The organism is Sutcliffiella rhizosphaerae (genome assembly GCF_917563925.1).
In the GTDB taxonomy this organism is placed as follows: domain Bacteria; phylum Bacillota; class Bacilli; order Bacillales; family Bacillaceae_I; genus Sutcliffiella_A; species Sutcliffiella_A rhizosphaerae.
Genome location: NZ_CAKJTJ010000005.1, coordinates 1 through 115343, shown reverse-complemented (window position 1 = coordinate 115343; position 115343 = coordinate 1). Strand labels below are relative to the sequence as shown.

General features: G+C 35.3%; 123 protein-coding genes, 1 tRNA gene, 1 pseudogene and 5 riboswitches (1 of these 130 running past the window's edge). Of the genes and pseudogenes, 40 read left to right on the top strand and 85 right to left on the bottom strand.

Annotated features, from left to right (window positions below; genetic code table 11):
• Nucleotides 1–200, bottom strand: the 5' portion of a protein-coding gene (locus LRP81_RS06785; RefSeq protein WP_230500503.1) for a hypothetical protein. The gene continues 127 nt to the left of window position 1, outside the view; only the first 200 of its 327 coding nucleotides appear in the window; the start codon lies at nt 198–200; its stop codon lies beyond the left edge, outside the window.
• Between the two features lie 204 nt (nt 201–404).
• Between LRP81_RS06785 and LRP81_RS06780 the strand changes: the two genes are divergently transcribed.
• A complete protein-coding gene (locus LRP81_RS06780) occupies nt 405–869 on the top strand; it encodes a sigma-70 family RNA polymerase sigma factor (RefSeq protein ID WP_263458229.1) in 465 nt (154 codons plus the stop codon).
• 62 nt (nt 870–931) lie between these two features.
• Here LRP81_RS06780 and LRP81_RS06775 read toward each other — a convergent pair whose 3' ends face one another.
• The gene (locus LRP81_RS06775; RefSeq protein WP_230500501.1) at nt 932–1126 is read right to left on the bottom strand and encodes a hypothetical protein; all 195 of its coding nucleotides are present in this window, start codon (nt 1124–1126) and stop codon (nt 932–934) included.
• A 352-nt stretch (nt 1127–1478) separates the two neighbouring features.
• Here LRP81_RS06775 and LRP81_RS06770 point away from each other — a divergent pair, with 352 nt between their 5' ends.
• Complete coding sequence (locus LRP81_RS06770) at nt 1479–1661, top strand: YkvS family protein (protein WP_230500500.1); 183 nt, start codon at nt 1479–1481, stop codon at nt 1659–1661.
• A 118-nt stretch (nt 1662–1779) separates the two neighbouring features.
• Here LRP81_RS06770 and LRP81_RS06765 read toward each other — a convergent pair whose 3' ends face one another.
• The 9 genes from LRP81_RS06765 to LRP81_RS06725 all read right to left on the bottom strand — a co-directional run bounded on the left by LRP81_RS06765 (nt 1780) and on the right by LRP81_RS06725 (nt 7243).
• The gene (locus LRP81_RS06765) at nt 1780–2085 is read right to left on the bottom strand and encodes an AbrB/MazE/SpoVT family DNA-binding domain-containing protein (RefSeq protein ID WP_230500499.1); all 306 of its coding nucleotides are present in this window, start codon (nt 2083–2085) and stop codon (nt 1780–1782) included.
• A gap of 64 nt (nt 2086–2149) precedes the next feature.
• A complete protein-coding gene (locus LRP81_RS06760) occupies nt 2150–2818 on the bottom strand; it encodes an oxidoreductase (protein ID WP_230500498.1) in 669 nt (222 codons plus the stop codon).
• A 327-nt stretch (nt 2819–3145) separates the two neighbouring features.
• Nucleotides 3146–3643 carry a preQ(1) synthase gene (queF, locus tag LRP81_RS06755; RefSeq protein ID WP_230500497.1) on the bottom strand — a complete coding sequence of 166 codons (498 nt, stop codon included), beginning with the start codon at nt 3641–3643 and terminating at the stop codon, nt 3146–3148.
• Between the two features lie 15 nt (nt 3644–3658).
• On the bottom strand, nt 3659–4378 hold the full coding sequence (gene queE / locus LRP81_RS06750; RefSeq protein ID WP_230500496.1) for a 7-carboxy-7-deazaguanine synthase QueE: 720 nt from the start codon (nt 4376–4378) through the stop codon (nt 3659–3661).
• Nucleotides 4375–4818 (bottom strand): 6-carboxytetrahydropterin synthase QueD, encoded by a 444-nt coding sequence (gene queD / locus LRP81_RS06745; protein WP_230500495.1) that lies wholly within the window; start codon nt 4816–4818, stop codon nt 4375–4377. The genes queE and queD overlap by 4 nt, the downstream gene beginning before the upstream one ends.
• Nucleotides 4815–5486 (bottom strand): 7-cyano-7-deazaguanine synthase QueC, encoded by a 672-nt coding sequence (queC, locus tag LRP81_RS06740; RefSeq protein ID WP_230500494.1) that lies wholly within the window; start codon nt 5484–5486, stop codon nt 4815–4817. The genes queD and queC overlap by 4 nt, the downstream gene beginning before the upstream one ends.
• A gap of 122 nt (nt 5487–5608) precedes the next feature.
• Nucleotides 5609–5654: riboswitch (PreQ1 riboswitch) on the bottom strand.
• Between the two features lie 125 nt (nt 5655–5779).
• Nucleotides 5780–6238 (bottom strand): hypothetical protein, encoded by a 459-nt coding sequence (locus tag LRP81_RS06735; protein ID WP_230500493.1) that lies wholly within the window; start codon nt 6236–6238, stop codon nt 5780–5782.
• A gap of 17 nt (nt 6239–6255) precedes the next feature.
• Nucleotides 6256–7071: a hypothetical protein gene (locus LRP81_RS06730; protein ID WP_230500492.1), complete on the bottom strand. Its 816-nt coding sequence runs from the start codon at nt 7069–7071 to the stop codon at nt 6256–6258.
• Nucleotides 7072–7123: 52 nt separating this feature from the next.
• Entirely contained in the window at nt 7124–7243 is a 120-nt protein-coding gene (locus tag LRP81_RS06725) for a DUF6254 family protein (protein ID WP_230500491.1), read from the bottom strand.
• A 102-nt stretch (nt 7244–7345) separates the two neighbouring features.
• On the opposite strand from LRP81_RS06725, the gene LRP81_RS06720 reads away from it, so the two are divergent.
• The gene (locus tag LRP81_RS06720; protein WP_230500490.1) at nt 7346–7963 is read left to right on the top strand and encodes a CPBP family intramembrane glutamic endopeptidase; all 618 of its coding nucleotides are present in this window, start codon (nt 7346–7348) and stop codon (nt 7961–7963) included.
• A 42-nt stretch (nt 7964–8005) separates the two neighbouring features.
• On the opposite strand, the gene LRP81_RS06715 is transcribed toward LRP81_RS06720, so the two are convergent.
• The 4 genes from LRP81_RS06715 to LRP81_RS06700 form a co-directional block, all read right to left on the bottom strand.
• Entirely contained in the window at nt 8006–9028 is a 1023-nt protein-coding gene (locus LRP81_RS06715; RefSeq protein ID WP_230500489.1) for a YkvI family membrane protein, read from the bottom strand.
• A 97-nt stretch (nt 9029–9125) separates the two neighbouring features.
• Nucleotides 9126–10328, bottom strand: coding sequence for a homoserine dehydrogenase (locus LRP81_RS06710; protein WP_230500488.1), 1203 nt, complete (start codon nt 10326–10328; stop codon nt 9126–9128).
• Nucleotides 10316–11416 carry a homoserine O-acetyltransferase MetX gene (gene metX / locus LRP81_RS06705; RefSeq protein WP_230500487.1) on the bottom strand — a complete coding sequence of 367 codons (1101 nt, stop codon included), beginning with the start codon at nt 11414–11416 and terminating at the stop codon, nt 10316–10318. Before metX ends, LRP81_RS06710 begins: the two co-directional genes overlap by 13 nt.
• Nucleotides 11417–11431: 15 nt before the next feature.
• Complete coding sequence (locus LRP81_RS06700) at nt 11432–12751, bottom strand: O-acetylhomoserine aminocarboxypropyltransferase/cysteine synthase family protein (protein WP_230500486.1); 1320 nt, start codon at nt 12749–12751, stop codon at nt 11432–11434.
• Between the two features lie 101 nt (nt 12752–12852).
• A riboswitch (SAM riboswitch) is annotated at nt 12853–12968 on the bottom strand.
• Nucleotides 12969–13343: 375 nt separating this feature from the next.
• A riboswitch (SAM riboswitch) is annotated at nt 13344–13449 on the bottom strand.
• A gap of 230 nt (nt 13450–13679) precedes the next feature.
• Between LRP81_RS06700 and LRP81_RS06695 the strand changes: the two genes are divergently transcribed.
• Nucleotides 13680–15815, top strand: coding sequence for an ATP-dependent Clp protease ATP-binding subunit (locus LRP81_RS06695; protein ID WP_230500602.1), 2136 nt, complete (start codon nt 13680–13682; stop codon nt 15813–15815).
• Nucleotides 15816–15866: 51 nt separating this feature from the next.
• On the opposite strand, the gene LRP81_RS06690 is transcribed toward LRP81_RS06695, so the two are convergent.
• From LRP81_RS06690 to LRP81_RS06645, 10 genes are all read right to left on the bottom strand, one after another.
• Nucleotides 15867–16721, bottom strand: a complete 855-nt coding sequence (locus tag LRP81_RS06690) for a hypothetical protein (RefSeq protein WP_230500485.1) — start codon at nt 16719–16721, stop codon at nt 15867–15869.
• 80 nt (nt 16722–16801) lie between these two features.
• Nucleotides 16802–17698 (bottom strand): polysaccharide deacetylase family protein, encoded by an 897-nt coding sequence (locus LRP81_RS06685; protein WP_230500484.1) that lies wholly within the window; start codon nt 17696–17698, stop codon nt 16802–16804.
• Between the two features lie 104 nt (nt 17699–17802).
• Nucleotides 17803–19293 (bottom strand): UDP-N-acetylmuramoyl-L-alanyl-D-glutamate--2,6-diaminopimelate ligase, encoded by a 1491-nt coding sequence (locus LRP81_RS06680; RefSeq protein WP_230500483.1) that lies wholly within the window; start codon nt 19291–19293, stop codon nt 17803–17805.
• A 214-nt stretch (nt 19294–19507) separates the two neighbouring features.
• Nucleotides 19508–21202 (bottom strand): M3 family oligoendopeptidase, encoded by a 1695-nt coding sequence (locus LRP81_RS06675; protein WP_230500482.1) that lies wholly within the window; start codon nt 21200–21202, stop codon nt 19508–19510.
• 272 nt (nt 21203–21474) lie between these two features.
• On the bottom strand, nt 21475–21930 hold the full coding sequence (locus LRP81_RS06670; RefSeq protein WP_399207205.1) for a MarR family winged helix-turn-helix transcriptional regulator: 456 nt from the start codon (nt 21928–21930) through the stop codon (nt 21475–21477).
• Nucleotides 21931–22013: 83 nt separating this feature from the next.
• Nucleotides 22014–23576, bottom strand: a complete 1563-nt coding sequence (locus LRP81_RS06665) for a bifunctional metallophosphatase/5'-nucleotidase (RefSeq protein WP_230500480.1) — start codon at nt 23574–23576, stop codon at nt 22014–22016.
• A gap of 71 nt (nt 23577–23647) precedes the next feature.
• The gene (gene phnE, locus LRP81_RS06660) at nt 23648–24445 is read right to left on the bottom strand and encodes a phosphonate ABC transporter, permease protein PhnE (protein WP_230500479.1); all 798 of its coding nucleotides are present in this window, start codon (nt 24443–24445) and stop codon (nt 23648–23650) included.
• Complete coding sequence (gene phnE, locus LRP81_RS06655; protein ID WP_230500478.1) at nt 24445–25245, bottom strand: phosphonate ABC transporter, permease protein PhnE; 801 nt, start codon at nt 25243–25245, stop codon at nt 24445–24447. Before phnE (LRP81_RS06655) ends, phnE (LRP81_RS06660) begins: the two co-directional genes overlap by 1 nt.
• Nucleotides 25242–26015, bottom strand: a complete 774-nt coding sequence (gene phnC, locus LRP81_RS06650) for a phosphonate ABC transporter ATP-binding protein (RefSeq protein ID WP_230500477.1) — start codon at nt 26013–26015, stop codon at nt 25242–25244. The genes phnE (LRP81_RS06655) and phnC overlap by 4 nt, the downstream gene beginning before the upstream one ends.
• 96 nt (nt 26016–26111) lie before the next feature.
• The gene (locus LRP81_RS06645; RefSeq protein WP_230500476.1) at nt 26112–27074 is read right to left on the bottom strand and encodes a phosphate/phosphite/phosphonate ABC transporter substrate-binding protein; all 963 of its coding nucleotides are present in this window, start codon (nt 27072–27074) and stop codon (nt 26112–26114) included.
• Between the two features lie 592 nt (nt 27075–27666).
• Between LRP81_RS06645 and LRP81_RS06640 the strand changes: the two genes are divergently transcribed.
• Nucleotides 27667–28398 carry a ZIP family metal transporter gene (locus LRP81_RS06640; RefSeq protein WP_230500475.1) on the top strand — a complete coding sequence of 244 codons (732 nt, stop codon included), beginning with the start codon at nt 27667–27669 and terminating at the stop codon, nt 28396–28398.
• Here LRP81_RS06640 and LRP81_RS06635 read toward each other — a convergent pair.
• On the bottom strand, nt 28370–28603 hold the full coding sequence (locus LRP81_RS06635; protein WP_230500474.1) for an aspartyl-phosphate phosphatase Spo0E family protein: 234 nt from the start codon (nt 28601–28603) through the stop codon (nt 28370–28372). The two genes, LRP81_RS06640 and LRP81_RS06635, sit on opposite strands and share 29 nt — an antisense overlap.
• Nucleotides 28604–28835: 232 nt before the next feature.
• Between LRP81_RS06635 and LRP81_RS06630 the strand changes: the two genes are divergently transcribed.
• A complete protein-coding gene (locus LRP81_RS06630) occupies nt 28836–29579 on the top strand; it encodes a divergent polysaccharide deacetylase family protein (RefSeq protein WP_230500601.1) in 744 nt (247 codons plus the stop codon).
• 119 nt (nt 29580–29698) lie between these two features.
• On the opposite strand, the gene cbpA is transcribed toward LRP81_RS06630, so the two are convergent.
• From cbpA to LRP81_RS06595, 7 genes are all read right to left on the bottom strand, one after another.
• On the bottom strand, nt 29699–30337 hold the full coding sequence (gene cbpA, locus LRP81_RS06625) for a cyclic di-AMP binding protein CbpA (RefSeq protein ID WP_230500473.1): 639 nt from the start codon (nt 30335–30337) through the stop codon (nt 29699–29701).
• 110 nt (nt 30338–30447) lie between these two features.
• A complete protein-coding gene (locus LRP81_RS06620; RefSeq protein ID WP_230500472.1) occupies nt 30448–31785 on the bottom strand; it encodes a CoA-disulfide reductase in 1338 nt (445 codons plus the stop codon).
• A gap of 363 nt (nt 31786–32148) precedes the next feature.
• Nucleotides 32149–32682 (bottom strand): 1,2-dihydroxy-3-keto-5-methylthiopentene dioxygenase, encoded by a 534-nt coding sequence (locus LRP81_RS06615; RefSeq protein ID WP_230500471.1) that lies wholly within the window; start codon nt 32680–32682, stop codon nt 32149–32151.
• A gap of 19 nt (nt 32683–32701) precedes the next feature.
• A complete protein-coding gene (locus tag LRP81_RS06610; RefSeq protein ID WP_230500470.1) occupies nt 32702–33346 on the bottom strand; it encodes a methylthioribulose 1-phosphate dehydratase in 645 nt (214 codons plus the stop codon).
• Nucleotides 33343–34002, bottom strand: coding sequence for a 2-hydroxy-3-keto-5-methylthiopentenyl-1-phosphate phosphatase (locus LRP81_RS06605; RefSeq protein WP_230500469.1), 660 nt, complete (start codon nt 34000–34002; stop codon nt 33343–33345). The genes LRP81_RS06610 and LRP81_RS06605 overlap by 4 nt, the downstream gene beginning before the upstream one ends.
• Nucleotides 33999–35243, bottom strand: coding sequence for a 2,3-diketo-5-methylthiopentyl-1-phosphate enolase (gene mtnW, locus LRP81_RS06600; RefSeq protein ID WP_230500468.1), 1245 nt, complete (start codon nt 35241–35243; stop codon nt 33999–34001). The genes LRP81_RS06605 and mtnW overlap by 4 nt, the downstream gene beginning before the upstream one ends.
• A 149-nt stretch (nt 35244–35392) precedes the next feature.
• Nucleotides 35393–35496: riboswitch (SAM riboswitch) on the bottom strand.
• 162 nt (nt 35497–35658) lie between these two features.
• Complete coding sequence (locus LRP81_RS06595) at nt 35659–36831, bottom strand: pyridoxal phosphate-dependent aminotransferase (RefSeq protein ID WP_230500467.1); 1173 nt, start codon at nt 36829–36831, stop codon at nt 35659–35661.
• 84 nt (nt 36832–36915) lie between these two features.
• Between LRP81_RS06595 and LRP81_RS06590 the strand changes: the two genes are divergently transcribed.
• Entirely contained in the window at nt 36916–37713 is a 798-nt protein-coding gene (locus tag LRP81_RS06590; protein WP_230500600.1) for a carbon-nitrogen family hydrolase, read from the top strand.
• Nucleotides 37714–37842: 129 nt separating this feature from the next.
• On the opposite strand, the gene cspD is transcribed toward LRP81_RS06590, so the two are convergent.
• Nucleotides 37843–38040 carry a cold-shock protein CspD gene (gene cspD, locus LRP81_RS06585; RefSeq protein WP_230500466.1) on the bottom strand — a complete coding sequence of 66 codons (198 nt, stop codon included), beginning with the start codon at nt 38038–38040 and terminating at the stop codon, nt 37843–37845.
• Between the two features lie 328 nt (nt 38041–38368).
• A riboswitch (SAM riboswitch) is annotated at nt 38369–38529 on the top strand.
• A gap of 106 nt (nt 38530–38635) precedes the next feature.
• On the opposite strand from cspD, the gene mtnK reads away from it, so the two are divergent.
• Nucleotides 38636–39832 (top strand): S-methyl-5-thioribose kinase, encoded by a 1197-nt coding sequence (gene mtnK, locus LRP81_RS06580; RefSeq protein ID WP_230500465.1) that lies wholly within the window; start codon nt 38636–38638, stop codon nt 39830–39832.
• A gap of 3 nt (nt 39833–39835) precedes the next feature.
• Nucleotides 39836–40882 (top strand): S-methyl-5-thioribose-1-phosphate isomerase, encoded by a 1047-nt coding sequence (gene mtnA / locus LRP81_RS06575; RefSeq protein ID WP_230500464.1) that lies wholly within the window; start codon nt 39836–39838, stop codon nt 40880–40882.
• A 41-nt stretch (nt 40883–40923) separates the two neighbouring features.
• Here the strand turns inward: mtnA and LRP81_RS06570 are convergent, their stop codons facing one another.
• From LRP81_RS06570 to LRP81_RS06560, 3 genes are all read right to left on the bottom strand, one after another.
• Complete coding sequence (locus tag LRP81_RS06570; RefSeq protein WP_230500463.1) at nt 40924–41502, bottom strand: DUF2087 domain-containing protein; 579 nt, start codon at nt 41500–41502, stop codon at nt 40924–40926.
• 525 nt (nt 41503–42027) lie between these two features.
• Nucleotides 42028–42510 (bottom strand): methylated-DNA--[protein]-cysteine S-methyltransferase, encoded by a 483-nt coding sequence (locus tag LRP81_RS06565; protein ID WP_230500462.1) that lies wholly within the window; start codon nt 42508–42510, stop codon nt 42028–42030.
• A gap of 186 nt (nt 42511–42696) precedes the next feature.
• Nucleotides 42697–44907 (bottom strand): PAS domain-containing sensor histidine kinase, encoded by a 2211-nt coding sequence (locus LRP81_RS06560; RefSeq protein ID WP_230500461.1) that lies wholly within the window; start codon nt 44905–44907, stop codon nt 42697–42699.
• A gap of 275 nt (nt 44908–45182) precedes the next feature.
• On the opposite strand from LRP81_RS06560, the gene LRP81_RS06555 reads away from it, so the two are divergent.
• Nucleotides 45183–46934, top strand: a complete 1752-nt coding sequence (locus LRP81_RS06555; protein WP_230500460.1) for a B12-binding domain-containing radical SAM protein — start codon at nt 45183–45185, stop codon at nt 46932–46934.
• 152 nt (nt 46935–47086) lie between these two features.
• Here LRP81_RS06555 and LRP81_RS06550 read toward each other — a convergent pair whose 3' ends face one another.
• Nucleotides 47087–47257 (bottom strand): hypothetical protein, encoded by a 171-nt coding sequence (locus LRP81_RS06550; protein WP_230500459.1) that lies wholly within the window; start codon nt 47255–47257, stop codon nt 47087–47089.
• A gap of 11 nt (nt 47258–47268) precedes the next feature.
• A complete protein-coding gene (locus tag LRP81_RS06545) occupies nt 47269–47424 on the bottom strand; it encodes a hypothetical protein (RefSeq protein WP_230500610.1) in 156 nt (51 codons plus the stop codon).
• 134 nt (nt 47425–47558) lie between these two features.
• Here LRP81_RS06545 and LRP81_RS06540 point away from each other — a divergent pair, with 134 nt between their 5' ends.
• A complete protein-coding gene (locus LRP81_RS06540) occupies nt 47559–47906 on the top strand; it encodes a DUF3905 domain-containing protein (protein ID WP_230500458.1) in 348 nt (115 codons plus the stop codon).
• A 154-nt stretch (nt 47907–48060) separates the two neighbouring features.
• On the opposite strand, the gene LRP81_RS06535 is transcribed toward LRP81_RS06540, so the two are convergent.
• The 6 genes from LRP81_RS06535 to LRP81_RS06510 form a co-directional block, all read right to left on the bottom strand.
• Nucleotides 48061–48885, bottom strand: a complete 825-nt coding sequence (locus tag LRP81_RS06535; protein WP_230500457.1) for a carbohydrate ABC transporter permease — start codon at nt 48883–48885, stop codon at nt 48061–48063.
• 12 nt (nt 48886–48897) lie between these two features.
• Entirely contained in the window at nt 48898–49740 is an 843-nt protein-coding gene (locus LRP81_RS06530; RefSeq protein WP_399207250.1) for a carbohydrate ABC transporter permease, read from the bottom strand.
• A gap of 216 nt (nt 49741–49956) precedes the next feature.
• Entirely contained in the window at nt 49957–51204 is a 1248-nt protein-coding gene (locus LRP81_RS06525) for an ABC transporter substrate-binding protein (RefSeq protein ID WP_230500455.1), read from the bottom strand.
• Between the two features lie 231 nt (nt 51205–51435).
• On the bottom strand, nt 51436–53538 hold the full coding sequence (locus tag LRP81_RS06520; RefSeq protein ID WP_230500454.1) for an amylo-alpha-1,6-glucosidase: 2103 nt from the start codon (nt 53536–53538) through the stop codon (nt 51436–51438).
• A gap of 119 nt (nt 53539–53657) precedes the next feature.
• Nucleotides 53658–54659, bottom strand: coding sequence for a LacI family DNA-binding transcriptional regulator (locus LRP81_RS06515; RefSeq protein ID WP_230500453.1), 1002 nt, complete (start codon nt 54657–54659; stop codon nt 53658–53660).
• Between the two features lie 268 nt (nt 54660–54927).
• Nucleotides 54928–56286: a TrkH family potassium uptake protein gene (locus LRP81_RS06510; RefSeq protein WP_230500452.1), complete on the bottom strand. Its 1359-nt coding sequence runs from the start codon at nt 56284–56286 to the stop codon at nt 54928–54930.
• Nucleotides 56287–56494: 208 nt separating this feature from the next.
• Between LRP81_RS06510 and LRP81_RS06505 the strand changes: the two genes are divergently transcribed.
• Nucleotides 56495–56683, top strand: a complete 189-nt coding sequence (locus tag LRP81_RS06505) for an alpha/beta-type small acid-soluble spore protein (RefSeq protein WP_230500451.1) — start codon at nt 56495–56497, stop codon at nt 56681–56683.
• Between the two features lie 62 nt (nt 56684–56745).
• Here LRP81_RS06505 and LRP81_RS06500 read toward each other — a convergent pair whose 3' ends face one another.
• Both LRP81_RS06500 and sigI read right to left on the bottom strand, forming a co-directional pair.
• Complete coding sequence (locus LRP81_RS06500; protein WP_230500450.1) at nt 56746–57978, bottom strand: anti-sigma factor domain-containing protein; 1233 nt, start codon at nt 57976–57978, stop codon at nt 56746–56748.
• Nucleotides 57947–58729 (bottom strand): RNA polymerase sigma factor SigI, encoded by a 783-nt coding sequence (gene sigI / locus LRP81_RS06495; RefSeq protein WP_230500449.1) that lies wholly within the window; start codon nt 58727–58729, stop codon nt 57947–57949. Before sigI ends, LRP81_RS06500 begins: the two co-directional genes overlap by 32 nt.
• Nucleotides 58730–59206: 477 nt before the next feature.
• Here sigI and ku point away from each other — a divergent pair, with 477 nt between their 5' ends.
• The 4 genes from ku to LRP81_RS06475 all read left to right on the top strand — a co-directional run bounded on the left by ku (nt 59207) and on the right by LRP81_RS06475 (nt 63914).
• Nucleotides 59207–60097, top strand: coding sequence for a non-homologous end joining protein Ku (gene ku / locus LRP81_RS06490; RefSeq protein ID WP_230500448.1), 891 nt, complete (start codon nt 59207–59209; stop codon nt 60095–60097).
• Nucleotides 60098–60119: 22 nt separating this feature from the next.
• On the top strand, nt 60120–61979 hold the full coding sequence (locus tag LRP81_RS06485) for a DNA ligase D (RefSeq protein ID WP_230500447.1): 1860 nt from the start codon (nt 60120–60122) through the stop codon (nt 61977–61979).
• A gap of 190 nt (nt 61980–62169) precedes the next feature.
• The gene (locus LRP81_RS06480; RefSeq protein ID WP_230500446.1) at nt 62170–62448 is read left to right on the top strand and encodes a hypothetical protein; all 279 of its coding nucleotides are present in this window, start codon (nt 62170–62172) and stop codon (nt 62446–62448) included.
• A gap of 332 nt (nt 62449–62780) precedes the next feature.
• On the top strand, nt 62781–63914 hold the full coding sequence (locus LRP81_RS06475; RefSeq protein ID WP_230500599.1) for a mechanosensitive ion channel family protein: 1134 nt from the start codon (nt 62781–62783) through the stop codon (nt 63912–63914).
• Nucleotides 63915–64067: 153 nt separating this feature from the next.
• On the opposite strand, the gene fbpA is transcribed toward LRP81_RS06475, so the two are convergent.
• Both fbpA and LRP81_RS06465 read right to left on the bottom strand, forming a co-directional pair.
• Nucleotides 64068–64253: a Fur-regulated basic protein FbpA gene (gene fbpA / locus LRP81_RS06470; RefSeq protein WP_230500445.1), complete on the bottom strand. Its 186-nt coding sequence runs from the start codon at nt 64251–64253 to the stop codon at nt 64068–64070.
• A gap of 97 nt (nt 64254–64350) precedes the next feature.
• The gene (locus LRP81_RS06465; RefSeq protein ID WP_230500444.1) at nt 64351–66633 is read right to left on the bottom strand and encodes an ATP-dependent DNA helicase; all 2283 of its coding nucleotides are present in this window, start codon (nt 66631–66633) and stop codon (nt 64351–64353) included.
• A gap of 145 nt (nt 66634–66778) precedes the next feature.
• Between LRP81_RS06465 and LRP81_RS06460 the strand changes: the two genes are divergently transcribed.
• The 3 genes from LRP81_RS06460 to LRP81_RS06450 are packed head-to-tail and all read left to right on the top strand — an operon-like array spanning nt 66779 to nt 70461.
• A complete protein-coding gene (locus tag LRP81_RS06460) occupies nt 66779–68212 on the top strand; it encodes a spore germination protein (RefSeq protein WP_230500443.1) in 1434 nt (477 codons plus the stop codon).
• Between the two features lie 16 nt (nt 68213–68228).
• Nucleotides 68229–69338, top strand: a complete 1110-nt coding sequence (locus LRP81_RS06455; RefSeq protein ID WP_230500442.1) for a GerAB/ArcD/ProY family transporter — start codon at nt 68229–68231, stop codon at nt 69336–69338.
• On the top strand, nt 69322–70461 hold the full coding sequence (locus LRP81_RS06450; RefSeq protein WP_230500441.1) for a Ger(x)C family spore germination protein: 1140 nt from the start codon (nt 69322–69324) through the stop codon (nt 70459–70461). Before LRP81_RS06455 ends, LRP81_RS06450 begins: the two co-directional genes overlap by 17 nt.
• A gap of 18 nt (nt 70462–70479) precedes the next feature.
• On the opposite strand, the gene LRP81_RS06445 is transcribed toward LRP81_RS06450, so the two are convergent.
• From LRP81_RS06445 to LRP81_RS06425, 5 genes are all read right to left on the bottom strand, one after another.
• Nucleotides 70480–71202 (bottom strand): alpha/beta fold hydrolase, encoded by a 723-nt coding sequence (locus tag LRP81_RS06445; protein ID WP_230500440.1) that lies wholly within the window; start codon nt 71200–71202, stop codon nt 70480–70482.
• A 69-nt stretch (nt 71203–71271) separates the two neighbouring features.
• Nucleotides 71272–71895 (bottom strand): cyclase family protein, encoded by a 624-nt coding sequence (locus tag LRP81_RS06440; RefSeq protein WP_230500439.1) that lies wholly within the window; start codon nt 71893–71895, stop codon nt 71272–71274.
• A gap of 14 nt (nt 71896–71909) precedes the next feature.
• Nucleotides 71910–73181 carry a kynureninase gene (gene kynU, locus LRP81_RS06435; RefSeq protein ID WP_230500438.1) on the bottom strand — a complete coding sequence of 424 codons (1272 nt, stop codon included), beginning with the start codon at nt 73179–73181 and terminating at the stop codon, nt 71910–71912.
• Between the two features lie 85 nt (nt 73182–73266).
• The gene (locus LRP81_RS06430) at nt 73267–73494 is read right to left on the bottom strand and encodes a hypothetical protein (protein WP_230500437.1); all 228 of its coding nucleotides are present in this window, start codon (nt 73492–73494) and stop codon (nt 73267–73269) included.
• Between the two features lie 284 nt (nt 73495–73778).
• Nucleotides 73779–74345, bottom strand: a complete 567-nt coding sequence (locus tag LRP81_RS06425) for a hypothetical protein (RefSeq protein ID WP_230500436.1) — start codon at nt 74343–74345, stop codon at nt 73779–73781.
• 199 nt (nt 74346–74544) lie between these two features.
• Here LRP81_RS06425 and LRP81_RS06420 point away from each other — a divergent pair, with 199 nt between their 5' ends.
• Nucleotides 74545–75144, top strand: a complete 600-nt coding sequence (locus tag LRP81_RS06420) for a hypothetical protein (protein WP_230500435.1) — start codon at nt 74545–74547, stop codon at nt 75142–75144.
• 21 nt (nt 75145–75165) lie between these two features.
• On the opposite strand, the gene LRP81_RS06415 is transcribed toward LRP81_RS06420, so the two are convergent.
• From LRP81_RS06415 to LRP81_RS06375, 8 genes are all read right to left on the bottom strand, one after another.
• Nucleotides 75166–75873 carry a phosphatase PAP2 family protein gene (locus LRP81_RS06415; RefSeq protein ID WP_230500434.1) on the bottom strand — a complete coding sequence of 236 codons (708 nt, stop codon included), beginning with the start codon at nt 75871–75873 and terminating at the stop codon, nt 75166–75168.
• Nucleotides 75874–75960: 87 nt separating this feature from the next.
• Complete coding sequence (locus tag LRP81_RS06410; protein ID WP_230500433.1) at nt 75961–76767, bottom strand: GNAT family N-acetyltransferase; 807 nt, start codon at nt 76765–76767, stop codon at nt 75961–75963.
• 78 nt (nt 76768–76845) lie between these two features.
• Entirely contained in the window at nt 76846–78111 is a 1266-nt protein-coding gene (locus LRP81_RS06405) for an MFS transporter (RefSeq protein ID WP_230500432.1), read from the bottom strand.
• A complete protein-coding gene (locus LRP81_RS06400) occupies nt 78089–78613 on the bottom strand; it encodes an ArsR/SmtB family transcription factor (protein WP_230500431.1) in 525 nt (174 codons plus the stop codon). The genes LRP81_RS06405 and LRP81_RS06400 overlap by 23 nt, the downstream gene beginning before the upstream one ends.
• Nucleotides 78614–78973: 360 nt before the next feature.
• Nucleotides 78974–79879, bottom strand: coding sequence for a LysM peptidoglycan-binding and 3D domain-containing protein (locus tag LRP81_RS23335; protein WP_317987040.1), 906 nt, complete (start codon nt 79877–79879; stop codon nt 78974–78976).
• A 223-nt stretch (nt 79880–80102) separates the two neighbouring features.
• Nucleotides 80103–81092, bottom strand: coding sequence for a class I SAM-dependent methyltransferase (locus LRP81_RS06385; protein ID WP_230500430.1), 990 nt, complete (start codon nt 81090–81092; stop codon nt 80103–80105).
• On the bottom strand, nt 81082–82395 hold the full coding sequence (locus LRP81_RS06380) for an FAD-dependent oxidoreductase (RefSeq protein ID WP_230500429.1): 1314 nt from the start codon (nt 82393–82395) through the stop codon (nt 81082–81084). The genes LRP81_RS06385 and LRP81_RS06380 overlap by 11 nt, the downstream gene beginning before the upstream one ends.
• Nucleotides 82396–82677: 282 nt before the next feature.
• On the bottom strand, nt 82678–83505 hold the full coding sequence (locus tag LRP81_RS06375; protein ID WP_230500428.1) for a VanW family protein: 828 nt from the start codon (nt 83503–83505) through the stop codon (nt 82678–82680).
• Nucleotides 83506–83665: 160 nt separating this feature from the next.
• Between LRP81_RS06375 and LRP81_RS06370 the strand changes: the two genes are divergently transcribed.
• Both LRP81_RS06370 and splB read left to right on the top strand, forming a co-directional pair.
• The gene (locus LRP81_RS06370; RefSeq protein WP_317987041.1) at nt 83666–83923 is read left to right on the top strand and encodes a transcriptional regulator SplA domain-containing protein; all 258 of its coding nucleotides are present in this window, start codon (nt 83666–83668) and stop codon (nt 83921–83923) included.
• Nucleotides 83924–83941: 18 nt separating this feature from the next.
• Nucleotides 83942–84967: a spore photoproduct lyase gene (gene splB / locus LRP81_RS06365; protein WP_230500427.1), complete on the top strand. Its 1026-nt coding sequence runs from the start codon at nt 83942–83944 to the stop codon at nt 84965–84967.
• A gap of 270 nt (nt 84968–85237) precedes the next feature.
• Here splB and LRP81_RS06360 read toward each other — a convergent pair whose 3' ends face one another.
• Nucleotides 85238–86293, bottom strand: coding sequence for a M42 family metallopeptidase (locus LRP81_RS06360; protein WP_230500426.1), 1056 nt, complete (start codon nt 86291–86293; stop codon nt 85238–85240).
• A 170-nt stretch (nt 86294–86463) separates the two neighbouring features.
• On the opposite strand from LRP81_RS06360, the gene LRP81_RS06355 reads away from it, so the two are divergent.
• From LRP81_RS06355 to LRP81_RS06340, 4 genes are all read left to right on the top strand, one after another.
• Entirely contained in the window at nt 86464–87141 is a 678-nt protein-coding gene (locus LRP81_RS06355) for a cobalamin B12-binding domain-containing protein (protein WP_230500425.1), read from the top strand.
• Nucleotides 87141–87671, top strand: a complete 531-nt coding sequence (locus tag LRP81_RS06350) for a hypothetical protein (protein WP_230500424.1) — start codon at nt 87141–87143, stop codon at nt 87669–87671. The genes LRP81_RS06355 and LRP81_RS06350 overlap by 1 nt, the downstream gene beginning before the upstream one ends.
• A 548-nt stretch (nt 87672–88219) precedes the next feature.
• Nucleotides 88220–88741: a hypothetical protein gene (locus LRP81_RS06345; protein ID WP_230500423.1), complete on the top strand. Its 522-nt coding sequence runs from the start codon at nt 88220–88222 to the stop codon at nt 88739–88741.
• Between the two features lie 15 nt (nt 88742–88756).
• Entirely contained in the window at nt 88757–89077 is a 321-nt protein-coding gene (locus LRP81_RS06340) for a CHY zinc finger protein (protein WP_230500422.1), read from the top strand.
• A 41-nt stretch (nt 89078–89118) separates the two neighbouring features.
• Here LRP81_RS06340 and LRP81_RS06335 read toward each other — a convergent pair whose 3' ends face one another.
• Both LRP81_RS06335 and LRP81_RS06330 read right to left on the bottom strand, forming a co-directional pair.
• A complete protein-coding gene (locus LRP81_RS06335; protein ID WP_230500421.1) occupies nt 89119–90108 on the bottom strand; it encodes a DUF3231 family protein in 990 nt (329 codons plus the stop codon).
• 593 nt (nt 90109–90701) lie between these two features.
• Nucleotides 90702–91025 (bottom strand): SCP2 sterol-binding domain-containing protein, encoded by a 324-nt coding sequence (locus LRP81_RS06330; RefSeq protein WP_230500420.1) that lies wholly within the window; start codon nt 91023–91025, stop codon nt 90702–90704.
• 240 nt (nt 91026–91265) lie between these two features.
• Between LRP81_RS06330 and LRP81_RS06325 the strand changes: the two genes are divergently transcribed.
• Complete coding sequence (locus LRP81_RS06325) at nt 91266–91760, top strand: CBO0543 family protein (RefSeq protein ID WP_230500419.1); 495 nt, start codon at nt 91266–91268, stop codon at nt 91758–91760.
• Between the two features lie 392 nt (nt 91761–92152).
• On the top strand, nt 92153–92542 hold the full coding sequence (locus LRP81_RS06320; RefSeq protein WP_263458231.1) for a BclA C-terminal domain-containing protein: 390 nt from the start codon (nt 92153–92155) through the stop codon (nt 92540–92542).
• A gap of 143 nt (nt 92543–92685) precedes the next feature.
• On the opposite strand, the gene LRP81_RS06315 is transcribed toward LRP81_RS06320, so the two are convergent.
• On the bottom strand, nt 92686–93060 hold the full coding sequence (locus LRP81_RS06315) for a hypothetical protein (RefSeq protein ID WP_230500418.1): 375 nt from the start codon (nt 93058–93060) through the stop codon (nt 92686–92688).
• 294 nt (nt 93061–93354) lie between these two features.
• On the opposite strand from LRP81_RS06315, the gene LRP81_RS06310 reads away from it, so the two are divergent.
• Nucleotides 93355–93534 (top strand): aspartyl-phosphate phosphatase Spo0E family protein, encoded by a 180-nt coding sequence (locus LRP81_RS06310; RefSeq protein ID WP_230500417.1) that lies wholly within the window; start codon nt 93355–93357, stop codon nt 93532–93534.
• A gap of 379 nt (nt 93535–93913) precedes the next feature.
• Here LRP81_RS06310 and LRP81_RS06305 read toward each other — a convergent pair.
• From LRP81_RS06305 to LRP81_RS06290, 4 genes and pseudogenes are all read right to left on the bottom strand, one after another.
• Nucleotides 93914–94306 (bottom strand): annotated as a pseudogene (locus LRP81_RS06305) (transposase); the annotation flags it as partial.
• Nucleotides 94307–95975: 1669 nt separating this feature from the next.
• On the bottom strand, nt 95976–96536 hold the full coding sequence (locus LRP81_RS06300) for a hypothetical protein (RefSeq protein WP_230500416.1): 561 nt from the start codon (nt 96534–96536) through the stop codon (nt 95976–95978).
• Between the two features lie 1039 nt (nt 96537–97575).
• Nucleotides 97576–97647: transfer RNA gene (locus LRP81_RS06295), tRNA-Val, on the bottom strand.
• Between the two features lie 88 nt (nt 97648–97735).
• Nucleotides 97736–98047, bottom strand: a complete 312-nt coding sequence (locus tag LRP81_RS06290) for a hypothetical protein (RefSeq protein WP_230500415.1) — start codon at nt 98045–98047, stop codon at nt 97736–97738.
• 131 nt (nt 98048–98178) lie between these two features.
• Here LRP81_RS06290 and LRP81_RS06285 point away from each other — a divergent pair, with 131 nt between their 5' ends.
• Nucleotides 98179–98403 (top strand): hypothetical protein, encoded by a 225-nt coding sequence (locus LRP81_RS06285; protein ID WP_230500414.1) that lies wholly within the window; start codon nt 98179–98181, stop codon nt 98401–98403.
• Between the two features lie 74 nt (nt 98404–98477).
• Nucleotides 98478–99020 carry an HD domain-containing protein gene (locus tag LRP81_RS06280; RefSeq protein WP_230500413.1) on the top strand — a complete coding sequence of 181 codons (543 nt, stop codon included), beginning with the start codon at nt 98478–98480 and terminating at the stop codon, nt 99018–99020.
• Nucleotides 99021–99080: 60 nt separating this feature from the next.
• Here LRP81_RS06280 and LRP81_RS06275 read toward each other — a convergent pair whose 3' ends face one another.
• Nucleotides 99081–99956: a GNAT family N-acetyltransferase gene (locus LRP81_RS06275; RefSeq protein WP_230500412.1), complete on the bottom strand. Its 876-nt coding sequence runs from the start codon at nt 99954–99956 to the stop codon at nt 99081–99083.
• 37 nt (nt 99957–99993) lie between these two features.
• On the bottom strand, nt 99994–100581 hold the full coding sequence (locus LRP81_RS06270; RefSeq protein WP_230500411.1) for an SCO family protein: 588 nt from the start codon (nt 100579–100581) through the stop codon (nt 99994–99996).
• Between the two features lie 171 nt (nt 100582–100752).
• Here LRP81_RS06270 and LRP81_RS06265 point away from each other — a divergent pair, with 171 nt between their 5' ends.
• From LRP81_RS06265 to LRP81_RS06250, 4 genes are all read left to right on the top strand, one after another.
• A complete protein-coding gene (locus LRP81_RS06265; protein ID WP_230500410.1) occupies nt 100753–101478 on the top strand; it encodes an alpha/beta hydrolase in 726 nt (241 codons plus the stop codon).
• Between the two features lie 115 nt (nt 101479–101593).
• A complete protein-coding gene (locus LRP81_RS06260; RefSeq protein ID WP_230500409.1) occupies nt 101594–102115 on the top strand; it encodes a YjcG family protein in 522 nt (173 codons plus the stop codon).
• Between the two features lie 4 nt (nt 102116–102119).
• Complete coding sequence (locus LRP81_RS06255; RefSeq protein ID WP_230500596.1) at nt 102120–102545, top strand: GNAT family N-acetyltransferase; 426 nt, start codon at nt 102120–102122, stop codon at nt 102543–102545.
• Between the two features lie 115 nt (nt 102546–102660).
• Complete coding sequence (locus LRP81_RS06250; RefSeq protein ID WP_230500408.1) at nt 102661–103374, top strand: DUF421 domain-containing protein; 714 nt, start codon at nt 102661–102663, stop codon at nt 103372–103374.
• Nucleotides 103375–103720: 346 nt separating this feature from the next.
• On the opposite strand, the gene LRP81_RS06245 is transcribed toward LRP81_RS06250, so the two are convergent.
• Nucleotides 103721–103984, bottom strand: a complete 264-nt coding sequence (locus LRP81_RS06245; protein ID WP_230500407.1) for a hypothetical protein — start codon at nt 103982–103984, stop codon at nt 103721–103723.
• 135 nt (nt 103985–104119) lie between these two features.
• Here LRP81_RS06245 and LRP81_RS06240 point away from each other — a divergent pair, with 135 nt between their 5' ends.
• From LRP81_RS06240 to LRP81_RS06230, 3 genes are all read left to right on the top strand, one after another.
• Nucleotides 104120–106417 (top strand): ATP-dependent helicase, encoded by a 2298-nt coding sequence (locus LRP81_RS06240; RefSeq protein WP_230500406.1) that lies wholly within the window; start codon nt 104120–104122, stop codon nt 106415–106417.
• A 149-nt stretch (nt 106418–106566) separates the two neighbouring features.
• The gene (gene sda / locus LRP81_RS06235) at nt 106567–106758 is read left to right on the top strand and encodes a sporulation histidine kinase inhibitor Sda (RefSeq protein WP_230500405.1); all 192 of its coding nucleotides are present in this window, start codon (nt 106567–106569) and stop codon (nt 106756–106758) included.
• A gap of 49 nt (nt 106759–106807) precedes the next feature.
• Nucleotides 106808–107269, top strand: a complete 462-nt coding sequence (locus LRP81_RS06230) for a hypothetical protein (RefSeq protein ID WP_230500404.1) — start codon at nt 106808–106810, stop codon at nt 107267–107269.
• 44 nt (nt 107270–107313) lie between these two features.
• On the opposite strand, the gene LRP81_RS06225 is transcribed toward LRP81_RS06230, so the two are convergent.
• Nucleotides 107314–107574, bottom strand: a complete 261-nt coding sequence (locus tag LRP81_RS06225) for a stage VI sporulation protein F (RefSeq protein WP_230500403.1) — start codon at nt 107572–107574, stop codon at nt 107314–107316.
• A gap of 32 nt (nt 107575–107606) precedes the next feature.
• Between LRP81_RS06225 and LRP81_RS06220 the strand changes: the two genes are divergently transcribed.
• On the top strand, nt 107607–107801 hold the full coding sequence (locus tag LRP81_RS06220) for a hypothetical protein (RefSeq protein ID WP_230500402.1): 195 nt from the start codon (nt 107607–107609) through the stop codon (nt 107799–107801).
• Between the two features lie 61 nt (nt 107802–107862).
• Here LRP81_RS06220 and LRP81_RS06215 read toward each other — a convergent pair whose 3' ends face one another.
• The 11 genes from LRP81_RS06215 to LRP81_RS06165 all read right to left on the bottom strand — a co-directional run bounded on the left by LRP81_RS06215 (nt 107863) and on the right by LRP81_RS06165 (nt 113908).
• Nucleotides 107863–108003 carry a YjcZ family sporulation protein gene (locus LRP81_RS06215; RefSeq protein ID WP_230500401.1) on the bottom strand — a complete coding sequence of 47 codons (141 nt, stop codon included), beginning with the start codon at nt 108001–108003 and terminating at the stop codon, nt 107863–107865.
• A gap of 177 nt (nt 108004–108180) precedes the next feature.
• Nucleotides 108181–108414 (bottom strand): hypothetical protein, encoded by a 234-nt coding sequence (locus LRP81_RS06210; RefSeq protein ID WP_230500400.1) that lies wholly within the window; start codon nt 108412–108414, stop codon nt 108181–108183.
• A gap of 46 nt (nt 108415–108460) precedes the next feature.
• On the bottom strand, nt 108461–109321 hold the full coding sequence (locus LRP81_RS06205; protein WP_230500399.1) for a DUF421 domain-containing protein: 861 nt from the start codon (nt 109319–109321) through the stop codon (nt 108461–108463).
• Nucleotides 109322–109354: 33 nt separating this feature from the next.
• Nucleotides 109355–109516: a DUF1657 domain-containing protein gene (locus LRP81_RS06200; RefSeq protein ID WP_230500398.1), complete on the bottom strand. Its 162-nt coding sequence runs from the start codon at nt 109514–109516 to the stop codon at nt 109355–109357.
• Nucleotides 109517–109538: 22 nt separating this feature from the next.
• A complete protein-coding gene (gene spoVAE / locus LRP81_RS06195; RefSeq protein ID WP_230500397.1) occupies nt 109539–109895 on the bottom strand; it encodes a stage V sporulation protein AE in 357 nt (118 codons plus the stop codon).
• A 5-nt stretch (nt 109896–109900) separates the two neighbouring features.
• Nucleotides 109901–110908 (bottom strand): stage V sporulation protein AD, encoded by a 1008-nt coding sequence (gene spoVAD / locus LRP81_RS06190; protein WP_230500396.1) that lies wholly within the window; start codon nt 110906–110908, stop codon nt 109901–109903.
• Nucleotides 110908–111384, bottom strand: a complete 477-nt coding sequence (spoVAC, locus tag LRP81_RS06185; protein ID WP_230500395.1) for a stage V sporulation protein AC — start codon at nt 111382–111384, stop codon at nt 110908–110910. The genes spoVAD and spoVAC overlap by 1 nt, the downstream gene beginning before the upstream one ends.
• 12 nt (nt 111385–111396) lie before the next feature.
• Nucleotides 111397–111849, bottom strand: a complete 453-nt coding sequence (locus LRP81_RS06180) for a YhcN/YlaJ family sporulation lipoprotein (RefSeq protein ID WP_230500394.1) — start codon at nt 111847–111849, stop codon at nt 111397–111399.
• 236 nt (nt 111850–112085) lie between these two features.
• Nucleotides 112086–112439, bottom strand: a complete 354-nt coding sequence (locus LRP81_RS06175; protein WP_230500393.1) for a DUF1360 domain-containing protein — start codon at nt 112437–112439, stop codon at nt 112086–112088.
• A 45-nt stretch (nt 112440–112484) separates the two neighbouring features.
• A complete protein-coding gene (locus tag LRP81_RS06170; RefSeq protein ID WP_230500392.1) occupies nt 112485–112634 on the bottom strand; it encodes a hypothetical protein in 150 nt (49 codons plus the stop codon).
• A gap of 92 nt (nt 112635–112726) precedes the next feature.
• Nucleotides 112727–113908 (bottom strand): coiled-coil domain-containing protein, encoded by a 1182-nt coding sequence (locus LRP81_RS06165; protein ID WP_230500391.1) that lies wholly within the window; start codon nt 113906–113908, stop codon nt 112727–112729.
• 176 nt (nt 113909–114084) lie between these two features.
• Between LRP81_RS06165 and LRP81_RS06160 the strand changes: the two genes are divergently transcribed.
• Nucleotides 114085–114816 carry a BMQ_0737 family morphogenetic spore coat protein gene (locus LRP81_RS06160; protein WP_230500390.1) on the top strand — a complete coding sequence of 244 codons (732 nt, stop codon included), beginning with the start codon at nt 114085–114087 and terminating at the stop codon, nt 114814–114816.
• Nucleotides 114817–115343 lie beyond the last annotated feature (527 nt).

The following is a 115343-nucleotide window of genomic DNA, read 5'->3' as shown; positions in this document are numbered from 1 at the left end:
TGAATGACGTCTCCTTCAAACCAAATGGACATTTTAAAAATTTCTTTTTCGAGATACATATGACGTAAAAGCTTCTTTATATATTTTATATCAGGTATGTTGTCAGGAAATACTAAAAACCCTTGAACAGTCTGATCTTCACCATTTTTCCAAAGGAACATAGATTGATTGGCTAATTTATCTTCTTTTTTGTGTTCCATATCCATTACTCCTTTTTATTCAGAATGGCGTATTCCCCTTAAAGATATACCTTCATATAACTTTCACTGCTTAAGGAAATGGCCTATTTACTTAATATAGAAACCAATATATTTATAAAATGGGAAAGTGTAAATTAATGAATTTCCCCTTATCTTTACGATACCGGTAATAATTGAAAGCAGGCTTTCGTTAGGAAACCTATATTGAAACCTTGTTTCGAAGTAATATTAAACCAGTATACTCCCATGATACACCATATTATGAATACATTAAATATCCATAAAGATAAAGATTACTATTTCCACGAAGGAACCATCGCTCTCTGGGAAGCATCCCTTGCCTTTGACATCAATAAAGGGACATTTACTTCATATGCATATTCTTCCATCCGGGGAAAATTACTAAATAAATTAAATAAAGAAGCTAGGTGGCAAGAAATAAATGTTTGTACTCTTTATATTCCTGAACAACCAATCTACTCATTTCCATCATTTTTGGAGTTTAGTTTAAATTGTTTAACTAAAAACCAACGGAAGTGGGTAGAAGGATTTATATTCAAAGACAAAAGAGTCCATGAAATTGCAAGTGAAGAAGGTGTATCAATTAGTGCAGTAAAGTCTTGGAGAAGAGAAGCAATCAAAAAGTTAAAAAAAGAATTTATATGTTGATTTTAGATTCATCTGAATAATGATAAAAAGTAGCGGTGGTTGTAGGCGCCGCTACTACAATATCAGCTTCTAGCTTCCTGTAAATATTGGTATATAACTTCACCTTTATGCTTAGCGATTCCTCTAAAATGTTTAAAGTCCTCTCTTGCTACGAGTATTTCTCTAAAAGCCATAAAATCTTCTTTTTGTACTCTGTATTCATGTAATTCACCATTTTTCAACTTATCTAAAATATCCTTAACTAATGCTTCATTCATTTTTCTCATCCTTTCATTACTGAACATTATTTTATCATTTTTCCTTTTTCATGAGAATGGTAATCCTTTATAGTTCATGCAAAAAAATCCCTTCTGCAAGAGAAGGGATTCCATGGGGGATAAGGAATAAAATGAATAGGGCATATCAGTTAGCCCTGCAAATAATATATGAACATCCATCAAATTTTGTTACATGATTAAAACTTGGGTAATAATTTATAGAAAATTTAGAAAAAACACGTGGAATCTATTTACGTTTTTACAAAAATAATGCAAACTGAATGTAAACACTTTTAATCAACTGTCCTAAAAATAAAAAATGGACGACAAGATATTCTGGGGGGAGATTTAGTTGAAAAAAGCAGAAGTTGGAAACATTATCGAATTTAGAGAAGGTCTAAAAGGAATTGTCGAAAAGGTAAACGAGAACTCTGTCATTGTGGATCTTACTTATATGAATAATTATCGTGATTTAGAGTTAGAACAACGGACTGTAGTAAACCATAAAAATTACAAAATAATTAAAGATTTATAATTAAAAAATAGCGACGATTACTTTTGCATCATGGAAGAATAAAAAACGCATGAAATCAAAATCTGTGTATTCGATTTTATGCGTTTTATTCGTATGTTATTGTCCACTCTAAATTTCTCTACCCATTAATAATCTCTAAAACGACTGCAGAATTTTCTTCATCAAGCATAACGGAAAAGTGTGTTTCTTCATTGATATTTAAATTTCTTCTTATCTCAATCGGAATATTTACTTTCCCATTATTGGACACGATAGATTCGTTAAAAACATGTTCTTCTTCAATCTGTTTCATCAGTAAACCTAATGGTCGTTCCATAATCATTAATACATCTCCATCGGTTATTTGCAATTGCTCTCTAATAGATTTGGGAATGGTTAAATGGCCAGATTTACGAATTCTTCTAAATTCTTTGGATTGGCACATATTTGACACTCCTACATTTTTTTATTCTTATTCCCCGAATTCAATAAATAAAAACGAGAAAATATCACAACGCACCGATCTGTTTTATTAGATCAGATTCTACTACATGTCTCCCATTTCTTGCATCCTTTAAGAATTTCACCATTGATTTCGCCACATCTTCTCCATGAACAGCCTGGTATTTCTTCCATTTCCCCCTAAGTAGAGGATTCATAAATCTTGCCATTCCTTCTCCCATTTTCTCTCCAAATCTAAATTCATTTCGAGGTCCTAATAATAGGGATGGCCGAAAAAAATAGGTCGAAGGAATTTCTAATTCACTTACCGCTGCTTCCATATTACCTTTTACTTGGTTATAAAAGAATAGTGAATTTGAATCAGCACCAATTGCTGACACAATTGCAACCCTTTTTACACCTGATATTTTTGCTAGTTGGGCAGCTATCAGCACATATTCTAAATCAACCTTTACAAAATTTGCTTTTGAACCTGCTTTTTTCCTAGTTGTGCCCAACGCAATAAACAAATCATCCACATGAAAAAACTCTTTGTAATTGGATAGATTATCAAATGATACAATAACTTCATTTAATTTTGGATGGACATGATTTGTAGCATTTCTCACAAGTGTAGTTAGTGTGCTATAGTTTGAATTCCCCAAAATTTCTTTTTCGAGAAAGGAACCTATTAATCCAGTAGCTCCAATCAATAAAGCTTTTCGCTCATGCTTCATGTATTGTTACTCCTCTTCTTTTTAATATTACTTTAAACCATCTTTACCTTACTTCACAACTTTTCTGGTTTTTGGATTAGTTTTCTTCTGCATCTTCAGATCCGTCCTTTGACAATCTGATTACTCTGTAGCTTAATTCCCAATACCATTTATTCTTTAATTTATATACTAAGGTTTTATATAATTGTGTGACATCTTTTTACCCTTTTGCAATAATTCACAAACATCTAATTTACAGCACATTTCAAAGTAAAATAAAAAAGGGGCTGTCCAGCAAGTATGTACATTTGTCTGGCAGTCCCTTATTATCTATCAAACCATCGCTGTTTATCTATTATCTATCGTTTCAGGATACATATCATGATTCATCAGGCGGTATTGAGCGATTTCCTCATATTTTGTACCAGGCTTTCCGTAGTTTGTGTATGGATCAATGGATATACCGCCACGTGGGGTAAATTTGCCCCATACTTCAATATAACGAGGGTCCATTAGTTCAATCAAATCATTCATGATAATATTCATGCAGTCTTCGTGGAAATCACCATGATTTCTAAAGCTAAAAAGGTATAGCTTTAATGATTTGCTCTCTACCATTAGTTTACCTGGAATATAGCTGATGTATATCGTGGCAAAATCCGGTTGGTTCGTTTTTGGACAAAGACTAGTAAACTCTGGGCAATTGAATTTAACAAAATAGTCTCTATTAGGATGTTTGTTCTCAAATGTTTCTAATACATCGGGAGAATAATTAAATAAATAGTTTGTTCCTTGATTGCCAAGAAGGGTTACACCCTCCAGCTCTGAATCTTTTCTTCCAGACATTCGTAATCTCTCCTTTTATACTCCGCGTTTATTTCCCCACACAAGTGTATGCAATTGTGGAAGTACGCGAACATTGTTCATTTCATCGTCATTCATTACTTGGTCAATCAGCCACTCATATTGTGATAACAACTTTTTCACTAATTTTTCATCATTTTCTGTCACAGTGTCTTCATTGCCAACCTGTACATAAAAAGAGATACCTGGATATCTTTTATGCACTTGTTTGGCATAGGTCAAATCTTCCTTATTGAACACGACTACTTTTAGAGAAGCCTTACTCTTTTCGATACGATTTATCATATCATCAAGCACTTCAAAATTTGTATTCATACCCGAGCTTGGAGGTTTAGGTGATATTGTTAAATCATCTATTTCTAAAAGCCAGTCCTGCCATTTGCTTCCTTGTGTTTCTAATGCTACCTTAATATCCTGGCTGTGTAGAATATTAATTAGATTATCTATATTTTTTAAGAGTGCAGGATTTCCGCCAGATATAGTGACATGATTAAATGCATTTCTCCCAAGTTCTCGAAGTCTGTCATAGATGGCATCAGCAGTCATCATGACGATATCATCCTTAGCTGTCCCATCCCAAGTAAAAGCAGAATCACACCAAGAACAGCGATAATCACATCCGGCAGTCCGGACAAACATTGTTTTTTGGCCTATAACCATTCCTTCTCCTTGAATGGTCGGACCAAATATTTCTAAAACCGGTATGGTATGACTCATTGCGCAGTCCTTCCCTTTTTAGGCCTGTAAATACAATAGCTTGTAGGTGTTTCCCTCACAAACACTTGTAAGCAGGTTGGTTTGGATGGCAATTTTTGAAGATGATGTTCTATTGTTTCCCACATTACTCTTGCCACCACTTCAGTAGTAGGAAAATAATTAGAATCCTTATTATTGAAAACATCTGTATGATCATTTAGTGTTGTATGGTCGAATTTGTCATGTAATAGCTTTTTCAATACTTGGAAATTCACTAAAAATCCCGCATCATCAAGCTGATCACCAGCAACCGTTACGTTTACAAAATACGTATGACCATGTAGTTGTTTGCATTTTCCAGCTGATTCAGTTGGAATATAATGTGCAGCAGCTATCTGCAAATCTTTATTTAGTTCGTAAGTAAAATCGTGTTGCACTTGAGGGTATATCTGTTGAATCATGATGAAGCAACTCCTTTATTTTTCAAAGCCAAATATTCATCGAGACCCCGCTTGCGAAGTTTACATGCCGGACATTCCCCACAACCATCCGCCACCACACCGTTATAACATGTCAAAGTTCGCTCCTGAACAAAGCTTAGTGCATCAAGCTGATCAGCTAGCTCCCATGTTTCTGCTTTATTTAACCACATTAATGGAGTATGAATAACAAAAGGATAATCCATAGATAAATTTAATGTTACATTTAAAGATTTAATGAATACATCTCGACAATCCGGATATCCGCTAAAATCTGTTTCACAAACCCCTGTAACTATATGTTTTGCACCTATTTGCTTTGCTGCAACAGCGGCGAATGATAAAAACAGGAGATTTCTCCCATCTACAAATGTGCTAGGCAGTTCTCCCTCATTTTCTTCAATTTCAATATTATCTCTTGTTAGTGCATTTGGTGTAAGCTGACCTAGCAAGGACATATCAAGAATTCTGTGCTTAACACCTAGCTCTTCGGCAATACTTTTCGCACACTCAATTTCTAATTCGTGTCGTTGGCCATAGTGAAACGTAACTGCTTCCACTTCATCGAACTCTTTCATTGCCCAAAGAAGACAAGTAGTACTGTCTTGACCGCCACTAAACACAACCATTGCTTTCTCTATTGGTTTCATGGTTTACCTCTCCTTCCATTTACCGAAAAAAATGCGCTGCCCACATGAATAGGCTCAGCGCATATGCAAAACGTCTATAAAAATGAAAAAACTATATCCTAAGGAAGGAATATAGTTTACAACTGTCCTTAGTTTTTTATAGAGGGTATTTGCTAGAACCTCTCCTTTCGTCCTCGTTAAGACGAAAGATTGCTATTAAATTAACTATGTTACTATACCATAATTCCGCGATAGTTTCTACAAAAAAAGCATGAATAATTTAAGAGTACATTCTTCCTCATACCTCGCTCGCATTATCTATCCACGACTCCTACTCCAAGTACAAGATTATTCCAAAGGATATCTTTCACTTTTTCTTGCTTCTCTATAGGACATCTGATCATAAGAATTAAATCCGCATCTGATCCTTGCTTCTTCCTTTTACTCTCACTTTTTTTGGTGAAAAAATAATCTACTAAAAAACCAGAAACAAAACCAAATAACAAACCGAAAAGTCCCCATAAAATTGGTCCTAATGACAATACATACCCGTAAATAACGCCTAAAAGCATAAAAATAATGCCAAATATCGCAGCTAAATCTATTAGGCTTCTACCATCAGTTCTATGCATAGAATCAATTGTTTTAGTATTAAATTCCACTTTGTCCAATGGAACAATCATTATTTGATACTTTCTCAAGCCTAATTCCTCTAGCTCCTGTAATGTAAGCTCAATTTCCGTATTGTATTTGAAGGTAGCGAAAATATACATTACGTTCCAGCCCTTTTCTATATCGGCATTTTGAAATGACGATCCTGATATTTATTCTTTAACTCTCTTCCTAAATACCTATCAACAAAATTATTAATTTCCACTGCACTTACGTATGAATCATAGGCAGCAAAACAATAAATAGAAGGTATAAATAACAGCCATTGTGGAACCAAAATATTGGTTGCTTCCTCAAATTTCCCAACCATTGTTAAATGAATTGCAGGAAATACATTCGCTTCATAGGTAATGACAAGCCACCATGTCAAAACAAAAATAACGGATATCACCCTTGTAACATAAAGATTACCAAGACCTGGCGTTAACAAAGACCATAGAAGGGCAAGCAGTGGGTTTTTCTTATCAATCACATTAATTTCTGTAGAAGAAGTGTTTTTTACCATCGCAGGTAAGCCTTCATGGTACGCCAATGTACAGTGTTTGTTCATTTCAATCGTAAGGCGATAGCTATCCCATATGGAGAAAACATACATGCAAACATATATAATAATCCAACGCTGATCAAGAACAGAAATCGCCTCATCAAATTTGCCAAGCATGGAAAGAAAAATTGCTTCATTTAAGTGGGCTAAATTATTTATAATCACTTCCCAGGAAATTAATATAAAAGCTGTTAAGTACTTTGATAACATGAAGTGGCCAAATCCAGGGAATGCAGCTCCCCACCACGCGACTACAAAAGGTTTCCGGTAGTGCAGGATACTAGTAGTATAGGGACTTATGCTGGCAACATATCTCTTTTTTTCATGTTGAGCTCTCAAGGCTGCATCCTCATTTCCTGTAATATCTTCCAATAGTATGCTTTTTATCACTACACAATATACCCATTAAAATAGCCATTCCATTGTTGGAATGGCTTTACTTTTATTTCTTTTTTTCATTCATATCAGACAATTCTTCAAAACTTTTTACTTTCCCATGCGGATTTTGTAATTCTTTTCTCGTATTCCATTGTCTTTCTTGCTGCTTTTTTGATTGAGTCATGTTTACCGCTCCTTTTCATCCCTTTTCCCAAATAGTATGCTCATTTACTGTTGGAAGGTTTCTGTTAAAATAGGGTAAAAGAAGATTTATGGAGGAGTTTCATTGCATTTATTGAGAAAAATTATACCGATATGGGTTTTAGCAAATGTATTGATAGGAGGAAGCTTTTTATTTACTACCTATTTTTGGTATCTTTTCCCTATCTCGCTGCTCATATTATCAATCATTTCGATCATTCTTCTAGGAAAACAAAAGGTCAATCTTTCGGTTTCCTTAACAACTTCCCTTATTGTTTGGGGTGTAGTTAGCGGAACTGTATTGTACGCATTTTTTCTTCTTACATATGTAAGTATAAAAATAATTCCTTTCCCATTAACTTCTTATATTTGGGATCTTTACAGTATCGTTGGCCCCACATCTTGGTGGCATTATGCTGTACTTATCCTTATTATTATTCCTGGTGAAGAAATTTTTTGGAGAGGTTATATACTTAAACAGTTTACGATTAAATTCGGAGCATGGTTTAGCGTGTTAACGGCGGCTATATTGTATGCTATTGCCCATGTTTGGACTGGAAATATTATGCTGATGGCAGCTGCTCTTTTTGCAGGTCTAGTTTGGGGCATTTTATATCAATGGAAAAAATCTCTTGTGCTAATTATTGTTTCTCACTTAGTTTTTGATCTTTGGCTGCTAGGCATTTTACCACTCAATTTTTAAGGTTACCTAGCCTGGCGCTTAGAATTATATGTTGCGCCAGGTCTATTTTCTAATAATAAGCAGCAAGAGAAAAACCATGCTTACGTAACCAAAGAATGGATAGAGATGCTCGATTAAGCTGCCATATCCAATTTGGCTTATCATATATATAATACTTACTAATACAATCGTAATGAGATATTTGGATATGCCTAGCATACTTTCCAACTGTCTTTGTAGACCAAAAATATCACTAACGACAGAAGTGAAAATTTCTCCGTATATGACGAAAACATAGAAGCCAAAAAAAGAAAGCATACTTAGTTTTACTACTTCTGCCATTGGTATTTCAAAAACCTGAAAACTAGGAAGAGATGCAATGGAAATATGGCATGTAATAAGAATAAAGCAAAGAATGCCACCACCAATGATTCCACCGCGTTTAATCACCCAATCATCATTTGCTTCTTTTGCTAATGGAACAAGTACAGGCTGAGCCATCGCAAGATTAAAAGAAACATACATAAATGGAGCCAACCAACCCTTTATTCCCTCTTTTAATGGAGAAAGACTTAAGAATGACAAGCCATTATCCATAATAGCATTGCCTGCAATAATAAGACTGAATGTAATCATAACAGGTACTACTATAACGTTAACGCCTACCAACCCTTTTACCCCTAATATTACAACCCCTACAGACAAGAGCATCGTAATGAAAAGGCCAATCTGATAGGACCAGCCAAGTTGCTCTTCAAATACTGCACCGGCTCCAGAGAGCATGACTGCGCCAACACAAATTAATATCACAAGCATAAAAAGATTGACAAAAGTACCTGCTGCTTTACCAAATAAATGTTCGTTAAACTCTTTGTACGAGCTTGCATTTATGCGATTTGACAGTATCATCATTTTTGTTCCCAACCAAATAAAAAGAACTCCACTAATAAGTATGGTGATTATTGCTATCCAGCCGAATTGTGTAAAAAACTGGACAATCTCCTTTCCTGTTGCAAAACCTGCGCCAACAATGGTTCCAACATACACTGCAGCGATTTGAAAAGCACTAAGCCAACTTCTTCTCACCTTTGTCCACCCTCCATCTGCACATATATGCAGAACAAAAACCTGCCTGTCACATATATATGAGACAAGCAGGCCGGAAAGAAGAAATTATTTATATTTATACGATAACTTTTTCTTTGGATAAGATATAATCCCCTTTTAACCGAAAAAAGTTTATAGACGGATTCAATTCTTTGATTCCTGATACATCATCGGTTTCTACTATTACAATTTTACTAGTAGGACTATGGAACAAACTTGTATCTGAAGGAAGATTAATGGATTTACCTTGATAAAAAAGGACCCATTTGGTTTTAGTGTTATAGTCAGGTTCCACAATACGTGTACATGGAGATACAGCTACTTTTCGGTCAAGCTGTATGATGTCCTCTAATATAGCGCTGGCAGTTGGAAACATACCTGCACCAGGACCGTTTAATGTTACGTTTCCTACGAGATCTGTATTAATGGAAACGGCGTTTTGTACCCCTTCCACTTGATAGAATGGATGCTCGGTAGTGACCAATGCAAGCTCCACCGTGCAATTTATTTGTTGATCCGATTTACTGATGGTGACAATGTGTTTAAACTTTAAATCTAATCTGTCAGCTTCTTCGATCATTTCAGATGTTATCTCACTTATTCCTCTACAATCAGCTTGTGTTGTTTCTGGTTTTTCCCCATAAACCAATTCTGATAATATGACACCTTTATAATACGCATCAAATCCTTCAATATCATTTGTCGGGTCCGCTTCAGCATAACCATTTTTTTGTGCCTGGATTAAATTTTGCTCAAAAGTCCCTTTATTTTTTCGCATCGAGGTCAGTATGAAGTTCGAAGTACCATTCAATATTCCTTCCACTTTTTCGATTCTGTTTACTTGCAGTAGTTGGCGAATGGTTTGAATGATTGGAATACCTCCCGCTACCGTGGCTTCATACCCAATGGAAACATTGTTTTGTCCAGCTAAATTAAGAAGCTCTTTTCCATGTTTTGAAAACATCTCTTTATTTGCCGTTACAACGGAACAGCCTCTTTTTAAGCTTTTTTGTAAATACGTAAATCCTGGTTCCGTACCAACAATCGCATCAACGACAATATCCAAGTCTTGTATAGATAAGATTTCTTCAAAATTATCCGTCAGGATAATATCCTTTCTTGGGATATTATGTTTTTGTAAGTTCTTTACCAATATCGCAACGATTTTTACTTCCTTTTGAAATATTTCTTGTAATCTTTTCTGGTGAGAATCTATGGAATGGTATACACCTTTCCCAACAGTACCAAACCCAAGTAATGCAATATTTAAACTAGACATTGTGTCACTTCCTTTTCTTCTAATAAATTCTTGATGACTCCCCCCCATTTTTCGAATTCCACCAGAAATCCATCATGACCGAACATTGTATCTACCTCAAAATGTGTAACTTTTTTTCCTAAGATATTCATACATTCTGACACTTCTTTTATTAAAGTAGAAGGATACAATAAATCACCTTTAAAGCTTATCAAACAAGTTTTCGCTTCAAGCTGATTTAGTGCAGATTTCCAGCCATTTCGCATATATCCGATATCATACTGATCCATCGCTTTAAGAAGGGAAAGATAACTGTTTGCATCAAACCTCCTTGAAAATTTTTCACCTTGATATTTCATGTAAGAATCTACTTGATATTCGATGTCTTTTCCTACTTCTTTCCGATCTCTTTTGAATCTTTCGTTGAATAGTCTATCCGATCGATATGTAACTAAACCGACCATTCTTGCGATTTCCAATCCTTTAATGACAGTACCAATTGGATATTGACCTTTTTCCCAAGCAGGATCTGCTTTTATTGCGTGTCTGCCAATTGCATTATAGGCAAGCGCATAATCAGTGAAATATGGCGTCACTGCGATGGGGATAATAACTTCCGCAAAATTTGGATACAAAAGACCCCATTCCAATACTTGCATTCCTCCAAGTGAACCACCAAGTATAGCTCTCACTCTAGTTATACCTAATTTAGTAAGAACTTTGAACTGCGCATGTACCATGTCACGGATAGTGATAGCTGGAAACTCATCTCCATACCAATTTCCAGTTGTAGGATTAATACTGATTGGCCCAGTAGAGCCATTACAGCCCCCAAGAACGTTCATCGTAATGACTTGGAATTTATCTGTGTCCACGTACAATCCGGGTCCGATAAACCCTCTCCACCACCCTGGATCTCCCTTTGTACCTACAGCTTTCTGGTTTCCTGTTAAGGCATGACAAACAATAATGACCTCACCAATTGGATTACCTGCTTTTTCGTATGCTATTTCAACTTCCTGTAGCTCCACTCCACATTCTAATAAATGAGGACCAATGCTTACCTTATGACAAATTGCATCATCATTCCTTTCGTTTCTACTACTCAACTATTTCACTCTTTTCTATACGTTTTGACTCACAACTGATTGATTGGATTTTCCCGTTGCTATGAAAAAAGCTTGATCCAAATCCTCTTGAAGATCCTTTAAGGATTCAATGCCGACAGATAAACGGATTAGATCCTCTGTCACTCCAGTTTTTTTAATATCCTCAACTGAAAGCTGTTGGTGAGTTGTAGAGGCAGGATGGATTATAAGTGACTTTGCATCTCCTACATTTGCTACATGTGACCAAAGCTTAATATTATCAATTACTTTTTTTCCAGCATCTCGCCCACCCTTTATACCGAAATTAACGATAGAACCATTACCAGATCCTAGGTATTTTTTTGCAAGAGCATAAGCTGGATGCTCGGAAAGTCCGGGGTATGAGACCCATTCAACAGCTGGATGCTTCTTTAAGTATTGAGCGAGTGCTAAAGCATTTTCATTATGTTTTGCAACACGAACATGTAGTGTTTCAAGTCCTTGGAGAAGCAAAAATGCATTTTGAGGACTTAAGCATGCTCCGAAATCTCGCAAAAGCTGTACTCTTAATTTCACTGCATAAGCTAAGTTGCCAAATGTGTGTGCATATTTAATCCCGTTATAGCTTTCATCCGGTTCCGTAAATCCTGGAAAATTGGGGTGATCCCAGTTAAATTTACCAGCGTCCACAATTACTCCACCTATTGTAGTACCGTGACCTCCAATCCATTTCGTTGCGGAATGAATTACAATATCTGCCCCCCATTTAATCGGATTACATAAATAAGGCGAAGCAAAGGTATTATCGACTATTAGTGGGAGCGAGTGTTCATGAGCAATCTTAGCCACTTCCTCCACATCTAACACTTGCAAACTCGGATTACCGATAATTTCACCGAAGATTGCTTTTGTTTTCGGAGTAATGGCGTGACGGAAGTTCTCTGGATTGGATGAGTCAACGAATTTTACGTTAATACCATATTTAGGTAGAGTCACTTTAAATAGGTTGTATGTACCACCATATAAATTTTCGGCGGCAATAATTTCATCACCAGCATGAGCAATGTTCAGAACGGCAAAAGCAATAGCAGCCATCCCTGAGCTTGTTGCAACAGCAGCAGCACCACCTTCCAGTAAAGCTAGCCTTTGCTCCAAGACATCTACCGTTGGATTCATTATTCTCGAGTAAATATTACCGAATTCATTTAATGCAAAGAGGTTCTGTGCATGTTCTGTATGTTCGAAGACATATGATGTTGTTTGATAAATAGGAACAGCACGTGCTCCGGTTACTGGGTCTGGTGATTGACCACCGTGTAATAAAAGAGTTTCTAGGTCAAAGCTTTTACTTGTCATTTTCTAACCTCCAATTTTTCAAATTTATTTATTTTTAGGAAGCTCCTTTTGAAAAAACTAATAAAAAAACTCCCTTCGGATAAGAAGAGAGTGTTATTCTCCTCTTATCTTTCAGACAATTACTGTCTGCAGGATGTAGCACCTTCTCAAGAATAAAATTTCTTGAAGGGTTGCTGGACTTCATCGGGCCTGTTCCCTCAGTCGCTCTGGATAAGAGATATGAAATTTTTTTAAATGCTAAAACACTACTTAAGTAATGTGTCTATTTAACAATATTATGAATGATTTTAAAAAAGAACCATTTTAAAAGGAAATTACTTAGGCTTGCTTCTCTTCAGAAATCTCTAAACGTTATTTTTCTAAAATGCTCTGTTAATATCTGCATCCCATCGCTTTCCAAGGTTTGTTTATGGTACCTCATCGCCTTTGGGATTTTCATAATACGTTTTTCTTGCAGGTGGCAGCATTTATATCGCATGCAGAAATGTTCATGAATCTTCCCTTTGAGGTCTAATCAACAGCTAATTATCCATTAATATGTCTTCTAATAAGAAAACCCCTTCCATAGAAGAGGTTTATCGTTAATGACCTCTTCTTATTTTTCAGAATGAATATCTGCAGAAATTAGCACCTTTTCAATTTTGCTTGAAGGTTGCCGGGCTTCATTGGGTCTGTCCCTCAGCCACTCTTAATAAGAAGTGTTGATATTAAATTTAGGTTGATTTGATTACTTTTTGCAATTATAGCAATCTCACTTTATGAAAGTCAATAAAATATTCAGAATTTTAGTATTACAAACCAATAACTTAATCCCATAAATTAACATAAATCAAAATACTTGAAAGTCAAAAAAGGTCAAAGTATAATGTGATTACAACCTCAAAAGGTCAAATAAGGTCAAACTTTTCATTTAGGAGGATGCATGATGATGAAATGTCAAAAATGTGAGATTAACAAAGCTACAATCCAATTTAGAATACAATCAAACCAGGATCATAAGCATTTATTCTTATGCCATCCCTGCTTTGAAGAAATTAGTGTTGACTTAAAATCACCTACGCCTAATGGTTTCCTTTCAGGATTTCCATTCAATGACGGAAACGAAGAAAGTAATCAACAAGGATTTTCTAAGTTTGAACAACAGAAAACAAATAAACAACATGGTGGCGGGAGCATATTAGACGAACTCGGCAAGAACATAACAAATATAGCCAAGACTGGATTGATTGATCCGGTAATTGGAAGAGATAAAGAAATAAAACGAGTTATTGAAATATTAAATAGACGAAATAAAAATAATCCGGTTCTGATTGGAGAACCAGGAGTAGGTAAAACTGCCATTGCAGAAGGACTTGCCCTTAAGATTGTTGAAGGAGATGTCCCTTCTAAACTGAAAAACAAAGAAATTTATTTACTTGATGTTGCAGCCCTAGTTGCTAACACAGGTATAAGAGGTCAGTTTGAAGATCGTCTAAAGCAAGTTATTTCTGAATTACAAAAACGAAAAAATATTATTCTTTTTGTGGATGAACTACATTTAATTGTTGGCGCTGGTTCTGCTGAAGGTTCCATGGATGCTGGGAACATATTAAAACCTGCATTAGCGCGTGGGGAACTTCAATTGATCGGAGCAACGACGTTAAAGGAATATCGACAGATTGAAAAAGATGCAGCTCTTGAACGACGCTTTCAACCAGTATTAGTTAAGGAACCTACTACAGAAGAAGCTTTTAAGATTCTAAAAGGTATTCAATCCAAATACGAAGAGTTTCATCACGTATCATATTCGGAAGATGCCATAAAAGCATGCGTTCAGTTATCACATCGCTATATCCAGGACCGTTTCTTACCGGATAAAGCAATTGACTTATTGGATGAAGCAGGTTCTAGAAAGAACCTGACACTTAACACCGTAAACATGGAGCATATCCACTCCAGACTTACTGAAATAGAAAAAGAAAAACAAACAGCACTAGAAAAAGAAGATTACGAAAAAGCAGCTGCTTTAAGAGATGAAGAGGTAATTCTAGAACAACAACGGAACTCAGCCAATGACTCTTCTATTTATAGTGCAGAAGTAACTGTAGCAGATATTCAAAGTATTATGGAAGAAATAACAGGAATACCTGTAGGGAAATTACAACAAGACGAACAAGATAAATTAAAAAATCTTGAACTCCTTTTAAATAAAAAAGTAATCGGTCAACATGAGGCTGTGAAAAAAGTAGCAAAAGCAATTCGCAGAAGCCGGGCAGGGCTCAAACGTAAAGAAAGACCAATTGGTGCATTTATGTTTGTTGGCCCTACCGGTGTAGGAAAGACAGAATTAACTAAATCACTTGCTGAAGAATTATTTGGAACGAAAGATGCCTATATCAGATTTGATATGAGTGAATTCATGGAGAAGCATAGTGTTTCCAAATTAATTGGATCACCCCCGGGTTATGTCGGTCATGATGAAGCAGGGCAATTAACCGAAAAAGTCCGTAGAAATCCATACAGCATTATTTTGTTAGATGAAATGGAAAAAGCACATCCCGATGTCCTAAATCTATTTTTGCAAGTGATGGAAGATGGGCGTTTAACCGATAGTCAGGGAAGAACAGTAAGCTTTAAGGACTCAATTATTATCATGACGAGTAATGCAGGTGTTGGGGATAAAAAAATATCAGTTGGATTTGAAAAGCAATCCACAAAATCTAAAAGTATAACCCTTGATAATTTAACAACTTACTTCAAGCCTGAGTTTTTGAACAGATTTGACAGTATCATTGAATTTTCTCCTTTAGAGAAAGAACATCTAATGGAGATTGTCGATATTATGATGAATGAACTTACGTCAATGCTAGAAGAAGAACATGGTTTTAGTATAGATTTATCAGAAAAAGCAAAAGAAAAACTAACAGAGCTCGGATATAGTCCTACTTATGGTGCAAGACCGTTACGCAGATTAATTCAAGAGCAAATAGAAGATCCACTTACAGATATATTATTAGATGAAATGGTGGAGAGATCCATTCATATTGACCTTGAAGAAGATACAATTGTAGTAAAAACTAAATAGAAATATAAAAAGTCCAGACTTCGTAAAAAGTGTCTGGACTTTTTGTTTATTTTAGTAATTTCGCATTTTTACGAACTTAATAATAAACTCGTCTAAATCGGAACTCATCTGCTCTCTTAATACGAGAAAGAAACCTGACTGCTTTAAAGTATTACGTAGCAATCGGAAACCTCTACTTTTAAATTCAGGAATATATAGCTTAATTTTTTTCGGAAAAGTTTTTTTATTTTCACTATGAAGTATGATCATTGCATCCTCTTTCGCATTCATAAAGACGTCCTTAACTTGATTTTGAATTTTCCCCTCAGTGCGATGTTGGTTTCCTAAGAGACTATTTTTCCTATTTGCTTTTAATGTACTGAACGGTATTACATTGTTATGCTTTATCATTTTATTAACGCGCTTTTCCATTTCCTTATGATTAAAGAATGCATATTTTACGATATCCGAATCTGCCCTCTTTTTGCCGGTTCCTTTTGTAGATATTGACATATATGAATCCTCTTTCTTTCTAACTTCAAGGAGATTTTCTTTTTGTTGTTCTTTTACATAAATAATATGCTCTCGTTCCTTGTCATTTTTATGGTGTTTTTTCTCCCCTTCAACTTCAAGTGCAATGACTTTATTTGTGTGATCTGAGGATATATTTAATGCTCTTAATTCTTTGTTGAAGATGGAAGGTAAATGATACTTTTTACTAATAAATTCTTTTAACTCCTCTTTTGATGATATCTTTATTATATAAAACGGTTGTTCTTGAATCATTAATATAGGTTTGGTTAATGATTCAGCGACGAGATGCTCTCCTAATTTTTCGCTTGCTTTCTCCACCTTCGTTTTTGTTTGACAAGCAGAGACATTAAATAATAGCACAACTGAAAATAAACAATGAAAGATACAGGCCATGATAATATTCCTCCCATGTATATCGTCACCTGTATCGTTTTCAATATGTATATATCACCCAATTGTTACAAAATTGTAATTTAGTGCAAATCATATTCACTAAGATGAACAAAACGATATCCTTCGTCCTTTAGTTTCAACACTGCTTCCATCACGCCTTCTGCTGTATCACTTTTAGGTTGATTCATATGGAGGATAATAATAGATCCCGCTTCAGCTGTGTTCATGGACGTTACGACTTGTTCTTTCGTAAACGTTGCTCCTCCATCACCAATGACATCAAAGTTAACAATTTCTACACCAAGGTCATTAGCAATATTCACTGAAACCTCGTCATAAAAAGCTGTACCAGAACGGAAATAACGTGGAAGCTCTCCTGTCAACTCGTATATTAAAAATTGATTATCCATTATTTCTTGAACAATTTCTTCTTGACTTGAAGTGCTTTCAATGCCCCATGCACTATTTGGAGTTACAGAGAGTGGTTTATGCTCCGTTCCATGATTCTGGATAGTAAAGAGAGGATTTTTAGCAAGTTCAAGAAAAATATTCTCATTTTTATGTATCCATCTCGCGTTAATAAAAAGGTCTGCTTTAATATTATTTTCAATTAGAAAGTCAATCAATTCTTTATCATATCCACTTCCATTTTCACCACCACATGCATCTAAAGTTAAAGCAACCACTTTATCATCTGTATCAAGTCTTGTTTTCACACCAGGTACATACTCAGAAAATTGCGAATGTTTTTCGTAATTTTGTTCCTTAACTTCAATTGCTTTCGCTTGTAATTTTTCGATTACTTCTTCTAAAGGCTCATCTACCTTGTCATTTTCAATTACTGATTCACTGTCTGTTCCTTCATCCTCGGATTCAGCATGATTTTGAATATCATTAGTAATAGATGGTACTGTTTGATTAGAACATCCAAAAATAAACAAAAAAACAAATAAAATAAATGTAGACTTATTTCTCATTCCCCTCATCATCCCCTAGAATATTTTAATAATATATAAAAAAGAAGACTAGCTGATGATTCCCCTTAAGGAGGAAATCATCACACCTAGTCTCACTAATGTTATTAAGTTGTCGGTATATTTTCTGTCAAAGGATAATCCCTTATTGCTCTTAAGGTTATTTCTTTTTCATCAAACGGTACTACTTCTTTTCCGATTAACTGATAATTTTCATGACCTTTCCCGGCAATAAGTACTACATCTCCTTCTTTTGCTATTTCCACAGCACGAGTGATTGCTTCTTCTCTGTCTGGAATACATTCAAACTGATCATCTATTGCTCCAGCCGCAAGCATGTCCACTATTTCTTTACCAGGTTCATCTAATGGATTATCGGTTGTAAAAATACAATAGTCTGACTTTTCAGTAGCAATACGACCCATTTTTGGACGTTTGTCTTTATCCCTACCGCCACCTGTTCCAATAATGGAAATGATCTTTTTTGTAGAGAACATTCGGATACTATCCAATACCTTCCCTATTGCATCCTCTGTATGTGCATAATCAATGATGACATTCCTCTTATCACCAGTTTGGAATATTTCCATGCGCCCACTTGGTGGCGGTGTTTCTTTTAAGTGCATCAATATTCTTTCAAACGGCATTCCTTTGTCCCAAAGTACGCAAATGACAGAAAGAATGTTATATACATTGAACTCGCCAATAAAAGGAATATCCAGATCATACTCACCAAAATTTGTTTTTAAGGTAAAGCTCGTCTTGCTTTCATGGAAACGGATATTTTCCGCTCTGAAATCCGCTTCATTTTTAATTCCATATGAAATAATTCTTGCACTTGTCATAGTAATATAGTCTTTAGATACTTCATCATCGGCATTTACTATTGCCGCTTTATCTTTTCTTAAGTCCTGTCCAAGATGAGCAAATAACAGTCCTTTAGCATATTTGTAATGTTCCATTGTACCATGAAAATCGAGGTGATCCTGGGTTAAGTTGGTAAAAACACCATTTTGGAAATCCACACCTGCAAGCCTACCTAACACTAGTCCATGCGAGGAAACCTCCATCACAACGTCTGTCACACCAGCTTCCACCATGTCCTTTAACATTCGTTGCATCGTAAGAACATCGCTTGTAGTATTCTTACTTTCGAACTTTTCACCATCTATATCAATTTCAATTGTTCCACTTAAACCAGTTTTATACCCTTCTCTTCTCAAGACACTATTTATTACACTAGACACTGTAGTTTTCCCATTTGTCCCTGTAACACCGACAATTCTTAGCTTTGTGGAAGGATAATCGAAAAACTTGTTTGCCAAATGCCCTGCTGCTCGCTCCGTATCTCTTACATGTACATAGCAAACATCTTCGTACATTTGATCTGGGATGTCTTGTACCACAATTACACTAGCCCCTTTTTCTATTGCAGAAGATATGTAATGATGGCCGTCAACTGTATATCCTTTAATGCAAACAAAGACCGAATCTGGTGTCACCTGTCTGGAGTCAGTAAAAATATTTGAGACAGCTAAAGGGTATTCCCCATAAACCTTTATTACTGACACATTGGAAAATAATGCTATTGTCTTCATGGTAGCCCTTCTTTCTCTGTAACTAATCAAGTTTATGTTAGTATTTTCATTCAATCATCTATATATCGTACCGCTTTTTTCTAATTAATGAATGAATAACTTTTTTGGGATTGGTTATACTATATCTTCTCTATTCTACAAAATTAGTCCTAAAAGGGAAAGAAATATCTATATAATAAAAGCTGTCGTAAATTGCACGACAGCTTTTATCTAATTAAAGTGATTTATCATCTACTTCATTCAAGTATGCCTCTATTTCATCTACAACCGATTTTACACATCCATCTTCGAAAGGAGACCTTAATCCAGCCACTTTAACAAGCTCTGTAAAGGATTTACTGCCTCCCTGTTTGCAGAGGTTGAGGTAGGATTCCCATGCTTTTTCTTGATTTTCAACTGCCAGTTTCCAATATTGAAGGGCACAAATTTGTGCAAGTGTATAATCAATATAATAAAACGGACTTTGGTATATATGCCCTTGACGCTGCCAAAATCCACCTGATTCCAAGTAAGGATTGCCGTCATAATCTCTGTGAGGCAAATATTTTTTTTCTAAATCGCTCCATGCCTTATTTCTCTCTGCCGGAGAAGCTTCAGGGTTTTCATAAATAAAATGTTGAAATTCATCAACCGCTACTCCATATGGAAGGAAAATAATAGCACTACATAAATGGGCAAACTTATATTTTTCTGTTTCATCTTCAAAAAACAGGTCCATCCAAGGCCATGTGAAAAATTCCATACTCATGGAATGAATTTCACATGCTTCATAGGTAGGCCAATTATATTCTGGCACTTCAAAATCACGACTCATATATACTTGAAAAGCATGTCCTGCTTCATGTGTCAGAACGTCTATGTCTCCACTCGTGCCGTTAAAGTTAGAAAATATAAATGGTGTTTTATAATTTGGGATGTATGTACAATATCCCCCTGCTTCTTTACCTTTTTTAGCAACGAGATCCATTAGATTCCTATCAATCATAAATTGGAAAAATTCGTTTGTCTCATTAGAAAGTTCTTCATACATCTTTTTTCCATTTTCAATGATCCACTCTGGAGAACCTTTAGGTTTAGCATTTCCGGTCTTGAAATTATACCCTTCGTCATAAAACTTCAAAGAGTTAACACCAATGCGCTCCTGCTGCTTTTTACGAAGACTCGATGCAAGGGGGACAATGAATTCCTTTACTTGCTCACGGAATTTTGACACCATTTCTGCATTGTAGTCAGTCCTTGTCATTCGAGCATAACCAAGTTCCACAAAATTTTTATAGCCAAGTTTTTGCGCGATTTTTGTACGTATTTTTACTAATTCGTCAAAAATGTTATCAAATTGTTCCTGATTTTCTTTGAAAAAGCCAAATTTTGCTTCAACTGCTTCTTTTCTTATATCACGGTTATCTTCCTCTGTATATGGATCCAATTGTGCAAGAGTCAATTCTTGATCACGGAAATTTATTTTTGCAGATGCAATTAACTTTGAATATTTGGTTGTTAATTTATTTTCTTGTTGCAAGTACTCAATAATTGAATCATCGAACGTTTTCAATTCGCACTGCGCTAATGCAAAAAGCTGTTTTCCCCATTTAGTCTCAAGTTCGTTGCGGAAAGGAGATTCGATAAGCGCTTTATAAAACTTAGTATCCAATGCTTTTGTCAAAGGTTCTATTTCATCTAGAAAATCCTGTTCCTCTTTATAATATTCATCATTCGTGTTAATCGAATGGCGAATATATACAAGATTAAATTCCGTACTTAGCTGATTTCGAATATCATTAATCACTCTTATTGCATCTTCCTGAAATTCCACAGATTCAGCGGATTTAAATGTATTAAGTGCAGCCATAAACTTTTCTTCTACCTCATCCATTTTAGGACGAGTATATACAAACTCTTCAAATTTCATTTCGTAATTTCCCCTTTATAACAGATTCATCATAAAGACATTCGACAAAAGTTACTCAAAACCTCTAACTTATAAGTATTTTTTCCCATAACATTTACTGAATGTGAAAAAACCGACTTTTATAGAAAAGTCGGTTCAATAGGGCAATCATAATCCTTACCAGAAATCGCAAGTAAGTTAATAGTCACGCACTTGGAAAGAAAAAAAGAATACCTTATATTGCGAAATACATTATGGGAAGCGAATAGCAATGAACTTTAATTTAAAATTTTTTAAGACTGATCTGTTATCGGCTGTACATATAGTCCAAGCTTTTTAATTAATTCAATCGCTTCTTTTTTTTCTTCTTGAGATAATCCACCTAAGAGAGTATGAATGTGTTCTTCATGTTTAGGAAATATCTCCTTAAGCAATTCTTTTCCTTTGTCTGTAATATGGGCATATGTGACCCGTCGATCCTTTGGACAGGCCTTTCTAGCAAGAAGTCCCTTTCCTTCTAATTTATCGACCACATAGGTAATACTACCACTTGCTAAAAGGATTTTTCCGCCAATCTGTTGAAGAGGCTGATCTCCTTTATGATATAGTAGTTCAAGTACCGCAAATTCAGTAGGGTTCAACTCAAAGGACTGTATAGATTTATTAGCTTGGTCATTGATTGCCCGGAAAGCACGGGAAAGTACAATGAATAATTTAAGGGACGTGTCCAGTTCCATTCTTTCTGCCATCATATTTTCATTCCTTTTCAAATATCTTGAATTAAGACTAATGTTAATGCAATAATCTAAGTTAGTCAATTATCTCAGAAAAACTACCAAATAATTTTCCAGTTATTATTGACAGTTGCTTCTATTTCTCGTTTTTCTAGAATGTAATTAGCAATCAGCTCAGACATATCCATTGGGATATCCTTTATGACGGGCTTATTTTTGTACATGATATAATCCCCACCGCCACCAGCGCGATAATTGTTCATGACTACTTCATATTCTTTACTCAAGTCCAAAACGCATTCATTTCTTTCTAGTTTAATCACTCTTTCTCCAACCGGTTTACTTATATCAAGTATGTAGTCAATTCCCTCCCACATATCATAATTATAATGCTGTGGCTTAGGTGTGGTAAAAGAAGGATTAACATCTAATTTGCCATCTGAATTGATAATAAAATAAGTTGCAGAACGTTCCAATGCATCTTTTATATCCTGCCCTGTGATTTTTATTACCTTTAAAGTGTTTGGATATATATAATTAGATACAATATCTCTCATTGTGACATCACTAGGAAATCCTAGTGCATTGTTGTGAAATAATGCGGTATTGGAAATTGTTGCTCCGGAAACATGCATTTGAACTTTGTTGATAAATTCTATTAGCGCGTGATCCCTTGTCCGAATTTCTTGAGCATTAGACATGGACATATCTCCTTTTATCTTTCCAATTGGCTTATCAAGCCACATCTGTGTTGCTTGTTCGTATTCTTTAATTATCTCGATTACCTCTTGATCTGGACTAACTTCATCAAGTGAAACTAATGAAGCTTCTTTGCGAATTACTTCCCATTTCCCATTTCTTTTATCTAACGTAATATCCGCCTGACCAACTATATTTCCACTTACACCAGGTTGAAGAACTAAAACACCATTTATTTTTGTTGCGATCTTTCGGTGCTGATGTCCAGTTAATAGAACATCAATCCCGCTAATTTCTTTGCACATTTTATATCCTTGATTTTCCCCAGTTAGTGTTTCTGTTTGCTGCCCTGATAAGGGATCCCGCTCAAACCCACCGTGGTAGCTAACGACCAATAAATCTGGATTTTCGTTTATTTGAATAAAGTTGACCCATTTCTTAGTGGACTCATAAGCATCTTCAAATGATAACCCTTTAATATGTTCTGGATTTTCCCAATTTGGAATATAGTGAGTAGTTACACCTAGAATAACAATCCTTACATCTTCTACTACTTTAATTATATAGGGCTTTCCCAAAAAAGGCACTCCCGTTTCTTCTTCAAGAATATTGGCGGATAACCAAGGAAAGTCAGAAGAATTGACTGCTTGTTTTAGAATAGCATCACCATAGTTAAATTCGTGGTTTCCAATAACGGCAGCATCATATTGAAGATGATTTAACACTTTTATCATTGGATTTTCTTTAGTTGAAAGCTTTTTGACATAATGATATGTAAGTGGTGTACCTTGAATCAGATCTCCATTATCTATTGTTAGAACGTTCGGATTCTTTTCTCGTAATTCTTTTAAATATGTTGATACTTTTGCCAGCCCTGCAGGTAGATACTTATTATTACCGTAATTGATTGGCAGAATTGAACCATGTAAATCACTAGTTTCTACAATGGATAATCGTAGCATGATAAAACTCCCTCCCTTTATGCTGAACATAAGAAAGAGTTGATCATAAGATCAACCCCTCCAATTTTCACTTATACAATTCGTTTTCTAATGGATGAAGAAAGGAAGTCAATAATTGTTACAACAATAATGATGACTAACAATATCAGACCCATCTCTTCCCAATTTCGATTCATCTGCGCAAATTGGATAAGCGTACCAATACCACCTGCACCAACAATTCCTAGAATAGTAGATGCACGGACATCAATTTCAAATCGGTATATTGCATACGATAAAAATTCCGGAATAATTTGAGGGATTACCCCGTGGAATAATATTTGAACTTTATTTGCTCCACTGGCTTCCATTGCTTCTACAATATTCATATCAATTGATTCAAGGACTTCAGAATATAATTTCCCGAGCATTCCAGTCGAACCGATTGCAATAGCCATAACCCCAGCAAAAGGATTTGGACCAACTGCAACAACGAAAAGGATAGCCAAAATCAAATCTGGAAAGGCCCTAACTCCACTAAGAATCCACTTCCCAAACGTTGTAAGGATTTTACTTTTAGTCATATTTTGAGCGGCTAAAAATCCTAGAGGGATCGCTAAAATAGCTGCCATCAATGAACCTGCGAAAGCAATGTAGAGTGTTTCTACCATCGCTGACCAAACCTTACCTATTGCAGACCATTCCGGGCTAAATAGCCTTGGAATAACTCTTTGAAAGTTATTTACCATTCTCTCAGCTGCTCTTACCCAGTTAATATCAATACTTACAAAGGTCCACACATACATCAAGAGAAGAAATAGGAATATTCCCCAATTTCTTAATAGTTTAATAGGCGATTTTTTCTTTTTTGGAGGCAATATTAGTTCCATTATACAATCGCCTCCCTTATCTTAGTTGAAATGTATTCAATAATGACAACCATTGCAAAAATGACAATGATAATCAACATGGCATTTGGATAGTTATAGAATTTCAATTGTTGACTAAGGACAATCCCGATTCCACCCGCTCCAACTAACCCAAGGACTACGGATGCACGGATATTAATTTCAAATACATATAATACAAATGATACAAACTGAGGTAACACTTGAGGCACAAGGGCAAATGCAATTTTCTGAAGTGTGTTTGCACCTGAGGCACTCATTGCTTCCATTGGGTTCATGTCAACAGACTCAATTGTTTCACTTATCAATTTTGCTAAAATACCTAAAGAAAAAATAATTAGTGCTAAAATACCTGGTAACACACCGATCCCAAAAAGCCCTACAAAAATAACTGCAAGTACTAAGTCTGGAATAGTACGTAAAATATTTAGTATCGTCCGAACAAATGTATACAAAAATTTATTAGTTGTAACGTTTTGAGCTGCTAATAAGCTCAATGGGATACATAATAAAGCTGCAACAGTAGTTGCAATAATTGCCATTTGAATGGTGGTTGCTAATGGATTTAAAATATGCACAAAAACATTAAAATTAGGTGGAAAAAATTTAAATAATACCGTAAACATATTCGGTAGACCCTTTATTAGATCTCCAAGTGTAGCATTTGTTTTAACAGTACTTAAAATATAGAAACCAATAACCGCAGCAAAGATTAAGGTTAACCTAAATTTTGTTTTTGCTGGAAGTAGTGAAGGAGCCACTTTATTATCTTCTATCTTCACTCTTCCACACCTCCGCGCAAATCGTCCTCACGAATCGCACGACCATAAATCTCTTCAAAGGTTTTTTCAGTCACCTCAGAAACAGGTCCATCAAACACAACTTCTCCTGCTCTCATCCCAATTATACGATCTGCATATTCCATTGCCATATCAATAAAGTGAAGATTTACGATAGTTGTAATATTATCTTCCTTATTAATTTTCTTTAAATAAGTCATAACTTGATGGGAGGTTGGTGGATCTAAAGAAGCTACTGGCTCATCTGCCAGAATATATCTTGGCTTTTGAGTTAAAACACGAGCTATACTTACACGTTGTTGTTGTCCACCACTTAATTCATCAGCGCGATTATAAAGTTTTTCTTCGATGTTTACACGTTTTAAGCTTTCGTAAGCAAGAGCCATGTCCTCTTTTTTAAATAAATTGAACATCGAACGTAATGTTCCGGTATATCCTAAACGACCAGCAAGAACATTTTTCAAAACATTAGATCTTTTAACTAAATTGTAGTTCTGAAAGATCATTCCCACTTTAGTCCGTAATTTTCTAAGATCAGTGTTGCGATATGTTAGAATGTTTTGATTATCTACAATTAATTCACCTGATGTCGGGGTAACCAATCGATTAATACTTCTAATAAAAGTAGATTTCCCCGCTCCTGATAAACCTACAATTACAACAAATTCACCTTCATTAATGGTAACATTTACATTTTTCAACCCTTTAGTTCCATTTGGATATACTAGTGAAACATCTTTAAATTCAATCACGTCGCTGTAACCCCCTCAATACTGGATATACATAACAAAATAGGGGAAGCAACCTCCCCCTAGATTGCACGCATATTTAATTGCTTCCGCTCTTTATTAGAAAGAGATGGAATCTTTGAATTTTTCGTAAGTCTTTTTAACTACTTCGTACTCACCATCAGTAGCTGTAGTAATTTCATCCCAGTTATAAACTTCATTCATGATTTGAATCATTTCTGGATCTTCATTTAAAGATAAGAATACTGTTTTAATTTTTTCAACTAGCTCTTTGTCTAATTCTTTTGTAACAGAAATTGTGTCATTTGGAATGTCTTCTGTGTAACCAATAACTTTTAATTTTTCCAAAATGTCAGGATATTCTTCTTCAAGTGTAGTACGAACATCATCAAATGTAGTTGCTACATCTGCATCACCTTCATATACAGCGATTGCAGCTGTATCATGACCACCAGTTTGTAACGTATCAGAGAAGAAATCCATTTGTAAGTCTTGTGTAGTTGCAATATTAAACTCATCCATTAATTGAGAAGCTGGGAATAAGAATCCAGAAGTAGAAGTTGGATCAGCATATGCCCATACTTTCCCTTCTAAGTCTGCTAATGTTTCAATTCCAGAATCAGCATGCACTACGTATTGTGCTTTGTAAGTACCGCTTCCACGTCTCATAGATTTAAGAATAACTTCAACGTCATATTGTTCGTTTGCTAAAACATATCCAAAAGCAGGAATGAAACCAACTTGTACTTGGTTAGAACCCATAGCCTCGATTAAAGCAGTATAGTCAGTCATTACACGACCTTCTACTTCAATTCCAAGTTCTTCTCCAAGACGATTCGCAAGAGGCTCAACAGTGTCTGCAATAGATTCAGAATCTTGTGAAGGTACAAACCCCATTACAATTTTATCAGGAGTTGTTGCTTGTTCTCCGCTAGTGTTGTCATTGCCTGTGTTGCTGTTACCCGTAGCATTTGAATTACCATTTCCAGAATTACTGCTTCCACATGCAGCTAAGCTGATTGCTAAAATTGCAACCAAGAATACTGTTAAAAACTTTTTCATTCTGTTTATCCCCCTAAGAATATTTATGGTGTTCTCTCACACAATTCAAATTATAGCGAATGTTCCCTAATAATGGCTACATTTTTTTCAGTTTTTTTACAAATAGTTAAAATTTTTTACACTTTATCCTATTTTTATAGGTTATATTACACGGGTATTTACAATTTCTTAATAATTAATCGTCATTTATGTAAATTTCTGTTGATTTTTATCAGTACAAGGTCTGATGATTGATGAAAGACGTCATTTTTCTTCATTTTGGATGGACTTTCATCCGATTTTAGATAAATGGAAAATAGACTTTAAATGTTGATGAAAAAAAAGTATGGTAAGTATCTATTCGCTTAAAATAGAAGAGGTACATCCCTATGAGAAGTTTTTTACGCTTGTATCTGCACATAAAATTGATACAATATGCATAGTACATAAAAGATTTACTTTTTTAATTAAATTATTTACCTCCCCCTTTATAATGTGGAAGTAAATGATTTGTTCAATTGTTGATATTTTAAACTAGTCCTACTAATAATGTTTTTAACAAAAAAATCTATTTACTATAGAAAGATTAAACCTAGAAAGGAATACATAGATTATGAACGAAGCTTTGTTAGGAAGTGTACTTGCTGCAATGTCAACCGGCATTGGTGCATTACCCATACTTTTTTTAAGAAACACCCTGACACACCGCTTTAGGGACACGCTTCTTGCATTTACAGCAGGAATCATGATGGCTGCTGCTACAATGAGTTTAATTCCAGAATCATTATCATATGGAGGGTTTATACCATTTGGAATTGGTATATTACTCGGTGTATTCACTCTAACTCTTTTAGAAAAATCTATACCTCATATTGATTTGGAACATAATAGACGGGGAATTGCTTTTGATCAAAAAGCAATGTTAATAATAGCTGCCATTACTTTACACAACATCCCTGAAGGATTATCTGTTGGTGTAAGCTATGCATCAGATGCTGAGGAGACTGGAAACTTAATCGCATTTGCAATTGGATTGCAAAATGCTCCTGAAGGTTTTTTAGTAGCATTGTTTTTAATAAATCAGAAAATTTCTAGATGGAAGGCTTTTGTAGTAGCAACACTTACTGGAATTGTAGAAATACCAATGGCTATGCTTGGGTTCTATTTAACATCATTCATTTCATCTTTAGTACCATATGGACTTGCTTTTGCTGCTGGTGCAATGCTTTATATCATATATAAGGAATTAATTCCGGAGAGTCATGGGGATGGTCATGAAACATCTTCTACCTATTCTTTTATTTTTGGCCTTCTCTTTATGATTTTGTTGATTCAAATATTTTAGCCGTTCTTTGTGAGCGGTTTTTTGTCATTTCTCGATTACTTTCATAAGTGAGTTCCTGATATTGATAAATTAGCTTGTCCAAGTCTTGACTACACTTTATAGTTTGTTCACTAATATAGCCTGTCTTGTTGGCAACCACTATCATCGTATCTCTTTTCTCTTTAATTAATAATAGTAGATGATCTACGTATCCCTCATATGACAACGTTATTCGCCCCTTTAATCTGATAATGTCCACTTTGAATTATTACAATATTTTCTATAATTGTAAATAGAATCGCAAAGTTAGACATTTTTTTCATAGAATTAATATTCATGTTTATGTAAAAAATAGGGGCAAGATTCTAGAGATAAAAAAAGCGTAGCAGAAATTGTCGAATACAAAAATTAGAGCGGGAGGTGTACTATTGAGATTTATTTTTTGTTGTCTTGCTTGTATTTCCATTTTTAATTTCCCTGTACAAGCTACCCATGCCGAAAAACAAATCAATAATAAAGTGGCCATTGTCATTGATGATCTTGGTAATAACATGAAAGGGACTGAAGAAATACTGTATCTTCCCGTAAATTTGACAGTTGCTGTGATGCCTTTTCTGCCAAGTACAAAAAATGACGCTGAATTGGCTCATAAACTGGGACATGAGGTTATTCTCCATTTACCAATGGAACCCCTTAAAGGAAAGAGTAGTTGGCTAGGACCTGGTGCCATTACTTCAACACTAACCGATGAGGAAATATATAAAAGAGTAAACGAGGCTATTGATTCCGTCCCATTTGCAGTAGGAATTAACAACCATATGGGTTCAAAAATAACAGCCAATAAACATATAATGAGGATTATCCTTGGAGTCTGTAAAGAACGGAACCTCTATTTTCTAGACAGCAAGACTTCACATAAAAGTGTTGTCTCCGAAACTGCTGCCGAATTAGGTGTCCCTTATTTAGAAAATGAGTTGTTTTTCGATGAAATAATGACAACCAATCATATTGTGAAACAAACTAACCAACTTATAAAAAAAACGGAAGTGGATGACTCTATTATTGCCATTGGTCATGTTGGAATTGCAGGAGATAAAACCGCTAACGTTTTAAAGGAATATATCCCTATACTTCAAAAGCGTGCTGAAATAGTGACTTTATCAAATTTATTGATTGAAAAAGAATTGTTGCCTAATAACTAATTTTTTTCCATTTGTCTTGAGCCTCCCTAGTGAAATTAATGGAGGCTCAAGATAACAGCTGTTTCTAAAGGAGTCTGCCCCTTTTTTGTTGAAAGAACAATTTTTCCTTACACAGTTTATTATTTTTCTACATCTATTTGATCGACATGTGTAACTCGGAATTCTTTTTCTCCAAGCTTTTTTACAAGTTTATCTAATTTCTCTTTCGATAGTTCAGCAGGAAGATTCACAATAATACGCCTCAAATATTTCTCTCCATTATCAAGTGTCAGCATTCCATCAATATTGATATCTTTTAACATGGAAACTAAATCCTTAATCGCACCTTTGTGCTCAATTGTGGCAATTGTCAACGTATAACCACCAGTTGTCATACCGAATGAATCTGCTAATACATCCATTACATTTGCATGTGTTAATATCCCTAAAAACTCATTTTCATCATTTATCACAGCTATAAAAGGTAATCGTTTAATTGTAAAAAAGGCTTTGAAAAATGACTCTTCCTCAAATATGAAAGCATCCTCGTTTTGAATCAATACTTCAACGGGATCTTCTTCGCTACCTTTTCCTTCGTACAGATGATCAAGTAAATGAACTTTATATACTAATCCAATAAAATTCCGCCCGTCGTTAGACAAGACTGGAATACAACGATAACCTGAATCTTTTATTTTTTCATATGCTTGCTTTACGGTGTAACTTGGTTCACAATACTGTACATCCTTTTTATCAACAAAATTATAACGCACCTTCATGCATATCCCACTCCTTCGTTAACTACTCTCTTTTTTTGTAGTAGAACTACCATACCATTAGTATAACTGTTTTACCGGATAAAGAAAATTCATAATATTGCAATAAATTATTATTTAGCTGCATTTGCTGCTATTTGTACTGCATCCCAAACAGTTGCATAGGGAGGTGCATAACTTAGGTCAAGCATTCCAATTTGGGTTGTTGTCATTTTATTTGTTATCGCCACCACAAACACATCGAGACGTTTTGCAATCGAATCATCCTTGCTCAGCATTTGAGCACCTAATAGAATTTTGGAATTCTTTTCATACACAAGCTTGATGACAATTTTTTCTGTTTCAGGGTAGTGGGCAGCGTGATTATTCGTTTTTACCACTACTGTGTCATATTCTACGTTTTCTTCTTTTGCCTGTTTTTCTGTAATTCCAGTCATACCCACAGTCCAATCTAGCACTTTAACGACATTTGTACCTACAATTCCCGGAAAATTCGTTGAAATTCCAGCCATATTTGAAGCAGCAATGCGACCATGTTTATTTGCAGTTGTTCCTAGTGCTATATTGACTTGCTTATTCAAAATTAAATGATGACTTGTCGCGCAATCTCCTGCAGCATAAATATCAGCAATGCTCGTTTGCTGTTGTGAGTTAACAATAATTGCTCCATTATCTAGCATGTTTATTCCTAATTCTTTGATAAATTCTGTATTCGGTTTATTTCCTATATTTACAATCACAGCATCTACATCATAACTAGTTCGATCTGTAATGATATGTGTTACTGATTTATCTTGGACTCTTAGCTCTTTTACTTTTTCCCCTGTGCTAATTGTAACTCTGTCATTTAGAGAATCTGCTAATACATCTACCATATCCTTATCATAATTGGGTAGAATCTGATCCTGGAGCTCAATTACACAAACTTCCTTTTTTAAAGCTATCATAGACTCTACCAATTCCATACCGATATATCCTGCACCTATAATTCCTACTTTTTTTATTTCCTCATCTTGAAAGAATTCTCTCATGTTTATCCCGTCATCCATTGACTTTAAGGTATGAACATTTTTTACTTCTTTTGGTACAAATGGGGGAATTATCGGTTTTGCTCCTGTTGCAATTAACAATTTATCATACTTGACCGTTTTCTGATGTCCAGTTTGAAGGTCCGTTACATATATAATTTTTTGATTGGGATCTATCCTAGTGACATCATGGTGAATATGCACATGGATGTTACTTTTTTCAAAGTCTTCTTTTGTTCTTGCAAGTAAATCTTGGTGAGATTTTGTTACTCCAGCTATGTAGTAAGGAAGACCACATGCACCGTAAGATATATACGAATCTTTCTCAAAAACTAAAATTTTGACCTTTTTATCCAGTCTTCTAAGTTTGGCTGCAGCACTCATCCCTCCTGCTACTCCACCTATAATGACGACTTGGTCCATTCCATTCCCTCCCTACGTGTCTTTAATTGACTATCATTATATTCCCTCAACTTCCATTTTGTAGTCATGGTTGATTAACATAAAAAGGTGATTTCCATTTAAGGAAATCACCTCAGACTGTTGACAAACCCATTTTTTTAGTCTTTGCATTGAACTGTTGATCTTCGTTACAGACGCTTCGCTTTCCGCGGGCGGTCCGGGAACCTCCTCGGACTGCGTCCTGTGGGGTTTCCCATGTCCCTTCCTCCCGCAGGAGTCTTCGCGTCTTTCACTACGATCAACATGGGAATTGCATTAACTTTAAGAAAAAGTACCTTTGTCTTCACACTGAGGTGATTTCCATTTAAGAAAATCACCTTTTTATTAGTTATTCACTTCTTCTTTATCGTAAATTGGCACCCAGCCTTCTGTTGTCACAAAGATTCGGACAGCAACCACTTTACGGTCAGACATCAAAGTAAAGTAATGCCTTACATTTGGGGGAACCGATATAAGATCACCAGGTTCAAGTTCTACATCAAAAAAGGAACCATCTTTTCCTTGAATGACAAAAATACCGTGGCCACTTACAATGAAGCGAACTTCATCATCTGTGTGATGGTGCTCCTTATTGAAATTTTGTAGGAGCTGCTCTAGATTCGGTGTTGTTTCTGATAAGGAGATAACGTCCTGAGCCTTGTAGCCTCTTTTTAAAGAAATTGCAGCAATTTCTTCTTTGAAAACCTCTAGAATTTCAGTTTTATTTTCATCTGTTAATGCATAATTTTCTGTGAGATGTGAAGGTAATTTAGCAATATCCCAGTTCTCATAAATAACTTCATTTCTGTTTAAAAACTCCTCGACCTGCTTTTTCCCACTTATTCTTTCATCTGTTTCGTGTAATCTGATTTCTGCCATCATATTTCCTCCTCATTCATTAAATTGATATTTCAGCTTGAGTTCGAAGTACATTTTTTACACTTAGTAACTTTAAATGATACGAAAATAAAAACTCCCATGCCTCTAAATGTTTCTTAGCATCAAAAGCTGTTTTTCCCCATACCGTTATTCCGTGATTTCTAATTAAAACGGCCCCAGTGTCTTCTTTTACATAATGGGAAAATTCATTAGCAAGAGAAGGTATATCTGCAAAATTATAGATGATCGGAATCTTTATTTCTGCATCTTCTTCCCATATCCCGAAGGCTTTAATAATCTCCTGACTTTTAAAAACGATTTCTCCAGCATCACCATAAAGTTCAGAAATGACATTATTATCAACAGTATGAATATGTAACGAACACCCTGCATTTGTTTTATTGTAAACTTGTTGGTGAAGCAGCGTTTCTGCAGAAGGTTTTAATGAAGTAGATTCCACTTGTTTTCCATTTTTATCAACAAGTAAGAAATCTTCATTTGTTTTTTTGCGCTTATCCTTTCCACTAGAAGATACTAAGAAATGTAACGGCTCATTTGAGACTTTAATAGAAAGATTTCCACTTGTTCCAAAAAACCAATCTCTGTTTGCTAACTCCTCTTTTACTTCTGCAAGTTCATTCCACCTTTTAAGCAATTGACTCATACTGTCACCACCTTCTTTTTTAATATCTCTATCACGTCATAAAATGTCTCAAACGGAGCAAAGGATATAGAGTGTTCTTCACACTTTTCCATTAAATAATCCCTTGCTATTACTTGATCAGCTAATTTTGCTGCTTCTAAGTCTGTAATGGAATCTCCAATGACAATTTTATGTGTTTTGGAATCTGCTAGATTGCGGATGATAGTTGGTTTACAACAACCACAATCGTTATCACAGTGCTGGTCACAAGCATGTGGCCATAGAATGGAAATTGTTTTACTTGAGAAGTCTGAAACGTTACAGTAAATATTTTTCTTTTCAATATATTTTTCAAGAATTGGATAGACAAAAAAGTCAATTCCACCTGAAACAATATACAAAGGTATTTGTTCTTGCTTTGTATACGCTACAAACTCTTTAAAGCCTTTTCTAATTTCTGCATGATTAACGATAAAATTTGTTATTTCTTCTCTTTGAGATGAAGGCAGTAGCGCAAACATTTTGCCGACGCCTTCCTTAATTGATATCTCTTGTGCTAAAACTTTGTCTTTTATATCATCCCACTCTTTTGGGGCATATTTTTTCATAATAGCGATAATATTATCACTATTTGTAATGGTTCCATCGAAATCACAAAAAATCATTCGCCCACTCATTTTGCGACCTCTACGCTTCCCCATTGCTTAAGGGCTACCTTTAATTCCTCATGAGTTTCTCCGTAATTTTCCAATGTTTCGCCAGCAAGTACCGCATCAACTGCCTGACGGAATGCTTTTCCTCCAGCTGCAGGGCCGAACTGATGACCATGCACCCCACCACCTGCATTGATAATGGCATCATTTCCAAAATCCTGATACAAAAGTGGAACTAGTCCAGGATAAATACCTGCAGATGGAACTGGAATAGTCTTTTTGATATGTGAGTCATTAACCGTAAGAGCATCTCTAATTCCTAATGCCTGTTCTTTTGCTATTGCGACACTTCCATAAGGGGAAGGAAAAAGCGAGAAATCTGCACCTGCATAACGAAGTAGTTTACCTAGAAGAAGTTCATTGGATATACCATAAAATTCAGAAGGTGTTGTGGCACCACTTACTGCAGGATGAGCCATGATAGGTACCATTATGTCATTATCTTCCGCTAAACTTTGTAGAGTATCAAGTCCATAGGCAAATGCATTAAATAATAATGCATCTGCTCCTAAGTCTACCGCTCGCTTAGCTTTTTCCTTTAATTCTAAAGTACGGCCAGTCAGATTTACCGCATACCTTGCACGATGACCTGTTTCTTCATAAACTTCCTCTAAAACCCTCTTACCTTCAGTAATTCTTTTTGCGAAAGGTGTTAGTTCGTTTTCAAAAAGAATTTCATCATCCTTAATAAAATCGACTGTCCCTCTTGCTTGCTCTTTTAATTGATCGGACAAGTATGTTAAATCCTTACCAATTATTCCCTTGAAAATACTCATTACAAATGGTCGGTCATAAACACCTGTCAATTTTCTGAGCCCTTCAATCCCAAATTTCGGCCCAGGGTAGTGCTTTTTCAGTTGTTCATCGAACGTTAAATCCAGAAGTTTGATTTCTCCATCTAGTGACAATTTTCCAAATACAGTCGTTAAGATTGCTGGAAAATCATTTGAAAAATTCAAAGCAGGATATGCTATCTGTATGAGACCTCTCGTTACTTTATGTTCTAAGTAGCTATCCACTCTTGCACTTGCAGAGAATTCTTCAACTCGTACCACTCTGCCTTTATGTTTTTTTAATTGTTCTTTTTCGAGTTGTGGTAAATCCGTCCATGAACCAACAGTAAGACCAAGTGCAATAGCCTCTGCCTTTTTTTCAAGATTGCCTTTTTTATCATGCACTAAATATGTTGCCAATACCTCTGCCATTATGTGCACCCTTTCTATCTAGTCTTTCACGATGATTAATAGATACTTTGCTTCTACGCGATCTTGATTCTGCGAAATTTAGAAACTCTTGCGAAAATTACCACACAAAAAACCTCTTCGGCTAAGAAGAGGTTAGTATTAATAACATCCTCTTATCTATCAGCCTACTGCTGCAAGATTTAGCACCGTGCTTAATAATAAGTCGGTTGCCGGGTTTCATCGGGCTAGTCCCTCCACCTGCTCTTGATAAGATTAAATTAGTTTACATTTAGTTTTAAAATTGTTGCAACTCATACTTCGCTACATACTTATTCTTTGTGTAAAAATCGCATACGCAATAAAGTTACCTTATACAGCTTTTATTAAAATCTAGTTGAGATTATGCCATCATTTTCAATTGATGTCAATAGTAATGTTAGAAAATATTCAACTCTCGAATTCTTCTGACTGCTTCTTGCAATCTTTCTGTTTCTGTTAGTAGCCCCACTCGCACATAGCCTTCACCACTCTGTCCAAAACCAATCCCAGGTGCGACTACTACATGTGCTTCTTGGAGCAATTTATCGGCAAACGCTTCAGATGTGAAGCCTTTTGGGACTTTCAACCAAGCGAAGAAAGAACCTTTTGGTGCTGTTACTTCCCAACCGATGTTGCTTAGTCCTTCCACCAATACATTTCTTCTTTCCTCATACAATTTTACTAAATTTTCTACACACTCTTGCGAATCTAATAGTGCAGTTGCAGCTGCCTCTTGGATCGCACCGAAAATGCTTACATACATATGGTCTTGCAACAAGTTTATTGCTTTAATTACACTTTTATTTCCTACTGCAAATCCAACTCTCCATCCTGCCATGTTATAGGTTTTAGAGAGTGTATATATTTCAATACCAACGTCTTTTGCACCAGCAGTTTGAAGGAAGCTTATTGGCTTTTTCCCATCAAAGCCAATTCCTCCATATGCAAAATCATGTACAACACAAATATCGTGATGGTTTGCCAGCTCGACAGTTTCATGAAAAAATGAATTTGTAGCAACTGCGCCTGTAGGGTTATTTGGATAATTCAGAAACATTAATTTTGCTTTTTCAAGTATGGTGGAATCTATGTCTTTATAATTTGGTAAAAAATGATATAATTCTTTTAAAGGCATATATTCCATCTTTGCCTTTGCCAAGGTAACTCCAGACCAATAGTCTGGGTAACCTGGGTCAGGAACTAACACAGTGTCACCTTCATTTAATAGGCATTGAGGGATTTCAACAAGCCCTGCTTTTCCTCCAAAAAGTATAGCGACTTCACTTTTTGGATCTACATCTACATCATACTCTCGTTTATAAAAAGTGGCTATTGCTTCTTTGAAAAAGTCATGACCCCGAAATGGAGAATATTTATGATGTGAAGCTTTAGTAGCAGCTTCCTGTAGGGATTTTATGATGTGCTCTGGAGTTGGTTGATCAGGGTTCCCTTGACCAAGATTGATGACATCATGACCTTGTGCGACAACCTTTCCCACTTTTTCCACCAGTGTAGCAAAAAACTGGGTCGGAAGAGAATTTAAAAGTTCAGATTGTTGAAAATTCTTCATTTAGTCCACCTTCTTCAAATATTTCTTGAAATCCTAGTCACAAATCATATAGTGTTAGGTACAACTTGTAAAGTACTTTTTTGTATGGAGGGATTATCCTTGAATTGGAAAATAGCTTGTATTCAATTTGATATCGCTTTCGGTAATCCAGAAGCGAATATCGATAAAGTTTATAAATTACTAAAAGTGGCAGGCGAAGAAAAACCTGATATTATTGTCCTTCCAGAGCTATGGTCTACAGGATATGATTTAGAAAGACTTAACAAAATTGCAGATTCTGGTGGATTTGTAACCACGAAACTTCTTAAGTCAGCTGCAAAGGAATTAGGTGTACATATTGTTGGAGGTTCCATTGCCAAAAAGACGAATAAAGGCATCTATAATACAATGTTAACTGTAAATAACGATGGAGAAGTCGTAGGAGAATATAGTAAACTCCATTTATTCCGCTTAATGGATGAACATCACTATTTACAACCAGGAAAAACGGATGGTATGTTTCAACTAGACGGTGAACATTGTGCAGGCTTTATCTGCTATGATATTAGATTTCCTGAATGGATTCGTGCCCATACTACAAAAGATGCAAAAGCGATTTTTGTTGTTGCGGAATGGCCGCTTGCCAGAGTAGAACATTGGAGAACTCTTTTAATCGCCCGCGCCATTGAAAATCAATGTTTTGTTATTGCTTGTAATCGTTCTGGTGCTGACCCCAATAACGCTTTTGCAGGGCATTCTATGATTATTAATCCTTGGGGAGAAGTACTAGCGGAAGCTGGTGTTGGAGAAGAAATAATTACTGCGACTGTTGATTTGGCGAAAGTAGATGAAGTGAGAAAGAAAATTCCTATTTTTGAAGATAGACGACCTCAATATTATTGAGGATATGAGAAGATTGGAACTGGAATACTACTTCCAGTACAATCTTTTTTTGTTTGAAAAGGATTTTAACCATAGTTTTCAAAAAACAAAAAGGACCCTTAAAAAGGATCCTTTTCTATTAGGCTAGCATTATTTTGTAACGTTAGCAGCTTGTGGTCCACGAGCACCTTCAACGATTTCGAAAGATACTTCTTGACCTTCATCTAAAGATTTGAAACCGTCGCCTTGGATTGCGGAGAAGTGTACGAATACATCGTCTTGACCTTCAACTTCGATAAATCCAAAACCTTTTTCTGCATTAAACCATTTTACTTTACCTTGTAACATGTTTGTTCCTCCTTGTGGTTGACCCACGTAAATATTACTATTCTTGCTCCTTTAAACATTTCAAGACGAAAACTTGTTTCTGACTTTCCATATTCACGAACAAAAATAATAGTTTAATAATAACAGGTGACCAGTATTTTTTCAAGGTTTTATCCAAAATATTCATATATAACTATTTTTCTTCTGTATACTCTAATATTCATAATTCACAAGATAAAAATGAGTCCTTTTAAAAAAGGGTTGACTTTTTTCCGTTAGCCTTGTTATTATCTACAACAAGTAATAATTTTCTAATAATTACATACTTATCGTAATAATATATTGCGATCTCTTATCAAGAGCAGGTGGAGGGATTTGGCCCGATGAAACCCAGCAACCGACCGTAATACTGTTGTGAGACAGGGCGTTACATATACAATAACGCCGAACATTATTTGTTCACAAGGCACGGTGCTAATTCCAGCAGAAATTATTTCTGGCAGATAAGAGGGGAGAAGTGTACGCTTCAAGCCTCTTTCTTATGGAAAGGGGCTTTTATTATGTAAATTGCCCCTGATAATCGAAATGATAGACTAATTTTTATGGGGGAATAATTATGACTGTTACAACTAAGGGAGCATATGAACCACTCACAGAAAGTACAGCCATCAAACTTGCAAAAGAGCTAAATTTTTTCAAGGAAGGGTCTTTACTCTCTTGTCATGAAATTGGTGACGGTAACCTTAACCTTGTTTTTCATATTGTCGATGAAAATAATACTGGTATTATTATTAAACAGGCACTACCATATGCAAAGGTGGTTGGAGAAAGCTGGCCCCTTACACTTCATCGTGCCACGATTGAAGGAAACTATTTAAAGAAAGCTGCATCGCTTGTTCCAAATCTTGTACCTAAGGTTTACTATACAAACGAAGCACTTGCGATAACCATAATGGAAGATTTATCACATTTAGAAATTGCTAGATCAGGTTTTATTAAAGGCAAAGATTATCCTCTCCTTTCGTTGCATATAGGTGAGTATCTTGCTAAAACTTTATTTTTCACATCAGACTTTGGACTAAATCAACAAGAAAAGAAGAAACTGCAACAATTATTTGTTAATCCTGAACTTTGTAAAATCACGGAGGATTTAGTATTTACTGATCCCTTCTTCGATAGTGAGACGAATGATTTTGAGCCAGAGTTATTAAGCTCAATCGAAGATCTCTGGGCTGATCAGACACTAAAGCGAGAAGTTGCTAAACTTAAATTGAAATTCTTAACAAATGGCGAAGCATTATTACACGGGGATCTGCATACTGGAAGTATATTTGCAAATGAGATTGATACTAAAGTAATTGATCCTGAATTTGCCTTTTTTGGACCAATTGGATTTGATATTGGACAATTTTTTGCTAATATTCTATTTCAATCATTAACCAGAACTTCTGAAAATAGAAAGATGGTAACCAATCACCTTCATCAAGCTTGGGATAGTTTCGTTAAAACATTTACCCAGCTTTGGAACAACCATAGTGTGGAAGCATTTACGAAAACTCCCGGATACATTGAACATGTGTTTTCTGAAACCTTTAAATCTGCAATTGGATTTGCTGGTTGTGAAATAATACGCCGCACGATCGGTCTTTCTCACGTTGCAGATCTCGACTCCATTTTTCCTGATGAAGAAAGGATTTTCATAAAACAAAAAGCGCTTTCCTTAGGCAAAAAGCTTATCCTGAAAGCTGAAGAAATCCAGTCAACAACCGACATAGAGAAATTGCTTGAACAAGTGTTAAAGGAGAAGGATTAAAAAATGACATTGAGTACTCTCCTCCCACTTTCTGTAGAGTGGAAGGATAATTATATTAAACTATTAAATCAACAAAAATTACCTCAAGAAACCGTTTTTTTAGATTTATTTACGATAGAGGAAGTTCATGATGCGATATCCTCTCTCAAAGTAAGAGGCGCACCTGCAATCGGAATTACTGCGGCATACGGGCTTGCCCTTGCTGCTAGGTCGTATGAAACAGAAAATGTAAGTGACTTTTTGCAACGTTTAAAAAAAGACAGGGATTATTTAGCCACTTCAAGACCAACTGCAGTAAATTTATTTTGGGCAATTGACCGTTTATTACGTACTGCAACAAACGCTTCAACTGTTAATGAAGCAAAAACCGATCTTATCCATGAAGCAATTCAAATACAGTTGGAGGATGAAGCTACTTGCAGGCAAATTGGAGAGCATGCACTTTCTCTATTTCAAAAAAATGATAGCATCTTGACGATATGCAATGCTGGTTCTATTGCTACTGCAAAATATGGGACAGCATTAGCACCCTTTCACCTTGCCAAGGAGCAAGATTTCCCATTAAAAGTCTTCGCAAGTGAAACTCGACCAGTATTACAAGGCGCGAGACTTACTGCTTGGGAACTTCAGAAAGCAGGCGTAGACGTGACACTCATAACAGATAATATGGCTGCACACACTATCCAGACAAAAAAAATTGATGCCATCATTGTAGGAGCTGATCGAATTACTGCAAATGGTGACACAGCTAATAAAATTGGGACATATGGTCTAGCAATATTAGCAAAAGCATTTCAGATTCCATTTTATGTTGCTGCACCTCTATCTACTTTTGATCTCACAAAAGAGACTGGTAGTGAAATTGAAATAGAAGAAAGGAATTCACATGAGGTGACACACATAGGGGATTACTTAATTGCACCAGCTGATATTGCTGTATTCAATCCTGCATTTGATGTAACACCTAATGATCTTATTACCGCAATCATTACCGAACAAGGAATTATTACCGAGAACTATAAAGAAGCTATCCCTTCCTTATTTGAGTAAGAAAAACGAGGTTTCGTCTATTCCTTAGACGAAACCTTTGTTTATTTCAACCACATTTCTTGAGGATTCATTTCATAAATGCCTGCTTCTCGATACATATAATGATTAATAATAAACTCTCTCCTGATTGTTGAATAATCCTCATGGAATTGTTTAATATGCTCATTTATTTCTTTCTCTGAATATTTAATCCCCATTTCAAGACCGTTCAGAATATGCTCAAAAACAATCAACTTTTTCTTGCGCTGGGCGGGAATGGTTTTTAGTTTTCCTTCTTTCGTAAGGAAATTTTGTAATATTTGCTCTTTTTCTTTATGCTGTTTCATCGTTACCTCCCCTTTCACACCTCGATTTAATATGTCAAACAATCCATTGCTATGCTGCTTTAATGATTTCTCGTTTAGATAATAATACACCGTATTTTTTTCTCTTCTCTCATAGACTGCACTTACTTCTTTTAGCTTTGATATGTGATGGGAAATAGTTGGAGGTTTTACTCCGAGTTTATCTGCTAAGTCCTGACCACTGAAAGATTGACCTGAAGCTAGCAAAACGATTAATTTTATTCGGGTTTTATCTCCCATTACTTTATAGAAGTTCACTAACTTGTCTAACTGCAAAAATAATCACCTCAAATCTAATTAGATAAACATCTAATTAGATACTAATCTAACTGGAAGAGGAATTCAACCTTTTTTGTTTGTCTTTTTCAAAATTTCATTTTTTTGTTTGTCGCTTATTATATGAAGTTTTTTTACAACTTCCGCATAAAAAATAAGTTTATTTGTCTTCCCCATATAATGACCTCCCACTCTTGCGCAAGAGCAACTTTTTTCACCTTAGTAAATAATATGATTAAAGTATAATATATGATACTAGCTTTCTATTCCAAAGCATAAAAAAAATACGATTGAAGCTATCAATCGTATCAGGCAATTGACAAACCCAATTTATTTTTAGGTTTGCATTAAACTGTTGATTTTCATTGCAGACGCTTCGCTTTCCGCGGGCGGTCAGGGAACCTCCGGGCTGCGCCCTGTGGGGGTTTCCCATGTCCCTTCCTCCCGCAGGGGTCTACACGTCTTTCACTATGATGACATGGGAGTTGCATTTACATAAAGAAAAAATATCAGTGTATATTTTCTTTAATTTAATGAGCCTTCTAGTGTTAACAATTTTTCTTTCATATCTATTTTATCTCCAGCATAGCCTACGAGAGATTTATTTTTTCCGATAACTCGGTGACATGGAATGATAATGGGGATAGGGTTTCTTTTATTTGCCTGGCCAATTGCTCTAACCGCAAGAGGTCTGTTTATTTCAACAGCGATATCTTGATAGCTTTTTACTTTTCCATAAGTGATGCCATTTAATGCTTCCCAAACTTGCATTTGAAAGTCCGTTCCGTTAAATCGAAGTGGAACGTCAAAAGACTTACGGTTTCCATTAAAATACTCTTTCAGTTGATTAATTACCATACTACAAACGGCATGTGAAGAATCGTATTTGAATGGTTGTTGCGCATTAATTAGAAAATCATCTCCAAACTCAATTTTCACCAGATAATTCTCTTCACACACTATATAGAGCGTTCCTATGGGAGATTCAAAATAATCATAATAAAACATAGGTGTTCCTCTCACTTCTTTTAATTAGACACTTCTCTTAAGTTTGTTTGTTGGTAATATGCAGAAAAAAGCCTGGTTTAGGACTTTCCACTACTAATAATTCAGATTACTTATACTAAAACCAGAAAAAGAGCACGACAATATCGAGCATTAAGAAATTCACAAAAAATGAAAATGAGTTTACTATCAATGACTGGTTGGAGAACCAATAGGAAGCTTAATATGAAATGTCGTTCCAACTCCAACTTCACTAATAACTTCAATCGTTCCATTATGTTCTTCCACTATTTTATAGCTTACCATAAGCCCTAATCCCGTGCCACGTTCCTTTGTTGTATAGAATGGTTCACCGAGCTTCTTCAGCTTATCTTCTGGAATACCAATTCCTTCATCTTTTATCGATATAAGTATTTCTTGTCCCTCAACCCTTTGAAGGGCTATCGAGACTGTACCTCCTTTTGGCATTACCTCAATAGCATTTTTTAATATATTTATAAAAACTTGTTTTAATTGATTTGGTTCACAGTATATATCAGGTACTCCCTCTTCAAAATAGCTTGCAAACTGAACGTTTTCTAATGAAGCCTGTGCACTTAGTAGATCTAGTGTCTCTTTCATTATGACACTTGCATTCTTTCTTTGATAAGAAATTGCTTGAGGCTTTGCCAACACAAGGAATTCCGTAATAATGGATTCAATTCTTTTTAATTCAGAAGTGATAACGTCAAAATATGTGTCATACTGATTTTCATTCAAACTGTTTTGAAGAAGCTGAATAAATCCTTTTAAAGCTGTCATTGGATTTCTAATTTCATGCGCAATCCCAGCCGCCAATTCGCCTACAACAGTCAAGGTATCTGATTTTTTTAACTGCTCCTCCATTTCCCTCTTTTCAGTAATATTCCTAAAAATGGTCATATGGAGTCCTTCAATTACATTTTTCTTTGCTGAGTACTCGATGGTTTGAATCCCATTTTCATTATTTAGCAAAATTTCCCCACTCAACTCTTCACTATCATTATAATTTTTCCAAAGGACTCTTAAATCATTAAGCACATCATTATTAATGAATTCTGCTAAGGAATTGTTAATTAATTCTTCCTTGAAAAAGCCTAATATTTTACAAGCATTTGGATTTGCATCAATGATATGACAATGATCGTCCCAAAGAATGATTCCATCCATTGCGTTATCAAATATTTTTCTGAATTTTTGTTCGCTTTCTCTTAGATCCTTTTCCATTTTTCTACGTTCGCTAACATTACGAAAAATGATCATATTTAATCCATCAATAATTTCCTTATTTGCAGTGAATTCGAGAAGCTTCTTTTGTCCATTCGGCATATGAAATTCCAATTCTTCCCTTATTTCACCTTTTGCTCCGAATTGTTTTACAATCGAAAAGACCCTTTTATTGTTCCTGGGAACGAACTGGCTTAGTTTAGATTGGATCAACTCATCTAGTGGTAGTTCAAATGCTCTACTTGCAGCAGGGTTAGCACGCATAATCTTTCCATTATTATCTACAAGTACGATTGCATCCAATGCATGTTGAAACATTTCCCGAAATCTTCTTTCACTATTTTGTAATTGAAGCTCCATATCTCTTTTTTCAGTTACATCCCTCATTATTGCAAGGTAATACTCATCATAGATATTTGCAGTTATAGTAACCTCAAATCTTTTCCTTTCTCCATTATGGAGATAAACCGGTAACTCTCCTCTTACTCTTCCATGCTTATCTAATAAATCCCAAATCTGTTTCATTTTATTCTGATAATCAACTTCCACAAAATCATCCAATTTTGCTTGAAGAAGGTCCATTTTTGGCATCGCAAAATTGGAACAGAAAGCTGGATTCGCATCAATAAAACAACCTTCTTTATCAAATACAACGATTCCATCCACTGCACGATTTATTACATCATGGTACATTTGTTTATTCTTATTTGTTTCCTTTTCCAATTGTTTCTTAAGGGTAATATCACGAATGATACAAATATCAAACCCAATTTCATTTGGATTCCTAACAGTTGAATATTCCACAAACTTTATCTTCCCATTATCTAAACGTACAATTAGTTCATTATTCAATTCACCCAACTCTTCTAGTTGAGCCTCTTGATATTCCACTTCTTCCTTTGACATTAATTCAAGAAAATCATAAAGGGTCCTTTTTAAAAGTTCTTCCTTAGATAATTCAAAAAGCTCACATGCTTTTTGATTTACCTGGAAGAACTCGAGTTCTTCATTAAACAAAATGATGGCGTCATTTGCATGTTCAAATGTAAGTTGAAGAAATCTATTTTCTTTCTCCAATTGTTGAAGTTTGTTGGTTAGAGTTTCTACCTCCAGCTCCAACTTTTTGGTCTCTTCATTAACCATATGTTGGATCATTCATCTTCCCCCACTTATCAATTATTTAGTAGGCAAATCAGGCAATTAACTATCCCACTAAACTTCTACATTTCTTCGGATAAATCCTTTGTTCAACATTTAACGCAATATAAAAGTCATTTCAGAAATCATTTTGTAATATTTAATGCGATAATGTTGATAATGATAAAATGATGTTCAAGGGAGTAGTCCCGATTTCACTATTACTTGCTAACTCTAATTGTGATAAAATAGTTAAGTTATACAAAATAGTATAGGAGTTTGATGGGGTAACCATGAAAATAATTGCTACAACACTAAATGCAAAATACATCCATACCAACCTTGCCATCCGTTATTTGAAAGCTTATGCAGATCCTGAATACACGATAGAATTGGTTGAATACACTATAAAAGATCCTGTCATGAATATTGTTGCGGATCTCATACAAAGAAAAGCTGATGTCATTGGTTTCAGCTGCTATATTTGGAATATCGAAGAAACAATTAAGGTCATGAGTATGCTGAAAAAGATAAATCCTAAACTAATCCTTGTATTAGGAGGACCAGAGGTTACCTATGATGTCTCCGAATGGCTAGATCGCTTAAATGATGTAGATTTTATCGTTCTTGGTGAAGGGGAAATTACCTTTAAACAACTACTGAAAGAAATTGAGGGTGAAAGAAACTTTGCCTCTATAAGTGGACTTGCCTATCGTGAGGGAGCAGAAAAGAAAATATCCCCCCAAAGAAACAAAGTCGACTTAAAACTATTACCTTCCCCTTATCGTTTTGATGAGGATGTAAATCAACTTTCTAAGAGGGTTACCTATTTTGAAACGAGTAGAGGATGTCCTTTCAGTTGTCAATTTTGCCTTTCTTCTATTGAAGTCGGTGTTAGATACTTTGACAGAGAAAAAGTAAAAGAAGACATCCGCTTTCTTATGGAAAATGGCGCTAAAACGATTAAATTTGTTGATCGAACATTCAATATTAGTCGTAGTTATGCCATGGAGATGTTCCGTTTTTTAATTGATGAACATCTACCAGGAACTGTTTTTCAGTTTGAAATTACAGCAGATATTATGCGCCCAGAAGTAATTGAATTTCTAAACAAAGAAGCTCCAGCAGGACTCTTCCGTTTTGAAATTGGGGTACAATCGACCAACGACGCAACTAATGAATTAGTAATGAGAAAACAAAATTTTTCTAAGCTTTCACGGACTGTTACAATGGTGAAAGATGGAGGGAAAATTGATCAACATCTTGATCTTATAGCAGGATTACCAGAAGAAGATTATCATTCCTTCAAGAAAACCTTTAATGATGTATTTGCGATGCGGCCAGAAGAGCTTCAGCTGGGCTTTTTAAAGATGTTGAGGGGTACAGGATTACGTATTAGATCTAAGGATCATCAATATGTTTATATGGATCATGCCCCATATGAGATATTAGGCAATAATGTATTAAGCTTTGATGATATTATCCGAATTAAACAAGTAGAAGATGTCCTAGAAAAGTATTGGAATGATCACAGAATGGATACGACGGTGGAGCATCTTGTCACAAAAGTATTTGAAACTCCCTTTGATTTCTTTCAGAATTTCGGATCTTTTTGGGACAAGGAAGGCTGGTCCAGAATCGGGCATCAATTAGAAGATCTTTACAAGCGACTATATGCATTTTTGAAAAATGAGGATCAAGACACATTAACTGTAATTGAAAGCTTAATGAAGTATGATTATCTTCGTCATCAAAAATTCAAACCGCGTAAACCATGGTGGGAAGACAGACTAGCCAAGAATATACGAACAGACCTTTACAAGCAGATATTACAGGATCCAAACTCACTTGGCCAGGAGTTTATGGCTCTAAAGTTAAATGAAAAAGAACTATATAAGCATACAATGATAGAGTCTGTTCATTTTGATTATGCTTACTTTATGGACTCAGGTACTATCAAAGCTGCCGAAAGCTATGTACTGATATACTTTAATCAATCACAAAATAAAACCGAATTGTTTCCAATTAATCATACTGCAAGCTGATTCGCTTATATTCGGTTTAAAAACACTACATTAAATTAGACTAGTCGCAAACGCTTGTCAGTCGAGATACAAGCCTTTGAGTGAGAGGTTAAGAATGGGCGCATATCAAGATATACCAGCGTTTGTCAACAGTCTAAATGCTAGCTGATTTGCTAGCATTTTTTATTATTTTTTTTTTGATTCATGGACTCTATTGCAGCTTCAAATGCTTTTGCGGCATTTGGATCTCCAAATTCCGGACCAAATTCTTCCTTTAAACTTTCGTGGGAAATAGCATGGTCCGCCTTATGGGCTTGCTTTTGTTTTTTAGTTTGTCCTTTCATCGTTTAGCCTCCTATTTACCTTGCCTGCCTTTTTTCGAATTGCGATTTGCACCTCGAATCATATCTTCTTTATCATATTCCGCAGAGAACTCTGTATCTGGTAAGCTTTCCTTTGGAGTTTTATTATTATTTTTTGCCGCATCATGTGCAACTTTCCTTTTCGCCACTACCATCACCCCCTACAATTAATTTGCCCAATATTTATTTTCAAATTCCTTATAGCCACTTTACTATTACCTCACATACTTATTTATTTTTTGAAAATGCTATAGCTATACAAACTATTGGAGGTGATGTAATCATGTCAAAAAAAGATAATCCCCTCAAAGAACCATATTTAGAGGAAACAATGCCACACCAAATTAATTCACCTTCTTTTAAAGGGTCGAAAGTAAAAATGCAGCCCCCATTTATCAATGAACAGGGAGTAGTAATTGGTGACAGCCTTTATAATTCAGAAGAGTCCCCATTGAATAATTGGAGCGAGGAAGTCGATCCGGAAGTTATGGCAGGGGATCAATGGGTACATCCAACTAATGATATTGGCTGGAATTCTACTGAAAACCGTGAACTGATTGAAAAACAGAAAAAACCTCAAGGTGTTCCTTTTACACATCCAGACAAAGATGTCAGCTATGGTAGAGATTAAAAATACCTTATAAAAGAAAACAAAAACAGGGCCTGTGCTTTAGCCCTGTTTTTATCTTTCTCCTAGTATATACTTTTTATCAAAAGTGCAAAAGGGGACCAAGAACAACACCAAAAAGCAGAACTGGGGGGTTCCGTACAGTTAGGTTGATTTTTCACTTTCCACCTGTAAAAGATATCCCTTTAATAAAATAACGATTAAAGAAACCATAAATCAACAGTACCGGCAACGTAAAGACCATCGAGGCTGCCATTATATAGTTCCAATAGCTAATATATTGCCCTTTAAAGGTATTTAATCCTAAAGGCAACGTAAACATAGAAGGGTCTGACAAAATGATTAATGGTCGCATGAAATCATTCCAAAATCCCATAAATACAAAGATTGCTTGGGCTGCAAGTGCTGGTTTTGCAAGTGGTAAAACGATTTTGAAAAAGGTTCCAAATCGACAGAGTCCATCCATCTCTGCTGCTTCTTCCAGCTCTTTTGGAAAGTTAATAAAAAACTGACGCATCATAAAAATAAAGGTAGCATTAATCATTGCTGGTACAATCATTCCTTGATAAGAATTCAACCAACCAAGTTCACGAAGAATAAGATAGTTCGGTATCATTGTTACTTGAGCTGGTATCATTAAAACAGCCAAGATAATAATAAATAATGTTTTTCTGCCTGGAAAGCTCAAACGGGCTAATGCATATCCTGCCATTGAGTTAAACAACAAGTTAAGTGATGTACCTGCAACTGCAATTACAACACTGTTTAGTAACCATCTTGGAAAGAGTTCTTGTTCTAAAAATATTTGCTTATAGTTTTCAAAGGTGAAATTTTTAGGAATAAAATTTAAAGAACCACTTACAATCTCTTCTAAAGTTTTAAAGGAGGAAGAGACTGCCCATATAAAAGGAACCAACGTAACGATCGCATATATTCCCAATATCCCGTATAAAAGCGTTTTTCCAATGTTTAGCTTCTTCATACTGCAGCCCCCTTAATATAATGATTCTTCTTTAGAAAATTTACGTTGTAACAAGGTAGCGACTAGTATTACCAAGGAAAGCATAACAGCGATCGCTGCTGCATATCCCATAGTTCCTAGGCTCTTGAAAGCATATTGATAGATTAATAATACTACTGTCAATGTAGAGTTATCAGGACCACCAGAACCTCCAGAGAAGATAAATGATTGATCAAACAATTGGAATGTCCCAATTAAACCCATTATCACGACAAATGATGTGACGGGACGCAGATTAGGAACTGTAATATAAAGAAATTTTTTGAAAGCATTTGCTCCATCCAATTCAGCTGCTTCATAAAGTGATTCCGGGATATCCTGAAGTGCCGCAAGATAGATGACCATAAAAAACGGAGCTGTTGCCCAAATATTCATTATCATTATTGCTGTTAAGGCAACACTTGGATCGCCAATCCAGTTATAACCTGGCAGTCCAATTATTGATAATAATTTGTTTACTAATCCATTTTGATTGTACATCCACATAAATATTAATGTAAGCACAGCTGATGATGTTAATGTTGGGAGAAAGTAAACAATACGGAAAAAGCTTTGTCCCTTTAACCCAGCATTAAGTGTTGCAGCTAAAATAAGAGCAAGTAGTGTTTGTGTTGGTACTACTATAATGACATATTTAAATGTGTTCCATAAAGCCCGTAACGCACGACCATCATCTGTTATATTGGTGAAATTACTTAAACCCACAAAGTCATAGGTTGCTGTGCCTAATAGTTGTACCTTATGAAAAGATAAGAAAAATGCATAAAGGATAGGACCGATAATAAATAATGCCAAAACAAATAAAGTCGGTGCCATAAAAGAGTAGCCTTGTGTAGCTTCCCTTAATGAACGCTTTGAATAGGTAGGTTTTTTCTTCATAAAATTCACTCCTTTTCCTAACAAGAGTTCTTGATCTACTGAACTCTTTCTAAAGAAGAAATATATTCTTCTTCACAAAGAAATCAGTAGAAAACTAATCTTGAAGACTGACAAAAAAGTATGTCAGCCTCCAAATTTAGCTTTTCAGTGAAATTATTCACCAATTTCACGATTTGCTTGCTGTTCTGCTTCTTTTAACGCTTCATCTAACGGTCTTTGACCAAGGAATGCTGAAACGAATTGGTTGTTAAAGTTATTCATAATAGTAGGTAAGTTAACACCATTTGCCCACACTGTTGCGTAGGATGCACCAGCCACTAATGCTGCACGTTTTTCGTCCTGATCGAACCCAAGTTTTTCAGCGACAGACTTACGAGTAGGTAATGCAAATCCTTTAGAAGTCCAAATTTCCATTCCTTCAGGACCAGTTAAATATTCAATTAATTTCCAAGACGCCTCTTTCTTTTCAGAAGCACCGTTCATTACATAAGCAACTGTGTATGCCATTGTTGATTGCTCACCATTAATAGTTGGTAATTCTGTTGTGCCATAATCTACATCCGGAAATGTGTCTTCTAAGAATGGAATTGCCCAGTTCCCTTCAATGACCATTGCTGCTTTTTCTTGGCCAAACATTTCTCCACCCCAGTTTGCACCTACATCCGATGCCTGAGCTGACGTTTTATCTATATTTCTTTGGTCAATGATTGGCTGTAATGCTTCAATAACTTTATCGTGGCCAAAATTAGCTTTACCATCTTTCACTACTTCTTCACCCAATGATTCCGCAATATAGTACATTCTAGCTAACTCAGGTGCTACTCCTAGACCTACAACTCCATCCTTTGATAATTCTTTAGATACCTCTCTTACTTCATCCCAAGTAGTAGGCACCTCTACACCAGCATCTTCGAACATTTTCTTGTTATAGAATAATGCAAGTGTTGAATAGTCTTTTGGGAATCCATATGTGACACCATCATGCTGAAAAGCCTCTAATAAAGGTTGTTCAAAATCTTCTACATCAAAATCATCTGTTACATAACCATCAAGTGGCTCTAGTACTCCCGTTTCAATTAATGCAGGAGCTTCAAATGCATCCAAATAAAATACATCTGGTGCTTCCCCACCAATTAAACGTGTTTTCATAACATCCATATATTGATCCGAAATGACTTCATGTTTTACCTTAATGTTTGGATGTTTCTCTTCGAATGCATCAAGAGCCTCTTTTAATAATCTTGTTTCTGAAGGATTTCCACCCCAGCCAGCTAAGGTAATCTCCACATTTTCACCGGATTCATTACCAGTAGAATTGTTATTGCCACTGCAACCTGTTAATACTCCACCAACAAGCATCGTAGTTACCCCTATTACTGCCAACCATTTCTTCGCTTTCATTTGAAAACCCCTCTTTCATTTTTAATATATATATCAGAGGAAAAACCTCTGCTGAAACCAGTAGTTACACATGAACTTTTCATGAAATAGGATTCTATTCCGTGATATATCTCAAGAGACAATACAGCGCGGGAAGAAAACGCTTGCATTTACATGAAGGCTTTTTTCTAAAAAGATAGTTGTAATGAACCCGTAAAAAGTCGGCATTTAAACTCTTTTCGTGGATACAAATTAATTTTCTGCTATTTCAAAACCAGTGGTGTTTTCTAAAATCACAACTTCCACTTTTCCATTATCGGTTTTTATTGCTTTTACAGATAAATGACCTGTTGCGATTTTAATTTTTTCCACTTCTAGTATGTTCATTCCAGTTGGTAACACAGGGTTGAGGACTATTTTTTTATTTATTGCATCTGGAAACAGTCCTAAAATGGTTTGAATCATAACCAGTGGGGTACCTGCAGCCCATGCTTGTGGAGAGCATGCAACTGGATATTTTACTGCTTTACCGATGGAACTACCGTATCCACAAAACAATTCTGGTAATCGATCATACTCAAAATAGGATGCAGCCTGTATTAATCCCTCAATTACAACATTTGCAGCTTCCTGCTGCTGTAATTTGGACATTCCTAGGAGAATCAAACTATTATCATGTGGCCAGATGCTCCCGTCATGATAACTCATTGGATTATATCCTGATTCCCCTTCACCCATCGTCCGGATTCCATAACCTGAAAACATTTTTGGAGAAATTAATGTATCTATTACCGCATTAGCTTTGCGTTCCTCCAACATTTCCGTGAACAATAAATGACCGGGATTAGATGTGATTGTCCCTACCTGTCTTTTATCGGAATCCAAAGCAATAGCATAGAAATCTACATCATCCATCCAAAATTCGTCATCAAATTTGTCCTTTAACAGGCGGCTTTGCTCTCTTAATACTTTCGCATCATCTTCTCGACCTATGCTCTCAAAAATGTTTGCAATACCCATCTTTGCCTGGTAAACATAACCTTGAACTTCAGATAAGGCTATTGGGGTTGTGGCATAATCCCCATTTCGGTGTACGATGGAATCACCTGAGTCCTTCCACCCTTGATTAGCAATCCCTTTACTTGATTCTTGATGATATTCGACAAATATGTCATCATCTCTGTCCCCGTATCGGTCAATCCAAGACAATGCATCCTCTATGTTTTGATTAAGATCTTCCGCTATCTTAAAATCCCCCGTCCATTTTACATACTCAGAAAGTAAAACTAAAAATAGTGGTGTAGCATCAATCGTTCCGTAGTATGGAGTGAAAGGTATTTGTTCTGTTGTAGCAAGCTCACCAAACCGCATTTCATGCATTATTTTTCCAGGCTGTTCATCTCTCCAAGGATCTACCTTTGTACCTTGATTACTTGCCATTGTATATATTGTCCCTTTTGCAACTTCAGGTTGAAACGCAAGCATTTGCAAAGCAGCAATCAAACTATCTCTTCCGAAAGGAACTCCAAACCAAGGAAGTCCTGCAACCGGAAACTTACCATGACCCAAATCTGTCAAAAGTACACGCAGATCACCTAATCCTCTGTCAACCAAGCGCTGAAGGGGGAGGCAGTCTGTTTTCACCTTCGTTATGTTAGTATCCCATTGAGAATATGATTTCTTTAATTCTTTAAACGCTATGTCAGGAGGTAATATCTCCCCTATTGTATCGTCACCATGCTGAGGCATAACTTTAAGTGTGATGCATTCTTCTTGTTCATGTTCTAATGAGAAATGAAAGGTAACTATCCCCTTGTTGCTATCTAAAGATTTTGCTCTTTTGTCCCACTCTACATATGTTCTTCGGGCTAGTTGATCTGCTCCTTGATAATGAAAAGTTAAAGACTCCCCATCTATCGTCTGACCAGTTCTTTCTCCAATATCTCCATTTTGAAAGCCCCGAACAATAAACATGTCGGCAAAATCAACATCCATTTGAACACTTAAATCAAAGCTTACGCTCTTCGGAAAATAGTTTTTCACTGTTAATTTTTCATAAAAAACATCTTGAAAAATGTATCTGGTTCGCTTTATTTCTACCGACTCTCTCCATAAAAGCAACTCCCCATCCTTTTCCATATGAGGATTGGTCAATAATATGGTAGCCATATAGTTTTCAGCAGCATCTGAATGCAATAAAATTGGTTCTTGCCCATTTATTTTAATATCAAATTTGCTTAGAAATCTTGTATCTCTTGTATACAGGCCTAATCCATATGGGTGGTTTTCTGGGATATTCCCGTTTGTGTCTGTCAATAAAAATAAGTCATTTTCTTTTATTACGCGATAATCCATAAATAACCCCTCCTATTCGCTATTTCCGAAACGTTTTGGAAAATGCTTTAATAAAAAACCATCTTTTCCCAAAACGTTTCGGTTTTTCTGGATGTAATGGTATTTGTATAGGAAGCTCATTATGTAGATTCCCTTATAATGAGCTCTGTATCAATTATTCTCGAATGAATTTGTTTCTTCCCTTCAAGCATATCTATTAGAAGGACTGCTGCTTCAAATCCCAAATTAAATTTATCCTGTCTAATGGTCGATAAGCTTGGAGTAGAATAGGCCGCTAATGTAATATCATCATATCCGATAACTGCAAGGTCTTCTGGAATTTTCCTTCCTAACCATTTGGCAGCTTTCAGAACACCTAGTGCCATTAGATCACTAGCACAAAATATTGCAGATATTTCAGGATACTGTTTTAGCAATTTCTTAGCTACTTTTTCTGCCTCGTCTTCTTTAAAATCACCATTCACTAGCCAATCGGGATGAAAAGTTAAATCATTCTGTTCTAGTGCCTCTCTGTAACCCCTTAACCTTCTGATACTGACATCTGCTTTTTCATGACCATTAATCATGGCAATGTTTTTGTGTCCACAACTGATTAAATGGTTTACGGCTTTTTTGGCACCATCAATATTATCTGTTGTCACATAACCAACCGTTTGAGATTCCATAGGGATATCAACCAATACGCAAGGTATATCACTATCAACTACTTCTTGAAGATAAGGATCGTCTGTTTTAATCCCCTGAAGAATTACACCGTCCACTCTTCTTTCTCTACAAAGCTGGGTATAGGTTTTTTCATTTTGCTTCGAAGAGGTTGTGCTAAATAGGACCAAATCGTATTCTGAATAGGCGGATGCTTCATTAATTCCACAAAGAACTTCAAAAGTAAAATTGTCCTTTACTCCTTCTCTGTTCATATCAGATACAAGGAGACCAATAGTTTTGGATTTTTTCATCACAAGACTTCTGGCAACCGTGTTAGGGCTATAGTTTAACTCTTTTGCTACTTCTTGAATTCTTTTCCTGGTTTTTGGATTAACATCAGAATAGCCATTCAAAGCCCTTGATACAGTGGTGACAGAAACTCCAGCAACTCTCGCAATATCTTTTATCGTTGTCACGGCGTTTCCTCCAAAACGTTTCGGATAATGGTTTAAATGAAGAATAACATGAATATTAGTATTATTGCAAGCGTTTTCTTTTTCGTTGGTATTCCACTATGAAAGGCATAACATTCTTGACTGACCACACAAGAATAAGAAGAGTCGCCAATGAAGGTTGTGGTTTTCCACCTACTTGACGACTCTTCTATTCTGTCCTATCAACCTGTTAAAGTTTTGTTCCTATACATAAATTGGCATGTTGCTTGAACTAAATGCACACTTATACTTATCCAATGATTACTCGTTCGACTGGATAATGATATTTAGGTGGCTTTCGTTTACTTTCCATCATAAATAGGAATGTCAAAAGACCGACACGTCCAATGAACATGAGACTCATAATGACTAGCTTTCCTACGGTTGTTAAATCTGGTGTAATACCCATTGACAAGCCAGTTGTTCCGAAGGCAGAGCATACTTCAAAAACAATCTGTATCAAAGAAAAACCTTCTGTCATGCTTAAAATAATAATAGAGGAACAACAGATTGTAATAGCAAGTAAAAGTACCACCAAAGATTTAATAATATCTTCTTCATGAATCTCTCTACCGAACAATTTTATATGTTTATGTCCTCTTGCAAAATGAAATAAAAAGAGAATATTTAAGGCAAATGTTGTCGTTCTGATTCCTCCACCGACTGAACTAGGTGAAGCACCTATAAACATAAGTGTACACATCACTAGTAAAGTAGGTAACGTAAATTCACTAACATCCATGGTTGAAAGTCCACCACTTCTTGTCGTCACAGACTGGAACAATGCGTAAAATAACGTTTCATGCCAAGACATTCCCTTAAAATAAGAATCAATTTCCAATACAATAATCAACAATGTTCCAATGGTGATCAGAAAGGCAAATGTAATGGTTGTTATTTTTGTGAAGAGCGAAAATCGAAACTTGCCATTTTTATGGGCAAAAAATTCCTTTATCTCTATTAAGACTGGAAAACCAATTGCTCCCGATGTAATCAATATCATAATAATAAATTGAACAAAATAGTCATTAGCAAATGGAGCTAAAGATTGACCTGTTATATCAAAACCACCGTTTGTTGTTGCACTTACAGCGGCAAAAAAACCATGGTAAAATGCTTCTTGCCACGTATCATAGTAGATAAGAAAGTATGATCCCAACACTAATGTACCGATCATCTCTATTGCCAGTATGAGCACCAATATTTGTTTAACAAGTTTCACAATCCCAGAAAGATTTGATTGATTTTGATCAAGCATCATCAATCGGCGTTCGCGAAGGCCAATTTTCCTGCCAAAGAGAAGCCATATAAAAGTACTGACCGCCATTACTCCTACTCCACCAAAGTGCATGACAAATGCAATTAAAATGACGCCCGTAACTGTAAATGTAGTGGACGTATCTACCACTGTAAGTCCTGTCACACTAACTGCGCTAACAGCAGTAAACAATGCATCAATGAAGCTCCAATCACCAGTATCATATCTCGCAATCGGTAAACTTAATAAGATTACCGCTATTAAGACAGCAACGAAATAAAAACTTACGATTAATTGTGCAGGTGATAAATTATGTACTTTATCACTTAATAAGCTTCTGAACTTAATCATGATTGCCCTCTTATTTTTAGAAGTATTAGCTAAAGGATAGGTAAAGTAATCCCTATATTACAGTATTTAACTAATACTTTCTAGTATGAATCAGATTATTTTTCCGATACTAACTTTACAACTTTATTAATTGTTACAACAGATTAAAGTGACTGTCATAACTAATAAAGTTGAACTAATAAAGTTGAACTAATAAGGAGTGGTATCAATGGCACGAAGTAATAAGCTTCTTGTTCCAGGCATTGAACAAGCATTGGATCAAATAAAATATGAAATAGCTCAAGAATTTGGAGTAACCCTCGGTTCTGACACTGTTGCACGCTCTAATGGTTCTGTGGGTGGAGAAATCACAAAGCGTCTAGTAGCACAAGCACAGTCCCAATTAAAAGGGAAATAATTGAATATGCATGGATAGAGCCCAGAGTATTATCACTCTGGGCTCCACTATTGTTTGAAGTGTTATTGATTGGAATTCCCTCTATTGTTTCCTGAATTTTTACCATTTTGATTTTCCTTATTCCCAGAATTACCATTGTTGTTATTATTGCCGTTGTTGCTATTATTGTTATTCCCATTGTTGTTATTGTTGTTATTGTTTTTACCGTTGTTATTACTTTGGTTATTATTACCGTTGTTATTGCCATTGTTATTATTGTTATTATTTTTATCATTATTTATGTGCTTGTTATTATGTTGTTGTTCTTTTCTTTCCTTTTTCGCTTGCTCACGTTCGACTTTCCGCTCATTTTTTTCCTGTTCTTTAATTTCTTTTCGTTCCTCTTTCTTTTGTGCATGCTCTTCTTTTCGCTCTTCTTTCAATTGTTTTTGATGCTCTTTACGCTCTTCTTTTATACTCTTAGCCAGTTTTTTTGATTGATTGTTATGATTTTGGTGATGTTGTTTCGTTGATGTTGAGGATTGGTTATTACTATTAGAAATAGAAGCATTAATTGCTTTCATCCTATTTACCGGTGCAGTTGGATTAACATCAGATTTAGATGTATCTTCCTTTTCTACTATTTCTTTTTCTTGTTCCTTTTGTATAAATCTACCAGGTGATAACCCCATATTGATTGCATCAGTTCTCTTATTAATAGTAGACTCCATCGTGGTGATACTTATTTCGTCATCTTTTATGTTTTCAGAGATAGAAGTTATCTTATCCTGCATCTTTATATTCCAACCGTCATCCTCTACATGGGTCAATGTGGATGCAATTAAGACTTCACTATTTTCTTTCAAATATCCATTTTGCCGGATAATATCAAATAGTTGCGAGGAGACTTTTGTGACATCCTGTTTTTTCCAACTTTTAATTTGCCCTACAATTCTCCTACCATCATCATTGAAAGCATCTAGAGATACAACTTCCATTTTTTTATTTATCCCCAACTCAATACTTGGGTTTACATCAACTGAGATATAGGCATATACCTGATTACTTACATATGAAGGAATCATGGTAGATGCGAGGATAAATACCGTCAAAATGGAGACAATTGCCCATCTTAAACGAAAAATTGCACTTCCTGCTTTACTTTTCCTTTTCTCTGTTTGATATAAAGGAAAAAAAGCAATCTCCTCCCCAATATCCACATTCCCCTTTAGTTTTCTCGACTTCAAAAACTCACCCTCAGGGGTTAGAATAGTGACATGTTCATCATGAACTTCGAGCACAATCCCTTTTTTCACTCGTTATCGCCCCTTTTAAATAATCTTTCAAATATATATAATCCCCCGATAATATAATGGTAACTGCAATAATGTATTTACGGTTGCGTTCTATTGTTTTTCTGCTAACGTCAACCAAACTTTCTAGCTGCTTCATAGGTAGCAGTTTCTTTTCAAACAAATGATTTTTCAACTCATGGTTTTGAACTAAGGTGATGGCTACATCAATAGCATTTTGCCTTGCATCTGCATGTTTTGGAGAACATTCAATCAAATCACTAAAAGATAAATCAAAATCCTTTAACACACTCTGATAGTATTTTATTTCTTCTCTTCGTTGTTCTTGATCAATCTGTTTTTGGAACTCTTCAATAGACAACGTAGCTTCAATACGATTGGAAGTATAGTCATCTTGTTCCACTTCATGTTCTGACAATGTCACTGTTGTATTTTTACTTTCTTTTCTTATATAGTCAATTACTCTCCGCTTTATGATTAGGTCTGCGAATGATATTAATGAACTACCTTTATCTTTCGAATACTTTTCTATTGCCTCATTAAACGCAATAAGACCGATACTAAATTCGTCATCTGCTTCACTAATATACCTTTTACATACAGAAGACACACTTTTAGCAATAAATGGTTTATATTTATCAATTAATTTATTTTGTAGTTGAATGTTGCCAGCTTGAATTTCTAGCACTTCATCTTCAAGAGTGTTTGTGCGTCGTTTGCCAATTTTAAAAAGTAGGCTCAGCACTGGCCTCACCTCTCCTCTTGCTTAAAAGAATATCATTATTCTTAATTTAAGCATGTATTAAGAAGGAGGCTTTTTCTACTATAGAAAAAGTCACCTGTCTATATATAAAGGTGTACTTTTATATAGCAAATGTCAATGTAAAAACCTGTTAAGGTATTTTCGACTGTAAAAATAAAATAATACCAACTATAAACTTTTTGAAAAAAATGCGTCAATCCCAATAATTTCTTTCAGTAAATAGTGATTTTCCTTAATCCCCCTTTAACTAATATCCATCTTTTCATTTAAATGTTACGTCAATGTTTCATTTTTTTCGGGGGAGAGTCAAAAAATAATTTTATAATACTTCTAAATACCTAAAAAAATGTTTCAATTAATCCTTAATACCTTAAGCCCTTTCCAGTATTAGTAAAACTTATCTGCTACTTTTAGGGCAATCTACAGTTGAGTACTAATAAGTAATATTGTCAAAAAGGGTGAAACAACATGCACACAATGTGGAAAGGTTCGATTAGCTTTGGCTTAGTTAATATTCCGATTAAAATGTTCTCTGCAACAGAGGATAAGGATATCAAATTGAGAACGCTTCATAAGGAATGCCACAGCCCCATTAAATATGAAAAAGTATGTCCCAACTGTGAAAAAGAAGTGGGACAGGATGATCTCGTAAAAGGCTATGAATATGTAAAAGGAAAATATGTCATTTTGGATGAGAATGAATTAAAGGAATTAAAGGAAGAGCACGAAGATAAAAGTGTAAAAATCATTGATTTTGTAAAACTGGAAGACATTGATCCCATCTATTTTAACCGCTCCTATTTCTTGGGACCAGGGGAAAATGGAAATAAAGCCTATTCGTTGTTAAGAGAAGCATTAGAAAGTTCCAAAAAAATTGGAGTGGCTGAGATTACGATTCGATCCAAACAACAACTTGCTGTAGTGCGGGTTTATAAGGATTGTTTAGTTATGGAAACTGTTCATTACCCTGATGAAGTAAGAAATGTTAAAGAAGTTCCTGGGGTTCCCGAAAGAAAAGCAATTGATGAAACAGAGTTGAAAACTGCCATTACATTAATAGATCAACTGACCACTGATTTTGATCCTGAAAAATATCATGATGATTACAGGGAGGCTGTACTTGCCCTTGTACAAAGTAAAATAAACAAAGAAGAAGGAACTACTACCCCAACTGAGGGGGATAAAACAAACGTAGTCGACTTAATGAGTGCTCTACAAGCAAGTATAGAACGGACGAAAGACCAAGGGCAAAAGCAAGTCAGGGTATCATCTATTGAAAAGGAAAATGCAAGCGAAAAATCTATTTCCTCAGAAAAACCTAAGAAAAGAACAACAAAAAAGAAGAAAGCATCTAGCTAAATAGTTAGATGTTTTCTTTAACATGAAAGGGTTTTCTACAATGAAAAAGCCTATGCTCTCCCAACAATATTCGTATCCTCCAACAGGGGATGAATGGATTTACGAAGTGAAGTATGATGGCTTTCGATGTATAGTCAGCATTGATCAAAACAAAATTGAAATGCAAAGCAGGAATGGTAAACCATTACACTCTTCCTTTCCAGAAGTTTTCGATTTTCTTCATTACTTGAAGAATGTTCATTCCATCAAAAATAAACTGCCTTTAACATTAGATGGTGAGCTTGCTGTTTTAACTTCACCTTACAAAGCTGATTTTGCTTCTATTCAAAAAAGAGGAAGAATAAAGGAAAACGAAAAAATACATACTTTAGCAAAAACGGCTCCAGCGACACTACTCGCATTTGATTTACTTGAATTAAAAGGAAGGAATGTTACTCATCTCCCGTTAGTCGAACGGAAACAAATCCTCCAGCAGCTTTTTTCGCAAGCAGATCTTCCACTTCAACCATTGGTCGAAAGTAGTGCCAGGGTACATTTAGTCTCCTTTACTGAAGACAATAATTATCTTTGGGAAAAAGTACAAAATTCTCATGGTGAAGGAATCGTTTCGAAACGAAAAAAAAGTGTATACGAGTTAGGTAGGCGTTCGAGTGACTGGATAAAGGTGAAGAATTTTAAGACAGCCACATGCTTTATTACAGCTTTTGATAAAAAGAACGGTTTCTTTCATATAGGAGTTTATATTAAGGAAAACGAAATAGAGGATATAGGCTTGTTTTCTCATGGAATCTCTTCAGAAGAAAGATCAGCACTATTAACTGTAATGAGGGAGAATTCTTTAAATGAAGATACACAATTCCTATATGTTGCTCCAGGTATATGCATTGATGTGCTTTTTTTAGAATTATATCAAAATAAATTAAGACATCCTGAATTTAAAAAATTTCGTTTTGATGTAGACGTGAAGCAATGTACGCTTTCGAATGTAATATTACAAGAACTCCCTCCAAAAGTATCTATTACAAATCCGAAAAAAACTCTTTGGAATAAACCATTGGTAATGAAACAAGATTACTTACGTTATTTAGCATCATGTGCACCTTTTTTACTTCCATTTATCCAAGACAGGCTATTGACAGTAATCCGCTTTCCACATGGTGTTGATGGTGAAAGCTTTTATCAAAAGAACTGTCCAGATTATGCACCTTCATTTGTTAAAAAATATGTTCATGATGATACAGAACATATTCTCTGCAACAATTTGGATACCTTGATTTGGCTTGGCAATCAGCTAGCATTGGAATTCCATATTCCATTTCAAACGGTTTATTCAAATACGCCTGATGAAATTGTTTTTGATCTTGATCCTCCAGCCAGAGAGTTTTTTTCAAATGCTGTTAAGGGGGCAATCATGATGAAGGAAATTTTTGATCAACTTCATCTCACCTCCTTTGTGAAAACATCAGGTAGGAAAGGGTTACAGATTTATATCCCACTACCAGAAAAACAGTTTTCCTACGACGATACTCGTATTTTCACTGAATTTATTGCTTCCTATCTCGTGTCAAAAGAACCATCTCTTTTCACGGTTGAACGGTTAAAGAAAAATCGTGGAAATAAGGTATATATAGATTTTATGCAACATGGAGAAGGAAAAACAATTATAGCACCTTATTCATTAAGAGGAAATGACCTACCTACAGTTGCAACTCCATTATTGTGGGAGGAAGTTAAGGAAGATTTAAGTCCTGATAAGTATACGATTTTTTCAGTAATAGAACGGATCAAACATGTTAAAGACCCATTTCAACAGTACAATAACTGTAAAATCAATCAGCCCTTTAAGGAAGTTCTTTCTTATCTAAAAAAACAAAACACGTAATGACTACCTCTGTATAAGTATATAGTTTTTGAATAATGGTAAGGATGGTAAGAAAAGCGGAAGCACCTTGACCTGCTCCAAATAAGTATAAGTCGAGGGGGCTAGTTCATTCACCATTTGTCAAATCAACATATGCCCTAATGAATTTGATACTGAAGCTAGAATCTTCCGAAAAAAGAAAAGGTGATCTGTGTTGCAAGCCTTTGCCGTAATCCCTCCCGTTATTGTATTTGAAGACAGTATCATTATTGAATTTATCGATGAAACCGAACCTATTGATTGCAGGAAGTATCGTCTTTTCCTAGAAAAACAAAAGGTGGAGGTCTCCAAAATAATCGTATTTAGACCTACTTTACAACTTTGGCAAGATATTACTTCGATGGTTTCACCATACTACCTGACTTCTTTAAAAACTATGCTATTAGATCAGGTGGATGCTTATCACAATGAGGAAGGCGCTATTTCATAGAAGATTGTTATGCGAAATCTTAATGCAAACAGCCCTCTAATCGATAGAAATATATATTTCATATCGAATAAAAACTCTTTTCTATGATATTTTAGGAAAGAGTTTTTTTCTCTTCATCATACCTGACTTAATGCTTATATTATTACTTTTAGTGACAAAGAAACTAACGAGCAATAGAAGTTTGATCTGCTAGAACTATCATAAGGATTGCCTAATCGTTGAATTCTTCAATATTCCATAGTATTATAGTGATTCATAATAGGAAACCAGCTAATTTTGAACGAAATAATTATACTTAGCACCACTCTGAGGAGGATTGTGCCTTGAACAACATGATTCATTGGTTTACAGAAACGCTGACTGCCGATTTTTGGACTGACACAGGTTTTTGGATTGATTTAGGAGCAGCATTTTTCATCTTGACACTTTTCCTTGTCTGGAGAAAACTATTCACCAAATATTTTTTCAAGGGAATACTTACATTATCCAGTAAGACACCTACTGATTTATTTAGGTATATTGTTATTTCATTTGATAAGCCAGTCAGAATGTTCTTTGTAGTATTGGGGATATTTTTCGCACTGAAAGCAGCACCATTCGTATTAATAGAAGCTGCAACTCTCTCCATATTAATACGCTCTTCCATTATTGGATTGATTGCATGGGGGATTTTTAATTTTATTCCATACTCCTCCAATCTTTTCACAAATCTGACCAACCGCCTTGAAGTGGAAGTAGATAAAATTGTCATGCCTTTCGTCACTAAAGTATTACGATTTATTCTACTAGCACTCACTTTTAGCATTATCTTGGATGTATGGGGATTTGATGTCGGAGGAATAGTTGCAGGTTTAGGTCTTGGAGGTTTAGCATTCGCGTTAGCGGCACAGGAATCGATCAAAAATTTACTTGGTGGCTTAATTATTGTGACTGAAAAGCCTTTTACCATTGGAGATTGGATAAAAACCCCAAGTGTTGAGGGAGTTGTCGAGGATATTACATTCAGAAGTACGGAAATTCGTACTTTCGCTCAAGCAGTAGTGACAGTTCCCAATGCTACCCTTTCTAATGAACCTATAACTAACTGGTCTAAAATGGGAAAACGACAAATATCTTTTACACTAGGTCTACAATATGATACACCAAAACCCACTTTAGAAAGAGTTGTAAGACGAATTGAAGAAATGTTAAAAAACCATGATGGCATCGATCAAGAAACAATTATGGTTCGCTTCGATAATTTTGGTACTAGCAGTCTTGATATCTTTTTGTATTTCTTTACTAAAAGCGTTAATTGGGGAGAATATCTTGAGGTGAAGGAAGATATCAACTTTAAAATAATGGAGATAATTGAAGAAGAAAGAGCAGGCGTTTCTCTTCCTACCACCACACTACAATTTGGAGAAAGCAAGGAAGAAGAAGCATTTAAAAATGAGCTTAGGGAAACAAAAGGTCAAAAGGCATAACCCACTAGTATTAATGGGTTATGCCTTTTTCATCAGTAAAGTCAATATTATTAACGTTCGAAAGGTTTCTACCCCCAGCATTCGAGGTCATAAGCCAAAATGGCCAGAAGGTAAAGTTGTTTAGCTTATGCTTGTCGGGGCTGAACAAGGCGCTTACGCTTTTCTAATCATTGTTAATTTTTTGCTTGGAAAATCATTATAAAAGTAATTATATTCTTCTTTTAATTCAGTTATAGTTAGTCCGTTTAAGACGTTATCATTATATACATTAATCAGCAATAGTTTATCAATATAATACTCTCTTTGTTGTTTTAGTGCCTTTTTTAATTCATTACTCATTATCTACACCCACCTTACATCAAGCTATCCTAATCATAATGGAAAAATGTTGATGAAGTTTTAATGGAATGTAAATTTTTCGTTTAGAGATTTCGATCTATTGGAAATTTCGCCATTCAGGTGGTAGTAACGTCCTATAACTTTCTTGAAAAAACCTCTTATCCATGAGAAGGATAATCCCCTCGTCTTCTTCTGTTCTGATTAATCTCCCTCCAGCTTGTTGCACCTTGTTCATTCCTGGATACACATAGGCAAAATCAAAACCATTATGTCCGCTAGTATGAAAGTATTCCTTTATTACATTTCTTTCTAAAGATAACTGGGGTAAACCTACCCCAACAATTCCTACTCCTGTTAATCTTTCTCCTTTTAAGTCAATACCTTCTGAAAACACGCCACCAAGTACTGCAAATCCAATGAGTACCTTGTTTAAGGGAATGCTGTATAGTTCAAGAAAGGAAATCCTTTCTTCCTCACTCATTAGCCTGTCTTGTTTAATGGTGGTTACTCCATCACTTATCGCATATGGTACGTACTCTTCATAAACCATATCCATGTATTCATAAGAAGGGAAAAAAATAAGATAGTTACCCGGCTTAGTATGGAACGTCTTCACAATAGATTGAATAATAGGATTGATGGATTTTCCCCTGTCTTTATATATGGTGGATATAGGTTGGGCATAGACTTTGACCTTATCAGAATCAAATGGGGAAGGAATACTTAGGTGATAGTCTTCTTGATCGCTACCGAGCATTCTTTGGAAGTATCCTAATGGATGTAGTGTCGCAGAAAAAAATATAGTTGCTGCAGTTTTATCTGTCAATCTTTTAATAGATAGGGAAGCATCCAAACAAACAAGTTTTACATTTACATCATTTTTGAATAGCGTCACAACCGTTTTATACCGAGCATCATATTCTTTGCCAATTCGTAAAAAATCCTGCCCTTCGAAATAACATGTTAACACATCCTGATAAGACATTTGTGATGGATTAGTCAACAACCATTGTTCACATGCCTTCACCGCCTCATTAACTGCATCAAGTAAGAAAGTTGGCTTTTCTTCAAACACATATTGATTATTATTTATTATTTCTTTTTTCCAGGAAAGTAGCTTATCATTGATTTTTTTAAATTGTAGGTATAAATCATTGTTTATATTTTTCATTTCCCTAGAAGCTTGTAAAAAAATTGATTTTGTAATACATGCTGAATGCATATCTCTAGATCTATCGACTAAATTATGGGCTTCATCGATAAGTACGATACTCTCTTCATGAAACTCGCTCCACCTCTGAAGTCTTACTTTCGGATCAAAAAAATAGTTGTAATCACATATAACGGCATCTGTATACAGTGCAATATCAAGTGAAAATTCAAACGGACATAATTGATGTTTTTTTGCATACCTTTCCACCACAGATTGGGTCATCAATGATTCATTTCGGAGTACATCTGTCAATCCTTCTTTCAATCTGTCATAGTACCCGTCCGCAAATGGACAAAATTCTTTTTGACATAATGTCTCTTCTTGAAAACATATCTTCTCTTTAGCGGTAATGGACACAACTTTCATGCACAGTCCTTTTTCAGTTAATCGTTTCCATGCATCTTCCACCACTGTCTTCGTCACATTTTTAGCTGTCAAATACATAATTTTTTGAGACTTACCTTTTCCAAGAGATTTAACGGCAGGAAAAATAGTAGCCATTGTTTTTCCTATACCTGTCGCAGCCTTTGCAAAGAGGACTTTTTGTTCTTGAATGGTTTTATAGACAGCTTTAGATAAATCTCTCTGTCCTTTTCGAAATGAGTCAAATGGAAAAACTAGTTCTCCTATGGATTGATCCCGCTCTTTTCGGAATCCCCAAAGTATTTTCTGAAAAAGGAGGTATTCATATATTACTTCATCAGCAAAGATAGTAAGCTGCTTCTTGTTATAATGTCTTCTAAAAGTGACAGTATCTTCATTGTCCCTTCTTGCATATACCATTTGAATATCTATTTCCGAAATCTCATTTTCTTCCATATACATAAAGGCATACATTTTTAATTGAGCCCAATAGGCAGGGTAATCTAATTCCGTGATAGTATTCAATTCCCTTTTGGTCGTTTTTATTTCTTCAATCGTTATTCTTTCTTCTGTATGATAAATCCCATCGCATCTTCCCTCTATTAGTAGCAAAAAAGATTCCACTTGTTTCTTGAGTGAAAGATATACTTCTTTTTCGTACCCTTCCCCTCTTAACTTTTGTATACGTTGATGAGTTTTTGTACCTTCCTGCAATACATTCGATCCTACAAATCTAGAATCAATACTGCCATTCATCATTACAAATTCCACTAATTTTCTAACTGAAACCAATATAGTATTCATTGCAAAAACTCCTGTAATTTGATACTGAAATTTCCAACATTATTAGTATGAACTAAGGTAAGTATAGCAAAATAATTTAGGCACATGAATAATTCAGTTATAAAACACAAAAAATAATATACAAATATTGGAGGTGCCATTGTCTATGAAGATGAATAAAGATTCCGACGTATTTACGGATAAGCTTGAAGAAAATCTCTTTTTTTTAAGAGAGCACTTTGTTCATTCTGAGGACTTCATCTTAGATTATGCACCTCTGCAAAATGAAGAAGCTTACTTAGTTTATATAGAAACTATTGTCGATAAAAAAACAATAGAAGAAAGAATTATTAAGCCAATGAATATTGGCAGTATGGAAATGAAATTGGCGGAAACGTTTATTTTGGAAACCAATAGTGTCAAAGAAATTACAAAACGACTATTAGAAGGTAGCTGTGTGCTAGTTAGACATCGTACTGATCTATTGCTAGTATTTGATGCTAAATCTCCTACGTCGCGTAATATTAAAGAGCCTGAAACAGAAGGAGTAATTCGAGGCTCTCATGAAGGCTTTATCGAACCTCTCTCAACAAACATTGCGTTAATCAGAAAACGAGTACATAACCAAAACATTAAAATTAAGTATTTTACCATTGGTTTTGAATCCAATACTAAAGTAGCAATCATTTACTTAGATCATATTGCTAATTCGAAAATTGTTCAGACGCTTGAAGAAAAATTATCACAAATTAATATTGATTATGTCCTTGCACCGGGACATATTGAAGAATTTCTCAGCTCAAATATGACTATATTTCCAACTATGCTTAGTACTGAGCGTTCTGATCGAACAGTCGCAAATATATTGGATGGAAGAGTTGCAGTAATTGCAGATAACAGCCCAAGTGCTTTAATTGTTCCTGCTACCTTTTTTACATTCTTTCAATCACCCGATGATTATAATAGCAGACCACAGTTTGGTTCATTCATCAGGTTTCTCCGATTAGTCGGTTTCTTAATAACCGTTATGCTCCCTGCGCTTTATATTGCCATTGTATCGTTTCACTATGAAATACTACCTACTGAAATTATATTTTCTATTAAATCATCTTTGGAATATGTTCCATATCCCCCCTTAATTGAAGCTTTGGCCATGCAGATTACGTTAGAGATTTTAAGGGAAGCTGCTATCAGACTTCCAAGTCGTATCGCACAAACAATTGGTGTTGTTGGCGGACTTGTAATTGGGACTGCAGTAGTGGAAGCAAATCTAGTTTCAAACACGATGATAATTGTAGTAGCGATAACTGCTATTTCGTCTTTCATGATTCCCATAACAGAAATGGGTTCATCCATTAGAATGTTGGGTTTTCCATTTATGTTAATGGCAGCTATGTTTGGTTTTATCGGTATGAGTTTCCTTGCTATGTTTGTTCTTATCCATTTATGCAAGCTGGAATCCTTTGGTACCCCTTACTTTTCTCCATTAAGCACGCTTCAGTTTTCTGAGCTTAAAGATACACTCATACGTGTGCCACTTCCCTTCTTTAAGAAGCGGCCCAGGGATACACAACCTAAACAAAGAAATAAGAAGTCATAATAAGGAGTTATTAAACATGAAGAAGGTTGTAGATCGAGCCATTTCTCAAGGTCAGCTTTTCTTTCTTATCATACAAACTCAATTAGGGGTTGGTATTCTTTCTCTACCTTTCGCAGTACATAACTCTGCTAAAGGTGATGGTTGGATGGCTACGTTATTTGCAGGTATTGTGATTCAGCTATGGATTTTCATCTCCATAAATCTGGTTAAACTTTTTCCTGGGAAAAACCTCTACCAAATCATAAAAGCACTTTTTGGTAAAGTTTTAGGTAACATGTTTGTGTTAATATATACGGTTTATTTCACTACAGTTGCAGCTCTAGTAGCTGTATTACAGACAAGTTTAATTAATAATTGGATGCTCCCATTAACACCTTTTTGGGTTATTTACTTTTTGATTATCATCGTCTCTGTTTATTTAGCTAGTGACAATATACTAATGATTGCAAGGTATTTCAGTTTATTAACGCCTATCATTCTTTTCTTTATAATACTCACTATCTCCGTCTATAAAGACGTCCAGTTAAGCTATATATTGCCTGTAAAACAGTCTAATTGGAAAGATATCTTTTTAGCAACGAAAGACGTAATGATTGCATTAACAGGATTCGAAATAATTCTTATCGTCTATCACACAGTTTTAAATAAAACAAAGACACTGAGAACCTTAACATACGCAAACATCTCTACTGTCAGTATCTATACATTTTTTGTTTTTACAAGCTTAATTTACTTTAGTCCAGATGAATTACCCCTTGTACCTGAACCTGTTCTTTACATGTTAAAAGCCATTTCTTTTGAAGTGATAGAACGGTTAGATTTAGTTTTTCTAGCGGTCTGGATCATACCGATGACTAATTCCTTTATTATCTATCTGTTTCAAGCAAGCATTGGACTTAAAGAACTATTTAAAAAGGATACACATGCATACTTTCCAATTTTTCTTGTTATTCCAATTTTTGTCTCGGGATTCTTTTTCCAGGACAAGTTTTTAATGGAACAGGTAGGGAAATATTTCCAATACCTTATTTTGAGTTTTGCATTCGTGTTGCCACTATTATTCTTTATGGTTGCCGTGATAAAGAAAAAATGGAGGAAGGAGAAAAAACATGCTGCTTCAACGTAAATTCGTTCGTCTTTTAATCGTATTACTTTCCTTTACTTTACTTACAGGATGCTGGGATCAAAAATTGTTAAAAGATTTAAAATTAGTATTTATTATTGGTTTGGATAAAGGCGAAGATGGACAAATCATTTCTAACGTAGCTATCCGAGAGTCAAAAACGCTAAGTGTCGGCGGAAAGCCTGGTGAGGCTTCCGTTGCCGTAGTAGAAGGTATTGGGACTACGATTAGTGATACTCGTTTATCATTAGATAGGAAAATACCTGGACAATTTTCACCGAGTAAAATGAGGGTTTGTTTAATAGGAGAAGAATTAGCAACCGAGGATCTCTACTCCTTACTTGATATCTTGTATCGCGACCCTGCTGCTCCTCTAGGTGCAAAGTTAGCAATTGTAGAAGGCACGGCAGGAGAGATTATTAACATGCGATCTATTAAAGAGACGCTTTTAACCGAAGCGATTAGCGATTTGCTTATTACCTCTGAGGAAGACACACTTGCTGTAAACGAAACTGTACAGACTGTTTGTCCAATTATGTTTGATCCAACTGGTGATTTCTCCCTTCCAGTTTTAAAAAAAACCGAAACAAAAGACGTTGAATTAACCGGGGTAGCGCTCTTTAATGATAAGGTTTATACAGGTGTGAAGCTAGACGCTGAACAGTCTACCTTATTAATTTTATTGATGGGTAAAAAAGGAAAACAAGCGCAACTGAATATAGTAGTGCATCCAGAAGAACAAAATTTTCAAAATCGACATTTAATGATTGGTATTAAAGATGTTAAGAGAAAAGTAAAATCCGTTGTTCGTTCATCTACTGACATTAAGATTGATATGGACCTTAATCTTACCGCATATGTTATGGAGTATCCTAAGGACGGATTAATTAGCAAGAAAAAAGTGAAGGAACTTGAAAAGAAAGTTTCACAAACAATAGAAGAAAAGGTAGTTGAAGTGGTTGGTATCATTCAAGAGGCAAACAGTGATGTACTAAGAACAGGTCAAGAGGTTAAAATTCACCATTATGATGTATGGAAAAAGATAAATTGGAAAGAGGTATATCCTAATATCGAAATTAACCCTACTGTAACAGTGGACATTAAAGGAACAGGAATCATCAATTAATTTCATTAGTGAGGAGTATTAAAAGCTCCTCACTATTGCCTCCACGATACGATTCCACTGCTCTTCTTTAGTAATTTTTGCCTCATTGTCTCCATTTTGAAGTCCATAATCACCAAATTGAGAATGGTTCCCTCCTTGAATGATAATGGTGCTAGTCTGGGATGGGAGCAAATGATCAGACTCTGTTAACCGCTCTTCATTAATAACTCCGTCTAACTGGCCTTTAATGGTGAGAACTTCCCCTGCAAAATCAGTGAGATCATCTCCTTCTGCTGGATATGCCGCTAACAATATGAGCCCAGAGACTCTATCTGGATTGTGCTTTACATACCTCGCTGCCATTGCCCCACCAAGGGAATGACCCGCAAGCACCCATTCTCTTTCATCAAATTTCTCTAAAATAGTATCTGCTTTGTTTGAACTTAATACAGCTAGGTGCAATGGCATTTTCGCAATAATGAATGGAACTCCCTGTTCAGCTACGCGTCTAGCTATTGGGGCATATGCATTTGCCTCAACTCTACCACCGGGATAAAAGATTACACCTGCTTCATCATTATTTTCACTCGGAAAGAAAGTAATCCAATTATTACTATCCTTTACCATTACGTTTTCATCTGATTTTAGACTATTTTCATCTATAAGTTTATATGGTGTAGCCCATAAATAAACACAAGTAATTACAACAATACTACAAACTATACCACTGGCCACTAAACTGACTTTTTGCCATTTTTTCATGTTCATACCTCATCCGCTTAGAATAAATATATTTTATGAAAAGGATGGGAAGAAAGCAAATAATTACCTTCACGGTTTTAGTAATACAGCACGTACTGGGCTGCCATCAGATCCTGATATCTTAAGAGGCAAGGCAACTAGTTGATATTCTCCTTCTTCCACACTTGAGAGATCTAAACCTTCCAATATATGTATATTAGCTATATGCAAAGCATGATGAATAGGAAGCGATTTACTATCAATTTTATCGACACTAGGAAGATCCAAGCCTATGAGAGGGACAGCTAGTTCTTGCAGAAATTCCACTACTTTTTTATCTAGCGTTGGAATCAATTCGGGAAAAATAGTTGCTATTTTCCATCCGTTTGTCTTAAATAATATCCTTTTCCCTCCTTGATTTTTCAGTTTATTCTTCACATCTTCCAGTTGGACACTATCTATTCCAGTAACGTCAACGACAAAGGCGTCACCAATATATGTGGAAAGTGCAATCTCATCCAATTTCTCTCCTTCTTCTGTAAAATGAAAAGGAGTATCTACATGTGTCGCAGTATGAACACTCATCGTAACATTTCCAACATTGACAGAGCCCGTATGTTGTTTTGACCAATTTACACGGTATGAAAACGGAGTATCTCCTGGCCAAGTTGGTGTAGTTACATCCAATTTTCTTGAAATATCAATTATCTCCATATCTTTCCCCTCCCTCAAGCTACCACTTCACGTTCATTTGTGAATTTTTCATACTCTTTATTTTGCATGATTTCTTTTAATATTATTACCGTATCATAGGCATCTTGATAGGTATTATATAATGCGACTGGGGCCAAACGTATAATATTTGGCTTACGGAAATCCGGCACTACACGGTGCTCTTTTAAAGCCTTGCATATTCTTGCTGCTTCCGGATGCAAGATACTGATATGACCGCCGCGAGATGTATCCTCTTTCGGATTGATAATCTTAAAACCAAAGTGCGATAGTTCCTGCTCGATTAGACTCATCATAATTTTTGTCATGTGCAGAGATTTAACACGTAGTTTCTCCATCCCTATTTCATTAAACATTTGCAGAGCTCCAAGTAACGGAGCCATACTGAATATATGAGGTGTTCCTATTTGGTAAGCACCACTATTTTTAGCCTTTAAAAAGGTATGTTCCATATCAAATTGCTTTTGCTTATCTGATCCGAACCACCCCATCAATCCAGGGGTTTTATTAAAGTGCTTTTCATGGACAAACAGGGATCCGACTCCACCTGGCCCAGAATTAAGATATTTGTAATTGCACCAATAGGCAAAATCAACATTCCAATCATGAAACTTATGAGGTATAGTACCAACCGAATGACAGCCATCCCAACCTACTATTATCCCCTTCTCATGAGCGATTTTCGTTATTTTTTCTATATTAAACAGCTGACCACTTCTATAAAGTACTGTAGGTAAGATTAATAGAGCAACATCCTCTTTCAAAGAAGCTATTATATCTTCCTCATCGATAGTGTGCCCATCCCTGCTCTTAATAGCGATTAGATGTTCTTCTGGTTTGTATCCTTTTAATGATAGGATACTTTGAATTGCATATATATCTGAGGGGAAATTGAGCTCATCCGATACAATTTTCGTTCTTTCTGCATCGGGTATGTAGAAGGTTGCTAATAACTGATGCAGGTTTGTAGTCGTAGATCCTGTTACAATTACTTCTTCAGATCTTGCCCCCACTAACGGTGCACTCATTTCTCCTAGCTTTTCAGCAAGGTAAAACCATGGTTCCTCTCCGCTAGTCCAACCATCTATACCACGTTTTTTCCAAGAATCCAACATAGAAAGAAGCGATTGTTCCGCTCTCTTTGACAAAAGTCCTAATGAATTTCCATCCATATAGATTGAATCTTTTAGTAGATAAAATTCTTCACGATATTTACTTAGTGAATCCTCTCTATCCCATTTTTCAATCATATCTAAATTTATAGGCATATTGTTCCTCCTCTGCAGCCATTATTTCTTATTAATGAGTTCTAGCCAAGTAAGAAAGCGAAAAAAAAGACTCCTGAAGAGTCACCTAAGTCACATTATGTGTTAGTTTTTGAAACAATTCATACATTCTCTGTTCTGCTTTATCGTTTACTTTATTACGAGTATTCAAGGTAGGATTGCCATTAATTCGGAAACTGTAATCAAGAATTTCTCGATGAATCTCAGAATACATAAACTCTATAATCACTTTGTATCCTTCTGATTCCATCATCATGGTGCAGACTTTATTGCCCATAAATTCTGTAATTCTCACGACGGATTCCTCCTTATCTCCTTTCATTGAGTATACTCTTCTACAAGAACAGGCATATTTCCTTTTTTCTACCACCAAATTAATTGAATTTTCCGCAAAATAAATAAGCGCCGATGTCTTGTGCTATGTGCTGGGACTTACTATAAAATGATAAACAAAAAAAGCGGAGATGATTTCCGCTTTTTTTGTTTATTTTATGTAAGAATACTTTAGTTAGGCTTTTTGTTTTACATGTATCGTTAGGGAAAGCTATATCCTAGTATTTGTGTTAGCAAATACCCCAATTAAAAGTTCTGCTTCAAATAATTATTCACTCTTCTTATTTCACGATTATTGCCAAGTGCATGTGTAACACCCCAGATATTTGTTTCCCCTTCTTGCTCCGTCACTTCATTTAAAGTCACATCGAGATCATGTAATATTCGATGCAAGTATTTTAATGCAGTTCGATCATCCTCTCTTTCTATCAAAAGGATTAGCGCATTTGCATTTTCCATATCATTTCTAATTTTTGAAGGTCCGAAGCCTTCTGATTTCAGCCAATCCAAAGCAGATTTTAATTCTTTCCATTCGTCTGATGTCTTTAAATTGCGAAGGTCTATAGTATCTGCTCCACCCCAACCAGTTATATCATTTAAATACTTGTGTTGTTTAGACAAAATCTCTAACGATTGATCTTCCTTGTTTTCCTGATAAATGATAGCCTCTTCATACTCCTGATGTTCAATTTCTTGAACAGAAGCTAAAGTGGTTGAAGAAAAAAGAGAACCTTCATCAACATAATCAATAAAATGATAACCTATGACTCCGATAACGGTAATAACCATAAACGTAGAAACAAACTTTAGCAAATCTCTCAACTCCTAAATTTAATACTAATTCAAATAAACATCTATTAAATCTCACATATTCCGAAAATTAGAAATTACAATGCATGTTACCTTTCGTTTCCCATTCACCTAAGCACCATTAATAATAAGAAAACACCTTTGCTTTGCTCTCATTTTCATTTACTGGTACGATAAAAGAAAAAGTTATAGGTGAAATAAAATGAAAAAACATTTGGTTACTTCTATTATCGTCTGCTCTCTTCTATTGTTAACAGCATGTCAGCAAGAAGAGATAATAAATGAGCCTGCACCTTTAGACGGGCTATTTGACGGGATGGAACTTTCATATAATGAATATAAATTCATTCTTGATGATGTTGTAGAACGCGGAAAAAAAATGGAATTGGAAGATAAAGATCTAGAAAAATGGGTGATTCGTGCAATTGGGGACGAAAAATTAATGAATAAACGTGATTTATCGGAAGAGGAAGCAATTGAAAAAGGGGAATATGCAAAACAATATTATGAAGCACTTGTAGAGATATCAACTACTAAATACAGTGTTACTATTTCGGACAAAGAATTGGGTACTTGGATAGAAGAAGAAGTAGAACCACATGAGTTCCCTCAACAGAAAGCTTATGCAGACGCACTTAATTTGACAATAAAAGAGTTGAATCATGAATATGACAGAGACTTATATCGACAAACGATGATCTATGAGAAGATTTTTCCTTTATTACAAGATGAGTATGATACTAATGATTCAGATGTAATAAGAGAGGAATTTCATAAAGAAGTAGAAAATACGATGAAGTAGGACGGGCACATACTAGCCCGTCTACTTTTTTAAACTGTTCACGCGGGTGACCTTCCTACTATATACTTTCGACAGGTTCATAGAAAAAATACAACAGATCAACCAAATTAATCCAATAGAATATCCTGCAATAATATCAGTGGGATAATGAACATGAAGATAAACTCTACTCAGACCAATACAGATGATTAACAAAAGCAAAGAAGCCATTAATAGTATTCGAGTTTTCATATATCTTTTCTCTTTGAATAATAAATAAATGATAAATCCGTATATAATGAAACTTCCTAATGCATGGCCACTCGGAAAACTGAAACCACTACCATCATATTCAGGTGCATGTGATGGTCTTTCTCGTTGAAAAATATACTTCAAGAGAAGAATTAATATACCTCCACCTGCCGATGCTATTATTACAAAAATAGCAACTATAACATCTTGTTCCTTTTTCCAATAATATAATGACAAAAAGATAGTTATGAGAGTAATAAACCAAATGGAGCCAAGTTCTGTGATAAAGGAGAATAATGTTGTCAAAAAGGGTTGTTCAACTAATTGAAAAAAAGAAAGAATCGCTTCATCCAATGCAAACGTATCCTTTTCCAAAATTCCCTCCGCTAATTCTAGAAACAATGAGGACGCTGCAAACATCAATGTAATTCCAAGGAATATGAATAAGCATGGGACCAAGATTGATTTATAAGCATGGAAGACTTCTCTTATTTTCATTTCGGCTCACCAGCTTTTGTTGAGGTTATCTACTCCTTTATTCCACATTTCCATTTGAATAAACATTACAAGTAAGCATAAAAGCTATTATACTGCATCCTCAAAGGTGTACATCATCCAAAATCCAATATCCTCAAAGCCAATCCTTTTGTAAATTGCACCAGCGTTTGGGTTATCGTAAAACAAGCAAAGGTCTTTACCTTCATTTAATAGCTGTCTACACAATGAAACCACACATTGCGTTGCATAACCTTTTTTCTTATATCCCTCAAGTGTTGCCACACCGACTACCATAGCCGAAAATGAATTTTCCGCTGTTGTAGATGCTGTGGAAACCATTTTATCCTTATCTTTAATGAAAAAAGTACGGGAAACCCCATCTTCCAATCCTCGCCGCTTTCTATCTACAGTGATAGTTGAATCACTGAATTCTGGTATCGATTGTAAAAGAGCTACTAACGTCTCTGCATCGTCAGGTGTGGCTTGCCTAACTTCAGTGGATTCAATAGTTTCAGCAAGTTCATCATTTAAACTTGTACATTTTGCGTAATATGTCTCTCTTTTTCTTTTTAAACGTTCTGTTACAAATGGTTCTATTTTTTCAGTAACCGCTTTTAATCCAGACATCATTTTAAAATTTTGATCACTTTTCATAATGGTTGCGAAACCTTCAGCATTAAAATCCCCAACTGCAAAAGGTATATAGTTCTCCTCATACTTAAGTAATACTGCCATTAGCTCCTCATTTTCATCAAACTCTCCCCATATTTTTTGAAAGTCTTGATCATATCCGTATGCCTCAATATCCCCAATAATGAAAAGATTCTCAGCAGCTTGTAATCTAAGAAAAGCGAAGCACTTGTCATGATCATCTTTGTTAAGTCTTCTTATCATATGAACTCCCCCATTCACCAAAAATATATTGAAACATTCTCATATTTTAATTGATTTTGAAGGTAATAGAAAGGGGTATTATTTTGCCACAACTGTAAATGTGTTTTCATCCATTGAAGCTGTAGAAGGAATACTTCGCACTATAGGATCAATAAGCCATATAATAGAAACAATTGTCACTGATAACCCACTTAATAAAATGACTGTACTACTACCAAAATATGTTCCTAAAATTCCGCCTCCTAAACTTCCTAAAGGCATGGCTAAACCACTTATACTCGTTACTGCAGAAAATACCCTTCCTAACATATTTTTCGGAATTAATCGTTGAATAACTGTGAAGATCAATATATTTACGACTCCACCCGGTACCCATGCAAGTCCATATATGATTACGGTTGCTAACATGGATGGCATAAAAATGGATGTAGTCCAAAGAATCCCACTAATAAAAAAGGCAACTATATAAATCATACCTAATCTGTATTTCTCCATATTTAAATAGGGTGCAATAGAAACTCCGACAAAAACACCTATTGCTTGAGCTGCTAATAAAAAACCATACCAGTGTGCCCCCCCTTGCTCACTTGCGAATGCAGGTAGTACGACAAAAGTTGCTCCTCCCACCAGGTTAATAATAATTGCCCCAGCTAAAAGTCTAGAAAAAAATGTATTGAAAAGTATAGCTGATCCTTCTTTCAATTCTTCCCAGTAGCTTTTAAAGCTAACAATGAATTTTTGTTTTTCAGAAGGTTTTATACGATTCTCTACTCCCATGGAAAGTTGCATAAAGAAGATAGCTGCAAAAGCAAATGTAAACGCATCAATAATGTATAAGGTATAAACTCCAATCAAAGAAATTAGAATACCGGCCAATGCATTAAATGCAATATCTACACCTTGATAAGACAAAGAGAACAAGGAATTCCCTTTCATCAGTTGATTTTTTGGAATTATTCTAGGAAGTGCTGCAAGTTGTGCAGGATACACGAAGACATTGAACGTTGTTAAAAGTGGAGCAACTATTAATACGACTGTTATCGTTAAGATGTTGAAATATGCCATAATTGGTATTAATGTAACTAAAACTCCTTGAGCAACCTGGGTAAAAACAAGTAATTTCCTCAATGGAATTCGGTCAATCATTGGACCAGATAAAAATTGAATAATTCTAGGCAAAATAGATAAAAAACCCGCAAGCCCAGTATAAAAGGTCGATCCCCCTAACTCGTAAACAAGCCACATTGCTGCAACTGTGTAAAAACTATCTCCGATGTTCGTAAAAATCCTGCCGAAAAGAAGCATTAGAAAATTCCTATTTTTAAATATTGGTACTTCCTTCATTTAAAGATTCCCCCTCTCTAGATTCGGCAGACACCATTTTTACTCCAACAGCAAATTCTTTTTTCTTGTCAGTAATACGTGTCGGACGATTAATCCAACTCTCAAGTAGGTTTTTCATTTCTACTAAAAATTCCTCTTTTTCTTCTGATGAGAGGACTAAGCGCAAAAACAATTTCGTAACATCATCAGAATTCCCGTCATTTTCTAGTAAAGGATCACTTGCGTTCAAATCATCAGCGTTAAACCAAGAGCCATTAGAAATGGAACGATAATACTTTTCTACAATTCCATTTATTGTATTCGTTCTGACAAGTTCAATTAATCCCCCATCATAGAGCTTTTTCACATGATAATGAATACTCCCAGGGGACTGCCCTAGTTTTTCGGCAAGCTGTTTAGCCGTTAATTCTTCATTGCTTAATAGGGTTATTATTTGAACTCGATGAGCATTACTAAGTAACTTTAGTTGCTCATTACTTATTCTTGTTTGTTTATTTTTCATATGATTGTACTCCTTTTTAAAATACATATTATTTTAACGTTCTGTTTTTTTAGTACGTACTATTATTTTAGTACGATTAATCAAAAAATTGCAACATTTTTTTAAAAAAGCCCTTTATTTGCTAGATTATCGCTGGTTTAAGAACATGCGCGACTGTGTCTTCACTTGATACTATTGTAATGGAGGAATTTATCCCTTTTGTTATTTTGCTTTAAAGTCCATTACTTGAACACGTATGTTGAACCAAAAGCAGGGCTATTTCTTGTCAAGCCCAAAGTTCATGACAATTTTGCTTAACTTTCAGCTTTCCCTCCAAAACAAAAGAGACTGCCCTTCAAAGAGCAGTCCCATAAATTAATCTTACTTATAAACTTTCACAAGTACTTCTTGTACACCGTAGTTTACAGCATCTTGGTGATTAGGAATAAATATATCAATTTTATTTCCCACAATCGCTCCACCTGTATCTCCAGCTATAGCTTCACCGTAACCTTCAACCCATACTATAGATCCGAGTGGAATTACGTTAGGATCAACAGAGATTACTTTCATGTCAGGGTTTTCAAGTAAGTTAATACCAGTAGCGGTAATACCTGAGCAACCTTCACATGTCGCAGTGTATGCAGTAGCAGTCATCGTAAGCTCTTGTGCAACTTCAGGATCAGCAGCCGCTTCTTCTTCCTCTGCAGGAGCTTCTTCTGCTGGTACTTCTTCTACTGGTGCTTCAGTTGGTGTTTCTTCTGCAGGCGCTTCAGCTGGGGCTTCCTCTGCTGGTTCCTCTTCTGTAGGCGCTTGAACTGGAGCTTCTTCAGCTGGTACCTCTTCTACTGGTTCCTCAACTGGCGTTTCGTCTACAGGCACTTCTTCTCTTACAGGTGCATCAACCGCACTTGGATTTCCTGCTGTGTAAATAATAATTTCATCATCAGCGTATATTAAATCTGGGTTCGGAATTCCATTCCACTCTGCTAGCTTTTGATAAGTAACATCTTCATAGTTTTGGGAAATTCCCCATAACGTATCTCCCTTAACTATTTTGTAGTGTTCAGAAAGTGCGACTTTTAGATTATCTTGAGGATGAATTACGTCACTCGATAGTCCATTCCATTCTTTTATTTCATTTACTGTTATATTGTTTGCTTTGGCAATGTCCCAAAGCGTGTCGCCTTTCTTTACTGTTACTTCTGCAGCAGAGGCATTTGCACCTAAACTAAACGTGCCTGCAAGGGCAGCTGCTGTCACCAAGGAAAACATGGTTTTTTTCATACTAAATACCTCCTATGTATTTGACTCAATGACTCTCATAATATCATGTTTTCACTAGATTCAAAGAACAGCAGAATAACAATTTCATTACGAGATTAACGAGAATATTAAAGTACTATTACGACTTTTCCTTATAATAGAAAGTTAAGGAAATCTATTCTAATAAAGGATAGAGCAACCAAAAAAGCTCAATCAGGTGTTAAATTTCCTAATTAAGCTTCTATTATTTTTTCGTGAAGGTAACTTGATACCATCCACCTTCCCTAATCACTGGCTGCATCTTCTGTATTTTTAAGTTTGCAGCATTGGCAAGCTCTATTAAATCACTTTCTGAAGGTAATGGATAGAGATTCTCGAACGCTGTGAAAAAACTGTTAAAAACGCTAGAAAACTGACCCCCATGTTTAGAATTATGGATAGGAGAAACAACTGACAATACTCCCTTTTCCGGTATCCATTTGCTGACTTTCCTAAATAGCTTCAGCCTATCATGAGGGGAAATATAATGAAGGATATTGTTTAGCATCACAAAATCCACTTTCTCTTTTGGTGACCATTCATGTACATCTTCACAAACGATATCAATTTGTTTTTGCTCTCTACATTTTTCCCCAGCTTCTTTTGCAACATCTTTATTTAGTTCAATCCCCAGCATTTTAATTTTCGGAAACTTCCGAGAAAGTCTCAACAAATAACCGCCACTGCCGCACCCTACATCAACTACTGTTTGAGGATTCGCTTTTTTCATTACTTTCATCACTCTAGGTATAGCAAGCTGTTCTAATAGAGAAGAAGTCTGTGCGACCACCATGCCATGTTCTTGCTGATCGAATACTTCTTTCTCCTCTGATTTCATTATTTTAGGATACTTGATTAACGTAGGGATATGAAGTTCCATCATTTCTTTCAAAAGAACACCGGTTGACCTAGGATTATACTTGCTTGCTGGTACCATAAATTTCTTTACTGTTTGATACCGTTCTTTTGACTTTTTCCTTAAATACCCTATTACTCCACCTACTTCTACCCATCTTTTTAATAAATCCTCCTGTAATGATTTATCGTTTGCTACCTCAATGATAGTTCTTGGCTTTTTAAATGCTTCATATAAATCTAATTCATACCCAACGTAGGCATGCCAACTATAAAGAAAAGGTAGATTCCTTTTCATATATCCTCTTGCTTTAAAAAGTCTAATGTATTCACCTATCATCTCTATACATCTCCTTTTTCCATGGGTAATCATCTGTTTCTTTGAAAAGAAGTTGATTTTCAGTCAACTCTATTTCCCTATTTATTCTCTTTGGGATAACACCAGATTGGATGACTCTGTCAACTAATGATTCTTTCCATATCCCAAGTCCGGAGATGTTGAGCATATGCTTACAATGTAGAACTGGATCCTGTGTAAGCTGATCTATAACCTTTCTTCTCCAGTTCACAAACGATTTTAATGGTTTGGAATAGGCCAATGCCGAAAGATGACTTAATTTTAATACATATTGAACACGTGGTTTTCTTACCTCTTCATAATAAGATAGGTAACTTCCTGTATGATTGTCTTCATCATACATCCAGCACAAAAGCTCTCCTAAAACATCAGCATCCTGAATAGCAAGATTCATCCCTTCACCTGCCATCGGGTGAACACTATGCGCAGCATCCCCTAGTAATGCTACATTTCCTTTAACGTAATCCGATATATGGTAATGTACTGGGATCATAAGCTGTATCTTCTTCCACGACTCTATACATTGAACATACCCATCTAGCTCAGGATAGAGCTTCAAATATTTTTTATAAAAGGAATCTATTCCTTCTTCAACCATTTCCTTATAAGTCCCTTTAGGAATTAGATAGACACTTCTCACTTGATTTTCAGGTAATGGAAAAAGACCAAGGAAAGTCTCATCTGTCGAAATGATTTTGCCATCTTTTAAACTTGCCGGTCTCGGAAAAGTGACTGTAAGAAAATGGTGATCGTATTGCTTTTCCTTTTTCTGAATACCTAGTGAATCCCTTATAATGGATTTACGCCCTTCTGCACTAATATAATAATCTGCTTGCAGGAGTACTTCCTCTTTATTTATTTTTACTTTTGCTTTATTTTGTTCAAAGCCTGTAAACCTTCCAGGCTGTATATACTTAAAAGAAGGAAATTTTGAGGCTTCATCCAATAGTATTTTTTTTAATGTTTCATGAGGAATCATCAGTGCGTAGTTATATGGTTTAGGCAGGATGTTATAGCTCATCGCTGATTTGGAAGGGGTGTCCTGTTTATTACCTTCTATCAAATCTATTTTGTTTATTGTATGACCAGATAATTGAACACTTGGTAATACTCCAAGATGCTCAAAGATTTGTAAGGTTTTGGGTTGAACTAGTTCCCCTTTGTACATATGGGAAGTTCCTTTGGTTTGTTCCACAACGGTGACTCCAATCCCACATTTCGCCAACTTGAGCGCTAGAGTTAAGCCTCCTACACCACCGCCAATCACTAACACGTTTGCTTTCATCGCCATTCACCACCTACCCATTTCATTCCACTAAAAGAAACAGTCAAAACTTTAGAAAACAAAAAAAAAGCGCAATGCGCCTGCTATGTGATGTATGTACATTATTCTCAAGAAACTAGGAAAAATCGCTTCCCGCCTGCTTTCTTTCTACATTTGGTTGAATATAAAGGACCAGCAATGATCAAGTTCCATATCCAGTTTACAAGGTAATAGTCATAATCATTAAAAAGAATCTATAAAAAACCTTGCTGAAATATAGCAGCATGTTCATTTTGAAGGAGTTTAACTACTCTGTGTTGATGATTCTAATAAAGGTTCATACATCATAATCGCATGATTTTCTGTTATATATTGATCATCTACTTGTTGATTTTGATTATTAAAAACTTTCCTATGAATTATGTTATGGCGCAAGTACCCTCCCCAATAGGCAGGTGTTATAAAATGTTCCTTTTCATAAACTTTGTATGAAATAATTGGTAGGCTTTCGGTTCTCCATTCCCCTTTTAAGTAATCTCCTTCCACCGAAACAATTAATTGATATGCTTTTGTCGTGTCATTTCTTATTTGAAGATCAAGGTAGTTATATGAGCATGTTGCTCCGCTACCGAATGGCTGAGTTCTTCTTGAATCTGGAAACACATCAAAACTATGGCGGTAGCGTTCCGTTACTGTTAGTGATGTATGAATAGTCATCCAATAAATGAGATTAGATAGTTGACATAGCCCTCCACCTAGTCCAGGCTTAAAATCCCCATAAAACAAGACCATTCCTTCTACATATCCTTTTTTCTTAGTTGGCTTCCCTATAAGTTTCCAATAAGAGAACGTTTCGCCAGGTCTAATTACCACTCCATTTAATTTCTCTACTGCAATTTTAATATTGATTACTTTATTATGTTGGTACCACATATCCACATCTTTTAATTTTCGAAGAGTTGGTGTTTTATGTAAAAAGGCTTTGTATGGAAGTTTTTCCTCTGATTGTTCTTCTGTATATTTATGGTTTCCCTTCTTCCATTCCAACCATCTTTTCATAATGTAATATTGTGTTCCGAGCCATATTCTTAATGCCAATCTTTTTTTCGGACGGAGATTAACATGATTCATACCAACACCTCCTTTTTTCTCTTTATTATTAGACGCTTTTTTGGAGGTAAAGTTGCGTTATTTTGAAAATATTTACTGATAAATGACATATTTTCACAAGAATATATTTTTAAATGATATAGAAACTAATGATGGGACAATAAAAAAGCAGGTGAGAAAATTGGAAAACGAGACAGAGGTTCTAGTTTCAACATTGCAAGAAGGAGATACGATTTTTCTTTTTTACCGAAATCCCCATACACAAAATGTGGCAACCATTCAACAGGCAAACATCGTTCCTAATCCACATAAAGGTGGGGAATTATCCATCTATCTCTATGACACTTACTACCCTTTATCAGATGAATTTGTGTTTTTTTCTTCTCTAGAGGAAGCACAGTCACTTTATAATGAATACTTTGGACCTAGCTATGAGTAAAGAGAGGAAGGAAATACGATGAAACCATTTATACCTCAACTTGTATATATGGAACCCCGGGCGTTAGATTATCCTCTTGGGAAAGAATTGAAAAACAAATTTGAAGCGATGGGTCTAGAAATACGTGAAACAACTTCACATAACCAAATTCGGAATCTCCCTGGGAAAAATGATTTTCAAAAATATAGGAATGCAAAGTCCACCTTGGTAGTTGGAGTACGTAAAACATTAAAATTCGATACCTCGAAGCCTTCTGCTGAATATGCAATTCCATTTGCAACAGGTTGTATGGGACATTGCCATTATTGCTATTTGCAAACAACAATGGGAAGCAAACCTTATATTCGTACATATGTAAATCTTGATGATATATTTGGAGCAGCTGAAAAATACATGGAGGAAAGAGCTCCTGAAATCACAAGGTTTGAAGCCTCATGTACCTCTGATATTGTAGGAATCGACCACCTTACCCATTCGTTAAAAAAGGCCATAGAATATTTTGGACAGTCTAAACATGGCTTGCTAAGATTTGTAACCAAATTTCATCATGTGGACCATTTATTAGATGCAGATCATCAAGGGAAAACTAGATTCCGTTTTAGCATTAATGCGGATTATGTAATCAAAAATTTTGAGCCTGGAACTTCTTCGTTGGATTTGAGAATCGACGCGGCTGCAAAAGTTGCCGATGCAGACTACCCACTAGGATTTATTGTGGCGCCAATATATTTGCATGAAGGTTGGCAAGAGGGATATAAAACCTTGTTTGAAAAACTTTACGAAAAACTGCCAGTAAAAGCTACTAAAGATTTGACATTTGAACTAATTCAACACCGATTTACAAAACCTGCCAAAAGGGTAATCCAACAAAATTATCCAATGACAAAACTTGAATTAGATGAAGCAAAACGCCAATATAAATGGGGCCGATACGGAATAGGAAAGTACGTTTATACGAAAGACGAGGCATCGGAAATTAAAGATACAATCTCTGCCTATATACACTCCTACTTTCCAAATGCACGTATTGAGTATTTCACCTAACTAGAATGCAAATAAAAGGAATTAGGGCTGTTTGTTATTGTAAATCAAATTTGGTCTTTGAATGACTGTGAATGAGGATTCTTCCGTTTTCTATTGCCCATTCATTACTTGTGTGACTGAGAACAAGGGTTATACCTATATCAGTCTCACTAACACTAAGAAATTTTTGTTGAAAAAACCTTCTATTTCAAAAAGAGTATCACACCATCTTAATAATGAAAAAAGAGCTGTCAGGAAGCCATTAATCATGACTTTCTTGACAGCCCATTTTCAATTCTCCACCATACTTGATAATAAATAGTGATAAATTAAGGATTCTGTATATTGAATTGAGCTTTCATGGGTTCTTTCAAATGCATGAGATGATTCTATTCCTGGTCCAATCAATCCATGGATAATGTCATGCCCTGAACGGATCGCTGCTGAAGCATCAGAACCATAATATGGATAAATATCTACTTTATAACCAATATTATTTTCCTCTGCAAGCTTAACCAGATGCTTTCTTAATTCATAATGGTACGGTCCGCTCGAGTCTTTGGCACAGATGGAAACTGTATATTCATCCGAAGACTGTCCATCACCGAGCGCTCCCATATCTACAGCAAGATACTCCACAGTCTCAGGAGTAATATTAGAGTTTCCGCCATAACCTATTTCCTCATTGTTTGAGATCAAGAAATGTGTCGTATAAGGTAATGTTATCTTCTCTGTTTGAATATGTTTAATCAACCGTAGCAATATAGCAACACTTGCTTTGTCATCAAGATGCCTTGATTTTATGTATCCGCTATCCGTCATTTGAACTCTAGGATCAAAGGAAACAAAATCACCTACTTCAATCCCTAGTTCACCGACATCTTTATCAGTCTTGACTTTTTCGTCTATTCTAACTTCTATGTTTTCATCATTTCTTGGTGCATCTCCTGCATTCTTATAAACATGAACCGATGTTTGATGCATAAGAATTGTACCGGTATACACTTTTCCGGATGTGGTTTCGATTTGGCAATATTCTCCTTCTACTGAATTCCACCTAAAACCACCAATCATGGTAAGCTTTAATCTCCCATTTGGCTTAATTTCTTTTACCATAGCTCCAAGGGTATCTACGTGAGCGGTTAACATCCGGTGCTCGTTTTCATTCATTCCTTTAATTGTAGCTATAAGTCCACCTTTTCTATTTCTTTTTGTCTCTACGCCACATTCTTTCAAGTAGTTCTCAACAAAGCTAATAACCTTTTTTGTATTGCCTGAAGGGCTTGGAATTGTGACAAGCTCTTTAATAAGTTGAAAAGTCTCTTCTGAATTTCCAGTATAGCTCATATTTACACTTCCTTTATTAAATTGTATCCACTTTCTATAGTTTATCATTTTTTCATGGTTTTGTTTAAAAATGATATTTTGACTACTTTTCCAATTGGTAATAAGCACTTGATAAAAAAGGAGAATTAGTATAGTGTTCAAATTATCTATGTCTAGTTAGGAGGGCTCGAATGAATGAAATCTCCATGAAACTATCACAATATTTATTAAAGAAGGATGTAGTAAGTAGTTGGAGTAATGTACATTCCTTTCTGAACCAAGGAAAAAATAGCGGTTTTATATATGATAATTTGTTTCGTAATGCGATGTATCAAGTAGGGGACTTATGGGAACAAAACACTATCACAGTCGCAGATGAACATCTGGCAACAGCTACATGTGAGCTTGTTCTAGCAAAATATCATATGGAAAAGGTCAGCAATTGTTTAAATAAACATAAGATTCCTCCCCGGGCTTTGTTTTTCTGTGTGGAAGGCGAAGAACACAACTTAGGATTAAAAATGGCAGCTTCACTTTTTGAAGAATTTGGATGGGATGTCTATGATCTTGGATCTAACCTCCCTGTAGATTACGCTGAATATAGTATAAAAAAGTGGAATCCAGAAGTTGTATGCATTTCAATTTCTGTTAGGCATCATCTTTCAAAGCTACAAGAAACATTACAGCGCTTAGAGAAAGTCAATCCAGCTCTTACAATTATAGTTGGTAGCCGTTTTCATCAAGAAGAATCATTTCTTTCGTGTTGTACACCAGGTACACTTATTGCACAGGATGCCACATTTCTTTTTGAATGGCTAGAGAATTATCAAAAGGAAACCGGAAGAGTTGATAAAGGAGTGCTTTTGTAATGTACCGGATTCCTGTCCCATACTTTAAACTTAGAGACGATTTTCAAATTATTGATGTATCACAGAGTGTAACCGAGATTTTTTTCCCGGTCGTCAATTTTCAAGATTTAGTGGATTTAGAAAGTAAAATGAAGTTGAGGCAACTTTTACATAACCATTCATCAGGAAAGATGGAATTGAACTTAAAAACAGTAGATTCGCCGACAACTTTGTTCACAGTTTATTATAATTGTAATAAACACGATCGTACTATCCATTTAGTATGTATGAACGAAACTTCATCTTATGAAAATGTAAAATTTGAACTCGAACAATGGCGCCATCATATTCAAACTGGTGGTTGGAAAGATATTATCCATGAGCCAACTACAATAACTGAATTCGATATTAAACATGTCGAAAAAAAAATTGATTCTATCAATGAACTGCTAGGATTCATTCAGAATGAGTTAAACCAGGTAGGGAAATTGGAATACATGAAATTAATTCAATCGGAACTTGATGATATAAAAAAATATTTAAATACTTAGTATGGAATAAACACTTCATATTAATAAAGGACATGTGCACGCACCTGTCTTTTTTTATTTTCATTTTTCTGTAATAAAAAAATTCACTTATAAAGGTTAAGTTGACATACCATAAATTTGATGTATAATAAGTGTTTGGGATTCTCCCATTATCTATTAGTAACTTGATAAAGAAAGGAAGAACGTTATGACATTCTTATGTAACACAAAGACATTACGAGGATGCACTGGCGTTCCATATAGTTTTTACACAAAAGCTTAATCGATCTGGCACGGCCAAGGAGCCGTAAGGACGTATGAGAGGTAGGGCTTACGTTGTTTAAGTAAGGGAAACTACCATGGAATTTATACCGCGGCAAACGATGATAAATTTTTTCACTATATATTGGTTCAAATAAGTTCATTTTTGAAATGATGATCTCACATACTTGTGGTGAAGCAAGTTACTAATTGCGTTTTTGTTAGCGCACCGATTAAACAAAGAAAAGGCAAGTTGTCTATATTGAGATGACTTGCCTTTTCTATTGAAGATTTTTAGGGGGGATTAGATGTCTTTTACTAGCTTTTTAGCAGAAGAGGAGACAAAAGATAAAGAAGAATTGAAACAAGAATTAGATGAGCTTGAACTTCAAATGTTTCGTATGAAAACCAATATGAAAGAAATAGCAAAAAAATGGCAAATTATCGGTATTGATCAATCAAAAGACGATAACTGGGTTGTCGTCTACACTAATTATGACAATCATTCTTGTAAAATCATGTTAACAGATTGCGAAACAGCCTACAGAGGAAAATGGGACTTTTCCATTCAAGCAACCTATAAAGATGATGCAACCATCTTCATTGGAGATATTAAAGGACCTGAAAATAAAGGATATGGATCTATTTGTATGGATTATTTAAAGGAAGTAGCTAAAGTTCAAAATATTCATACCATAACGGGTGACATTGCCAAAAGAGATTGGGATCATTTAGAGCGTCTTGTTCACTTTTATGAAAAGCATAATTTCCAAGTCGAGTTAGACACCAAAAACAAATCAGGTGAAATAGTCTGGCAACTATACGATTAATGGAGGTGACACCTTATGAAAATTCAAGTTCTTGGTTCAACGGTTGATAACGAAACTCGCTGTACACATTATCATTCAGAAAAAGACATTATTGCTATTAAATTTTATTGTTGCAAGGAATATTATCCTTGTTACCAATGCCATTTAGAGCATGCAAAACATTCAATTGATGTGTGGCCCAAGTCTGAATTTCATCAAAAAGCCATTCTCTGTGGTAAATGTAAAAAAGAATTAACCATTAATGAGTACAGAGAAAGCAATGCAAACTGTCCTTCTTGCTTATCAAATTTTAATCCAAGGTGCCAGCTGCATTCTCATTTATATTTTGAAGAATAGAGGTTTCTGCAGCTTAGCCTCTTTTCTTTAATGCCACGGAGTTAGTGACTCTTCTTTGTTGGTGGCTGCTCTAACCAACCGTATTTAACAAGCAACTTTGCCCCATCACCTGCATAATTCATGACTTCCCCTACGATCCTCATATAAGTTAATACCAAATCTTTTCTTGGACTCATTGCTATAGACATCCCATAGTTTGTAACCCCATAACTAATCAAATGTGCTACATGATTAAGCATCAATCGCTCAGAAAATGGTGAAATGTTACTTTCTAGCACTTCACTTCCATAGGTGGATGGCACATTACAATCTTCTTCCAATAAAATCGTAGAGAATACTGTTACATACTTATTAGCAATCAGCTTTCCCTTTACAAAGTATTCGGACAGCACCTTATCTTTTGTGACCTGAATAAAACCCTTGAGTAGTGCTTTACCTAAGGCATTGGATCTTACGTTTTGAAAAAGCTGATTCATTTCAAACACAGTTAATGACCGTTTTTTATTTGTAAAGCCGGCAAAAAAATGACCGTTTTTTACGAACTCAGCAGCTTTAGGTGTGGAGATATATGGTGGTCGTGAGTACAATCCTTTTGCAAGCAATATCTTCTTCCCTATTTCCGTTACTTCTTGTAGATCATCCAAATTTTCATTAAAGAGAAACCTGACATCCTTTCTAGTTACTTCTGAAACAGCAAGCGCATATCCGTTCAATGCAAATTTCGTCATTCCATCTATGTAATGCAAATAAAAGACATCTGAAAATAAACGCGGGGCATTCAAATTTATATCTTTGGAAGTAATACCTCTAGGTATTGGAAAATTTTCTTTTTCAAATATATCGATATATTTGTGAATATGTTTTTTTGAAACATGAAAACATTGTTCAACATATTGCTTAACATCTGGATCTTCCACATGGACTAAAAAGTAAGAAAACATATGATGTACAGATGTTTCAAACATATAACTGCTCCACAAATGGCCAATTTCTGCTGAAGTTAATCGGATATGTTCATGGTTGATTGCCATTTATAATCGAGCCTTCCTTTCATAACATAGTTAGTTATTATAGTTTGTATTTATTTTTATGAACTATACTCACCAACTAATCAATTTCTACTTGAGCTGTTCCGACTCGGAAATACACATTCCAACCTTACATACTAAACTCTAACTTCTTTGCGAAATAGAACCAATTAATTTTACGAATTTTCCATTACTCTTTTAGAAAAGAGCCTATTCATAAAAACGGACGGAACCGTGATTATTTTCCGCCCGCTTTTTGCATGAAATTTTTTCAGCTCTTGAATAAATTAATGTTGGTGGTGTCGACTAGATTCATTACCACAACGGCAGTGATGTTTACGTGACTTTTCCATATTCATTCTAGAAACATTGTCCCTATGCTCCCATTTCTTACAGTGTGAAAAGTCATGACATTTACATTTCTTTTTACGGTGATTATTACATTCTACATATACTACTCCCAAATATATTCACCTCCATATTTCTGACTAGTAAATTTTATGCAAAATGATAGATTATGACTGTACAGATATAACAAATGCAAAAAAAAAAATAGACAGACTCTATTTTAGCCTGTCTTGAACTGTGGAAAATAGCTATTTATATTTTTCTAATGCAGATTGCAGCTTTAGGGCCAATCCTATATCACCTGTAACTTTCAGTTTACCTGTCATAAATGCCATTGTTGTATTAAAACTACCATCTATCAACTTTAATACATTTTCGTCGGATAATTGCAATGTGCATTGAGGATCTAATTTCTCTCCGTTTTCCATATTAACATGACCGTCATTGAAGCTAACTTGATACACCTTTCCTTCACTCAGATTAAATTGATAAACAGCATTTAATCGTTGAATTTCTTCAGGGTTTACATTCATTTTTACTTGTAATCCATTAAATGCAGATTCCACACTCATAATCTTTCCTCCTTCGTTTTCCTATCCCATATTCTTATTTCGTGATAACTTTTCCAATTCCTGTTTATATTAGTATATTAGTGGAAAAAGCTACACATAAAGTCAATGAAAATTTATACGAGGAAAAATATTTATGAAATACATTTAATCTCCTTAACATTATGTTTTTCGAATTATGTCGTTATTTGTCGAATAACTTAAATTTGTTTGGGCAATATAGTATAAGGAGGAATAAATAATATGAAAGAGAAATCAATTCTTATAATTTCTATCGTAACTTCTATTGTGCTTTTTTTATTAGCAGCAAAAAAAAATATACGCCGCTCAACCGTAGTATTATTCTTTGTACAGAGTTACGCATGGATAAGTGGACTGATAGTTGCTGAATTTAACTTAATAAAATATCCTAAAAAGCTTATTTTCAAAAAATCTTATAAAGGAAGCTTTGAATTTGAACATATAGTTTTCCCCGTTTACTGTGTGATGTTCAACAGATTTTACCCACATATGAAAAATGGGTTTATTAAAAGTTCATATTATGCCGGATTCACTTCATTTATAATACTACTAGAAGCCTATGCTTTGAAAAAGACAAGGTCGATAAAATTAATTCATTGGAAGCTATGGATAAGCGCTCTAACAATCTCTGCCACCTTTTACTGTTCAATAGCATTTGAAAAGTGGGTTTTTAAGCCTTTTGATAAAGCAAAAAATAAATCAATTTCTTCATCTTAAGCCAAAATAACATTGTTTGAAAAAAACTATCAACACACATAAAAAGATGATCAAATTGGAACAAAAAACAAAAATAAGCAGTAAATCTATTTTACAAATAGAATTGCAGCTTTTTTATTTGATTTGTTAAAACACAAAGCCAAAAACCTTTTTTAAGTAGTACACTTCTAAGTAAATGCTTTTAACAATTAATAGTTGGATAACTAGATTTTAGAATTAGATAAATCTATTTTTAGGAGATTTGTACTATTTCTATTTTAAATAGGCGAACAGCTTTTTATGAACCTTATATAATATGTTGAATAAAAGTATTTAATAAGATTTGAAGGAAATATATGGACTGAAGGCGCTATCGGTCCTGAAGATCCTACTGGTGCGATAGTTACAGATTCATCTTTTCCGCGGCAAATACAGCTGGAACAGTAATTGCAGTTGTACTAGGTGGTACCCCAGTTCCATTACCTACACAAAACCTCTCTGATGATGTAACTGTCAATGCATCTAACACTGTGTTTACATTGCTTGAAGCAGGTAGATATGCAATTACCTATAATGTGCGTTTGACTGCTTCATTACTACTTGGCGCTCGTATCCTAGTAAACGGTGAACCAGTACCTGTTCTTACTATTAATGCACTGTTAGTAGCTTCAAATCTGAATGCATCCTTTATAGTAGATTTACCTGCAGGAGCAACCTTAACTCTTGAATTATTTGGCTTACTAGGAGCTGCAACATTGCAAGCAGGTAATGGCGCAACTTTAAATGTAATGAGGATAGAATAGAACAAAAATAAAAACCGGCTAGAAGTATTGTCTGGCCAGTTTTATAATATTCATATGGAAAATAACTTAACTTACATTAGTCACTCGGTTTTTCTTAAGTGCGAAAAATGAGAGTCATTGAAAATTATCCTTAATTCAAAGTATCAAGACTCTAATAAGAACTTATAATGCTTCTTAATATAGTAATGAACAATTACCAATTCCCTATTTACACTTAAATAACTATTATGGTTAATTCTATTCATTCCAATCTTAGCAAGCAGATAATTTGCTGTACATAATGCCGGGAGTACAACATCTTTAGGAAACCCCTTCATTTCTCCTTGAGTAAGTAATCTTAATTTCATGCTAATTTCATCTTTTAATTCTTTCAATTGTTCTTTAACCCTATAACATATTGCTGTAGAGTTTTTGGTATAGGAGGAATTAAAGATTTCGTGCATTTCGATTACTTCCTCAGTCAAGAACATAATTTCCTCAAATATTTCAATACTTGTTTCTTTATCCAAATAGTTCATAGTCCCATCTCCCAACAGGTATTCGAGACTATATTACTACAAAAAAATATCCCATAATATGATTATTCTTATAAGAATAAAAGCATATTTAAGGGACTTACTATAGCTAATTGTTCCGCTTACTAAATGAAGCTTAAAAATTCATTAAATATAACATCAGAGATTCGCTCTTAAGTATGTAATAAAAGCGTGTCGATAATAGAGTTTGTTTGTCGAATCTATTTCTTTTTTTGTCACTTTGTTTCAAAATAGAATATGTATAGTTCTAAATTCCTGTTCCAAGGAGGACCCAGTATGAGTTGTTTTTCTGTTCAAAAATTACGTGATTGTATCGAATACCGAAGAAAAACATTAATTGAATTAGGCTTAATTCAAGGCTTTGGTGATCCTATTATTATAAAATTAAGTGAAGAACTAGACCAATTAATTTTCAAGTACCAAAAATTAACTTCTTTCTCCAAACCTTTAAATTAAAATATATTGCTATATTGCCTAACTAATTTATTTCCGTAATGTAAGGGATCACAATTTCTATTAATAATGCATATTAGAATATGAGTTCTTTACTACTTTCTTTAAAATTCTTTAGGCAACTAAATGATTGCCTTTTTTATTTGTATTCTATCCATTTAATATAAAGCCTGAAATACTCACAAAGAAACCCATAATCCAAACTAAAGGGTAAAGTTAAAATTTTCTATTTGTAAAGTAAATATGATTCTAAACTTAGAAAGGAGCACCTAAGCCTTATTTGAACTGCCCCCTGTCAAGTAGACAGTGGAAATAACAAAATGACTTAAGCGGCTTTAGCTCTATATTCCATAGGGGTAAAGCCGTTTAGTCTTTCTTGATATCAGTCATAATTATAGAATTGTATGTACTCGTCTATCGCATTAGAAAGTTCTTCATATGTCTCGTATTTTTCTAAGTAATACTTTTCACTTTTGAGCGTTCCCCAGAAAGATTCCTTTGGACCATTGTCAATACATCTTCCAACCCTGGACATACTTTGAGACATTTTTGCCTTATCTACTCTTTGTTTAAACCCTCGATGGGTATATTGATATCCCCGGTCACTATGAATAAGTGGACGGTCAGAACCTAAAACATCCATTGTCTTGAATACTAAATCATTATTGTTTGAGTGTCCTAAAATATAGATAACTATGGAACCATCATATATATCGCGAATTGCACTTAAATAAGCTTTATTAGATTTACCGTACTTTAGTTCCGTGACATCCGAATTCGTCAACAATCACGAATTCCTATATGAAAAAGACCACTCCCAAAGAAGTGGTCTTTTAATGGAAAACCCTTTGTTCCGAAGGGTTTCGTGGGTTTGGCACCCAATGATCTGAGAGGGATTCAAACCCCCGACCCTGTCAAAATCCTCACAAGTGTTTAATCTAGAACAACTGTAAATTTAGTTAAATAAACTTGATATATTAAAAGAAATGATTGTTCTTTAGTAATTTCAGTTAATTTAGTTAAACTAGGAAAAATAAAAATGTGCATTTTTTGTGCAATTTGTGAAATAAAATTAAAGTTGTAAGTATATGGTTGCTTCACAATTAAAAGGGTTACTATAGGTTTGGGACCCAATGGTCTTAGAGGTATTCAGTCTAGTGTGGCTTTAACTTTAAGTCATTTCTAATCATCAAAAGACCATCATCATTGGGTTCCTTTAATTAATAAACACTGATAGTTATCTCAAAACACTAGAATTCACTTCTAAGATGGGACCGTTATATATAATTATGAATACTTAAATTATCTCCTTATCTAACAAATTGTTACACTTCTCTACCGCTTGCTCTAAATTCTGTGTTATATTATTTACTTTTTCATATTTCTGTACAATGACTTCCATAGCTTCGTTAAACTCGAACAAGGGAAATTCTAACATGTCCATAATTTTAGTAAGAGGGAAGACTTCCACATCAGAATTAGAGGACCATTCTATAAAAATTGGCTCTAGGTAAACTTTTAAACATTTCATTTCAAGTATATCTCTTCTTCATGCGCGTTTCCCCACTAGATTATAAACGTTACTTTTTAATGTAAATAAAAATGCATTCGTATTTGTTGAATAGTTTCCTTTTTTTACATATGTTAACTTTCCAGCTTTACCTCTAGTTATCACATGTAGACATCGCTTACCCATCACTTTATGAATATCTGAAGAATTTTCTATCTTTCCGTAAACTAAGTTTCCTGTTGAACCACTTAATACAGTGATAACATCTGCTGTCTTAGGAATTCAATTATATATTCCTTCTTCACTTAAACTATCGTTTGACTAGTGTATTCCAATAAACCAGACAACTTTATTGTACTTCTTGTCGACTCAAGATATTCATCTACAAACTTCTTTTTCTGAATAGCATCTATTTTTTCATTGATGATTTGTAGTTGATGGTTTAGCTTTTCAATTTTCTTATATCTTTCTAACAGATCCTATGGAAAACTTGATGATATGTTTAATGTTGTTGGATATTTCGTTGAGATAGATAGAAGATATAAAGAAGGTCAGTTACGCTTTTGTAATGCTGCCTTGAAAATAGAATTATAGAAAAGATTCGGAGTATTAATACTGGAGAAATGAGGTATATAAATAATATTATTGATACATAAAAAAAATTAAACCCCTTTGGCTGCACAGAGAGGCTCTGGAAGAATAATACTCCCCCTAGGACCAGTTAGAGGGAATAAATCACACACACAATGAGTCGTAATCATGTTGTGTGATACATTATATGTTATTTCTTATTTTTTGTTATCGTTTTCAACCATCTATTTTGATTTTTTTTACATAAAGTTTATATCACATTTACAAATAAAAAGCCCCTCTTGCTGGTCAGAAGGGCTTCGGAAGAATAACACGTAATAGTCGTTTACATGTTTATTATGAATTAGTCACTGATTTTTGCTACAGTTAAGGAACCTTGTGACAATACACCTGCTACAATTGGACCATTAGCAATGACTTGAACCAATTCTCCTCTTTCTAATCTAACAATAGCTGAAAAACTACTCAAGCCTATTGCAGACAGTGGACCTACGCTACCAAGAAAACGAGACCCTGCATATACTCCAAGACCGCCAGTCAGGGAAGCTACTAAAATTCCTGCTGAAAAATGTATCAAGTAGTCTCCATCTTCTTCAACAATTAAACCTCCAGTTGGAGCAACTGAAACACATTCAGTAATTAGTGAGGGATTAGTTAAAGGAAGTGGAATTGGATTGGTAGTAACAGCAAGACCTATTAATGAACCTGACGTTACAACTCCACCAACATATTCACACTCTTTTTCCTTCTTTTTACATTTTTTTCTATCCCATTTTTCTTTTTCACATTTTTCCTTTTCCCACTTTTCCTCATGACATTTTTCCCTATGACACTTTTCCTTTTCACAGTCGTCATGGTGACGATGACGACAGTTACTTTTATATTGATAATATAAAGAAGACATTTATCTTCCTCCTTTTCATTTTGTACTATATTCATATGAAGGAGTTAGACAACTTGAAAGGGACAAATCTCCTGATAATAAAACCTATTTTTATTTGATTTTGTATTTTGAATAATAATCCATAAAAATTTCCCAGACTATTATTGGTTGTGAAGAGTCAACCATTCCTTTGCAGTGCACCTTACTATTCTATTTGAGTAAGGTGCTTTATTTTAAGTCATTTCTTCTCCCAAAAATTCAAATACATACTTTCCTTTAACATGGTAAATAGTAGTTATTGTCACATCTAATACTGTTGATTCATAAAATCTTCTCTAAACAAGAAGGACTTTGCCATCTAAATAGCATAGGCCTTTTTTTATTAACGTATTCTTTCAGCTCATCACATGAAGATATTTGAAACATCCTACTCACATTCAGCTGGGTGTATTTTATTTAGTCCCCATCTTCTAACATTTCGCTTGCTGTTACAAATTGATACCCTTTTTTCTGTAATATTGGTATTAATTTGTTGACTGCTTTAAGAGTTTCCCACCTGTTTCCGCCTCCGTCATGTAATAATATGACATCTCCAGGTTGGATATTTTGGATAATATGAGCCGAAATTTGAGTTGCACTTTGATTGTCCCAATCACGAGGATCTTGATGCCAAGACCATAAAAGTATTTTATGATCTAATACTAACGCATAGTTAATAATATCATCTAAATAATAGCCACCACTGGGCAGAAAAGAAGTGGACGACTTCCTAAGGTTAACTGAAGAATATTGTTTCCACGCAACTACGTTAATGGCACTAGGAGAAAACCCTAAGATTGTAGCTGATAGGCTTGGACACAGTCGAATTCAGGTTACATTGGATTACTATTCACATGTTAGTTGTGAGCTTCAAAAACTAACGGCTAAAAAGTTTGAAGATGATTTTTTTAATGTTAATGTGCAATATAATAAATCTCTAGAGAAAAAGACCACTCCCGAAAGAGTAGTCTTTTGTTGGAAAACCCTTTGTTCCGAAGGGTTTCGTGGGTTTGGCACCCAATGATCTGAGAGGGATTCGAACCCCCGACCCCTACCCTGTCAAGGTAGTGTTCTCCCACTGAACTATCAGATCTATATAAGCTGTATTACTTATTATAGAGAGGTTAGACAACTTTGTAAAGAATTATTTATGTATAAAAGCACCGAAATTATTCGGCACCTTAAGAAACAAATTCCCTTTCATTTTTCCCAGAGGAAAACGCGTCTATGAATAGTAATATCGCTGTAATTGTATGTAGTAGCCATCCTAGTAGAAATATCCAAGCTAAACAAGAAGTTACAATTCCCCAGACGCTCCCATGAAATTTTTGCCCTTCTCTAATACTAAATAAAAGCGTAACAATATGTAGGATCAACATGATTCCTAACGGAGCATAACCAAATCCAATAACAATGCTTCCTCCCAAAATAGGAATTGCCAAAAATGCTTCTAATCCCCCTGTTACCCACTTTAGTGCTGTAGAAGATTTCATAAACTCCACCTGCCTTTATTTATATATTCAAGTATATTCCATTAAATACATAAAACAACTAGAATATTTGTTCGTAAATCCATGTATACAAAACATATGTTCGTATATAATAGAGAAAAGGAGTTGTTAACATGCACCGAATTCTTAATCTGTTGAAAGAGACACAGAAACCTGTGGAAATGATTTATTTGTCAAAAAACGGAAACATCACCCAAAGAACGATCCTAGTTTTAAAAGTTACCGAAAAGAATGTGACAGCTTATTGTTACCTGCGTAAGAAGAATCGGTATTTTCTTATTGAAAATATTCTATCTTTTCACCCAGTAAAGCAAAAATATAAAACAAACGCGATCTGACTCTATCTTTCTTGCACACAACTTCAAAAATATGATATTCTGTAAAGAAATACTTTTTTAAAGGAGGGATAAAGATGAGAGACGTAACACTTACAGATATTTTTATGCACCCTATCACACAGAAGTATTTGAAACGATCCGGTATTGCCCATGCACTAGAAGTGGCCAACCATTCTTTCCATTTAGCTTTCAAATATAATGTCAGTGTGGATTTAGCAACAAAAGCTGCTCTATTACATGATATTGGCCATTATGAATGGTATCGGCAAGGAAAGTGGGATTATGAACTTTACCGTGAAAATGATATCCATGCTATTAAAGGTGCAGAACGTGCCCATAAACTACTAATTCGCTTAGGTGAAAGTCCACAAAAAGCAAAACAGATCTCTGTAGCCATCCTTCTCCATACAGATTCATATTTACCTGAAATTGATGTAAATCGCAGCCCTTTACAAAAAGTTGTCAAACTTGCTGATGAAATGGATGAAGAAAAAGGTGGTGGACATCACTATAAGCAAATAGACTATGGTACCGCATTGCAAAAAATTCAATATTTAGATAAACTTGTTGATCAATACCTGCCAAAACAACAATTGCCACATGAAAAAACAGTGTAATTTTAAATCACCTAGAGGTAGCATTGGCTGCCACCTCTTAATACTAAATATTGAAAACCCTTACTTGGCTATATAATAATCGTATCCACTTGTTGTTCTAAAGCCAGAATCCTCATATAACTTTAACGCAAGTTCATTTTTCACATCTACATCCAGTCGTAACGGTTTAGCTGGTTCCTTCGTTTGCACCAACTTTATTAATTCTTCCAATACAGCACGTCCGTATCCTTTCCCTCTTTTCAGTTCCACAACAGTAAATGCACTTATATATTTCGCATCTCCTTCATTACTAATTGTAGCTGTAGCAATTGGCTCACTCTTCTCAGTCACTAAATACAATTCATAACCAGGCTGTGAAATATTTCTCTTAACTAAGTTTGCCACATACTCATCTGTTGAACCAAAACCAAATCCATCTATAAGCAGTTTACTTACGATCTGAACATCTGATTGCAATGCTATGTTCAACGATAGGTCAAAATTTTTGTATGGAGGAAGATGTAATTCCTTCCTGTATTCCATTGTGAATTCAGAAAAAGAATAAACTGCACTTTGCTTTTTGACAATAATCTTAGCTGATTCTGATTCTACCGGACAGACATAGAGTAATTCGTCTACTTCCCGCACACTAGCTTCCTTCTTTGCTAACTTCAGTAACGAGGAAAATTTACCTTGATTTCGATAAGCAGGATGAACCATGCCTGCTACTTCAAGCTTTTTAGGGTCTACAAATGAATACATGCCTAAAAAGCTTGTAAGAACTTCCTTTTCATAAGCTAAAAAAAACGTATGTTGTCCGTCATCTGCTTTTTTTAGAGTGGAAAGATTAATGCTTGCGCTTATTTCTAATTTGTCATGCTGCTCACATAAACTAAGCAGTTCCACTACTTCGCTATACTCTTCTTGTGTTAAACAACTTACTTTTTTTATCCTCATAAATTATCCCTCACTAGCCGACTGTAATACTCCTTAGTTAATCCACTACTTTCTTAATATCCTTAATAACGTCCGCATAAGGTACGTCAAGACCGCTGTAACCTTCCCTAACATATCCTTCTTTATCAATTAGAAAAAACTTGGTGCTATGCATGAATTGATCTGTTCCTTCTTCCTCTGCAGCCGGAACCATAAAAGAGACGTTCGCAAATCGTTCAATAGTCTCGGGGGCATATCCAGTAACAAAAGTCCAAGTAGAATAATCGGGTTGATAAAGCTCCGCATATTCCTTCATTACAGCAGGTGTATCATTAGTGGGATCAATACTAAATGATACAATCGGTATCTCCACTCCAGCTTCTTTCATTTCTCGTTGCATTTTTGCCATATTAGCCGTCATAGGTGGACATACCGTATTACAGTTTGTAAAAATAAAATTTGCTAGCCAGTATTCCCCATTCTGATCTGAAGTTGAAAAAGGCTGCTCATCCTGATTTACTGCTTCTAGTTCCCCTACTTCCAATTTCATTGAGAATTCATTATCAAGGTTTACTTCTTTATCCGCACATCCTGATAGGATAAGGACAGCTATAATAGTAAAAATTAATATCAAATATTTGTTCATTTCTCCATACCTCCAAAACTACAAAAAAACTGTCGAGACTATTATAGCTTGACCCACTTACAAAATGCTAGCAAACGACTTTACGTTCTACACTTGAGGACAAATATGATATGATAAACGATAAAGCGCTTACTAGAAATGATATGGACATCAGTGGGAGGTTTAAAGAATATGGCAAAAAAATTTGGGCGAACAGAGGAGTTTTCGCTGTTTAGCAACGAGCTCAAAGAAGAGATGATATTGCTGGTATATACACCAGCAAACTATTCTCCTTTATATAAATATAACATTCTTATTGCACAAGATGGAAAAGACTATTTTACTCTAGGACGTATTGGCAGTACGGCAGATAGACTTCTTAAAGAAAACAAAATGCAAAACACTATTATAGTAGGTATTCCTTATAAAGATGTTAAAGACCGTTGGAATAAATATCATCCAGACGGCGAAAAAAATAGTGCTTACATCCGCTTCTTGGCACATGAGCTTGTCCCTTATTTAGATGAGAAATACCCTTCTTATCAAATGGGTATGGGGCGTGCATTAATTGGTGATTCTTTAGCAGGTACAGTGTCGTTGGTGGCGGCACTATCTTATCCTCATACTTTCGGAAAGGTTATTATGCAATCACCTTATGTAGACGAAAAAGTGATGAAAACCGTTACTGAATTTGAGCAACCATCCCTACTTAGTCTATACCATGTAATAGGTACTAAGGAAACTGAGGTTCCTACTACAAATGGCGAGAAGAAGAACTTTATCGAACCAAATAGAGCATTACATACTTTAATGAAAGACAAAAGCTATTCGGTTTATTACGAAGAATTTGAAGGTACTCATACATGGACATATTGGCAACCTGATTTAAAAAAGGCTTTGTCTACCATGTTAAAATAGGTATGAATAATCTTTTCTATTCTTTTGAAATAAATTACGTTAAAATATGAATAACCACTTTACAAGGATTAATATTGCCTTGTTGATTATCAACAGTTAACAGGAGGGATATTGGATGAAATACGGAATCGCTATTTTTCCAACAAAAAAACTTCAAGATCTGGCAAATTCATTTCGCAAACGCTATGACACACATTATGCATTGATTCCACCTCATGTAACATTGAAAAATGCGTTTGAGATTGATGAAAATGACATGAAATCTGTAACAGATGAACTTGCAGCAATTGCAAAAGAAACTGCCCCTATCCCTTTAAATATTTATAAGGTCAGCTCTTTTGCGCCAGTAAATAATGTTATTTACTTGAAAGTAGACCCAAATGATGAGCTACTTGAACTTCACGAAAAACTGCATTCTGGTACTGGATACTTCCAAGATAACCGGGAATACGCTTTTGTTCCTCACATAACAATTGGTCAGAAATTATCTGACGATGAACATTCAGACGTATTGGGAACTTTAAAAATGACAAACATTGAGCATGAGGAAACAATCGACAGATTCCACCTACTTTACCAATTAGAAGATGGTATGTGGACGGTTTACGAAACATTTCGCTGTGGAAAGGATTGCTGAAACATTGCATGTACAAGTAGTTAATTCAGAAAAAGAGCTTCAAGATGCATATACTGTAAGAAAAGTCGTATTTGTTGATGAGCAGCAGGTACCTTTAGAAGAAGAAATTGATCAGTACGAAACGGAAGCAACTCACTTTGTATTGTACGACAGTGATACAGCTGTAGGTGCTGGGCGCTTTCGCATTGTAGAAGGCATCGGGAAAGTAGAGCGTATTTGTGTACTTCCTTCCCACCGCTCAACAAAGGGATCTGGAAGGTTAATAATGGAAACTATAGAAGAGTATGCACAAATGAAAGAAATCCATGTTTTAAAACTTAACGCACAAACACATGCGGAACCTTTTTATGCTAAACTAGGCTATGAAACTGTATCTGGAACCTTTTTAGATGCTGGCATCCCACATGTGACTATGACTAAAAACATTTAAAGAGGATGACTCTCTTGCAGGTAGAACTGCTGGGAGCATCCTCTTTTTTTCATATTATTTGTATTCTTAGCAAATACTAGCACTATGGACAAATGTAAAGGATGACGAAAACGATATGTTAATGGATTTCACTAGAATTTCGGTAGAATTAGTCATTGGATTTTTTTCCTTGTTTATTATAACGCAATTACTTGGGAAAACCCAGATTACACAAATTACACCTTTCGATTTTATTTCTGCACTTGTACTAGGAGAATTGGTAGGAAACGCGCTTTATGATAATGAGATTGGCGTTGAGAAAATAATTTATTCTTTGGCACTCTGGGGCCTTCTAATTTACCTTTTAGAAAGAATCACTCAAAAATGGAGAAAAACTAGAGGATTTTTGGAAGGAAGACCTTCTATTGTGATCCATAAAAGTGTCATCAACAAAAAGGAATTAAAAAAAGCAAAACTAGACATTGATCAATTAAGACATCTTTTACGATCTAAGGGGGTTTTTTCCTTAAGGGAAATAGAGTATGCCCTTTTAGAAACAGATGGCACTGTTAGTGTTATGAAAAAACATCCTTATGACGCACCTACTAATCAGGAAAGTAATATCCCACCACAAAATGTAACATTACCAGTACCGATTATTTCTGATGGGGAAATCTTAACTGAGAATCTGGATGAGTATAACCTCAGTGAACAGTGGCTACTAAATGAACTAAAAAAAACAGGTCACCGAACTCCCAAGAATATCATTTATGCAGAATGGGAAGAAGGAAAACCTATCTTTTTTATGCCTTTTTCAGAAGAAGATCGAAAAATTAATTTATCTAAATAAACACTCCATTGCACCACATAGTCCTTAATCAGGTTGTTGAGATGACATGGTCAATTCTAAAAAGCATAAAGGAAAACACGTATTTTATTGAGTTACGAGTTACTTCACGTGAATACCTATTTATTTTTTAACATTTGAAAAAGTCTTAATGTTAGCTTCCGTGTCCAAGGACTGAACCTTGCATGGAAGCATTTTTATTTTCACCAATGATTCAGCTTCAAAATAAAAAGGTGTTTATGGAAAACCTATTTACCAAAAATAGTATCTGCGGGCAACAAGATCTTCTTTTTCATAACAATGTATGGTTGACAGCACTTCCATATGGTCAACGGAAATAAGCTCTCCTCTATATAAATTCATTAATAAACAATCCTTTTCCAGTTATAGTAGCCATCAGTTTTTCGTTTATGGAATTGGTAGATTTATTTTTTTTATTGGTAAATGATGTATGTTTAATGTTCTGATGGACTTCCTGCCAAGCTAAGTGAGAATCAATCTTGTAAAAAGTTGATTGTCTTACTGGTTCAAGCTTTATTCGTTGTTTTTCGAGAACTGTTCTATTCGCATATTGATTATACGTATCCATCTGTACCGGCAACATGTATCCCATCCTGTTCTCCTCCTTCATCTCTCCTATTTATTTTTCCCGCAATTGGCAAAACATAAACTTTCTCGGCATTCATGTTTTCACATTATATTATGTGGTACGATGTAGAAGATTGACTTGTAAAAGGAGTCTATACATATGAAGTCTGCAGTTTGGAACAATCGAAAGATACATATTGATAATATGGCAAGAGAACTTTACCAAGAGGTTTTTGATGCTGGTATAAATAACAAGCTCTCTTGTCCGATATGTGGAGAGAATGTTAAGTTATACCTTGGATTACAACAAGATCCTCATTTTTATCATGTAGATAAGAGCATTTATCACAAGGAACAAAAGGAGGTATTTGCTGAAAATGGCACTCCACCTACTGAAACAGATTACATAGAAAGAAACGGTTTTCGTTATCCAAAAGGGAAAAAGATTATTGCCGAAAATAACCACCCAATAAATAAATGGAAACCACCAACAGCATTATCTCGACTTCCAATTTTCATGAAAGAACATTCTAATGAAACTTTTAATAATATAAATGTGTTTTTCGATAGGTTAGTTAAAAAGAAGATCATTCTCGATCCTGCTCAGCAAAAGGCCGTATCTACAGTAGAAGGCCCACTATTAGTTTTAGCTGGTGCTGGCAGTGGGAAGACTAGAGTGTTGACAACTCGTGTGGCATACATGGTGCAAGAGTGTAAAATTGATCCAAAATCCATCATGCTTATTACCTTCACAGCAAAGGCTGCAAATGAAATGAAGGAAAGGTTGCGACTTTATGATGAACCTGGTTCGCACACCTTTGCTAATTTGCTCTCAGGTACGTTTCATAGCATCTTTTACCGGATTCTTCAACATCATCAACCTAGCAAATGGAATGGAGATAATCTAATCAAATGGGATTGGCAAAAAGAACAATTTCTTAAGCAAACAGGCCGCAGCATCGGTCTAGACGAAAAGGATTTCCCATTTGACCAAGCCATTCAAATGATAGGGTTTTGGAAGAATAATATGGTAAAGCCAAACATGGTACAAGCTTCAACCAAATTAGAAGAACAGTTTGTGACTTTATATCAAAGCTATGAAACATGGAAGAATGAGAAAGATATGTTCGATTTTGATGATATGTTGCTCGGATGTTATGAGCTTCTTTCGGAAAACCCTGCACTTCTTAGCAAATATCAAGACCGGTTTCAATACTATTTAATCGATGAGTTTCAAGATATAAATAAACTCCAATTTGAAACAATGAAGTTATTGGTAAAAAAGAATGGTAATATCTGTGTTGTCGGGGATGATGATCAATCCATCTACGCCTTTCGTGGCAGCAGCCCAGATTACATAATGAACTTCCAACAGGATTTTTCCACTGCTTCAATTGTAACCTTATCGGAAAATTACCGCTCCACTCACGGAGTAGTAGCAGCTGCCAATCAAGTAATCGCCAAAAATAATAGCCGGCGCATAAAAAAAATGGTCGCACAACGGGACAATAAACAACTGCCGCTCCTTTTCTATCCGTATGATGAGGAAGAAGAAGCAACGATTATTGTTCAGGATTTAAAGCAAAAATTAGAAGACGGCATAAGCAAGCCTAGCGACTTTGCTATTTTGTACCGTACTCATAGTGCAGCTCGTGCCATTTTTGAACGACTCTCTCAATCAGGCTTACCCTTCAAGCTCGATCAAGACTATGAAAGCTTTTATAAAAGAAGAGTAGTGAAAGCGGTACTAGGATTCATGCGTTTAGGTATTGATGATAACAATGTATATGCTTTAAGTGATATTTTCCCAGCTCTTTTTTTGAAACAATCTAATCTTCAGGATGCCAAGGCAATCAGTATTCTGCAAGATTGCAGCTTAATTGAATCATTAGGAAAGCTTACAAATGTCCAACCTTTTCAAGTAAAAAAAATTAAGCGAATCCTTCCTTTATTCAAGGCAATAAATAAAGTTACCCCTTCTGTCGCGATAGAAATAATTGAGAAAGACATGGGGTTTGATGACTATATCAAGAAACGCGGGAATGAGGGAAATATTCTTGAAAAAGGATCAGATGATATTCGTGACCTTAAAGTAGTTGCTCGAAAGTTCAAATCTATTACAGAATTTCTTATTCATGTAGACGATATGATTGCTAAAAGTGATGAAATGAAAAAGCTCAGCAAACAATATTCAAATGCCATTCATCTTTCAACTATCCATCGATCCAAAGGTTTGGAATATCAAAATGTCTATGTACTATGTACTGTGGATGGAAGTTTGCCACATGATTTTTCCTTGGAGTCCTATCGCAGCGGAGAAATGGAAGCATTGGAAGAAGAACGCAGACTGCTGTATGTGGCCATGACGAGAGCCAAAGAAACTCTACACTTATCTATCCCAGAAACAAGGCGTGGAAAAAAAGCTTATATGAGTAGATTTATTAAAGATATTCTATAAATTAGACTGTAAATCCTCTATTCCAGAGCGATTTACAGTTTTTTTTCGAATTTTTATAAAAAAATAAATTTCTAGGTAAAAAGTATGTTTGATTTTATATTATTTGGGTATGTACCCCATATATAGGATGAAAGAAAGGGGTATTTTTAGTGAAGTCTTTGCTCCCAGTTTCCTCAGGTTCCATCAGTCAACTTTCAGATGATTCTTTACAATTTGCATACAAACATGCCATTCTTAATAATCTTGATGAACATTTTATTTGCCTTTTAGAAAAAGTGATTACTAGCAGAGGAATTTATGTACCTTCCAAACAACAAAAAAAGCTAAACATCCCAAGTTAATAAATGATACTATTATATATAGAAAGAAAAGTATCAAGGAGGATTTTGGATGACAAGTACCATTTTAGAGAATGAGCAATTTATCTTTCATCGTACAACTGCAATTAATTTATTTAATCAAGTTTGGGATTTGATGGAAAAAACAAACCGAAATACTGAAGAGGATTTCCAAATGATACATAAAGCTCACGCTTCTCGTTTTCACTGGGGAGAAGTTGGAGAGCCTGTAAACATTTCAAGGGGAGAATGGCAAGTATCAAGGGCTTATGCTGTTCTAAAGCGTCCGGAACCCTCCCTTTTTCATGCAAAGAGAAACTTAGAAATCTGCTTAACACATAACATCCATGATTTTGATTTAGCATTCGCATATGAAGCTCTTGCTCGTGCCTACAGTCTTGCAGGAGAGATGGAAAAAAAAGAAACATATGTAACTCTTGCCAAAGAAGCTTGTGACCATATTGAAAAAGACACCGATAGAAATATAGTCCTTAATGATTTAGCAACTATATAAAAACATCTGCCTTTATGTTTTTGGCAGATGTTTTTATTGTTATTTTACTTTTTCTTCTCATTCAACATTTTGGATATAGTACCCATATCAACCGGCTTATTGCCGCTAATCAATGTATGGACAATTTTATCTTCTAATTCTTTCGGTACTTTTTTATTTGCAAGCGTTGCAACTCGTGTTACCAGGCCTCTTATCGTTTGCTCATCTTTGAAATTTGCATTCTGCATAGAGTTGGCTAACTCAAATACATCTTTCATACTGACACCAGTTTTCTTCTCTATGCCTTTAAAAAGATTATTTTCCACACAACAACCTCCTCTCGGATATATCTCATTGTATGAATAATAACTATGAGATGTTACTTATTAGAAAAGCGGCAGCGCCTTGGTCAGCCCCGACAAGCATAAGACGAGGCGGCAAGAAGGTTGCTCTTTACCTTCTGGACGAATTGGCTTATGACCTCGAGGGGCTAGGTGCTGGAGCTAGACAATCAGAAAAGCGGCAGCGCCTTGGTCAGCTCCGACAAGCATAAGACGAGGCGGCACAAAAAAAGCACGGGTACTCCCGCACTTTTCCCTATTACCACCTAATTATTAATAGAATTTAGATGCACCAACGATAATTAAAAGAATGAATAGTACTACGATTAACACGAATGTGCCACCATAGCCTCCGCCATAGCCTCCACCGTAGCCGTACGCACCACCTACGGGATAGCCTCCATAGTAACCCATAACCTTGCACCTCCTTAATGAAGTTTCCCTATTACTATATGTATTAATTAAAAAACTGTTTGGGCATTTTATTTACTATGTGTGCAAATATTAATAAATTTCTACTGGTCATTTCGGTGAATAAGTGTAGAATAACTTCTTACCATATAAAAAGCAAAGGGGCTGCCCCTTCACTTTTCATTCCTCTTCATTATCATCTTTACTTGTATTTGAATTACCTTCCACCCATTTTTCCAGGTTTACCATATATTTTTTCATCCTAGCCTCAATATCTAAAAGATGTTGATATCCTTCTTCAGTAGTTTTTATATTTGCTTTTGCCTGTTTATCCAATTCACTTAAATTTCCATTCATATTCCAACGTTCAAATAGAAACTTCAGTTGCTCCTCCCCAAAATCAAACTTACTCATTTTCTTCACCTCGTACTATCTTATGTAAAGAGAAGTAGATGGAAGCTTAATCTTTCAACAATGGGCGGAGACGATTTTTAATTACCTCAATATTTTCTGATGTAGTCTGGTACAGTATTCTAGAATTATTAGACAAAGAGGTTATAGCCAAAAGCCCGAAATCCGTCACACATTTTTCCAGAGTTATAAACGTTAACTGCTTCTCTTTATTTTGAGGCTTTTCCAATGAATCATTAATAAGATCTAACTTCATTTCTCCATAAGAGTCTACTTGCGCTAGAAAGACATCGTGGAGTTGGAGATTTCTTTTCTCCAATTCGGCTTCTAACCACCTCCTGTTCATTCCTATTTGCCCTAATGGTTCATCCAGTATTTCCCCATCCATAATAACTGTCTTAGGTTCCTTTACATTCGGTACATTGGGGTAAAGATCACCATAGGTTGCTGGTTGCTTTTCCTTTTTTAACATTACACTTAAATCTCCGTTAGACTCTAAAGCCGAAAATTCAATATCGTCCACTGAAAAAATATTTTTTTTGCGTATTTGTTCTAAAAATTCATCTATTGTATATTTTTCTTTGCGGAGATTTTTTTCTAATATCTTTCCATCTCTGACAAAAATAGTAGCATTTCCATCTATAAAGTCCCTAAACCTTTTGCTCTTTATCGCGATTCTTGATGTCACTAATGGAAATAACGACCAAATGAGAATACTTGTCACGCCATTCTTTATATGTAAGTCAGGATCCATTGACAAAGTACCTGCAATGTCCCCAATTGTAATTCCAACGATATACTCAAAAAAAGACAGCTTAGACAGCTGCTTTTTCCCTAGTAATTTTGTGATTATAAATAAACCAATTATTATTGAAAATGATCTAATTGCTATTTCTAACCATTGGGGCAAAGAAAACACCTCCCTTTTAAACTTCGACCTCTTTTACATCTGGTTCAATTTTTTATCAATGTTTTCTAGAATTTCATCAATCTTCATCATTGATTCGTGATAAGCTGTTTTAGCTCCTGGTTCCGTTGTTTCCATTGCATAGACATGCAAATTGTTACGGACCATTTTTAGACTAGCGCGGTTATATGTTAACAATAATTTTTCATCCATCCATTTTTTATCCCTTCGGCTTGAAAATTAATGCTCCAATGAACCCAAATACTATAGCAGCAGAAATTCCAGAACTAGTAACTTGGAACATTCCCGTTAACACACCAACTAATCCATGTTTTTGAGCTTCTTCCAAAGCTCCATGAACAAGTGAGTTACCAAAACTTGTAATCGGCACCGTTGCACCAGCTCCAGCAAAGGCTATCAATGGTTCGTAAAGGCCCAAACCATCCATTATAGCTCCCAGCACAACGAGTAGACTTAATGTATGTGCCGGAGTCAACTTAAAAACATCAAACATGATTTGTCCGAAGACACAAATCAACCCTCCTACAACAAATGCCCAAAAAAATGTGATTAACATTCGTTTCACCCCTCCATTTCTATCGAAACTGCATGTGCTGTACATGGAATCGATTCTTTTTGTTGATAGGAAACCGGTGATAGAAGTGCCCCTGTTGCAATGACAAGGATTCTTTTATAGCTGCCTTTTTTCATCTCGTTTAATAGATGTCCATATAACACTGTAGCAGAGCAGCCTGCTCCACTTGCCCCTGCTAATACAGGCTGACTTTTATCATATATCAACAAACCGCAATCTTTATATTGATCTTGCTCTATCGCTAATCCCTTTTCCTGTAATAAATCAAATGAGACTTGTCTTCCAATTTCCCCAAGATCACCCGTAACGATTAAATCATAGTAAGAAGGGTCCCGGCCAGTGTCTTTAAAGTGAGCAACTATGGTATCAACTGCAGCTGGAGCCATCGCACCGCCCATATTGAAAGGGTCTTTTAGGCCCATATTAATTACTTTTCCAATAGTAGCAGACGTCACTTTAGGTCCAACACCAGTCTTACTAATTAATCCAACACCAGCTCCTGTTACTGTCCATTGTGCAGTTGGAGGTTTTTGTCCTCCATATTCTGTCGGATAACGAAACTGTTTCTCTACAGCAGTATTATGACTAGAAGCACCAGTTAAGCAATAGGTAGCTCCACCGTAGTTAACGATAAAACTTGCCAGCGCTAACCCTTCCATGGAAGTCGAGCATGCACCAAAAACACCTAAATAAGGAAGTTCCAGCATTTCCGCTGCAAAATTAGTCGGTGTCATTTGATTTATTAAATCACCAGCTAACATAAACTGCACTTGTGACAAATCCACGTTCGCTTTTTTAACAGCGGTCTGACATGCTTCTTCTAATAAAACACGATGGGCTTTTTCGTAGCTATCCTGTTCTAGCCATAAATCATTATGGAGTAGGTCAAAATCACTTGCTAACAAACCTTTTGCTTCAAAAGGTCCCCCAATCGCTGCACCTGAGAGAATAACTGGCTTGTTTGCAAAAACCCATGATTGCTTTCCCTGTAGCATCAGAATCCTCCTATCGAAATTATTATTATTTTAACTAGTGCCACTACGAAAGCAGAAAACACACCGAAGAGTATGACTGATCCAGCCAGTTTGAACATATTGGAACCTACACCAAGAACAAAACCTTCTGTTTTATGTTCAATACATGCTGCGATAACTGCATTGCCAAAACCAGTTACAGGCACTGCACTCCCGGCTCCGGCAAACTGTGCAATTCGGTCATACACTCCAAAACCAGTCAGCAGCATAGCAATGAATATCATCGTAGCAACCGTCGGATTACCCGCTGTAACTTCAGTAAAATTAAAGAAATATATATACATTAATTGAATAACTTGACCAACGATACAGAATACTCCTCCCACTAAAAAAGCAATAATACAATTTTTCCAAACCGGCCTTTTCAGTTCCCGTTTCTGTTCAAATTGTTTGTATTGTTGTTGCTCTGGTGTCAACTGATTATCCTTTCCACTCATCTCTGTCAGCTCCTATATCTTTTCCTCACGTAACGTTTTCATTTTTTCAATACGCTTTTCCACTTCTTTTTTTGATAAGTTTTTTTGTTCCATATCACGTCTGAGCCTATCAATTTCTAAACGAATTTTCATATCATGAGAAACAACAATCGTTTCTTCTGGGAACTCTTTTTCAAGTGCTTTTTTCACCTTTTTTTCTATTTTCTCGGTGAAAAACTTCTGGTATTGTTTAACTTCAAATGCAACAACAAGTTCATCCTTGGTATCAAATGCAACCGCACCTTTTATCTCTTCAAAATCCTTAGCTATTTCTTCTGCATGCTTCTCTTTTTCTGATTTCTCCTCTTTAGCATTGGATGTACGCATTACTGTATCTTGGAAACGGTCTTTCACCTCACCATTCCCACATGCACTTACAATAGTGAAACAAAGAACTACTATTACTAGACGTGCTAACCTGTTCATATCTTCACCCCTTTTTTGCAAACATCTCTATAAGTTAATATTCATTACAATGATGTAAATTATGTATTTATGTAACACAAAAAAAGCCCACTCAAATAAGAGGACTTTCAAATTTGACTATTATTTGTATTCTTCATTTTGGAATTATTAAATTTACATTACATGCCCCGTACATTACGTCTATTAAGAGCTCGTGCTTTGCAAACAACTTGATGCTGGCAGCAAATGAGCGGACACTACTCTATTATTTTTGTGACCGCGCTCTCTAAGATTCCAGCAATTCCGGCAGCAGCAAAAATGATTAAAACAGGCTGGCCGATCAATGGAAAATAATTCACAAGGAAAAAAAGGCATGTTGTCGCCCATACTCCTGTACACCAATAACAGCTGAGTAATTCTCCAAACCATCGACGTAATCCCTTTCCCTTAATAACAATGTATTCCTCCACTTCTCCTTTCTCATTTATTTCTTCTATTTCATCCAAAAAAGATTTTCGAATGATACGAGCGATTTTGTCGTATACAAGTAAACGAGTAAGTCGAAAGCTAGCAAGTCCGAGAAGAAGAAACCAAAACCAGCTGTCCATCATAATAACACCCCTTTCATATGATGATATGTTAGGGGAGTGGTATTATTATTCTTCTGTAATTATTTTTTTCTTTTTCCCGCAATTGCACCCTGAGGATTTTTTCTTCTTGTTGGTGGTGGATGAATGGGAAGATGTAATGATATGCATTTGTTCTTTGGTAGGTTTATTGGAATTGGAATAGTAATAGTAATTCATGCGTAACCTCCATATGTTCATAGTATAGATAGTAATATCCTATGCATACCGCACGAAAAGGTTTTCCGCGTATATCACCAAGCTAGTTATAGTTATGTGTTTTTTTTCACATTATTGTAAAACCATGATTGCATTCTTTCATTTTTCGGGGGAGTTACATTCTCTTCTTCATCCATTCCTGATACAACGGTTGATTCGTGTATCACACGTTTACTTTTTTGCTCTAATTCTCTTATATACTTAGTTAAATTTTCTACATCGTTGTTCAATAATGCGTTTTCATCTTTTGCAATCTTTGTTTCTGCTTTTAAAGCTTCCAATTCTTTTTTATATGTCTCATTTTCCTTTTGAAGTGTTTCATTTATTTCTGTAATTTGCTGATATCCATATTGTTCATTACTTGTTTCCTCAATTTTCTCAATTAATGCTTTTACGGTTTCTTTCACCATATCGTATTCCTTTTCAAGATCCTGATTAATCTCTGTCTGTATAACCAACTCTTTTAAAACCCTGTTGTGTTCATTTTTTTCTTGGATAAGTTTTTTCTTTAGACTATCCTTCTCATCAAGTGCTTTATGTTGAAGATCTCTTCCCACTTCGCATTGTTTCTTTAATGCACTTACTTCTCCGCTAATTGTTAATAGCTTAGCTTGATGTTCTTCCTTTAATCTTGTGATTTCTTTTTTATATGTCTCATTTTCCTTTTGAAGTGTTTCATTTATTTCTGTAATTTGCTGATATCCATATTGTTCATTACTTGTTTCCTCAATTTTCTCAATTAATGCTTTTACGGTTTCTTTCACCATGTCGTATTCCTTTTCAAGATCCTGATTAATCTCTGTCTGTATAGCCAACTCTTTTAAAACCCGGTCGTGTTTATTTTTTTCTTGGCTAAGTTTTTTCTTTAGACTATCTTTTTCATCAAGTGCTTTTTGGTGAAGATCTCTTTCTTCTTCACATTGTTTCTTTAATGCACTTACTTCTCCGCTAATTGTTAATAGCTTAGCTTGATGTTCTTCCTTTAATCTTGTGATTTCTTTTTTATATTGAATTTTATCTTGTACAAGTGACTTATTCTTTCCTTCTATAATAATACACTGTTCTTCAAGATCTAAAATTTTGGATTCGAACTCAGCTCTTTCCATTTCGACCTTCTTTATGAAGTCTTTACTTTTTAATTTATCCATATCCGCTTTAAGTCGTTTAACTTCTGAACCAAGGTGAATAATTTTCTGTTGTAGCATTATTTTGTCATTATAACTGGTGTATTTCATGCTAACCCCTCCCTTTTACTCTCCTCTCTTACTAATAATCATTTTCTTATGGATTATGACTAAAACTGATAAATAATAAATTTAGGTAATTGTCTCAGCACACTTACCCTACAAATTCATACTATACAGTAGTCCCGTAACCCAAATGGGTAATAAAAGTATAGGAGGAGTTTTTAGTGAGTCATAAAGAAACTGAAAGAGTCTGTATAAAGACTCGCAAAGTTTACGACTGGGTTACTCGCCAAGTAGATGTTAGTTTAAAACCTATTTGTAAGAATGACCTTAATGGACTTTTTGCTTGTGATCTGGACCATGACGAAGATGATAACATCGCAGATATTTTATGTGATAAGAAATTAGGTCCATTATCAGTGAAATGCTTCTTATCTGATGAGCATGGACATAAGGTAGATACACTTGCACACCACCACCATCGGCATCATAAAGGGTTAGTTTGTAAAGAAATTGAGCAAGCAGGTGGACGACCAGATGTAGAAGTAGAAATTGAGGGGAATGATGTTCTACTACAACGTGTCAAAGTACTCATTAAAGGATTCATTACTGTTCACATTGTAGATGATAGAGGTCATGTAGTTTGCTGTTCTGCTCCAATTCCATTTGCAACCGTTCAAACATTCTTGCTTTGCGCACCTGAAGGAACAGAGCTTGACTGCCATATAACATTCTTTGATTGTGATGCAAATCTAATTGCAACACCTGATCTTTCCCAGCTGGATATAAATCTAATTTTATGCTTGGATATTCAAATGGAAGCTGATGTTAAGCTAGAGATCGAAGCAAGAATTTGTAGACCACGTGAGGAAATCATCGAAGGACTTTTATGTCCTACTAAAGAATTCCCACCACAATGTCCTGAAATTTTCCCAGCACATAATAAAAGACGATAAATTCATTTACCTTATTAATAGGTCTTTCCCTTATAACAACCATCCGTGTTCAGATCATACAGACCTGGGCTTCGATGGTTGTTTTCATCATTTATATCATTTTTCACAATGGCTCTTAATTCTGGCCCCAAGAAGTCGATTTTTTTTCATTTGCAAATTGCTTGTAAACTTGACCTTACATTAAACTTATTGCAGAAAAAGAGCTGATGAATAATGATTATTACGAGTTTCATCTAAATGTCGTAAATACAAAATAATGCGAATACATGCATTACATAATTTATTCTTTATAAGACCTGCGGTAATATGTCAACTGAAAAATAAAAGAATATGAAGTTATCAAAGGTCAATTTGCTTAAAAAAGACATCACGAAACTAATCCAGCAACTAGATGTCATTTACTGGAATTTTAATTAAGGATAGCGATGACGTTTCTTACGTCATTCTTTCACGCCCCTTTCAGGCGTAAAGAGTTGGTGACTACGTAGTAGCGCATCCACCAATCGCACAAGTTTTCTTGCGGTTAG

Coding starts and splice junctions, on each gene's coding strand:
- LRP81_RS06775 (WP_230500501.1), bottom strand. CDS start 1,126: ATGAATGAAGCATTAGTTAAGGATATTTTAGATAAGTTGAAAAATGGT.
- LRP81_RS06765 (WP_230500499.1), bottom strand. CDS start 2,085: ATGTGCCAATCCAAAGAATTTAGAAGAATTCGTAAATCTGGCCATTTA.
- LRP81_RS06760 (WP_230500498.1), bottom strand. CDS start 2,818: ATGAAGCATGAGCGAAAAGCTTTATTGATTGGAGCTACTGGATTAATA.
- queF (WP_230500497.1), bottom strand. CDS start 3,643: ATGTCTGGAAGAAAAGATTCAGAGCTGGAGGGTGTAACCCTTCTTGGC.
- queE (WP_230500496.1), bottom strand. CDS start 4,378: ATGAGTCATACCATACCGGTTTTAGAAATATTTGGTCCGACCATTCAA.
- queD (WP_230500495.1), bottom strand. CDS start 4,818: ATGATTCAACAGATATACCCTCAAGTGCAACACGATTTTACTTACGAA.
- queC (WP_230500494.1), bottom strand. CDS start 5,486: ATGAAACCAATAGAGAAAGCAATGGTTGTGTTTAGTGGCGGTCAAGAC.
- LRP81_RS06735 (WP_230500493.1), bottom strand. CDS start 6,238: ATGTATATTTTCGCTACCTTCAAATACAATACGGAAATTGAGCTTACA.
- LRP81_RS06725 (WP_230500491.1), bottom strand. CDS start 7,243: ATGACTCAATCAAAAAAGCAGCAAGAAAGACAATGGAATACGAGAAAA.
- LRP81_RS06710 (WP_230500488.1), bottom strand. CDS start 10,328: ATGTCTAGTTTAAATATTGCATTACTTGGGTTTGGTACTGTTGGGAAA.
- LRP81_RS06700 (WP_230500486.1), bottom strand. CDS start 12,751: ATGACAAGTAAAAGCTTTGACCTAGAAACTCTTTTATTACACGGTGGT.
- LRP81_RS06695 (WP_230500602.1), top strand. CDS start 13,680: ATGAAATGTCAAAAATGTGAGATTAACAAAGCTACAATCCAATTTAGA.
- LRP81_RS06690 (WP_230500485.1), bottom strand. CDS start 16,721: ATGGCCTGTATCTTTCATTGTTTATTTTCAGTTGTGCTATTATTTAAT.
- LRP81_RS06685 (WP_230500484.1), bottom strand. CDS start 17,698: ATGAGAAATAAGTCTACATTTATTTTATTTGTTTTTTTGTTTATTTTT.
- LRP81_RS06680 (WP_230500483.1), bottom strand. CDS start 19,293: ATGAAGACAATAGCATTATTTTCCAATGTGTCAGTAATAAAGGTTTAT.
- LRP81_RS06675 (WP_230500482.1), bottom strand. CDS start 21,202: ATGAAATTTGAAGAGTTTGTATATACTCGTCCTAAAATGGATGAGGTA.
- LRP81_RS06670 (WP_399207205.1), bottom strand. CDS start 21,930: ATGGCAGAAAGAATGGAACTGGACACGTCCCTTAAATTATTCATTGTA.
- LRP81_RS06665 (WP_230500480.1), bottom strand. CDS start 23,576: ATGCTACGATTATCCATTGTAGAAACTAGTGATTTACATGGTTCAATT.
- phnE (WP_230500479.1), bottom strand. CDS start 24,445: ATGGAACTAATATTGCCTCCAAAAAAGAAAAAATCGCCTATTAAACTA.
- LRP81_RS06645 (WP_230500476.1), bottom strand. CDS start 27,074: ATGAAAAAGTTTTTAACAGTATTCTTGGTTGCAATTTTAGCAATCAGC.
- LRP81_RS06640 (WP_230500475.1), top strand. CDS start 27,667: ATGAACGAAGCTTTGTTAGGAAGTGTACTTGCTGCAATGTCAACCGGC.
- cbpA (WP_230500473.1), bottom strand. CDS start 30,337: ATGAAGGTGCGTTATAATTTTGTTGATAAAAAGGATGTACAGTATTGT.
- LRP81_RS06620 (WP_230500472.1), bottom strand. CDS start 31,785: ATGGACCAAGTCGTCATTATAGGTGGAGTAGCAGGAGGGATGAGTGCT.
- LRP81_RS06615 (WP_230500471.1), bottom strand. CDS start 32,682: ATGGCAGAAATCAGATTACACGAAACAGATGAAAGAATAAGTGGGAAA.
- LRP81_RS06610 (WP_230500470.1), bottom strand. CDS start 33,346: ATGAGTCAATTGCTTAAAAGGTGGAATGAACTTGCAGAAGTAAAAGAG.
- LRP81_RS06605 (WP_230500469.1), bottom strand. CDS start 34,002: ATGAGTGGGCGAATGATTTTTTGTGATTTCGATGGAACCATTACAAAT.
- mtnW (WP_230500468.1), bottom strand. CDS start 35,243: ATGGCAGAGGTATTGGCAACATATTTAGTGCATGATAAAAAAGGCAAT.
- LRP81_RS06595 (WP_230500467.1), bottom strand. CDS start 36,831: ATGAAGAATTTTCAACAATCTGAACTTTTAAATTCTCTTCCGACCCAG.
- LRP81_RS06590 (WP_230500600.1), top strand. CDS start 36,916: ATGGAGGGATTATCCTTGAATTGGAAAATAGCTTGTATTCAATTTGAT.
- cspD (WP_230500466.1), bottom strand. CDS start 38,040: ATGTTACAAGGTAAAGTAAAATGGTTTAATGCAGAAAAAGGTTTTGGA.
- mtnK (WP_230500465.1), top strand. CDS start 38,636: ATGACTGTTACAACTAAGGGAGCATATGAACCACTCACAGAAAGTACA.
- mtnA (WP_230500464.1), top strand. CDS start 39,836: ATGACATTGAGTACTCTCCTCCCACTTTCTGTAGAGTGGAAGGATAAT.
- LRP81_RS06565 (WP_230500462.1), bottom strand. CDS start 42,510: ATGTTTTATTATGATTATTTTGAATCTCCCATAGGAACGCTCTATATA.
- LRP81_RS06560 (WP_230500461.1), bottom strand. CDS start 44,907: ATGATCCAACATATGGTTAATGAAGAGACCAAAAAGTTGGAGCTGGAG.
- LRP81_RS06555 (WP_230500460.1), top strand. CDS start 45,183: ATGAAAATAATTGCTACAACACTAAATGCAAAATACATCCATACCAAC.
- LRP81_RS06550 (WP_230500459.1), bottom strand. CDS start 47,257: ATGAAAGGACAAACTAAAAAACAAAAGCAAGCCCATAAGGCGGACCAT.
- LRP81_RS06540 (WP_230500458.1), top strand. CDS start 47,559: ATGTCAAAAAAAGATAATCCCCTCAAAGAACCATATTTAGAGGAAACA.
- LRP81_RS06535 (WP_230500457.1), bottom strand. CDS start 48,885: ATGAAGAAGCTAAACATTGGAAAAACGCTTTTATACGGGATATTGGGA.
- LRP81_RS06530 (WP_399207250.1), bottom strand. CDS start 49,740: ATGGCACCGACTTTATTTGTTTTGGCATTATTTATTATCGGTCCTATC.
- LRP81_RS06525 (WP_230500455.1), bottom strand. CDS start 51,204: ATGAAAGCGAAGAAATGGTTGGCAGTAATAGGGGTAACTACGATGCTT.
- LRP81_RS06520 (WP_230500454.1), bottom strand. CDS start 53,538: ATGGATTATCGCGTAATAAAAGAAAATGACTTATTTTTATTGACAGAC.
- LRP81_RS06510 (WP_230500452.1), bottom strand. CDS start 56,286: ATGATTAAGTTCAGAAGCTTATTAAGTGATAAAGTACATAATTTATCA.
- LRP81_RS06505 (WP_230500451.1), top strand. CDS start 56,495: ATGGCACGAAGTAATAAGCTTCTTGTTCCAGGCATTGAACAAGCATTG.
- ku (WP_230500448.1), top strand. CDS start 59,207: ATGCACACAATGTGGAAAGGTTCGATTAGCTTTGGCTTAGTTAATATT.
- LRP81_RS06485 (WP_230500447.1), top strand. CDS start 60,120: ATGAAAGGGTTTTCTACAATGAAAAAGCCTATGCTCTCCCAACAATAT.
- LRP81_RS06475 (WP_230500599.1), top strand. CDS start 62,781: ATGATTCATTGGTTTACAGAAACGCTGACTGCCGATTTTTGGACTGAC.
- fbpA (WP_230500445.1), bottom strand. CDS start 64,253: ATGAGTAATGAATTAAAAAAGGCACTAAAACAACAAAGAGAGTATTAT.
- LRP81_RS06465 (WP_230500444.1), bottom strand. CDS start 66,633: ATGAATACTATATTGGTTTCAGTTAGAAAATTAGTGGAATTTGTAATG.
- LRP81_RS06460 (WP_230500443.1), top strand. CDS start 66,779: ATGAAGATGAATAAAGATTCCGACGTATTTACGGATAAGCTTGAAGAA.
- LRP81_RS06455 (WP_230500442.1), top strand. CDS start 68,229: ATGAAGAAGGTTGTAGATCGAGCCATTTCTCAAGGTCAGCTTTTCTTT.
- LRP81_RS06450 (WP_230500441.1), top strand. CDS start 69,322: ATGCTGCTTCAACGTAAATTCGTTCGTCTTTTAATCGTATTACTTTCC.
- LRP81_RS06445 (WP_230500440.1), bottom strand. CDS start 71,202: ATGAAAAAATGGCAAAAAGTCAGTTTAGTGGCCAGTGGTATAGTTTGT.
- LRP81_RS06440 (WP_230500439.1), bottom strand. CDS start 71,895: ATGGAGATAATTGATATTTCAAGAAAATTGGATGTAACTACACCAACT.
- kynU (WP_230500438.1), bottom strand. CDS start 73,181: ATGCCTATAAATTTAGATATGATTGAAAAATGGGATAGAGAGGATTCA.
- LRP81_RS06420 (WP_230500435.1), top strand. CDS start 74,545: ATGAAAAAACATTTGGTTACTTCTATTATCGTCTGCTCTCTTCTATTG.
- LRP81_RS06415 (WP_230500434.1), bottom strand. CDS start 75,873: ATGAAAATAAGAGAAGTCTTCCATGCTTATAAATCAATCTTGGTCCCA.
- LRP81_RS06410 (WP_230500433.1), bottom strand. CDS start 76,767: ATGATAAGAAGACTTAACAAAGATGATCATGACAAGTGCTTCGCTTTT.
- LRP81_RS06405 (WP_230500432.1), bottom strand. CDS start 78,111: ATGAAGGAAGTACCAATATTTAAAAATAGGAATTTTCTAATGCTTCTT.
- LRP81_RS06400 (WP_230500431.1), bottom strand. CDS start 78,613: ATGAAAAATAAACAAACAAGAATAAGTAATGAGCAACTAAAGTTACTT.
- LRP81_RS23335 (WP_317987040.1), bottom strand. CDS start 79,879: ATGAAAAAAACCATGTTTTCCTTGGTGACAGCAGCTGCCCTTGCAGGC.
- LRP81_RS06385 (WP_230500430.1), bottom strand. CDS start 81,092: ATGATAGGTGAATACATTAGACTTTTTAAAGCAAGAGGATATATGAAA.
- LRP81_RS06380 (WP_230500429.1), bottom strand. CDS start 82,395: ATGAAAGCAAACGTGTTAGTGATTGGCGGTGGTGTAGGAGGCTTAACT.
- LRP81_RS06375 (WP_230500428.1), bottom strand. CDS start 83,505: ATGAATCATGTTAATCTCCGTCCGAAAAAAAGATTGGCATTAAGAATA.
- splB (WP_230500427.1), top strand. CDS start 83,942: ATGAAACCATTTATACCTCAACTTGTATATATGGAACCCCGGGCGTTA.
- LRP81_RS06360 (WP_230500426.1), bottom strand. CDS start 86,293: ATGAGCTATACTGGAAATTCAGAAGAGACTTTTCAACTTATTAAAGAG.
- LRP81_RS06355 (WP_230500425.1), top strand. CDS start 86,464: ATGAATGAAATCTCCATGAAACTATCACAATATTTATTAAAGAAGGAT.
- LRP81_RS06350 (WP_230500424.1), top strand. CDS start 87,141: ATGTACCGGATTCCTGTCCCATACTTTAAACTTAGAGACGATTTTCAA.
- LRP81_RS06345 (WP_230500423.1), top strand. CDS start 88,220: ATGTCTTTTACTAGCTTTTTAGCAGAAGAGGAGACAAAAGATAAAGAA.
- LRP81_RS06340 (WP_230500422.1), top strand. CDS start 88,757: ATGAAAATTCAAGTTCTTGGTTCAACGGTTGATAACGAAACTCGCTGT.
- LRP81_RS06335 (WP_230500421.1), bottom strand. CDS start 90,108: ATGGCAATCAACCATGAACATATCCGATTAACTTCAGCAGAAATTGGC.
- LRP81_RS06330 (WP_230500420.1), bottom strand. CDS start 91,025: ATGAGTGTGGAATCTGCATTTAATGGATTACAAGTAAAAATGAATGTA.
- LRP81_RS06325 (WP_230500419.1), top strand. CDS start 91,266: ATGAAAGAGAAATCAATTCTTATAATTTCTATCGTAACTTCTATTGTG.
- LRP81_RS06315 (WP_230500418.1), bottom strand. CDS start 93,060: ATGAACTATTTGGATAAAGAAACAAGTATTGAAATATTTGAGGAAATT.
- LRP81_RS06310 (WP_230500417.1), top strand. CDS start 93,355: ATGAGTTGTTTTTCTGTTCAAAAATTACGTGATTGTATCGAATACCGA.
- LRP81_RS06300 (WP_230500416.1), bottom strand. CDS start 96,536: ATGTCTTCTTTATATTATCAATATAAAAGTAACTGTCGTCATCGTCAC.
- LRP81_RS06290 (WP_230500415.1), bottom strand. CDS start 98,047: ATGAAATCTTCTACAGCACTAAAGTGGGTAACAGGGGGATTAGAAGCA.
- LRP81_RS06285 (WP_230500414.1), top strand. CDS start 98,179: ATGCACCGAATTCTTAATCTGTTGAAAGAGACACAGAAACCTGTGGAA.
- LRP81_RS06280 (WP_230500413.1), top strand. CDS start 98,478: ATGAGAGACGTAACACTTACAGATATTTTTATGCACCCTATCACACAG.
- LRP81_RS06275 (WP_230500412.1), bottom strand. CDS start 99,956: ATGAGGATAAAAAAAGTAAGTTGTTTAACACAAGAAGAGTATAGCGAA.
- LRP81_RS06270 (WP_230500411.1), bottom strand. CDS start 100,581: ATGAACAAATATTTGATATTAATTTTTACTATTATAGCTGTCCTTATC.
- LRP81_RS06265 (WP_230500410.1), top strand. CDS start 100,753: ATGGCAAAAAAATTTGGGCGAACAGAGGAGTTTTCGCTGTTTAGCAAC.
- LRP81_RS06260 (WP_230500409.1), top strand. CDS start 101,594: ATGAAATACGGAATCGCTATTTTTCCAACAAAAAAACTTCAAGATCTG.
- LRP81_RS06250 (WP_230500408.1), top strand. CDS start 102,661: ATGTTAATGGATTTCACTAGAATTTCGGTAGAATTAGTCATTGGATTT.
- LRP81_RS06245 (WP_230500407.1), bottom strand. CDS start 103,984: ATGGGATACATGTTGCCGGTACAGATGGATACGTATAATCAATATGCG.
- LRP81_RS06240 (WP_230500406.1), top strand. CDS start 104,120: ATGAAGTCTGCAGTTTGGAACAATCGAAAGATACATATTGATAATATG.
- LRP81_RS06230 (WP_230500404.1), top strand. CDS start 106,808: ATGACAAGTACCATTTTAGAGAATGAGCAATTTATCTTTCATCGTACA.
- LRP81_RS06220 (WP_230500402.1), top strand. CDS start 107,607: ATGAATAATAACTATGAGATGTTACTTATTAGAAAAGCGGCAGCGCCT.
- LRP81_RS06215 (WP_230500401.1), bottom strand. CDS start 108,003: ATGGGTTACTATGGAGGCTATCCCGTAGGTGGTGCGTACGGCTACGGT.
- LRP81_RS06210 (WP_230500400.1), bottom strand. CDS start 108,414: ATGAGTAAGTTTGATTTTGGGGAGGAGCAACTGAAGTTTCTATTTGAA.
- spoVAE (WP_230500397.1), bottom strand. CDS start 109,895: ATGTTAATCACATTTTTTTGGGCATTTGTTGTAGGAGGGTTGATTTGT.
- spoVAD (WP_230500396.1), bottom strand. CDS start 110,908: ATGCTACAGGGAAAGCAATCATGGGTTTTTGCAAACAAGCCAGTTATT.
- spoVAC (WP_230500395.1), bottom strand. CDS start 111,384: ATGAGTGGAAAGGATAATCAGTTGACACCAGAGCAACAACAATACAAA.
- LRP81_RS06180 (WP_230500394.1), bottom strand. CDS start 111,849: ATGAACAGGTTAGCACGTCTAGTAATAGTAGTTCTTTGTTTCACTATT.
- LRP81_RS06175 (WP_230500393.1), bottom strand. CDS start 112,439: ATGATGGACAGCTGGTTTTGGTTTCTTCTTCTCGGACTTGCTAGCTTT.
- LRP81_RS06170 (WP_230500392.1), bottom strand. CDS start 112,634: ATGAATTACTATTACTATTCCAATTCCAATAAACCTACCAAAGAACAA.
- LRP81_RS06165 (WP_230500391.1), bottom strand. CDS start 113,908: ATGAAATACACCAGTTATAATGACAAAATAATGCTACAACAGAAAATT.